Source organism: Peribacillus sp. NPDC055009, assembly GCF_053608705.1.
This window is the reverse complement of the sequence record NZ_JBSGVZ010000014.1, coordinates 1-115,343: the sequence shown is the minus strand read 5'-3', so window position 1 is coordinate 115,343 and position 115,343 is coordinate 1. Positions and strand designations below refer to the sequence as shown.

Genomic DNA, 115,343 nt, shown 5'->3' with positions numbered 1-115,343 from the left:
CTCTGTAGAAGATAGTGAAATCAATAGTGATATAAAGTATTCACACAAGTTATTACTTGACTTTATAAACAGGAACTAACTCAGTTACTTCGAATATACAGGTCTCTTATGCTGAAAACTTTTCAAAAGCACTAGAAAAAAGAGCATGGACCAATAAATGTGGTCATTTAACTAAAAAAGCAATGGAGAATCCCATTACATAAGGGTTCTCCATTGCTTTTAATTACATGATCCGCTTAAAAAACCGAATTCTTTTAACCTCGTAACATCTCATAATAGATTTATGTTTTTTGCTTCTGTAATAATATTTTTCATTAATGATACAACAGATTGATTTTTAGCTAATCTTGGACTCTGGCCAGACCATAGGGACATGAAATCTTGATTATTTTGTCCACTGGACGTTTTTCTAATTACTTGAGTTATTAGGTTTTGAACAGGAAAATCGGGTACAAGCAATTCATGCTCCAGCATATCTGCAATAAATTTGTTTTTAATACCTCTTGCCCATTTACCAGAAAAGGCACGAGTAAAGGTTGTCTGGTCTTCATCAGCATTCAATATGGCTTCTTTATGTACCTTATGTGCCCCACTTTCTATACAAGTCAAGAAAGCTGTACCCATTTGTACACCTTGTGCTCCTAAGCAGAGTGAAGCCATTAATCCTCTTCCATCCATAATTCCTCCTGCAGCAATAACAGGTATGCTTACATTGTCAACAGCCTGCGGAATAAGTGACATTAAACCTACTAGGCTCTCCTGATGACCATCAATAAAGTTCCCGCGATGCCCGCCAGCTTCACTGCCTTGCATAACAACCATATCCATTCCCGCTTTTTCATTTTCAACTGCTTCCCTTACCGTTGTAGCTGTTCCTATAAGAGTGATGTTATGCTGTTTTAATTCATCCATCACTTCCTTAGGAGGAATACCAAATGTAAAGGAACAAATAGATACATTCTCTTCAATGACAACCTTAACTTGTTCAATGAAGCTTTCATAAATTTTTTTATACTCAGGAATGTCAAAGCTGTCTGTTTGTTCTAAATTTAATTGCTTACAAATGGTGTGTAAAAGCTGGTTAGCTGATTGGACTGCGTCAGGCGTTACGTTAAATTCGTTTGGCACGAATAGATTGATGCCAAAAGGGTTTGAAGTTAACTGCCTGATTTCTCTAATCTGCTCTCTCGTTTGTATTGGTGTCTGATAGCCTGCTCCGATCATTCCAAGTCCCCCAGCATTGGATACCTCGGCTACTAAATCCGAAGTGGTGATCCCACCAGCCATAGGAGCTTGTATAATAGGATTCTTAATCTTCAAATGCTTCATCATTTCATTATTTAACATCAATGAATCCCCCAATTTTGTATTTATATCCCAATTAATTATTTTCTATTTTTTGTATTGGACAGTTGAATTTCTTATGTTAGGGTTGTTCTCGAAATGAATCCCACTTGAAAGCAAAATTGCCCCAAAGAAGACAACACACGCTGCGCCAATAAAAGCAGCATTAAAATCATGTGTGAATGATGATAAGACTCCAGCAAGGGTTGGTCCTATCAACTGTCCAATAGCATAAATAGCAGAAAGAATACCAATAGTCCGACTGCTATCAGATGGATTCATTTCTCGTCCCAATGTTGTAGCCAGGGTGGTGATACCCATAAAGGTGGCTCCAAATAATAAAGCACTAATGACAAAACTAGTTTTTGACATCCAAAAGGCTGGCATCGCAATACCCAAGGATTGCAGAGCCATTGCAAGCACTAAAGATTTAATGAATCCCCATTTTTTAGCTAATAAAGACCAGATGAGACAGGATGGAATCGCAGCCAATCCCACCATCATCCAAACTAAGGTAGCACCATTATGAAAGTATGTGGTCTTTTCAGCGATGGATACGATAAACGTTCCGGTAACAATGTAACCCAATCCTTCTAAACCATACGCAATAATCAACCATATAAGCCATTTAGCGGGGGGCACTTTTACAATCATATCTTGTTTATTTTTCTTCTCGACAACGTTAAGGGTTTCATCGAGCCAGATCCATACAAAGATAGCAAGGATGCCACTCACAACAGCTAGTCCTATCCATGTTCCTTCCCACCGAAATAAATAGTTTAAACTCGGAATCATTAGACTTGATAAAAAGATTCCCAAACCTACTCCCCCATAAAACATCCCCGACCAACTGGTTTTTCTTATAGTTGAAAGTTTATCTAACACGATACCAGAGGCTAAGACCAATACAAACGCACTGGCAAATCCTGATAGAAAGCGAAGTACAATCCATAGTGAATTAGAGTATGTGAGACCCATTAGAGCCGTGGTTAAGATACTGATGATTAGACTTATTCTTAACAAAATGGTTCTACACTTCTTAAAAGGAATGGCACCTGCTAAAATTGCTCCAAGCAAATATCCTGCGTAATTACTGGTTGCTATATAACCAGCAGCTGCATTTGATAAAGAAAGTTCTTTTTGCATAAGAGGAAGAATGGGAGTATATGCAAATCTTCCAATCCCCATCGCAATGATTAAAGAAAATATTCCCCCTATTAAAAAATGATAAGTTTGATTCTTCAAAGATTTCCTCCAATTAACTATAATGAACCTGTTAGAAACTGTGCTTCCCCTCGTCCAAAACTCCAGTCAGCATCGCTGTTTTCTGTTATAGAAACCATCAAGTCCTGTGGAGAAATCCCACAGTCCGATTCAAGTTTATGAGCAAGAAGTGAGTATAAGGTTTCTTTCTGTTTTTCCGTTCTTTTTTTACTTACAATACTAATAATTACTAGGTCTCTGCTTCTTTTAAACCCCAGTCCGGTATCCTCGATCATTAGCTCATGCGGCGGGTGCTGATGAACTATTTGATAACGATCACTTTCAGGCACTTGGAAAGCTTCCACCATCGCATGGTGAGCCGAATCCAATAATTTTTTTAAAGTTTCTTCGTTTCTTCCTTCTACTAAATCAAAACGTAATAATGGCATTTTGTATCTCCCCTCAAAATAAATAATGGTTTTAGAGTGTCCAATTGAAATGTAGGATATTATAAGCATATCTTCTTTTTGCCATATGGTATAATACTTAAAATCGATATTTGGTATCACTCATACTGATGGCTAAAAGATATATCAACTAAGGAGAGATTATTTTGGATTTGCACTCATTAAAAATTTTCCACAGTGTTGCTAAGATGGGAAGCATTTCTCAAGCAGCAAGAGAACTTCAATATGCACAGTCAAATATCACGATGAAAATACAGCAGTTGGAATCGGATCTTCAAACAACTCTTTTTTATAGACATAATCGTGGCACTGCATTAACTGACAAAGGAAGCATGTTGCTAACATATACAGAAAAAATATTCGATCTTATAGAAGAAACCAAAAATATGATGAATGATGATCAAACACCCAGAGGTCCGTTAATTATTGGTTCAATGGAAACAACCGCAGCAGTTCGCTTACCAGTCTTGTTTTCAAAGTATCACAAAGATTTTCCAGAGGTTGATTTAACTTTAAAAACAGGCTCCACTCAACAAAATATTCAAGCAGTCCTTCAGAATGAACTTGATGGAGCATTTGTGGCTGGACCCATTAATCATCCAGATCTCATTCAGAAAGAAGTATTCGAAGAAGAACTAATGCTCATTACAGATACAGTTCATCCTCCTATATCTTCTATCAAAGATATTCAAACAAGGACGCTGCTTGTATTTCATGCAGGATGTGCTTATCGGGAAAAGTTTGAACTATGGCTACAACAAGAGAAGATGATACCCAATAAGATAATGGAATTTGGCACTATAGATGGGATCATCGGTTGTGTAGCAGCTGGTCTAGGTATAAGTATGCTTCCGCAAAGAGTTGTTTCAAAACAGGTACAAGACGGAATCATTCGACAACACTCAATTCCGAATGGAAAAGTTAGGACAGTTTTCATTTATCGAAAAGATAAGTATGTACCTGCATCCTTAGTAAAATTTATAAATATGTTGAGTGAAGATGAGGAACTAATTAATAAAATAGACGGGTAACCAAGTTTATATTTTCGATAAGGAAAAATAAATTAATTTCGTTTTAGGCGTTGAAAGTTGAACAATATTATCAAAGTTCACTTACATTCGAAGGGTTCTTATCAAGAGCATGACGGCCACTCCTAACACGCACGGGTACATTATTCTTACGTGCCCATTTAATTCAAAATATGGGAACGTCCGATTTGGACGTTCCCGTTCTTATTCCATTGAAGCCCCCTATAATGGCATATCACTCCCTTACGGTAATTTTTGTTCTTCAAGGAACAAACGTTCGATAAAATCAAATAAAAACATTTTCTTTAACAAAGCTAATAAAAGGTGCAGGCATTACCCCCTCTTAAATTTCTTTAATGACTGGTTTACCTAGCTTGTCCGCATACGATTTCATGATTTACGTCATACACATGCAACTATAATGTTGGAAATCTGAGTAAATGCTAAAGTGGTATCAGAAAGATTAGGACATTCTAAAGTTTCTATTACCTTGAAAAAATATAGTCATGTTACTCAGAACTGCAGAAAACTTTTCAAAAGCTCTAGGAAAAAAGAGCATGGACCCATAAATGTGGTCATTTTGTGGTCATTTAACTAAAAAAGCAATGGAGAATCCCATTACATAAGGGTTCTCCATTGCTTTTAATTACATGATCCGCTTGAACATTTTCTCCATTTCATAAATGGAATAAGAGATGATGATAGGCCTTCCATGAGGGCATGTGAAGGGATCGGTTGTGCGCCTTAGTTCATCCAAAAGTGCTTGGATTTCATCATTGCGCAGATGACGGTTTGCCTTTATGGAGGCTTTACAGCTCATCATGATAGCTGCTTCTTCACGCAATTTCTTGATGTCGACCTTTTTCATCGAGAGCAATTGTTCAATCATTTCTTCAAGGATTTCCTGTTCAATTCCTTTAGGGAACCATTGTGGATGCGATCGGACAATATAGGCATTGTAGCCAAACTCCTCTAAATAGACGCCGACTTTTTCCAACTCATGCCGATATTCATTTATCCGAATACATTGGTCTGTTGAAAATTCAAGGGTGATGGGAACCAGCATGTCCTGCAGCTCGTTTTCAACACGTCCGACCTTCTCTTTAAAATATTCGTATTTGATCCGTTCCTGGGCAGCATGCTGGTCTATGATATATAAACCTTTTTCGTTTTGAGCGAAAATATATGTTCCATGCATTTGCCCAATCGGGTACATGGGAGGGATGCGGTTAGCCTGTTCATTCGCCTCGATTTCTTCCTCTTGTTCGACAGTGTAGGTTGTATACTTTTCAGCTGACTCGAAATATGGTTTGCTTTTATCATCTTGTAAGACCGGTACATAGACATCTTCCATTTGCTGCTGTTCATTGCTATAGATTATTTCCTTTATTGGTTCAAAATTGAAATCTTCATAATCCACATAACTCTTTTGTTCCTGCTTTTCCCGAATCAAGGTATCCTTCAAGAGTGAAGCTTCTTTCTTGGCTTCTTCAAGGACCCGCTTGCCGCTTTCCACAACATGGTCCAATTCCAGCGTAGTTTGCTCACTTTTCGCCTGTTCCGGCTTTGGGGTAGGTGTATATCCACTTGGAATTAGAGACATCTTTTTAAACGAAGATTTAATCGTTTCCGATACAAGACTGAACAATTCCTGTTCCTTGCTTAGTCTTACCTCCATTTTGGACGGATGTACATTGACATCGACAAGAATCGGGTCCATTTCAATATTCAACAAAGCAATTGGAAAACGCCCAATTGGTAGAAGTGTATGGTAACCATCCAGGATTGCTTTCACGAGCGCATAGTTTTTAATGAAGCGGCCGTTTATCATGGTCGAAATATAATTCCTTGAAGCCCGGGTGACTTCGGGCATGACGATATATCCGGATAATTTGAAGTCCAGGGAGCTTGCCTGAACCGGAATCATCTTTTTGGCAATATTCGTCCCATAGATAGCGGCTAGCACCTGCCTGACATCGCCGTTACCATTCGTGTGCAGGATACGCTTCTCATTGTGTGTTAACCGTATTGAAACATCCGGGTGCGAAAGTGCGAGCCTGTTAGCGACATCCGTAATATTTCCTAACTCGGTATGAATGGTTTTCATATATTTCAACCTTGCAGGAGTATTGTAAAACAAATCGGAAACAAGGATATCCGTTCCTTTACGGCTGGATGAAGCCTCGAGTTCCTTAACCATGCCGCCTTCAAGAAGTATGCGCGTTCCTACACCTTCGCCAGTGCTGCTTTTCATTTCAAAACGGGAAACTGAAGCAATACTGGGCATTGCTTCACCGCGGAAGCCGAGTGTTCGGATTCGGAAGAGATCATTTTCATCTTTTATTTTACTTGTGGCGTGACGTTTAAATGCCGCCTCTATGTCATCAGCCAAAATCCCATCGCCATTATCCACGATCCTGATGGAACCAAGTCCAGCCTCCACCAATTCAATCTCTATAATGGTACTGTTTGCATCTATTGCGTTTTCCACAAGTTCCTTAACGACTGAGGCTGGGCGTTCAACAACTTCGCCAGCTGCGATTTTATTAGATAAAGCCTCGTCGAGCTGTTTGATTTTCCCCATTTTTATCGCCTCGCTTTATTATCTCATTTAAGTTTCTTTTGTAATTTATAAAGGGTATTCATCGCCTCAAGCGGCGTCATTTCAAGGATATCCAGTGATTTTATGTCATCGAGCACCTTTTTTTCCTTAGGCGAGGAATTCACTTTTCCTTTAGGAGCCTCTTCCCCAAAGAAGGAAAGCTGTGCCTCATTGATGGATGTCACCGGGGCTACTCCGGCAATAGGTGCTTTTACAGCAGCAGCCTGTTCAGGCATCGCCTTTGCCTGTCCATTTTCATTTTCCAGCTGCGCTAAAATGGCGGCCGCCCGATCTATTAACTGCTCCGGTAAATCAGCTAGCTTTGCCACGTGAATTCCATAGCTTTTATCTGCTGGACCTTCTTTAATTTTATGAAGGAAAACGACATTTCCATTTTGCTCAATGGCACTGACATGGATATTGTTCAATTTTGGCAGTTTCGCTGCCAGCACTGTCAATTCGTGATAATGAGTCGAAAAGAGAGTCTTTGCCCCAATTTCCTCATGAATATATTCAATTATGGCCTGGGCAAGCGCCATCCCATCGTAAGTTGATGTTCCCCGCCCGATCTCATCAAATAATATCAAACTGTTTTCTGTCGCATTCATGATGGCATTTCTTGCTTCAAGCATCTCGACCATGAATGTACTTTGACCGGAAATCAAATCATCTGCCGCGCCGATCCTAGTAAATACCTTATCAAAAATAGGCAATTCAGCTATACTTGCGGATACGAAGCATCCAATTTGCGCTAGAATCGATGTTAGCGCTATCTGACGCATATAAGTACTTTTACCCGACATATTGGGCCCTGTGATCAAGAGTAACTCCCGGTCTCCATCCATGAAGCAGTCATTGGGGACATACTCCTGTGATTGAAGGACTTTCTCGACCACTGGATGTCGGCCTTCCTTCAGTACGATTCTTCGATCATCAGAAAAGACAGGCTTCACATAATGGCGTTCTTCGCTAATCGTCGCAAAGCACTGCAAGACATCCAGTTCACTGACACCTTTCGCTAAATCCTGTAAGCGCGGGATATAGCTTTTGACCTCTTCACGAAGATTGAGGAATAGGTCATATTCCAAACTGATGCTTTTTTCCTCTGCTTGTAAAATCAAAGCTTCCTTCTCTTTCAACTCAGGTGTGATATAACGTTCGGCATTCGTTAAAGTTTGCTTCCGTTCATAACGGCCTTCTTCAAGCAGATGCAAATTGGCTCGTGTGACTTCAATATAATAGCCAAAAACACGATTATATCCGATTTTCAAAGATTTGATCCCTGTGCGTTCCCGCTCTTCCCGTTCAAGCTGTGCAATCCAAGTTTTCCCGTTTCTGCTGGCATCCCTGTATGTATCCAGCTCCTTATGGAAACCGTCCTGAATGATATTTCCTTCTTTCACGGACAATGGCGGGTTTTCTACAAGCGCCGTTTCAAGCAAATCCGTCACTTCTTCGCAAGGATCCAATTTATCGGCCAGAATTGAAATATCCTGATTTGAAGCCATTGACTTCACGATTTCACGAATGATCGGCACCTGTTGCAATGAACGTTTCAGTTGAATCAAGTCCCGAGCATTTACATTACCGAAGGCCACCCTTCCGGCAAGCCGCTCCAAATCGTACACTTCCTTCAGGCGTTCACGTAAGTCCTGCCGTTCGAAATATTGATTTTTTAGGGTTTCAACAAGGCTTTGTCTCCGCTCGATCTGTTTTTTATTAATGAGCGGTCTATCAATCCATTGTTTCAACATTCTTCCGCCCATGGCTGTTTTCGTTTCATCAAGCAGCCATAATAATGAGCCTTTTTTACCTTTGGAACGAATGGTTTCAGTTAATTCCAAATTACGTTTGCTATAATAATCAATTTTCATATATTGAGATGTTTCATATGCAAGCACTGGCTGTAAATGATCCAGGCTGCGTTTTTGGGTACGGTATAGATAATTCAATAAGCGTGAAGTCGTTGTCGCCAGTTTCTGGTCTTTTAACAAATGAAGCAGTGCAACGAATGACTCGCTTTGATCCGAATTATTCTCTAGGGATAGAGCGGCAGCGCCCCGTTCTTGCAGCTTTTTTTTCCATTCTTCATTGAAATCCTCGGCAATGACCACTTCACTCGCACCGAGGATGGCAAATTCATTCAGAACTTCCTCGAAACTCTCAATCAATGTGACCTTATTTTCCCCTGTCGATAAATCATTGTATCCAAAGCCAAACTGACCATCAGTGAAATAAGTGATCGTGGCAATATAATTATTTTCCTTTTCACGAAGACCCTTACTATCCATTTTCGTTCCCGGAGTAATCAGCTGGACAACTTCCCTGCGTACCACGCCTTTTGCTTGCTTCGGATCTTCGGTTTGTTCACAAATAGCTACTTTAAAACCTTTTTCTATCAATATATCAATATAATTAGCAGCCGAGTGATACGGAATGCCGCACATCGGAATTCGCTCTTCACTACCGCCTTCTCGGCTTGTTAATGTGATTTCGAGCTCTTGAGATGCATTCAGAGCATCGTCAAAAAACATTTCATAAAAATCGCCTAAACGAAAAAATAAAAAGGCATCCTGATACTCTGCCTTAATTTTTAAATATTGCTGTATCATTGGAGTATATCCAGCCATTCCTTCAAAACCTTTCCAAACTATAATCTATTACACATTTATGTCCTTCATTATAACATACGGGAAAGCAACATTGCCTGTATTCGAAATTGCATGGTAAATCAATTATCCTTTAAATTGTGAGCTAGCTGTATCTGCAAATCCTTACGCACGGATATAGTAACATTGCATTCCTATTTTTTTCTCATTCCCAGCCCTGCAAGGACTTGTCCCGCTTCAAATTAAATAAGACCGGATGAAGGGAATGTCATCCGGTATTAATTTCTATATTCTATTCATCTTCGAATTCATCAAGGAAATCCGGATCTAAATCTTCGAAATCCTCATCATCGAAATCAGAGCCCCAGTCATCCTCACAGCGGCCATCTGGACTTACAGCGACACAAATTTTCGTTTCGCCGACGACTTCCACAAAGAATTCCCTTTCCACATGGACAATGATTTTTTGTCCACATGGGGAGATGCAAGCTTCTAAACAATTCGGCTGTTGGACAGCTTTTGCAACGATTTCATGGTCATCAAGACAATCGGGATCACGGTATTTCAACGAAATAACGTCGGTATATTGCACTTTTTCAGTTACAACTTCCGTTTTTGAATTTTGGTTATAGGAATACCAGACGTTGATTTCGTAGCTGCCGTGAATTTCTACCTTTTTGCCGACTTTCTTTGCATCGTATTTATGGTTGATGATCCAACAACCTAGAATGCTAGAAGGATGATGAGCCGGGCAAATGGTGTGAGAGGACTTTGTGAATTTGCGTCCTTTTGCCACCACCGCTTTAGTAATTATCTCTCTATATTGTGACATGCTAGCGAACCCTCCTCATACAGTTTCCATTCATCCTATGCGTGGTAAAAGTCTAGTGTGCGTAGAATTTTAATTGTTTGAAAACTGCTGTAATGTTTTAAACCTAGGTTATTTTATGCGCATGTTTTGGGATATGTGTCACGAATGGGCACTGTATAAGGATTTCCGCATCTAAAAAAGCCCTTCTGAAATCAGAAGGGCTTTTTTAATATTTATGAACAGCTTCCGCCGCCTGCTTGTACCTTTGAACCTGTCTCACCGCGAAGGACGTCTCCCTCAGTCGATTCAATAATCAGGTCCGTCACCTTATTCGATACCTGTGATGAAACCATTTGTAAAAGGTCATTTACATCCACTTGGGATTGTTTGAATTCTTGCACGATCGGAAGTTCATCCAATTGTTTTTCCAGTGCATCAATCTTGGCCTGAACTTGACTGTATGCTTTTTCTTTGCCGTAATGCTGGAAGTTTACTGCCTGTTTTTGTAAGCTCTTGATACTGGCGATCATTTCACGGATTTTTTGGTTTTCATTGATGTGTGCTTCTGCCCGTTTAAAGAAATCGACTTCTTCCGTGCTTGCGATCATTTCAGCAAGCTCGGCAGCTTTGTTCAGAATGTCATCTTTAGTATATTTCGTCATATTACTCCACCTCAATCGCCGTTGCTTCTTCAACCATATCCCCATTCAGTGACCATGTTTTCGTTCCGGTGATTTTCACTTTTACGATTTGGCCAATAGCGGATTTTGGTCCTTTGAAGTTCACGAGCTTATTTTTCGTTGTATAACCTGCTAATACTTCCGCATTCTTCTTGCTTTCGCCTTCAACGAGCACTTCAACAATCTGCCCATCATACTCCTTCATTTTCAATGCACACGTTTCATTGACAAGGGCGTTCAAGCGTTGCAGACGTTCCTTTTTCACTTCCATCGGTACATTATCCTGCATTTTCGCAGCCGGTGTTCCCTCACGTGGTGAATAGATGTAAGTATATGCTGCATCGAAACCAACTTCACGGTATAAGGACATCGTTTCTTCAAAGTGCTCTTCCGTTTCATTCGGATAACCTACAATGATGTCAGTGGTTAGCGATACACTTGGGATAGCTTCCTTGATTTTTTTTACTAGCTCTAAATATTGTTCACGTGTATATTTACGGGCCATGATTTTAAGTGTGTCCGTACTACCCGATTGAACTGGAAGATGAATATGGTCAACGAGATTACCGCCCTTAGCCAATACTTCAATCAAGTGATCATCGAAATCACGGGGATGACTTGTCGTAAAACGAATACGCGGAATATCGATTTTGCGGATTTCATCCATCAAATCACCGAAACGGTATTCGATATCCGTAAAATCTTTACCATAAGCATTCACATTCTGTCCAAGCAGAGTTATTTCCTTGTAACCCTGTGCAGCTAAATGACGGACCTCCTGTATAATATCTCCAGGCCTGCGGCTTCTTTCTTTTCCTCTTGTGTACGGTACGATGCAGTATGTACAAAACTTATCGCAGCCATACATGATATTGACCCATGCCTTCGTTTTTCCTTTACGCACTTTCGGAAGGTTCTCGATTACATCACCTTCTTTAGACCAAACCTCAATGACCATTTCCTTGGAAAGATAAGCTTCATTAAGAATTTGCGGCAGGCGGTGGATGTTATGCGTTCCGAAAATCATATCTACAAAATGGTGCTTCTCTAGGATCCGCTTTACAACTGACTCCTCTTGTGACATACAACCGCAAACCCCAAGCAATAGATCCGGCTTTTCCAATTTCAATGATTTTAAATGCCCCAATTCACCGAACACTTTATTCTCTGCGCCTTCCCGAATCGCACAAGTGTTAAGTAAAATGACGTTAGCATCATCCACGGTGTCTGTCGGCCGATAACCAAGTGCCATAAAGATGCCCGCCATGACTTCTGTATCATGTTCGTTCATTTGACAGCCATAAGTACGAATGTAAAACTTTTTACCTTCTCCCATTCCACGGAAACCTTCAGGAATGGCAAAGTCATCATGATATTCTACTTCTTCTTTTCCTCGCTTTTTCGCATCTTTTAAGGAAGGCGGAATATAAACGGCTTGAAAGTATTTACTGAAGTCCTTTTCGGATTTTTTGTCCGCTGGATTCTCAGCCTGTACTTGTTGTGATTCTAATCGTTGTTTCTCGTTCATAGTTAATCTCCTTTCAAAATAGTTAGTTTATTTCTTTCACCAACTATTTCAAGACCTATCTTCTAATGGTTTTATACGGATTCCTTTTTAGGAATTACCAGTAAATATTTGCTTTTAAGTGTGATATATCCACATTATTATAGTATAAAGCTTTTAACAGCAAGAAACAATCATTCTGTCATGGCTTCTTGAATTGTAAGAAATTTTTCACAAATACGGGAAATAAGAACATGAAAGAAGAGGCTAAGACGAAATTAGCCTCTTCTTATCATTTTTGGATGACGCCTTCCCTCTTCAAGATTTTTCAAATGCGGACATTGCAATTTCACCTTTTAAGATGTTTAAGGTATCAGGAGCACCTTACCACATTGACCTTTGATCATCAGTTCAAATCCCTTTTCAAAATCGCTTAGTGGAAAACGGTGGGTAATCATTGGTTTTACATCAACCTTGCCACTTTCAAGCAGGCTTGAAACCTGTTGCCAGGTTGAAAACATCTTCCTTCCTGTTATTCCTTGGACAGTAAGGCCCTTGAATACTATATCCTCCGTTATATTAAGGGTGACGGGCTTAGAAGGCAGACTTAGAATTGATATTCTACCACCATTTGTCGCCATCTTAAACCCTTGTTGGATAGCAGCGGGATTACCGCTCATTTCGCAAACGACATCCACCCCATCGGCATTTGTGAGGCTTTTCGTGATTTTCAATGGATCCTGTTTAATTGAATGAATGAGGTCTGTCGCACCCATCTTTTTGGCCAGCTGAAGTCGATAATCATTAATATCAAGAGCGATTACTTTATCAGCACCTGCGGCCTTTGCTACAGCAATCGCCATCAGCCCGATTGGACCACAGCCGATTATTGCCACCGTTTTACCCAGCACCTCGCCAGCTAGCACGGAATGGACTGCATTGCCCATCGGTTCTTGTATGGTAGCCATATCAAGTGGCATATCACTTGGATTTTTCCATAAATTTTTGGCGGGCAAAGCTATATACTCTGCAAAGCATCCTTGTTTATCGACACCGATAATGTTTGTTTTTTTACAAATATGGAATTGCCCGGTTAAGCACTGCCTGCAAGTGCCGCAAACTATATGTGTTTCTGCAGATACGCAATCACCAACCGAAACATTGCTTACACTTGCTCCTATCTGCATTACTTCCCCAGCAAATTCGTGCCCAAATACGTATGGTGGATTCACTCTTCCCTGCGACCATTCATCCCAGGTGAAAATATGAATATCCGTTCCACATATCGAGGTCATCTTCACTCGAATCAATACTTCGTCATCACGGATATCCGGAATATCGACATTTTGTAATTGAGCCCCATAACCTCGGTGGTGTTTGACAACGGCTTTCATTTTCCCTCTCAACATGTACACTCCCCCTGAACTAGGGCTGCTACTTTTATCTTCCTTAATATGTAAAGATATGAAAAACTAAATAAAAAAATACCATAATCGCTTTTGTACCGACCTTTTCACATTAATAATGATGATTTTTAGGGCATTCGTACATTTTTGTTAAATGGGTCATGTTTCTATAGCATCTTGTCCGCTCTCGAATAAGATATCTTGTAAGACAAAATTATGAAGGAGTGACTTATATGTCATGTGGATGCAATAATCACGATCATCATGATCGGGACCGTGATCGGGATAGAGATCGGGACAGAGATAACGATAGAATCGCAGACGATTTTTGTCGTGCTGTGAGGGGCTGTAATAGGCGCGACCGCGATCGCGACCGCGATCGGGACCGCGATCGGGACCGTGATCGGGACCGTGATCGGGACCGCCATCACAATTGTTGTCGTAGAAGGAATCGTTGCAATTTCTTCGGCTGTGGATTCAATAACTGTTGGTGGTAAGCTAATTTAGAGAGTATAGTGATTCTCTCCACTTGAGCTTTCCAATTAATCACAAAAAAAGGTTCACCCCATCTTTAGGGGTGAACCTTTTAACTTTTTACATAAATTCAGCAACAAGCTTATCAAAGTGCGCTTGATCCAGTGTCAGATCTGATTTATTTAACGCTTTTTCAGCATACCCTGGCACTAATTCCTGGTACGAAGGGCGTGAAGAGTCTTGATAAATAATCCCTGTTACAAGGCTGTCATGCTGCATCAAAGTCTGCATGGCCTGTTCTTTATTTGATGAATCATAGCCTTCAATCGTGTTCAATTTAGTCAAGTTTTGTTTAAACCAATCATACGTATTGATTTTATTATATGTTACACAAGGAGAGAAAACATTGATAAAGGAGAACCCTTTATGGTTTATCCCTGCTTCAATGATCGCCGTCAGGTCTTTCAAGTCAGTGGAAAAGCTTTGGGCGACAAACGTAGCGCCAGCTGACAATGCTAATTCCATAGGCGAAACAGCCTGTTCTATTGATCCTTCTGGAGTGGATTTTGTTTTAAATCCAGCAGCTGATCTAGGAGAAGTCTGGCCTTTTGTCAATCCATAAATTTGGTTATCCATGACAATATACGTAATGTCGATATTACGGCGGATCGCATGGATGGTGTGACCCATCCCGATTGCAAAACCATCTCCGTCACCGCCTGAAGCTATAACAGTCAATTCACGGTTGGCCATTTTTACTCCTTGGGCAATTGGCAGTGAGCGGCCATGGATACCATGGAAACCATAGGACTTGATGTAACCGGATATACGACCTGAACAGCCGATACCGGAAACAACAGCCAAATTTTCCGGCTCCAATCCTACATTGGCTGCCGCACGCTGCATGGCAGCCTGAACGGAGAAATCTCCGCAGCCAGGACACCAGTTAGGTTTTACATCATTCCGAAACTCTTTAAACGTTGCCATATTCGAACATCTCCTTGCATTGTGTGTGAATTTCATGCGGGAGGAATGGGTTGCCATCATATTTTAGGATGCTTTTAATTTTATTAACATGTCCGACATTCATCTTGATGATATTAGCCAATTGTCCAGTCGCATTATTTTCAATAACTACTACTTTCTTAGCACTTTGCACCAATGATAGGACTTCATCAGCTGGGAAAGGATGAATCAAACGGATCTGCGCATGATTCACTTTCATTCCATCCGTTTCTAACCGGCCGATCGCTTCATCAATCGTCCCGCGTGTTGAGTTAAAGCCAAGAATTAATAAATCCGCTTCTTCATGCGGTGTGTTTTTGTATACTGGTGTTTGGAATGTGTTAGTTAAATTATTCAGCTTACGCATCCGTTTATCCATTTGCAATTTACGATTCAAAGCCGTCTCGGAAGGTCTGCCCGTTTCATCATGTTCAACACCTGTAACATGGTGAATCCCATTTTTCATACCAGGCACTACACGTGGTGAGACTCCGTCTTCCGTTACTTCATAACGCTTGAAGTAAGATTTGTCTTCAGCCTCTTCAATTTCAAAGTCCACCAATTTCCCGCGTCTTATCTCCACTTTGCCGTAATCAAGCGGCTGAACCGTTTGTTTACCTAATGATAGCTGTAAGTCGGATAGAACGATAACTGGACATTGATATTCCTCTGCAAGGTTGAAAGCTTCCGCCGTATCATAAAAAGCTTCCTCAACAGTACTCGGAGCCATGACGATTTTAGGTATTTCACCATGTGTACCATAAATCATGGCCATTAAATCGGATTGCTCCTGTTTTGTAGGAAGACCCGTAGATGGACCGCCACGTTGAGTATCGACGATGACAATTGGCGTTTCGGTAATGCCCGCTAAACCAATCGCTTCCATTTTCAAGGAAAGTCCAGGTCCAGCTGAAGCTGTGATGGCACGTACACCGCCATAGTTTGCACCGATTGCCATTGTAGCCGCCGCGATTTCATCTTCAGTCTGGATGACCGTTCCTCCAAATTGAGGAAGTTTTTTAATTAAGTATTCCATAATTTCCGAGGCAGGAGTAATCGGGTAAGCTGCCATAAAGCGGCAACCGCCTGCAACTGCTCCTAAAGCGATAGCATCGTTTCCAATCATGAACATGCGTTTTTGGCCGTCTGCCTTTTCCAACTCCATTGCGCCCAGTTTTTCTCCAAGCAACACTTCCATTGCCTTATAGCCAGCAGTAATGGCATCCATATTCTTCTTGACGATTTCTTCACCCTTACGGCCGAATATTTCATCAACCACATCGTTGAATACGGAAATTTCCATGCCTAGAACAGCACATGTCGCACCGATGGCAACCATATTTTTCATTAATGATGTTCCTAATTCGGCTGCTATTTCCGTAAAGGGAACAATATATAATTCTGCCTTTGTATCTTCTGGGCAGACAGGTTTGAATTTTGCATCTGCAATTATGATGCCACCCTCATGTAATTCTTTATAATTGACGTCAATTGTTTCTTGGTCAAAAGCAACTAAGATGTCTAAATCATCAGAGATAGCACGAGTTTCCGTAGTACTTACACGAATTTTGTTATTCGTGTGTCCACCCTTGATTCGGGATGAGAAATGACGGTAGCCATACAAGTAATAACCTAAGCGATTGAGGGCAATACAGAATATTTCTCCTGTACTTTCAATACCTTCACCTTGTTGTCCGCCAACTTTCCATGAAAGTTGATTGATCATGTCTTACACTCCTTTAGGACGTTCGTATATAAATGCATTTAACCGCACCTCTCTTCAGAACATTCAACTATGTAAAATTATCGTTCTAATTTAGGAAAGGTGTACTAAACGCTTTCAATTCTATCGGTTAAATCATCAAATTGCAACCTTTTTGCTTTTATTTTTTATATTTTCAGAATATTTATTCATATCTTTATAGTAAGAATTGAAAATCACTTAAGATATTTCCTTTCCAAGCGGAAAATTACGTGTGAAATTATCAAAAAGGAGACCTTTTACAATCTCACTGGAATAAAGCCTGTTCAGTTCATTTATTAAGTTATGATAATCATTATATGACAATAAATTTTCTACCATATGATCGATTCCATCGAAGTCAGACCCTAATCCAATTTGTCTTTCCCCTCCCAAACTGCATACATGCTCAATATGTTTCAGGATATCCTTTATCGTAGCTGATTCACCATTTGCCAGAAATTGCGGGACAAAGGTTACGCCGATCACCCCATTTTTCTGTAAAAGGGCTTTTATCTGCCCGTCTTTTAAATTTCGCGGATGCGGACAAAGATGATAAGCATTCGAATGGGAGGCAATTGGGAATTTAGCCAAATTTAAGGTGTCCCAAAATCCCGCTTCGGATAAATGGGATAAATCGCACCAAATCGACTTCTCATTCAATTGCGCGACCACCTCGGTTCCAAACCCCGTCAAGCCGCCCCCTCTTGTTTCTAATGCCCCATCCGCTACCAAGTTGGCGTAATTCCAAGTTAGGCCTACGGAGGACACGCCAAGATGAATGAGGGTTTTCAATTTCAACAAATCATTCCCGATGCAATCACACCCCTCCAAAGTAAGCATTGCACCTATTTCCTTTTCTTTTAAAGATTCGATGTCTGCCTTGGTCTTTATAAATTTCATTTCCGGCTCTGATAAAATCTTTTCATGAAAAATATCCACCATCGCCAAAGCCGCTTGAAATCTCATATCAGGGTGGACTTTTTCAGGAATATATATTGCAAAACATTGGACCTTTCCCCCTTCATCCAATAATCCCCGCTTTGTTATATGTAATTTATCACTATTTGCAAATGAAATATCCGGATCGATGAACATCTTCATCAGTACATCACAATGGGCATCAAAAATTGTCAATGTAATCCCCCTTCCTGTGTCTTTTAATGATTCTATATTCCATTATAAAGGGATATGGATTTTTCGTCATTTGGATTTCACGACAAAAAAGAGCCTGCTCGCCTTCCGACAAACAGGGCATCCAAACATGGAGTTATCTTGGTTCAATGATTAGTTTTATTGCCGTTCGTTCTTCGCCATCAATAAGTATATCTGTAAAGGCAGGAATACAAATCAAGTCAACTCCACTAGGTGCGACAAACCCTCTTGCGATTGCTACTGCCTTGACGGCTTGATTTAACGCACCTGCACCGATTGCTTGAATTTCGGCTGCTCCTCTTTCCCTGAGCACTCCCGCTAGTGCGCCTGCTACAGAATTAGGATTAGATTTTGCTGAAACTTTTAATATTTCCATTCCTAGTCCTCCTTGTTTTCCCTGCCGATTCTAACTTGGCTCAATAGTTATAACACTTTCCACTGCTACTATATTCATCAAGTAAAACTTGTATGACAAAGAAAACCGGGATTGTCCACCATTTATTAATGAATCGAAAAAAGGATGGCCAGTTTGACTGTCCATCCGTTCCAATCAATGATAAAAGGGGTGATCTTCGTTAATCAGAATCCTTTCTATTTTTTTAGCCTTGCCAGTTTTATCATCAATTTCAAGGAGTATCCCACTTAATAGGGTCCGCCCCTCTTTTGGCACTTCAAAACGAGCAGGAAGGCTAGTTAGGAACCGATGAATGACTGCATCTCTTCCCATACCAAGGATGCCATCATATGGTCCTGTCATGCCTACATCTGATATGTAAGCGGTGCCTCCAGGCAATATACGGTTATCTGCTGTCTGGACGTGTGTGTGTGTGCCGACAACGGCTGTAACCTTCCCATCCAGGAACCACCCCATAGCCTGCTTCTCACTTGTAGCTTCTCCATGAAAATCGACAAAGATGATTGGTGTCTTTTTTTGAGCCTCCGCCACGAGTTCTTCAGCTTTTTTGAACGGACAATCCAAATCCGGCATGAATGTTCTCGCTTGCAAATTGATGACCGCTATTTCATACTGGTTCAATTTTAAAAATTTCATTCCTTCTCCAGGTGCCCCGTCTGGAAAGTTCGCTGGACGGACGAGATATTTCGCTTCATCAATAAAATTGAAGATATCACGATTATCCCATGTATGGTTTCCCATGGTCACTGCCTGTGCTCCCCACTCTAAAAAACTGCGGTAAATCTTTTCTGTAATCCCCCGGCCACTTGCTGCATTCTCGCCATTGATGACCGTGATGTGCGGACGATACTTTTCTTTTAACTTAGGAAGGTATTCTTGGATCATGTCACGACCAGGAGACCCCACCACATCTCCAATAAATAGCAATTTCATTGTAAAACCCTTTCTAGATTCACCTAATTATATGAATTATTCAAGTATGTATTGTAACATAATTTGGGGTAATTATAGGAGTTACGCTTAACGATTAATATCCGAAAAAGAAAAAACGAAGTGGTTTGCACCACTTCGTTTTTCATTAACTATTATTTAGCGTATTCGACTGCTCTTGTTTCACGGATGACCGTGACTTTTATATGACCAGGGTAATCGAGCTCTTCTTCAATCCTTTTCCGGATATCACGTGCGAGTCGATGGGCCGAAAGATCATCAATTTGTTCTGGTTTCACTAGAATCCGCACTTCTCGTCCGGCTTGAATCGCAAATGATTTTTCCACTCCATCATAGGATTCGGAAATTTCCTCAAGTTTTTCAAGTCTTCTAATGTAATTTTCAAGCGTTTCACTTCTAGCTCCCGGTCTTGCAGCTGATAATGCATCAGCGGCAGCCACAAGCACTGAAATGATGGAAGTTGGTTCAGTATCGCCATGATGTGAAGCGATGCTGTTAATGACAGTTGGATGCTCTTTATATTTGGTTGCTAATTCAACGCCAATTTCAACGTGACTGCCTTCTACTTCATGATCAATCGCTTTCCCAATATCATGCAGTAAACCTGCACGGCGGGCAAGAACTTCATCCTCTCCAAGCTCAGCGGCCAGTAAACCTGAAAGCTGGGCCACTTCAATTGAATGTTTAAGTACGTTTTGCCCATAACTAGTACGGAACTTCAAACGTCCTAAAATTTTGATGAGATCTGGATGGAGACCGTGAACTCCAACTTCAAAAGTCGTTTGTTCACCAATTTCACGAATATGTTCATCTACCTCACGTCTTGCTTTGTCAACCATTTCTTCAATGCGGGCCGGATGGATCCTTCCGTCCTGAACAAGTTTCTCAAGAGCCAAGCGTGCCGTTTCCCGTCTAATTGGATCGAATCCAGATAAAATGACAGCTTCAGGAGTATCATCGATAATAAGGTCAATACCTGTTAGCGTTTCTAACGTCCGGATATTTCGTCCTTCACGTCCGATTATCCGTCCTTTCATTTCATCGTTTGGAAGATTTACTACAGAAACGGTGGTTTCTGCAACATGATCAGCCGCACAACGCTGAATGGCAAGAGAAAGAACTTCTTTTGCTTTTTTATCAGCTTCTTCTTTGGCACGGGTATCACTTTCTTTAATCATAAGCGCTACATCGTGAGCAAGCTCGTTTTCCATTCGGTCTATAATGATTGCTTTAGCTTCTTCACGAGTTAAACCGGAAACACGTTCAAGCTCTGTTTGCTGCTTACGAACCGTCTCGTCCACTTTGCTTTCCATCTCTTCAATATGCTGTTGTCTTTGGTTTAGAGAATCTTCTTTTTTCTCCAAAAGGCTTTCACGTTTGTCTAACGTTTCATCCTTGCGGTCCAGATTCTCTTCTCTTTGCAATAACCGATTTTCTTGTTTTTGTAATTCGTTCCTTCTTTCACGGGCTTCCCGATCCGAATCGGCACGAACTTTATGAATTTCATCTTTTGCTTCCAACAAGGCTTCTTTCTTAAGTGCTTCCGCTTCACGTTTTGCATCCTCAAGGATGTGTTCAGCAGAGCCCTTTGCCCCTGCTATTTTACTCTCAAATTTTGATTTGTGAATAAAATAACCAACAACTGCACCGACGATTAGGCCAAGCAAAGTGAAGATGATTGTCATGGGTTCCATCGTTTCACCTCCCCTTGCTATGAACTTTTTACATAAAATGTTGAACTGTCGGCAAGTACATTGCACATAAATTCAATATACAGCACTTAATTTTCAAAATTTTAGTTTGAAAAATTGTAAAATATACATATTAATTGTATAGTTGAGAATTTTTATTGTCAAGCGTTTGTCCCTTATGTATCAATGATTATTCAAGTTTTCTCAATATCAACCATCATAATGTACAGCATTCTTTATGGAAAAGTTATTTCAATGCCATTTATTCCGCTGAAAATTTCACACTTTTCTCAAAATATATAGAAAAGGCCTAAGCGAACAAGCTTAGGCCTTTTCCAAATACCATTAATCAAGCAATTCAAAATGCTCTTCTGGTTCATTTTCTTCTGGCGGTAATTCATGCTCTCCATCGAGATTATAGTGATCTCTGATTTTCTGAGAAATTTCCTGAGCGATATCCTGATTTTCTTTCAAGAACAGCTTCGCATTTTCGCGGCCTTGTCCAACACGCTCTTCATTGTATGAATACCACGAGCCGCTTTTAAGGACGATATCAAGATCTGCACCCATATCGATGATTTCACCTTCCTGGGAAATCCCTTGACCATACATGATGTCAACTTCTGCTTGACGGAATGGTGGAGCAACCTTGTTTTTTACAACTTTGATTTTCGTTTTATTACCGACGATTTCATTACCCTGTTTTAATTGTTCCGCACGGCGCACTTCCAGACGAACAGTTGAATAGAACTTCAATGCCCGGCCTCCTGGAGTCGTTTCTGGATTCCCAAACATAACACCGATTTTTTCACGGACTTGGTTAATGAAAATGGCAATGGTATTTGATTTATTAATGGCACCAGACAGTTTTCTAAGCGCCTGGGACATCATCCGCGCTTGAAGACCCATATGGGAATCTCCCATTTCGCCTTCGATTTCAGCTTTAGGAACAAGTGCTGCCACCGAATCAATGACAATGATATCTACAGCTCCACTTCGAACTAATGCTTCAGCGATCTCCAAGGCCTGTTCACCCGTATCAGGCTGTGAAAGCAGTAAATCATCTATATTTACACCAAGTTTTTCTGAATATGCTGGATCTAAAGCATGCTCTGCATCAATGAATGCAGCCGTGCCGCCAGTCTTTTGTACTTCTGCAATAGCATGTAATGCAACAGTCGTTTTACCTGAGCTTTCAGGTCCATATATCTCAATGACCCGGCCTCTTGGATATCCGCCCACTCCCAATGCTACGTCCAATGCTAAAGAACCGCTTGAAATCGTTGAAATCCTACGATCAGACTGTTCCCCAAGTTTCATAATAGAACCTTTACCAAATTGTTTTTCAATTTGTTTTAACGCCATATCTAAAGCCGCTTGACGATCACTCACTCAATTTCCTCCTCTATATTCAAATAATCGGCTGTCCGATTAAAGGTGTACTTACGTTAGCAATTATTCGAGATCAAGGTTTGCATCCTGTCTCAAAACCTATCTTTACTATATACTCTTTTTACAATTTTGCCAAGCAAAAAGTCGAACATTCATTCGTTTTTTTCTTTCGGGGCATTCTCTGTAAAAAAGCGTTTTATCTTAAGGAAATCTCCATTTCCTTTCACTTGCTCCCTAAAAAAAACATTTTCATTGAATTAACTTTTTTCTTTTTTTCCCTATTTTTCAAGAAACAAACTTCTAAAACCAAATAAAAAGCAGAGCTGTAAAAAGCTCTGCTTTTAGCGTTATAAATCCCTTAATAGGTAATGACAGCCGTACTTCACACTCCGAATCCGGTTTTGCGCCCTGCTTCCGGAAAGATTCAACTCCTTGAAATGAGTGTTTCCATCCCGATAGGAAATGCCAATGAATACTGTCCCTACAGGCTTGCCTTCTTGTTCATCCGGACCTGCAACACCCGTGAAGCTTATGCCTACATCCGCATCGAGCTTGCTCCGGACATTAGAGGCCATTTCCATTGCACACTCACCGCTGACCACCCCATGCTCAGATATGGTATCATCGCTGACGCCAAGGACGTTCGACTTCGCATCATTCGTATAGCAGACAATTCCGCCTTTGAAGACTTTACCCGCGCCCGGTATGGTTGTCAGCTGTTCTTGGAACATCCCACCGGTCAAGCTTTCAGCTGCAGCAATTGAAAGCTTGCGGACCGTTAATTCTTTTACAAGTTCCTTTATTAGCGAAGTATTATCACTTCCATAGTGGAACTTACCGACCCTGCTAAGAATTTCTTTTTCCGCTTCTAAAATAAGCTCTTCGCATTTTTCTTTAGAAGAGTCTTTAGCGGTGATCCTTAACGTCACTTCCCCTTCGGCTGCCAGCGGAGCAATTGTCGGATTCGTTTGATTGACAAGAAGATCTTCAATCACCGTTTCCAGTTCGGCTTCACCTATACCGTAGAACCGAAGAACCTTGGAATCGATCCGTTCATGCTTTTCCAGTTTATTCATGATCTTTTCATAACCATAACTTAAAAACATCGGCTCCATTTCACTTGGCGGACCAGGGAGAAGCATATATGTAATCCCAGATTTGGACAAGACCATTCCCGGTGCCATGCCATGATCGTTTGCCAACACTTCACTGCCTTCTAAGACAAGGGCCTGTTTTTTGTTGTTTTCCGTCATCGGCCGTTCCCGTTTTTGGAAGTAAGCTTCAATGGAATGCAAAGCTTCATCATTAAAAACGAGCTTTTTCCCTATATGGCGAGCAATCGTTTCTTTCGTTAAATCATCTTTGGTAGGACCGAGTCCACCGGTAAAGACAATCAAGTTCGCCCTAGATTCAGCGATTTCTATAGCTTGTTGTAAACGGCGATCGTTATCCCCGACCACAGTATGGTAAAAAACGTTGATCCCCATTTCCGCAAACTGCTGCGATAAGAACCTTCCATTAGTGTTATTGATTTGTCCTAAAAGAAGCTCTGAGCCCACTGCAATGATTTCTGCATCCATCTTTTCAAAACCACCATTCGTTTTTACTTTGAATTAACAAATACTTCTTTGTTTTTTATAAAATAATCCAAGCCTGACCAGATTGTAAAGATTAATGCAATCCACAATGCGATATTGGCAAATGGAAGTGAAATTAAGGCAAATGGGAGGTTATGCAGCAATAAAGCCGAAATAGAAACAATTTGTGCCCATGTTTTTATTTTACCAAGCTGGTTCGCTGCAACCACTTCCCCTGTACCCGCTAGCACCAAACGCAATCCGGTGACTGCAAACTCGCGACTTATGATCACGATGGCGATCCATGATTGACCGTACATTAAATCTAGATCAACCAAAACGATTAAGGCAGCCGAAACCAGAAGCTTATCAGCCAGTGGATCTAAAAATTTCCCTAAATCAGTAATCATATTATATTTTCTGGCAAAATGGCCATCGATCCAATCCGTAGTGGAAGCGATAATAAAGAGGATGGCTCCAGCTAAGTGCGCCACTGGCAAACTGTATTCTCCCCAAGTCAGCGTCCCCCATGAAAAAGGAACGAGCATGATGATTAAAAATACTGGTATTAAACAGATTCTTGCTACTGTAATCTTATTAGGCAGATTCAAAACTTTTACCTCCAAAATTTACGCCTGCCATTCGGGCCTGCGTCTTAGATCTAAAATACGCTTTTATGTATAATTTAACTCAAAATCCAATCTTATATGCCGGGTAATCCATTTCCCCGTCGCCTTACCATTAAATAGAGCAAAAATAGTCATCTATAAGATGACTATTCGGCTTTCGTAAATTGTATCGTAACCAATTGCGTATTCACTTCAGTCGGTGAAATGGAATACTCCAGCTTCTCATCATTCACATAAATCTCAGTTTCATATGCTCTGCCTATATTGATGACAGCTTCTTTTTCATTGGTGAAATCAATTTCCTGGCTTTTGTCCTTGTCGATAGTGCCCTGGAATAGTAATTTACCTTCACCATTTTTTATGCCGACCCATGGCGAGCCTTTTGAGGTCACCTTTAATTTAAAGGTATCGGTATTTTTTAATTCATACGTACTATTTTTACCGCTGGAACTTGTGACGGCAAGTTTTTGCTCTTTCTTTTCATCTTTGACAACTGCATCATCTTCATTCTTCTCATCAGATGACTCAGATTTTTCTTCCTGTTTTTTGTCTGCATTCTCTTTTTCTTCGTTAAACCCATCACTTTTATTGTAGCCCACAGCTTCATTCTCTTTAGCGTTCTTTTTATCATCATTATCAGGGTTACTCATATAATTCGATACCAGTACCCATATCAAAACGGCCGCACCAATTACTAAAACGACAGCCAGGATCTTCGGTAACATTTCAACAACCTTTGAATCTCCTGCCGGTATAGTTTTCCGGGATTGGACCCTTGAAAGCTGTTCTGGCAATTCCTCGCTATAGACTGATGGCACTTCACTTTTATATTGTTCGAAAATCTCTTCTGAGTCCAGTCCGACCGCTTCACAATATTGCTTTATGAATGCCCGTACATAGAACTTTCCAGGCATCATACTGTAATTTCCCTCTTCAATGCCTATAAGGTAACGCTTTTGGATCTTCGTTAATTCCTGCAAATCTTCTAAGCTAAGGCCTTTGGCTTCCCTAGCTTCCTTTAATCGATTACCTAACTCAGTCAAATAAAACACCTGCCATTTTAAAAGTCAAAGGAACCAAAATCGGACCCTGAAAACTGGTCTTTTTGGTCGACAACTTCATATGTTATTTCTTCTTCAGGATTGTTTCGCAATTCAATAATATAATCAAAGTCTTCGAGGGTATACTCTGTATTTTGGACAAAAACATCCGGATGTTCGATTACTTTGACAGCATCAAGCCTCATTATTTCTCGAATCAACTGCCAATGACGCTCATTTGCACGGCGAGTGGAAACAATTCCATCTAAAATGAACAAATTATCATTATTATATTCATCCTCAATAAGCTGACTGCGGATAGTCTGCTTTAAAAGGGTCGATGACACAAACAACCATCTCTTATTAGCACATACACTCGAGGCTACGATGGATTCAGTTTTCCCGACACGAGGCATCCCTCGTATCCCGATCAATTTATGCCCTTCCTGTTTAAACAGCTCGGCCAGGAAATCGACAAGCAAGCCCAGTTCATCACGGACAAACCTAAAGGTGTTTTTCTCATCGGCATCGCGCTGAATATAACGTCCATGCCTGACTGCGAGGCGATCACGCAATTTAGGTTCCCTCAGCTTAATGACCTTTATCGTATCCATCGTACGGAGAATTGACTCGAATCTTTCTATATTACGGCTGTCTTTCGCCAACAAAAGTAAACCACGCCTGCCTTCATCGACCCCGTTAATGGTGATGATATTAATGGAAAGCATCCCCAGAAGGGATGAAATATCCCCTAATAAACCAGGACGGTTGACTTGGATTTCATATTCAAAATACCATTCTTTATTATCCACGATAACACTCCTTAAGCCTAAAAGCTTTTACCCTACTCAGGGGCAAAAAACTTATCCATCGTAAATTTCAAGGTCTGAACACTTTATATTAATTGTCTAGCTTCTATAATATAGCATTTCTTGATAAGTTAAAAGGAAAAACCCTAGAAAAATATTCATTTTTATATAAGAGGATAAATAATCATCCACTTAAATCCAAAAGGCCCTGTTATTTAATAACAGGGCCTTTGGAGGGATATTTTACTTCGTTCCATTGTTCTCGACTAACTTGACCATGACACTTGCCATAGCGTGTTTTTCTTGATCGCTTGCAACTGACCAAAGATCAGCAAGCACTTTCTCTTGATCATTCTGGGGCTCAACCTGATTAGCCAGGTAATCACCGATTTCGAAAGCCAAGTTGTTAACAGCGCCTTCTGACAAGCCTTGTTGTTCACCTTGATGTAATCTGTCGCCTAAAAAGTTTTTCCATTGATCCCAATTGTCCAGTACAGACATGAATGGTCACCCTTTCCTTCAAAATAGTACATAGATATTTTGTGAAGGAACCGAGGAAATTATACATGTCTTTAAAAAAATCATGTGTACCATCCGCCATTTACGCCTAAAATTTGCCCGGTTATATAGGATGACTTGTCGGAAAGCAAATAGTATACGGCCTCCGCGACTTCTTTGGAATGCCCCATCCTGCCCATCGGGATATCTCCTTTGATGATCTCCAGATCTTCTGCACTGAAAGATTCGAGCATGGAAGTGGAAATCGCTCCGGGGGCAACGGCATTCACCCGGATTCCATTAAGTGAGACTTCTTTGCTAAGCGCCTTGATAAAAGCATTTTGACTGCCCTTGACCATTGAATATAATACTTCACAGGATGCACCTGTCTGCCCCCAAATCGATGTGACCGCAACGATGGCAGCCTGTTCTTGGTACATAAGCTTTGGAAGCAGTTCCTTTGTTAATTGGAAAGGGCTCGTTACATGCAGCTGCACCATTTCATTAACGATTTTCTCATCCATGTCAGATATTAGCCCATAATAGCTATTGCCACTATTGAGGACGATTGCATGGAGGGCAAAGATATTTTCCGCCAATTTCCTGTATCCATCCGGTGCAGCCAAATCCGCTTGAATCGGAATAAGTTCGACTTGATGGGGCTTCAGTTCTTCAATCAATTCAAGTATCGCTTCTTCATTGCTGTTATAATGTAAATAAAGTGAATAATTTTCCTCGGCGAGCTTTATAGCTATTTCCCGGCCGATTCCTCCACTGGCTCCAGTAATAAGGGCAAAACGTTTCCCCACATTCGAGCCCCCTTTATATTATTTAGGAAGTACCTGACAGACTGTCATCCGTTCATCGGATATTAAGTCCTTGGCGACCTCCCTGATATCTTCGATCGTTAGTTTTTCCAATACTGATACAACATCGAACAAGTTCATATCATTGAATGCATATCTGGTGAATTGATTTGCTATATATTCCGGCGAATTCAGAGAACGAAGGAAAGAACCGATTTTTTTCTTGATTGTCCTTTGCAGGCTTTCTTCATTCAGGCCGGTTCCGGCTTTTGATTTTTGCAGGATACCAAATAAAGACTCCGTCAACTCATCAGGTTTAGCACTATCCCCGCCAATTAACGCAAATCCAAAACCTTGTTCCTGTGTATAATCATATGAGAAGCTTTGATCGATCAACCCTTCCTCATATAGCTCCTCATGCAAAGGTGAACTTTTGCCGAACAGCATTTCCAGATAAATATTGGTTGCCAATTCCCTTTTCAAAAGCTGCGAACCGGATTGATTGACATTGGTCGCCTTGATTCCCAGCATAACTTTTGGTGTCTGGACATTCATTCTTAAGACTTCCTTGTCCTTGGCAACAATTTCAGGCTCTTGGTCAAACTTACGTTCCACCTCAGGTTGTTCGTTGTATCCTTTATTATTTTGATTATCCCGGATCAGCTTCATGGTGCTTTCGACATCAACCGGTCCTACAACAAATAGGAGCATGTTGCTAGGATGATAAAACGTATTATAACATTCGTAAAGCATATCCTTCGTAATATCTGCAATGGATTCCACAGTACCGGCAATATCGATTTTCACGGGATGCTGATGATACATATTGGCTATCGTTCCAAAATATAATCGCCAGTCCGAATTATCATCATACATATTGATTTCCTGCCCAATGATTCCTTTTTCCTTCTCTACCGTCTTTTCCGAAAAATAAGGATCCTGGACAAAGTCGATTAAGGTAGTAAGATTCCTACCGAAGTCGGACGTACTGGAAAATAAATAAGCTGTACGAGTGAAAGAAGTAAAGGCATTTGCAGATGCTCCCTGCTTTGAAAATTGCTGAAAAACATCTCCATCTTCCTTTTCAAAAAGCTTATGTTCAAGAAAATGGGCAATTCCATCAGGTACTTTAGTGAATTCCGTTTCATTCAAAGGTTTGAAATGGTTGTCAATCGAACCATAATTCGTCGTGAAAGTGGCAAATGATTTATTGAAGCCACTTTTCGGAAGAATATACACTTCAAGGCCATTATCCATTTTTTCATGGAAAAGTTCTTCTTTCAATTGAGTGAATGCTATTTTTTCCATTACCCTTGCACCTCCTCTTCCGTTAGGAAATAAATCGTATCAAGCTGAATCTTTTGACCAACTGCAATGATTTCTTCCTTTGTCGTCCGCTCTGTGTTTGCAAACCACTCGTCGAGTGATATATCCTGCCCGGAAACCACATTATGATATAAAATTTCCACAAGCCCTCTCGAAACGTCAATGGTTTCAAGTAGTTGATTCTTAACGACCGCCTTTGTCTGTGCGAGCTCTTCTTCGGAAAAATTCCCTTGCTTCATTTCCTTCATTTGTGCATGAATGATATCCAATGCCTGCTTGTAGTTGGCATTTTCAATGCCGGCCATGACCATCAATAGACCTTTATGACTTTCGAGCCTCGAAGCTGCATAATAAGCAAGGCTGGCTTTCTCCCGGACATTGATGAAAAGTTTTGAATGTGAAAAGCCACCAAAAATCCCATTGAAAAGCTGAAGTGCATAATAATCCGGATCACCGTAGTCAACTTGGGTTCGATAACCGATATTCAATTTCCCTTGCTTCACATCCGAATTCTCAATGATTTCTTTTTCCTTCTCCACTACCTTGCCCGTCTTCCCGGGCAGTCTCACAGGCACTCGTTCTTGCAATGAAACATACTTGTCAGCCAGAGCCTGCACTTCCGATTCATCGATGTCACCGATTACATATAAATCGATTTCATCCTCCGCCAGCACTTTATTGTAATAAGAGAAAAGGGACTCAGGAGTTATCGTTTCCAAGTCTTGTAGATTACCGCTCGCTTCTAAAGCATATGGTTCGTTTTTGCACATTTCCTCTACAAGGCGTATAGCTGAATATCGCATTTTGTCATCGGAAATGGATTGAATCCGCTGTTTTAAAGAACGGATTTCATTGGAAACCGTTTTAGAGTCAAAGGCCTCGCCATTCTTCTTCGGATTAAAGATCACCTCTGATAATAACCCAAAAGCCTTTTCGAGAAGCGGGGTTGAATCACTAAGAAATTTTTCATTGACGATATCGATAGTAAAACTTATGATTTGATATTCGCCTTTTTTAGCTACATCGACATAAAACCCTGCTCCATATAAATCATCAAGATAAGATCGAAGCTCGGGTGTTGTAGGATATTTACTTGTATTGCTTTGTAACACATATGGCAGCAATGCACGATATGTAACGTCCTCTTTTGTCAACGGGGCTTTCATCTTCAGCACGAGAGTATTCGTTTTATATTTATCCGTCCGGACCACATGAAGCTTGTAGCCGCTTTTTTCCGTAATTGTATCGGAAGCAATAGACATGAATAATCCTCCTCATTTTATAAATCACCTTTATTAGCTTATTGTTTGTAGATTGGAACCCTTTTAAACATCTACTTAAAATATACATGTGAAAGGAAAAATCATGCAAGTTACAGCTACTTTTTTTGGTTTTTCACCAGCTCACCATCACTTACGGCTCAACCTCGAAAGAAAAAAACCGGCCAGCATAGTTTGCTGACCGGTTATAACCTTATCTTTTTCCTTTGATATATGGCTGTCCGGATGCTTTAGGAGCATCTGCACGACCAATGAAACCAGTTAATGCAATGATAGTCAGAACATAAGGAGCGATCAATAGGTAAACCGAAGGAATATCCTTGAAGAAGGGAAGGCTCGAGCCAACGATACTTAAACTTTGAGCCAAACCAAAGAATAACGCTGCACCCATTGCCCCGATCGGGTGCCATTTACCAAAAATCATTGCGGCAATGGCCATGAAACCTTGTCCGTTAATTGTCGCATGATTGAATTCATTCGAAAAGATGGTAGCATATATCGCTCCGCCGATACCTCCAAAAGCACCTGATAATAAAACGGCGGCATATCGGATTTTCGTAACATTGACACCCATCGTATCAGCTGCCATCGGATGCTCACCCACTGCACGGATCCTTAACCCGAATGGTGTTTTATACAGTACATACCAGACGACAAAGGAAATAAGGATCGCTATATATACGATATAATATCCATTTGCGAAAAAGATGGGTCCTATAAATGGGATATCACTTAGTAAAGGAACATCAATCCTTGGGAATGTTTCCGTGATTCTATCAGTTTGACCTTTGTCAAAAATCAGCTTCACCAAAAACATGGTCAGACCTACTGCCAACAAGTTGATGGCTACCCCACTAACCGTTTGGTCCGCCCTGAAGGTAATGCATGCCACAGCGTGCAGAATGGAAAACAGCAAGCCGGCAATCATTGCCGCTAGCACAGCAAGCCAAGGAGTCCATTCCCCAAAAACATCAGCAAACATTAAGTTAAAAACGATCCCTGTAAAGGCACCGATGACCATCAATCCTTCTAAACCGATGTTTATGACACCTGCCCGTTCAGAAAACACTCCTCCGAGTGAAGTAAAAATAAGTGGTGCAGCTAGAGCAATCATAGATGGAATAATAATTTGTAATACTTGGTAAAAATCCACTTATTTCACCCCTTTCTTAAATCGAGCGGCAATCCAACGAATAAAATAACTGGATGCGACGAAGAAAATGATCAAAGCTATGACAATATCTACAATTTCACTAGGTATGCCGGTTTCTAGCGGCATATTTAACGCCCCTGCTTTCAGTCCCCCAAATAATAAGGCTGCCAGCACTACACCAATAGCCGTATTCGCTCCTAGTAAGGCTACTGCAATCCCATCAAAGCCCATACCTGTGAACCCGCCTTTGACTGCGGCATAACCAAAAGTTCCAAGGCCTTCCATCGCACCCGCAAGCCCTGCAAACGCACCTGAAATAACCATCGAAAGTATGATGTTCTTATTTACACTCATTCCTGCATATTCGGAAGCGTGCTGATTGAAACCTACCGCTTTCAGTTCAAAGCCGGTTTTTGTCCTTTCAAGAAGGAACCACATGATGATCACGCAAATAATCGCTACCACTATTCCCCAATGCATCCGGGAAAAATCCGTAATGCTTTCAAAAAAAGGAGACCTCAATGATGCTGTATCAGCAACTCTTTCTGTTTTATCCAGCTTGTCAGTCATTACATTCCGAATTAAATAATTCGTCACATATAATGCTGTATAATTCAACATGATCGAAACGATTACTTCATGTACACGGAACTTAGCTTTTAGATAACCAGGGATAAATGCCCACAGGGCACCAGCAGCTGCACCAGCTAATATGGCAAACGGCAAATGGATGATCCTTGGTAGGTCAAAAGCGATTCCGACCCAAACTGCCGCCAGCCAGCCTACAATTAATTGCCCCTCTACACCGATATTGAATAGGCCCGTACGGAAAGCAAAAGCCACTGCCAAACCAGCAAGGATATAAGGAATGATTGTCCTGACGGATTCCCCTACATAATAAGAATCCCCAATAATTCCATTTATCATGGAGCCATAGCCGGCAACAGGGTCATAGCCGCTTACTAACATGATTATGGCCCCAACGACTAAGCCGAGGATAACTGCTATTAACGGACTCGTTAATTTAGATAAATACTTAGACATTTTGTTTTCCCCCTGCTTCCGTCCGTTTACTGCCAGCCATAAGAAGGCCAAGCTCCTGTTCAGTCGTTTCTTTCGGATCGACTATTGCGACGATTTCCCCTTCGTATATAACGGCAATTCTATCGCTCACATTCATGATTTCTTCTAATTCAAATGATATGAGGAGTACCGCTTTTCCTGCATCTCGCTGTTCAATCAGACGTTTATGGATAAACTCGATCGCCCCTACATCAAGGCCGCGTGTCGGCTGTGCGGCAATCAATAAATCCGGGTTCCTATCAACTTCCCGGCCGATGATCGCTTTTTGCTGATTCCCTCCAGAAAGCGCCCTTGCCGGGGTATATTCACTCGGAGTGCGAACATCGTAACTTTTGATCAGTGAACGGGCCTTTTCAAATATTTTCTTTGAGTTCAAGATACCAGCTTTTGAAAAAGGCTTTTGATAATAGGTTTGCAAGACAATATTTTCCCCAATGCTGTAATCGAGAACCAAACCATGCTTATGTCTGTCTTCTGGAATATGTCCGACACCTGCTTCAGTGATTTTACGCGGCTTCAAATTCCTGATTTCTTTTCCATTTAGCTTTATCGAACCTGCGGTTGTCTTCCTTAGGCCAGCCAATGCTTCAATTAGTTCGGATTGTCCATTTCCATCAACACCGGCAATACCGACAATTTCTCCTGCACGGACAGTTAAATCCAAGTTCCGAACAGCTGAAACGCCCCGGGAATCCTTGACTTCCAGTTCCCGGACCTCGAGAACTACATCCGAAGGAATAGCTGCCGTTTTTTCCGTCTTGAACAGAACTTCCCTACCGACCATTAAGCTGGCCAATTCGTTAGGATTCGTTTCGTTGACATTCACTGTACCAATTCCTTGGCCTTTGCGTATTACCGTTACCCGGTCACAAACCTCCATGATTTCCTTAAGTTTGTGTGTAATTAAAATGATGGATTTCCCCTCTTTGATAAGGGCTTTCATAATATAAATCAATTCCTTGATTTCTTGAGGAGTCAATACAGCTGTCGGCTCATCAAAAATCAATATCTCCGCACCACGGTATAGCGTTTTAAGAATCTCGACACGCTGCTGCATCCCTATTGAAATATCGGCAATTTTCGCATAGGGGTCAACACGAAGCTGATATTGTTCCGATAGTTTCCTAACTTCCTCGCTCGCTTCTTTTAAATCGATTTTACCCGCTTTTGATGGTTCTTTTCCTAAAATGATATTTTCTGTTACTGTAAAGGGGTCTACGAGCATAAAATGCTGATGGACCATCCCAATCCCTAAATCATTGGCAATGTTAGGACTGGTAATCTTGACTGGCTTGCCGTTCACACGGATTTCTCCCTGTTCAGGCTGGTATAAGCCGAATAAAACATTCATCAATGTGGATTTGCCCGCGCCATTTTCACCTAATAATGCGTGAATCTCCCCTTTTTTAACCTGAAGGGTAACGTTATCATTTGCGACGATGCCGGGGAATTCCTTACGGATATTAAGCATCTCAATTACATATTCCACGTATTATCAACTCCTAAAATGAGTGTAAATATTCTTAAAATCATTTAATTGCATCTACTAGCTTATTGATTTTTTTAAAAAAACCAAATGAAAAACTACGATTCTATCATAGTTTTTCATTCGATATTTTTCAGTTGCAAAGACCAATTGGGAAAAGAAAGAATAGAGGGCAATTCGCCTCCCTATTCTTTCTGGCATTAGAGATTATAAATCAAGTTTTTTGAATTCTTCATCCGTTCCCGGAACTACGAATTCACCTGATTTAATTTTTTCTGTCCACTCTTCGACCGCTTTTAAAGATTCTTCTGTTACGTTATCTTTTGTATCGGAAATGCCTACACCATTTTCTTCGATACCGTACTCAATTACTTTTCCGCCTGGGAAGTTTCCTTCTTTCGCTTTCTCGGAAAGGTCTTTAACTGCCACGTCAACACGTTTTAGCATGGAAGTAAGTGTGATGTTGTCGTCAGTTCCAGGAACTGCCCCTAATTTAGCTTGGTCGCTATCTACACCGATAACATAGATTTCCCTCTTAGGATCTTTTTGCTTTTGCTCGACTGCTTCAGTGAATACACCTTTTCCAGTTCCGCCAGCAGCATGATAAATGATATCGATGCCTGAAGAATACATGGAGCCTGCTGTGGATTTACCGATATCAGCTTTATTGAAATCTCCGGCATATTTAACTTCAACTTTCGCATCCGGATTTACAGATAAAACCCCAGCCTTAAAGCCAACTTCGAATTTCTTGATTAATTCAGATTCAACTCCGCCGATAAAACCGACCTTGTTTGTTTTCGTTTGCAGACCGGCAATTACACCTACAAGGAATGAACCTTGCTGCTCTTTAAAATTGATGCTGGCTACATTCTTTTTATCTACAACTGTATCCACGATGGCAAAGTTTGAATCCGGACGTTGGTCGGCCACTTCACCAACAGCTTCGGCTAAAAGAAAACCGATACCATAGATTAGTTGGTAATCTTCACGTACAAGCGTATTCAGGTTTTTAGCGTAATCTGCATCAGATTTAGATTGCAGGTAGTTGTAGCCATCCTTACCTTTTTCCAGACCATTATCCTTACCGAATTCCTGAATGCCCTTCCAAGCGGATTGGTTGAACGACTCGTCATCCACGCCGCCAGTATCAGTTACCATTGCAACAGTGAAGTTATCTTTGTTTTTCCCATTTGAAGATTCTTTATCATCATTCTCTGAGTTACCACATGCTCCCAGTAGCGTACCGGCTGCAAGAACAAGTGAAAGAGCTAGTCCTAATTTGCGCTTTTTCAATTTTTATCCCCCTAGTTTTACATAGTTTTTTGAGCAGGAATGTTCTGAAAAGTCATTCATGTTTGCGTTTTCACTTCTCGTTAATTTTTTTTGCATCCGCTTGATCGACTTTTTCGGAACCGAAACAAACGCTTGCATTCACCCGTATGCAGAGTTAAGACCTACACACGTTTACGAAGAACATGAAAGCTGAACATATTGGCTTTAAAGTAGTTTACAGAATACAGGATAGGCTGGTCCCAATCATCCAGATGCATCTGCTTTAGAACGAGTAGTGCGGCTTCTGGCGAGCATTTAAGGATAGGAGAAACTTTCTCATGATATCCAATAGGCTCAATCTCTGCTACGGCATGCGTAATTTTTCGATGCGCATCTCTTTCCAAAATATCTAAAAGAGACTCATCATTACGGTCAAAATTTTCTGATAGTATAGATTCAGGAATTTTGTCAATACAGTAGACAACTGGCTCCCCATTCGCAGTCCTTACTCGTTCGATGATGACGATGCGTTCATCTGTCGAACACGAAAACCTGCGTATATCCTCTTCTGTAGGTTCTTGGGCCGTCGAGCTTAAGAAAATCGTACCCGGTTTCATTCCTGCCTCTTCAATCATGTTCGTGACACTTTTTAATTGCTCGATACCTGAAGTGAACCGAGGTTTCGGATTGACGAAAGTCCCAACTCCATGGCGGCGAATGATGATGTTTTCTTCTTCTAAAATTCGCAGCGCTTCTCGAAGTGTCGCCCTACTAACTCCCAATTTTTTTGCAAGATCGAATTCTGAAGGGAATTTTTCATTTTCCTGATAGACTCCAGCTTCAATATCCTGCTTCAGGTAATCAATGACCTGCAAATATAAATGTCGACTATCTGATTTTATTGACATACAGTTTCCCCCAGCTAATTTCTTAAGACATCAGACCTCTGATGTTGAATCATTCCTACTAATCGAAAATAATATAACATTTTTTTTGACATAAATAAATAGTGTTTTACTATTTACTTTAAAAGAATTTAGGAGAAATTACCCTTCCCTGTGTCTTTTAATCTAGAAAAAGCCCCGGAATTTGTACGATTATTCTCCTAAATCAGATAAATATTTTTTGAAAATGCAAAATGAATGCAGCTCTGTTCAAGATGCTGTTTTCCTGTATAATAGGATTTATCTTCTTTGAAGGGATGTACACAAGATGTTAAAGATTACAGAATACACGATCGAAAAATTGAATGATCCATTTGGTATTTTGTCCGGGGAACGTTACGAGTTGTTCTTGGATATTGAAGTGCCTGAAGAGGATGAGCTCTTTTCAGAAAATGGTTTATATATCCGGGTGCTTTTTGCAGCGGAAGAGCAAATGGGAAAATTGATTAAATATGATATTTTTGAAAAAGGTAATGAGGGCGCACTCGAATTCGATTTAGAAGAAGATGAAGAAGCGATGATTACCGACTTCTGCCTTAAACATTTAGACGAGGCGATGAATAATTAAAAAACCGGGCTGCTGCCCGGTTTTTTTACTTATGATGAATGCGCTTCATCCTGTTCATCTTTAGTGACCAATACATTTCGTGGTTTACTGCCTTCATATGGACCGACAATTCCCCTCGCTTCCATTTCATCAATCAATCTCGCTGCCCGCGTATAGCCAATCCGGAAACGGCGCTGCAGCATGGAAACCGATGCAGTCTGCATTTCTACGATCAAGGACACGGCATCCCCATATAAATCATCTTCGACTTCACCATTTGAAGTTTCTGCAATTTCATCGGGTATCATCTCTTCGTTGTATTGTGCTTTTTGCTGTGAAATGACATATGTGACAACTTCCTCGACTTCATTGTCGGACAAAAAGGCACCTTGGACGCGAACCGGTTTTGAAGCTCCTGCTGGCAGGAAGAGCATGTCACCCCGGCCTAACAGTTTTTCAGCTCCGCCCATGTCGAGGATCGTTCTCGAATCAGTCATTGATGAGACACTAAAAGCAATCCGAGATGGGATGTTCGCTTTAATGACCCCTGTAATTACATCTACGGATGGCCGCTGAGTGGCAATTATCAAGTGGATGCCTGCGGCACGTGCCATTTGCGCAAGCCGTGTGATGGCATCCTCTACATCATTTGAGGCGACCATCATTAAATCCGCCAGCTCATCGACAATGACTACGATATAAGGCAAGAGCGGTTGTTTGGCATCTTCTTCGATGTTATATCGGTTAATATAATCATTGTAGCCTTCAATATTACGCGTACCGGAATGAGAAAATAGCTCATAGCGCCTTTCCATTTCACTGACCACTTTTTGCAAAGCCTGTGCAGCTTTCTTTGGATTTGTCACTACAGGTGCGAGTAAGTGGGGAATTCCATTATAGACATTCAGCTCCACCATTTTTGGATCGATCATCATCATTTTTACTTCATGCGGTTTTGCCCGCATCAGGATGCTGGTGATAATCCCGTTGATACAAACGGATTTCCCGCTGCCAGTAGCACCAGCCACTAGTAAATGCGGCATTTTATTGAGCTCCGCCTTAACCGCTTCACCGGAAATGTTCCGACCTAGGCCTATTTGCAGTTTTGCGTCAGGCTTGTCAACTTCCTTGGCCTCTAAAACTTCCCTTAATGACACCATCGCCACTTCGGAGTTGGGCACTTCTATTCCGATAGCCGATTTTCCCGGAATCGGAGCTTCGATTCTAATATCCTTTGCGGCCAGTGCAAGGGCCAAGTCATCGGATAGGCTGACAATTTTACTTACCTTCACCCCTACGTCCGGATGAACTTCGTATTTGGTTACGGCTGGGCCTAAATGAACTTGAGTGACCCTCGCTTTCACTCCAAAGCTATGAAAGGTGCGCTCAAGCTTAGCCGCATTTTCATGGATCAATTGGTATTCTCCGCTTTGGTCCGTTTTTTTTGGCTGCAATAATAAAGAAAGAGGCGGTAAAAGATATTCTTTATTCTCCACTTCCGTAAAATTCATAGGCGGAACGGCATCATCCTGGTCCTCTTTATTATCAGCGGCAGGTTCCGTAACGACCGGAATTATTTCGTCTTCGTCGCTATAGGCTTTATCAGCAAAGCTGGAAATGATCCGCTCCGTCGCCATTTGCTGTGTATCCTCTTCTTGCAGAAGGGGCTGATCCGTTTCTTCAACCGGTTCTTTTTCCCGTTTCTTCTTTTTAACCGGATTCTTTTTCTTTTCTTTTTTGTCTTCATTCCACGTTCTCATATCATCAATGAATGCAGACCATTGCTTTTTGAAAAAGCCGCCAAGACCCATGAAAAACTTCCCGAGGGTTTCACCTAACGTTTTCCCGGTCAATAGGACGGCACCTACAATGATAAAAAGGAATGAAACGATTTTCGATCCAGCTTCGTCGAATAAAAAGTATGAGGCTGCAAATAATATCGCCCCAATCATACCGCCCCCAAGGTCCTTTGTGCTGGCCTTGCCGGTCACTTCCATCCAGAATAGCTCCCATGTATTCGAAATGACGCTGGGCTTCGTGAACGGTCCTCCATCTGCAAGCATGTTGAACAGCGTCACATGACTTAGTAGGAGCATGCTCGCAACAAGGAAATACATCCCGACGAATTGCCGTTTTAACAGGTAAGGGACCTCCCTCTTTATCATCAAATAGAACCCAGCTGCGATTGCTCCCAACAAAAAGAGGATATACCATTCCCCCATGAAGAAGCGGATTAAAAAGACCGTCCCATTTCCAACTGCTCCAAGCTTGGCAATGGCAATGATGGCCAAGCCTATTAAAGTGAGGCCGATCAATTCATATTTAAGCGTTAGTTTTAACTTCTCTGTACTATTCTTTTTTCTGCGTTTCTTCTTTGCCATAATATCACCTGATTCTTCATGAAACTATTCTAACTTTCCTATTCAACATCACTACATGATTTCCCTTCAGGAAACAAACGTTCGCTCACTGATTATACCAAATAAATTTGAGCCTGTCCTTGATATATATACCATTTATTCTTAGCGGACAATTTGCCACATAATGAATAAAGCAGCCAAGCGGCTGCTGATTTTCATTCCAGTATATCATAATTTACCTCAGTTAGTCTTTTTTACTAAGGATTCATCTGTTCGAACACATTTATGACAGCTCCTGGCTGAATGTGTACATTCATATAATCTTCAGGATCCGTGCTCACAATTCGATCAATGCGAAATGTGCGGCCCCCGTCATGCTCAACCATAACATGTACACCATTATAGATCATTTCTATTAAATTTGCCGTCTTCTCATGATGATGAGGAAAAATTATTTCTTCAGGAACGATCGTATAAAGCGTCATTGCAGAAGCCCCTCCTCTTCCCCGGCAATTTTGGGCCTTCTTTCTTCCATGAAGCTATTCAGTTTTCTCATGGCCTGGCCTACTCCTCCTACATCATCGATCATTCCGATTTCAACTGCCTCGGCCCCAATGACATTCGTACCGATATCTCGAGTTAAATTTCCTTTAGCAAACATTAAATCCTTAAAACTTTCTTCCGTAACATTGGAGTGCCGCGTAACAAACTTGATGACTCTTTCCTGCATTTTATCCAAGTATTCAAAGGTTTGAGGCACGCCAATGACCAGACCTGTCAAACGAATGGGATGAATCGTCATCGTTGCTGTTTCAGCAATATAGCTATGGTCACACGAAACTGCAATCGGCACACCGATCGAGTGACCTCCCCCAAGCACAATCGAAACGGATGGCTTTGAAAGCGAAGCCAGCATTTCTGCGATGGCTAGTCCCGCTTCGACATCTCCTCCGACTGTATTTAAAATGACTAGCAGCCCCTCTATATTGGGATTTTGTTCAATTGCCACAATTTGCGGAATAACATGTTCATATTTGGTCGTTTTATTTTGAGGCGGCAGCTGCATATGTCCTTCAATTTGTCCAATGATCGTCAAACAATGGATTTTTGAGTCCTGAGATAGTTGTGGAACATTGGTAGCTCCCAGCTGCTGAATTTTCTCGATTAAAGTTGAATTCTTACCTTCCTGCTTGCCTTCATTTTCATTTGGTAATGGTGCATTATCCACTATGCCAACCCCTTTCTCTTATAGCCTATAGCTTTATTATGTCTCGAGACTCGGACTTCATTCTTCAAGATATTAGAGGTTTGAAACAGAAAAAGAACCCCTGACTGTTAAATCAGGGGTTCCTTACTTAATATTCCATGATGATCGGTAAAATCATTGGACGGCGTTTCGTTTTTTCATAGAAGAATTGGTTTAACGCATCACGCATTTCCTGCTTCAGCGTGGACCAATCAAATGGTTGGCGCGACCCATTTTTCTTTACGATTTCACTTACTATTTCAGTTGCTTCGCCGATCATTTTCTCTGATTCGCGAACATATACGAAGCCCCTTGAAATGATTTCAGGGCCAGCTGCAATGCTTTTATCCTGACGGTTCAACGTGACCACTACAATCAAAATGCCATCCTGGGATAACAAGCGCCGATCACGAAGAACGATATTACCCACATCTCCAACACCACTGCCATCTATCAAGATATTTCCTGCAGAGACTTTGCCGGAAAGGCCCATTTTATTGCCCTTAAGTTCGATGACATCACCTTTTTCGGCAATGATGATGTTTTCACGCTTAATCCCCGCTGCAATCCCAACTTTTTGATGGGCATATAAATGGCGGTATTCCCCATGTACAGGGATGAGGAATTTAGGATTCATCAAATTGATCATCATTTTCAGTTCTTCCTGGCTGCCATGACCCGTTACGTGCACTTTATATTTATTAGCAGATACCACTTCCGCACCTACCCTGTATAGCAAATCGACGGTTTTGGATAAAATAAGTTCGCCGCCCTGTAAGGGTGATGCACTGATCAAAACTGTGTCTCCCTTTTTGATGGTCACCTGCTTATGGGTCTGTTTTGCCATTTTTTGAAGTGCCGCGATAGGTTCCCCCTGATGACCAGTCGATAACACGACGATTTCACGGTCGTCATACTGGCTAATTTCATTAATTGGGATTATCAGCTCTTCTTCGACCTTTAAGTAGCCAAGGTTCAAGGCTGTTTCATAAACGCGTTGCAGGCTTTTCCCTACGACTGCAACTTTTCTGCGACTTGCTGCCGCTGCATTGAAAACATGTTGAATCCGGTTGATATTCGAAGCGAAGCACGCAACGATGATCCTACCGGAGGCAGCATGAAATACCTCTGTAATATCTTTGGCCACAACTGCTTCTGATGTCGTATACCCTGGCCTCTCGGCTCCGGTACTATCTGAAAGCAGGCATAAGACACCTTCTTCACCGATACCGGCCATTTTACCGATTTCCGGTTTATATAGATCTGTTGCTGCTTGATCGAATTTGAAATCCCCTGTATAAACGATTGCACCTTCACGAGTGTGGATCACGACTCCGACGGAATCAGGAATACTATGATTTGTCCGGAAAAAAGACACAGCTGCTTGAGGGAAACTTAAAAGAGAATCCGAATCGATTTCAGTGAATGTCGCCCGGCCGTTAAAGCCATCTTCCTTTAATTTCGTTTTGATTAAAGCAAGAGTAAGCTTTGTTCCATAAACAGGGACCGGCAAATATTTCAAGACATAAGCAAGCGCTCCCATATGGTCTTCATGACCATGGGAAATGAATATTCCCTGCACCCGTTCCTTATTATCCATCAAATACGAAATATCTGGGATAACCGCATCGATTCCGAGCATTTCGTCTTCTGGCAGCATTAACCCTGCATCAAGAAGATAGATGTCCTCGTTCACCTCAATGACGTACATATTTTTACCAAGTTCCCCTTGTCCTCCAAGAGAAATCACTTTTATTCCATTATTTTTATCTTTACCCAATCGAATATCCTCCTTAAAAAATCCCGTTCATAATTTCCCAATGAATTCATTATAACCGATGTTCAAAAAACATGACAACACTTACCATTTTCAGAAGGACTTTTCATTTAATCAAATAAAACATAAAACAACCTATTATGTAAGAGATTCCTTAGTACTTTTATCCAGTTTCGATTGATTATAAAAAAATTCAAATATTTTTTATCCGAAATCGGAAAGTATATCCCATTCATATACATCTTTATGTAAAAACAAGCCAATCTTCACCGATCAGCTTGTTCCGTGTCTTTTTATTTTTTTAATACCTTGGTTAATGCAAGGCGCTCCTGCTCAGTCAATGGCACGATTGGAAGTCTCACCGATCCAACGTCAATTCCATATAACTGAAGCGCTGTTTTGACAGGTGCAGGGCTTGGCGCTGCAAACAAACCTTTTATTAGCGGTAACAGTTCCTGATGCAGCCTGGCTGCCTCTTTCAAGTCTCCGCTGATGAAGGCCTCAACTATTTTCTGCAACTCATTACCTGCAATATGTGAAGCAACCGAAACTACACCCACACCACCAATAGCCAATACTGGGAGTGTTAAAGCGTCGTCCCCACTATATAATGCAAAATCCTCATCCGTGCCGGCTATGATTTGGGTCATAGCGTTTAAATCCCCGCTCGCTTCCTTAACGGCAACGATATTAGGAATTTTTGAAAGGCGGATGATCGTTTCCGGTTCAATGTTAACCGAAGCGCGCCCAGGGATATTATATACCATGACAGGGAGAGCCGTACTAGCTGCAATAGCCTTAAAATGCTGGTACAGACCTTCTTGATTAGATTTACTATAATAAGGGGCAACCAGCATTATCGCATCGGCGCCATTTTGTTCCGCTTTTTTTGTCAACTCGATGGACGCATACGTATTGTTGCTTCCTGTACCCATGATGATGGGAACACGTTTTTCAACAACCTTTGAAACATGACGCAATAATGCAATTTTCTCCTCCGAAGATAAAGTTGGGGATTCCCCTGTCGTTCCCGAAAGCACAAGCGAATCGGTTCCATTTGCTAATAAGTAATTAACCAATGAAGTCGTCTTTTGAAAATCAACATTTCCCTTGCTATCGAAAGGGGTGACCATTGCGGTTGATACTCTACCAAATATCATTTCTAACACCTCTTTAATTTTTAAAACCTTTATTTATTAAAAAACCTGATTATTGGACTTCCCTTTCATGCAATTGAAACGCATAGTGCAGGGAATTAACAGCTTCTATTAAATCTTCCTCTTTTACGAGTACCCAAATTGTCGTATGGCTGTCCGCTGACTGGAGAATGGCAATTTCCTTTTCGGATAGTGCTGTGACAATCTTCGCTGCAACACCTGGCACTCCATTGATGCCTGCACCGACTACTGAAACCTTGGCACAATTCCGTTCAATGACCGGTTCATGACCAAGCTCGGCCAAAATCGTGAGGGCAAGTTCAGTCATCTCCTCGGAAACGGTATAAACTACGCCACTTGGATATATATTTATAAAGTCCACTGAAATGGAGGCATTGGCCATTGCTTTGAAAACTTCTGCCTGCAGATTATATTGATCTTTTTTCGCACGGACCTTGATTTGAGTGATCTTTGGTACATGGGCAATCCCGGTCACGAGCCTTTCACGTATGTCACTGCCCTGACTTCCCTTGTTCATGCTAGTAACAAGTGTTCCCAAACCTTCGCTGTACGTTGACCTTATCCGAATCGGGACTTTCGCCTGCATCGCAATTTCAACAGCTCTCGGATGAATGACCTTCGCCCCTTGATATGCCATATTGCAAACTTCCGTATATGAAACGATTGATAATGGACGAGCTTGATCGGCAATACGTGGATCTGCCGTCATGATTCCTTCCACATCCGTAAATATATCGACACGTTCAGCTTGCAATGCCGCACCTAATGCTGCGGCTGAAGTATCACTTCCACCACGGCCGATGGTCGTGATGTCCCCGTTTTTAGCCGCTCCCTGGAAACCCGCTACAACGACGACATCCTTCACCTCAAGTTCTTTCATGAGACGGTCGCATTTCATTTCGATAATTTTCGCACTTGAATAGTCGGTATTCGTCAAGAATCCCGCTTGAGCTCCAGTATATGCGACCGCATCAATACCATGTTCCAAGAGCATGTTCGTAAATACGACAGATGATATCGTTTCCCCTACTGACATAAGTAAATCCTGTTCTCGTTTTGAAAGGCAGGCTTTCGCTCCATTTACCAGGGAAAGTAAGGTATCCGTTGCATAAGGATCGCCTTTTCTTCCCATTGCTGAAACCACAACCACCACTTTATAGCCTTCTTTAATCGCATTTTCAATATGCCCCTTGGCGAATGAACGGCTTTCCTCATCACGAACGGATGTCCCACCGTATTTCTGGACGATAATTTTCATAATATGCACCCCAAATATAAGCCAGCTTCCCAATCCGGGAAGCTGACAAAAACTCTCTATCCTATTGGAATTTAATTTTCTGTCGAGTTCATTAAGAATAAAATTTTTACTTAACGGTAACCAAACCTAATTTCAAAAGGCTCTCAGCAATTTGAACGGAATTCCAAGCTGCTCCTTTTAATAGATTATCGGAAACCACCCATAAATGGAAGCCTTTATCTTCATCCAAATCTTTGCGAATCCGACCGACGAATACATCATTCTTGCCGACGGATGAAGCAGGCGTAGGGTAAACTTGTTGTTCCGGTTCATCTTCTAACACTATTCCAGGTGCCGTTTTCATTAGCTCTTTGATTTGAGAAGCCGCTATGCCTTCTTTTTCAACTTCAATGTATACAGATTCCGAATGACCTGTTACAACAGGAAGCCTCACGCAAGTTGCAGCCACTGGAAGGTTTTGCATATGCATGATTTTCTTTGTTTCATTAATCATTTTCATCTCTTCGAATGTGTACCCGTTATCTTGGAATTTATCGATTTGGGGAATGACGTTAAATGCGATTTGATAATGCTTTTCGTCCCCTTTTACCGGTAAAATTTTCGGATCTATTTCTTTTTCATCAAGCAAGTCGCGAGCTTGTTCCTTTAATTCATTTATCGCAGCTGCACCTGCACCCGAAACAGCCTGATAGGTAGAAACAACAATTTTTGATAAGCCGTATGTCTTGCGAATAGGTTCCAATGCCACAACCATTTGGATAGTTGAACAATTCGGATTTGCAATGATCCCATTATGCTGTTTCAAGTCTTCTTCATTTACTTCAGGAACGACTAACGGCACATTTTCATCCATGCGGAATGCGCTTGTATTATCCACTACTATCGCACCGCGTTTAACTGCTTCTGGAGCCAATTCCTTAGACACGCTTCCACCAGCACTGAATAAAGCGATATCGATGCCTTCAAAGCTTTCAGGTTTTGCTTCCTGCACTTCGATTTCTTCGCCCTTAAACGTAAGTTTGATTCCTGCGGAACGAGCCGATGATAAAAAGATGATTTTCTTAATCGGTAAGTCCCTTTGTTCGAGTGTTGAAATCATTTGTTGTCCTACTGCCCCAGTTGCTCCCACAACTGCAATACGCAATCCCTGTGTCTCAGTCATTTATACATACTCCTTTTCTATCTCTTAAATTAGTTATTTATTGGATTTACTGCTTCTTTTTCAGAATATCATTTATTTTAACACATTAACATTCCAAAGGGTCGCACTTTAACAAAATATTCTGGTAGTGGAGTGGTTTTTCATAACTTCAACCTACAAATTTATGCATATATGTCAGTCGTTAGAAAGCTGGTTTGAGGCAGTAATACTTGTTCAGACTAAATCATCCTTGAACCTTTCAACGATGACAGGTTGAATCTGTTCCCTTTCCAATGCCGCTATGATCGTATCCCTTATCATGCTCATCCTCGCAACCATGGAACTTGGTTTTCCTTTGGGATTATCCTGGCCATATGGAACGAAATAAATGTCTTTAGCTGCCATCAGCCTCATTAGATTGACACCATTTAACCCAAGTGCATCATTAGTTGATATCGCGACCACGACTGGACGGTGATTTCTCATCGTCGCTTTTGCAGCCATAAGTACTGGCGAATCGGTAAGTGCATTTGCCATTTTACTCATTGAGTTACCCGTTAAAGGAGCGATCACCATGCAATCAAGTGGCAATTTAGGTCCTAAAGGCTCTGCTTTGACGATTGTATCAACGACATGGTTCCCCGTCAATTTTTCTATTCTTTCGACCCAGTCCTCTCCCTTTCCAAAACGGGTTTCCGTGTTTTGGACAGTCGATGTTACGATGGGAATGACTTCCGCACCTTCGTTTACAAGTTTTTCTATTTCCGGAAACACCTCATCATATGTGCAATGTGATCCTGTTAATCCGAAACCAATACGTTTCCCTTTGAGACTCATATCATTTTCCCCTTCCTTTTCAAGAACTCGCCTTGAATCAATAGTCCCAGTGCATTCGCTAATATCTGACCAGCTGTTTTCGGGGCAACTATACCCGGTAGGCTCGGTGCCAACAGCGCCTTAATTCCCCTTTTTTCAGCGTAACGAAAATCCGTCCCCCCCGGTTTTGAAGCAAGGTCGATGATTAATGTATGAACGGGCATATTGGCTATAACTTTTGCGGTAATTATCGGAAAAGGAATCGTATTGATACATATATCAACATCTTTCATTTCTGCAGCGAGTTCATTTAAATGAAAAGGGGCTAATGCCATTTCACTGATCCTCGCAATATCTTCGCTTTTTCTTGCCCCCACCTTCACTTTTGCTCCAAGTGCATGGAATGACCGGGCTACACTCATTCCGACCCTTCCCAGACCGAGAACGGCTACATTCGATCCATGGATAGTAAAATCCGTATGTTGAATTGCCATCATGATTGCCCCCTCAACAGTGGGAATCGAATTATAAATAGCCACATCATCACGTTCGAACAATAGAACGAGTTTGCGATCCACTTTCTTGAATATCTCATTAAGGTAGTCGTTACTGATTCCTGCATAAAAAATGCAATGTGCCGGGGTATTTTTTATCATTTCTTCAGTCAAAACAACCTCTTCACTGGAAAAAATCGTTTCTACTTTCCCATCTGAATCCGTGCCCCGGACAGGTAAAATAACTGAATCTAATTCCTTGAAGTTTATATCTTCCATTTTTTCCTTAACCGCTCCGGTAAAAGCATGGTCGAGCTGTTCAAAACCTACCAATAATAGCTTTGCATCCAGCTCCGTCAGTTTACGGACAACTTCAAGCTGACGCGCATCTCCACCAATTACAGCGATTTGCATGCCTGTGAGCATTAAAACCGTCACCTTCTTTATATAAAAGATCCTAAACATTCCTTGCCTCATGATATAAAATTCCTTCAGGAAGCAATTCGGTTTTTGCTACATTCTCTAGTTACCCTGCCATCTTATGTTTTCACTTAAAAAACGGTGATAAGAAAAGAAAAAACGCCATAGCTATTGCCAGCTAAGGCGTTTTCGAGCTTGTATGCCATGAAGTTCAAGGAGCCTGGCGCGAGCGTGATCATCCGTCCATATGCTCTCCGTCTTTAAGTGAAAGTCCTTCCTGAAAGTCAATGATGACCATATCCGCACCGATTTTTTTTATATGTTCCCAAGGAACTCTTATTTCACTGCCATTCCTTAAAAGGCCGAACCATTTGACAGATGGGATGATCAATGAGGTAATTTGTCCAGTTTCATCTATTTCCAAATCAGTCTGACCAAGGATCCCTAATCTTTCCGCCCTATTCACATCGACTATTTCCTTACCGCTCAATTCGCTCAACCTCAAATTTGGTTCCCCCTTTTTGGCCTTCTATTCAATCTATATCCGAAAAAGGTAAACTTAGAAGGCATTTATCCAAATATTGTCCATAACATTGGACCCTCCCGCATGCAAAGAAAAAAAGCCTGACCTCCCATTAATTAAAGGAAGGTGCAGACTTGTCCGTCATTATTTATCCCAGTTTTCCAACGGGCTCACTAATGACAATGAATGTTCCGTAAAGATCTGGTTTGCCAATTCATTGACGGTATCCTCCGTCACCTCGTCAATCTTGATGATGATATCATCAAGGGAACGGTGCTCACCTAACATCAGCTCATTTTTTCCGTTCCGGCTCATGCGGCTATTCGTGCTTTCAAGGCTAAGCATCAAGCTGCCTTTAAGTTGCTCTTTACTATTCCGTAATTCCTTTTCCGTAATGCCATCCCTTTTTAGAGTATCCAGTGTTTCCTGAATGGTTTCATACAGGCTGTCAAGCTGATTTGTGCCTGTCCCCCCATATACCGTCACCATACCGCTATCTTGATAGCTGGAATGATAGGAATATACGGAATAGGCAAGGCCTCGTTGCTCCCTGACGTCCTGGAATAAGCGGCTGCTCATGCTTCCTCCAAGAATATTATTCAAAGTAATCAGGCTGTATGTTTTATCATTGCCAATTTCCAACCCTTTGTAGCCAAGGCATAAATGGGCTTGTTCCGTATCTTTTTTACGGGTGATCCTATTTTCATGGAAGGTAGGCTTGACCAATTCAAGACGATCTTCCCCTCCTTGATACGAGCCAAAGTAGCTTTCGACTTCCTTAATCATTTTTTCATCTACATTCCCAGCAATGGATACAACTACTTTATCTGGTGTATACATGTCATGGACGTATTTTTTTAATGTATCACTATTGAACGTTTCAAGCGTATTTTCCGTGCCAAGTATCGGATAGCCAAGGGGATGATTTTCATATACCGCCTTGCTTAAGAGGTCATGGACAATGTCATCTGGTGTGTCTTCGTACATTTTGATTTCTTCGTAGACGACATTTTTTTCTTTTTTCAATTCTTCACCATCAAATGTTGAGTTGAAGAACATATCAGCAAGGATTTCAAGCGCATAGCTTGCATGGTTATCCATTACTTTAGCATAATAGCATGTATACTCTTTTGAAGTGAATGCATTCACCTGTCCGCCAATACTATCGAATGACTCGGCAATTTCACGCGCATTTCTCGTAGCTGTCCCTTTGAAGAACATATGCTCCAAGAAATGTGATACCCCATTCAATTCCGGTGTTTCATTTCTTGAACCTGTTTTGATCCATACTCCAATTGCTGCAGAGCGTACAGTTGGAATATTTTCCAATACAATTCTAACTCCATTTTGACACGTGTATTTCTTAATCAACTAACATTCCTCCCAATCATTCTATGCTGCTATCGTAACCAATACTTTATGGATTCGATCGCTCTTCATCTACTGCTTCCGAAACGGTAACAACATCCAAGTTTTTCTTTTTCATTTCAATTATTAACGTTTCCAATGATTTTGCAGTAGATTCCGTCGGATGCATCAATATAAATGCTCCGGGGTGTACCTTAGAAAGCACTCTTTGTTGAAGGACTTCAGGGCTTGGCTTTTGCCAGTCGATCGTATCCACACTCCACATGACGGTCTCCATACCGAAAGAATCCGCGATTTTCACCGTTTCGTCCCGGTAGCTTCCACTTGGTGGTGCGAACCATTTCATTTTCAAACCCGTCACCGCTTCAATGACTTCGTTCGTTTTTCGAATTTCCTCACGTGTAGCTTGTGCGGAGATGTTTTTCATATCGGGATGTGAATAAGAATGATTTCCAATTTCATGTCCGCCACCCATGATCATTTTGGCTAAATCTGGGTTTTTCTTGGTCCAATTGCCTTCCAGGAAAAAAGTGGCCTTGACATTATACTTTTTTAACACGGCCAACATATCTTGTAAGTATTCATTCCCCCAGGCTACATTGATTAAAAATGAAACGACTGGCTTTTCGGGATGGGCCCGGTAGATCGGAGCCGGATCCAGATCCTCCATATGTATCTTCGCAGGAACCTGCTGAAACACCAGCTTATCCTTATCGAACACGCCCTCCTTCTTCATGGCTTTATACGAATCATCAATATTTACCTTCAGGCCGTTATATGCAGGAACGGTTTTCCAGACAGAATCTATTCGTGCATCCTGTGGTGCAATCTCATATTTTTTTGTTGATTCTTTTATTTGTAAAAGAAGCTCGTCTTCTTGCTTCATTGAAGCAACTGAATCATCGGTTAATTGGGTCAAATAAATTTGTGTATATGGATTTTGCACTAATAACCATGATATACCTGCAATGGCACTTATCGCAACTATCTGCTTCCATTTATTATTCATTTTTTACGCCCCCTTCATACCAAAATGTATGAAGAAAACGGACAAGGTAGAACTTGACATCCTTTTAACGCCATTCACACTATGGATATTCCCATACTTTAAACAAAAAAAGCATGCAGATTCACAAGGAACCGCATGCCGGATTTCATTTTTCATTACGATTGAGAAGGGTTGGCTGCCTCTTTTTGCTCTTTCAAGACCGCTTTACGGGAAAGGTTTACCCTTCCTTGCTTATCGATCTCAGTAACTTTAACCAATAATTCATCGCCAAGTGAAACGACATCTTCCACTTTTCCGACTCTTTCTTCAGCCAGTTCAGAAATATGTACCAAACCGTCTTTACCGTTGAAGATTTCAACGAAGGCACCGAACTTTTCGATACGTTTAACTTTACCTAAGTATAGTTCGCCCACTACGACTTCACGTACGATATCCTCAATGATTTTCTTCGCTTTTTGAATCATTGGTTCATCAGTAGAGGATATGAATACCGTTCCATCTTGTTCGATGTCGATTTTCACGCCAGTTTCTTCAATGATTTTGTTGATATGTTTTCCGCTCGGTCCAATCACATCACGGATCTTATCCGGATTTATGGACATCGTAACGATTTTTGGAGCATATTTGGATAACTGCTCACGCGGTTGATTGATTGTTGACATCATTGATTCCAAAATATGCATCCGGCCATGTTTGGCTTGAAGTAAAGCTTCTTCAAGGATCTCTCTTGAAAGACCCTCAATCTTAATATCCATTTGCAGGGCAGTAACACCTTTTGAAGTACCTGCGACTTTAAAGTCCATGTCTCCCAGATGGTCTTCCATGCCTTGAATATCCGTTAAGATTGTATAGTGCTCACCTGATTTGACAAGACCCATGGCAATACCGGCAACTGGAGCCTTCAATGGAACACCTGCATCCATCATTGCCAACGTGCTTGCACAAATACTTGCTTGTGATGTTGAACCGTTTGATTCAAGCACTTCAGAAACAAGTCTGATTGTATAAGGGAAGTCTTTATCGTTTGGAATAACAGGCTCCAATGCCCTTTCACCAAGTGCACCATGACCGATTTCGCGGCGTCCTGCCCCACGGATAGGGCCAGTTTCACCGACACTGAAATGCGGGAAGTTATAGTGGTGCATAAAACGTTTTGACTCTTCGGTTCCAAGTCCGTCCAGAATCTGCACATCACCAAGCGCACCTAATGTACAGATGGATAGAGCTTGGGTTTGTCCGCGTGTGAACAATCCGGAACCATGTGTACGAGGCAGAATCGTAACTTCTGATGATAATGGTCTGATTTCGTCAGGATTACGGCCATCCGGACGCACTTTATCTTCCGTGATTAAACGGCGGACTTCGGATTTGACCAATTTATTCAGGATTTCTTTGATTTGCTTTAATTTTTCTTCATCAGTTTCTTCCTCATAATGACCCAATACACGATCTTTTACTTCTTTGATCGCGTCTTCACGAGCATGCTTTTCCTGAACTTGTACAGCTTTGTTCAAGTCTGCTTCACATAGGCCTTTAACTTCTGCTTCCAGTTCTGCATCCACTTGATATAAAGTGACCTGCATTTTTTCCTTGCCGATTTCAGCAACGATTTTCTCTTGGAATGCAATGATCTTCTTGATTTCATCATGTCCAAACATGATTGCTTCAAGCATCGTTTCCTCTGGTACTTCATTTGCTCCGGCTTCAACCATGTTGATAGCATCTTTAGTGCCGGCAACCGTCAGATTGATGTCACTTTTAGCTAGTTGGTCGACAGTAGGGTTAATAATGAATTCATTATTGATCCTCCCCACTACAACTCCGGCAATTGGACCTTCAAACGGAATATCGGAAACTGAAAGTGCAAGTGAAGAACCTAGCATAGCTGCCATTTCCGTAGAACAATCCTGATCGACACTCATGACCATGCTGATGATTTGAACATCATTCCTGAAGCCATCGGCGAAAAGCGGACGGATTGGACGGTCAATCAAGCGGCTTGCAAGAATTGCCCTTTCACTCGGTCGTCCTTCACGTTTAATGAAGCCTCCCGGAATTTTACCGACTGCATATAGTCTTTCTTCATAGTTGACTGTTAAAGGGAAAAAGTCGACATTTCTAGGTTCCTTTGAAGCCGTCGCTGTACTTAATACAGCAGTTTCTCCATAACGGACTAAAACTGCCCCGTTCGCTTGTTTGGCCAATTGCCCTATCTCTACCGTTACATTACGGCCGGCCCAGTCAAATGAATACGTATGTTTTTCCTGTCCCATTTATTAAACCCCTCTCTGAATCTTCACTTAGAGGCTTAGTTTACCTAAACCTGTATTGGATAAATCATTTATATGTGAAAAGTAACTGAACTCGAGTTAAAACCAAACTATTCCTATTATGCACGAAAAAAACAAGCATTAACAGTAAAATGAATAAAAATTTCATTCATTTGATTATGTATATCCCGATCATTTATAAATGGAAAAGGACCCGGCTCCTGCCGAGTCCCAAGGACGAAGGCCCAGCCTTAAGTAGAATACGTCCAAATCATTTGATTAACATCAAAAAAGCGGGAAATTTCCCGCCTTCCTGAAAAAATTATCTACGTAGACCTAATTTGTTAATTAGTGTACGGTAACGAGTAACGTCTTTGTTACGTAGGTAAGTTAAAAGATTACGACGTTTACCTACCATTTTTAGAAGACCACGACGTGAATGGTGGTCTTTTTTGTGTGTGCGTAAGTGACCGTTCAAGTTGTTGATTTCTTCTGTTAATACTGCGATTTGAACTTCTGGAGACCCAGTGTCAGTATCGTGAGTTCTGAACTCAGCGATAAGTTCGTTTTTGCGTACTTGTGTAATTGCCATGTTATTATTCCTCCTAAAATTCTGTAAAATCACCTATTACCGAGCCAGCGTCGGAGTCTCGACTAGCCAAGCAATGGTTATTTTCATACATACAATAGAATACATGTTTTTCATTAAAATTGCAAGTCTTGTCTTTTATCCTTCAAGCTTTGCAAAATAGGCTATGGCATTTTGCTTATCCGTTTCGATCTGAGCGACCAATGCTTCAAGTCCGGAAAATTTCTGCTCACTCCGAAGTCTTATATGCCACTCAACCGAGACTTGGTTGCCATAAATATCTCCCGAGAACTCCAAGGCATGAACCTCTACAGTCGGATATTTAGGTTTTTCTTCGTGGAATGTAGGTTTGTAACCGACATTGCAAACCCCTTTATACCATTTACCGCTTATTTTGATCCTGACGGCATATACGCCGGCAGCAGGAAAAATATAATCATCACCCACATCAATATTAGCGGTGGGGAAACCCAATTTCCTGCCCCGCTTTTCACCGTGAACGACATGACCTTTCGTTAAATAGCGGCGGCCAGCCAAATGATAAAAGTCGGTAAAGCTACCGTTACCGAGAGTTTCCCTGATTCTCGTCGAGCTAACCTTTTCATCTTCAATTGTCTGTTTTGCGACGACTGTCTGTGAAAATCTGCCCTGTGCATAAACAGGCAAATCTTCCATCGATCCTTGACCATAGCGACCGTAGGAATAATCAAAGCCTGCAACTATGTGACGGACATTCAGCCCGGCAATGTATTCGTCAACGAACCGCTGCGGCAGAACCGAAGCAAATTCCTTGCTGAAATGGACAATGAATAAATAATCTATCTCCATCGACTCTATGATATCCACCTTATCTTCAAGTGGAGTGATATAGCGGATATTTTCCGTTTTCCTACCCAGTACTGCAGAAGGATGCGGGTCAAATGTCATTACTGCTGACTTAAGATTCATTTCATCGGCTTTTTGCTTGGCGGTCTGAATAACAATCTGATGACCTTTATGTATACCATCAAAAAATCCAAGCGCCATTACAAGCTCGGGAAAATCATCCGAATTAAATTGATGAGGATGCTCTATTGCGATCACTTTCACCTTTCAATCTCCTCTTTCCGACGGTAAAACGGTCTATAATTCTTGTGCCAATACTTTTACAGGTTTAATTAATCCCTCTTTTGTCGGATGTATTTGATAAATGGCAATGGCCTTATCTGCTGGGTCGACCATAACAAAAGGCATCCCTTTATCAACAACAACATCCTTTGTTTGTTCCAATACCGCACCGTTAAGTACTTTCTTTGCTACTTTATCACTAATCTGAAATTTGGGCAAATGAAATAATCCCCGTTCCAAAGGCAGCAGAAATTTATCCGTTTGTCCACTTTCCATGAAGTCTTCCACTTCAGCAAATGTGAAACAATCCTCCTGCTTAAAACCTGCTGATTCAATACGTGTCAAGTCTGACATATGGGCAGGAAAACCCAATTCTTCCCCCATCATGACTGCAAGCGTCCGAATATACGTTCCTTTGCTGCATTTGACGCGAAACCGAAAAGAGATGGTTTCCCCTTTAAATTCAGAACGATCATCGAGAAGATTAATATCATAAATGGTGACCTCCCTTGTCGGCCTCTCCACTTCCACCCCTGCACGGGCATATTCATATAACTTCTTCCCGTTTACCTTTACTGCTGAATACATTGGCGGCGTCTGTTCAATCTTTCCAGTCAGTGATTCCAGCACTTCCAGAATCCGTTTACGCTGAATCACTTGATCAACCTTTTTCTCTTCCACTTTTTCACCGCTTGCGTCTTCAGTTGTCGTGGAAAAACCAAGGGTCACTTCCCCTTCATACGCTTTACCGGCTTCTGTCAAATATTCGGCTATCTTGGTTGCCCTGCCAATACAAATAGGTAAAACCCCTGTTACATCAGGATCTAAAGTACCTGTGTGCCCAACCTTTTTAGTCTTTAGGATCTTTCTTAATTTAAAAACACAATCATGGGATGTCAATCCCTTGGGTTTCCATAATGGAAGAATACCGTTCACGCTTTCACCTCATCATTTATAAAACACCCTAAATTACTATCATAAAGCAAAATGAATTCCCATTTCGATAGGTGTTTTTCGTTTTTTTACATATCCATTTTTCAAAAAAAAGAGACCGACTTCAAGAAGTGCAAAGCACTTATTGAGTCGGCCTCCTTTTACTGCTTGCTTATTCCTCGTCTTTTTCAGCCGGTTTATTGATTTGGGAAATCAACGACTCGATACGATTACCATAATCGACCGATTCATCAAATTCAAAAAACAGCTCAGGGGTTTTGCGAAGGCGGATCCGCTGCCCAATTTCTGAACGCATGAATCCTTTCGCCTTAGCTAGACCTTGCAGGGTTTTCTCCCTTTGTTCCTGGTCACCCAAAACGGAAATATAAACTGTTGCCTGTTGTAAATCGCCTGTAACCGCGACATCCGTCACAGTAACAAATCCGATTCTTGGATCTTTAATTTTTCGGCCGATAATTTCACTCAGCTCTTTTTTCATTTGTTCGCCAACACGATTTGAACGAAGGCTCATAATATCACCTCGATAGCCTAAAGCCAGTCTATATCTGTTATTGTTCGCTCTAGTTCCGGAAAAGAATCTAGAAATTTAAGGGCATTTTGAAGTTCCCGTTCAGTAGCCTTCCGTGAGGATGTTACGGTAACGATAGTAATCGTTGTCCGCTGCCATAAATCCTGAAAATCGGTTTCTGCTACAGAAATATTGAACTTCTGCTTAAGCCGTGTCATGACACGCTGAAGCACGGCCCGTTTTTCTTTCAAAGAATGGGTGTCATGGATGATGCATTCACATTGGACAGAGCCAACGATCATTTACGTTCAATCTCTTCCATAACATACGCTTCAATTACATCGCCTTCTTTAAGGTCGTTATAATTTTTAATCGTAATACCGCACTCATAGTTCGTTGCCACTTCTTTTACATCATCTTTAAAGCGTTTCAATGCATCAATTTCACCTTCGAAAATGACGACACCTTGACGAATTAAGCGAATTCCGCTGTCACGAGTGATTTTTCCTTCTGTAACGTAAGAACCGGCAATCGTACCAACCTTGGATACTTTGAAAGTCGTACGGACTTCAGCCTGACCGATAATTTTTTCTTCGAATTCAGGGTCAAGCATCCCTTTCATAGCTGACTCGATCTCTTCGATCGCTTTATAAATGATGCGGTGAAGGCGGACATCAACATTTTCTGATTCAGCTGCACGCTTCGCATTCACGTCAGGACGGACGTTGAATCCGATGACGATTGCATTCGAAGCTGTAGCAAGGATGATGTCAGACTCTGTGATAGCACCGACGCCAGTGTGTATGATTTTTACTTTAGCGCCTTCCACTTCTATTTTATTCAGGGAAGCGGCTACTGCTTCCGCAGAACCTTGAACATCAGCCTTTAAAATGATGTTCAATTCTTTAATTTCCCCTTCTTTCATTTGTTCGAACAATGTATCCAGGGTTACACGGGATTTTTCATTACGTTGTGAAGCAAGTTGCCTTTGTGCACGCACTTCCCCAACTTGACGGGCTGTTTTCTCATCTTCAAAGACGATGAAACGATCGCCGGCCTGTGGCACTTCGTTCAATCCTGTGATTTCAACCGGTGTTGATGGACCTGCATCCTTAACACGGCGTCCAAGATCGTTAACCATAGCACGGACACGTCCGAATGTATTACCGATAACAATCGGATCGCCGATTTTCAACGTTCCGTTTTGAACTAGCAAAGTGGCAACCGATCCGCGCCCTTTATCCAAACGTGCTTCGATGACAGTTCCATTTGCTTTACGAGATGGATTAGCTTTATACTCTTCCACTTCACTGACAAGAAGAATCATTTCAAGCAAGCTGTCGATGCCTTCACCGTTTTTAGCTGAAATTGGTACGAAGATCGTATCTCCTCCCCATGCTTCAGAAACTAAACCGTGCTCTGTCAATTCTTGCATGACACGGTCCGGATTGGCAGCTTCTTTATCCATCTTATTGACAGCGACGATAATTGGAACTTCTGCCGCTTTAGCATGGTTGATCGCTTCAATCGTTTGAGGCATAACGCCATCATCCGCAGCGACGACAAGGATGGTGATATCGGTAACTTGTGCACCGCGGGCACGCATTGTTGTAAACGCAGCATGGCCTGGTGTATCCAGGAATGTTATTTTCTTATCGTTAACTTTAACTTGATAAGCACCGATATGCTGAGTGATTCCGCCTGCTTCGCCTTCAGTTACTTTTGTATGGCGTATAGAATCAAGCAATGTCGTTTTACCATGGTCGACGTGACCCATGATCGTCACGACAGCCGGACGTTCAATCAAATCTTCAGAAGCGTCCTCAGTTACAAGTGATTCCAGGTCTGTTAGGTCGATACGAATCTCTTCTTCGGCCACTACACCGTATTCCGCACAAATCAATTCAATTGCATCTTTATCCAAAGTCTGGTTGATTGTTGCCATAACACCAAGCATAAAGAGTTTTTTAATGATTTCAGAAGGTTCACGGTGAAGTTTTTTTCCAAGTTCCATAACCGTCAAAGACTCATAAAACGTAATTTTCTCAGGAAGTTCCCTTTCTTTACGTTTTGTTACAGGTGCCTGAGGCGCTTGTTGTCTTTGTTTATTATTTTTATTCTTGTTATTGCGACCTTTGTTGAACTGACCTGTTGGTTTTTTCGTCCCTACAGGTTTAACTGGTGGTTTCTTCTTCAGTTTTTCTTTATTGACTGTGCTCTTTTCATCCGCCTCAGCTTCGTACTTCGCAACCGTAGCGTTAGCTTTTGGTTCTTGGCTTTTATCTTCGTTTTTAGGTTTGATTGAATCGTTTAATTTATTTACAGTTGAATCGTCTAATGCTGTCATATGGTTTGTTACCTCTATATTCATTTCTTTAAGTTTATTTATTACATCCTTGCTTGAAACGTTCTTTTGTTTTGCATATTCATATACACGCAATTTTGTCATACGTTCACCCCCGTAAAATTTAATCGAGCAGCGTTCGGAGTTTTTGTGCAAAACCTTCATCCAGAACTGCGACGGCAACTCTAGCATCCTTGCCTATCGCATGGCCGAGCAATGACCTGCTTTCGACTCTTTTTAAAGGAACCTGATAAAATGCGCACTTATCAGATATTTTTTTTTCAGTGTTTTTTGAAGCGTCCGCGGATAAAATAACAACTTTGGCATTACCGCTTCTAATCTCTTTAACCACTAATTCTTCACCCGAAATTAGCTTGCGTGCTCGATTGGCCAAACCTAATAGAGACATCCATTGTTGTTGTTGGGTCATGGTGTTAGTTTTTCTCCTTATTCACTAATTCAAGCAATTGTTCATAAAGGGAAGAATCGATTTGGGTACTAAGGTGATTAGCCAGCACATTTTTCTTTTTGGCCAGCTCGATAACATCCCGATCAAGAGTCAAATAAGCTCCCCTTCCAGATTTCTTTCCGGTAGGATCAAGGCTGACTTCCCCTTCTTTAGATCGAACGATGCGAATGAGTTCTTTCTTCGGCTTCATTTCGCCTGTAGCCACACATTTACGCATCGGGATTTTTTTTCGGCTATTCATCTTTTTTCACCTCGAATTACTCGTTATCCTCTTCGAAATCTGTTTCCTCTTCAGTAACATAACTATCTCTGCTCAAAAGGAATTCCTGTTCTTCCACAGGATAAATACCAGCTTCGCGGGCTTCCGTTTCACTCTTGATATCAATTTTCCAGCCTGTAAGCTTGGCAGCTAAACGGGCATTTTGTCCACGCTTACCAATTGCCAGGGAAAGTTGATAATCCGGAACGATTACAGTCGTCGCCTTTTCCTCTTCTTTAACAATAACTTCAAGTACTTTTGAAGGGCTTAAAGCATTCGCAACGAAAATGACCGGATTCTCCGACCATTTAACGATATCGATTTTTTCACCTTTCAATTCATTGACGATGGCCTGGACACGCTGTCCTTTTTGACCTACACAAGAACCGACTGGATCTACTTCTTCGTTATCGGAGTGCACGGAGATTTTTGAACGGTCGCCTGCTTCGCGGGCAACTGACTTAATTTCTACTGTTCCATCAAAAATTTCAGGCACTTCGATTTCGAATAAACGTTTTAAAAGGCCAGGATGTGAACGGGATACAAAAATTTGCGGGCCCTTGGAAGTCTTTTCAACTTTAGTGATGAAAACTTTAATGCGATCATGTGGCTTATACTGTTCATTCGGCATTTGCTCATTCACCGGGAGCAAAGCTTCGATTTTACCTAGGCTCACATAAATGAATCGGGAATCCTGGCGTTGAACGATACCAGTCATGATATCCTCTTCACGATCGATGAATTCGGCATAAATGATGCCCCGTTCCGCTTCACGCACCCTTTGAGTAACGACTTGTTTTGCTGTTTGTGCAGCAATACGGCCGAAATCCTTAGGTGTTACTTCCATTTCGACAATATCCTCTAACTGATAGTTGGGATCAATTGCTCTTGCTTCTTCAACAGAAATTTCCAGACGTGAATCGAACACTTCGTCAACAACGTCTTTTCTGGCAAATACACGCATAGTCCCTTTACCAAGATTCAAGTCGATACGAACATTTTGTGCTTGGTTAAAGTTACGGCGATATGCCGATATAAGGGCAGATTCAATCGCGTCGATCAAAACCTCCCTGGAAATTCCTTTTTCGTTTTCTAAAATATAGAGAGCATCCAATAACTCATTGCCCATGGTGATCCCCCTTACGGATATTTAAATTAATGATTTGCTTGACTTAAGCGAAGGTAATCGCCAATCTTGCTTTCGCTACCTTTTCGAATGGTATGACGATCGTTTTCTTTCTTGTCTTGATTCTGACTTCGAGTGTCACTTCTTCACCATCGAAACTGGTTAAGATTCCTTCGAATTCTTTTTCATCTAAAATGGGCTCGTATGTTTTTATGTAAACATTTTTACCGATAGCATTAAGGAAATCCTTCTCTTTTTTCAGAGGCCTTTCAGCTCCGGGTGATGAAACTTCGAGAAAATAATTTTGTGGAATCGGATCAACCTCATCAAGCTTTTCACTGAGTTTTTCACTCACATTTCCGCAATCATCAATATCTACGCCTGTTTCTTTATCAATGTACACTCGAAGGAACCAGCTTTTACCTTCCTTCACATACTCCACTTCGACTAATTCAAGCTGCAATTCTTCAAGAATTGGTAATGCTAATTCCTCTACGACTTCCGTTACCTTTTTACTCATTTGTTTCCTCCATACGTGCGTTGTATGCGCTTGGTTTCGGATTCAAAATTAAATGGTCAATACAACACGAAAGAGTGGGTTTCCCCACTCTTTCCATTGGTTCCTCTTAGTATTTCCAATAAAAATATACCATAATCAAGATATTTATGCAAATATCATGTCTGTTTCTTCCTTTTTGAAATCAGTTTCCCCTTTAAAATAATGATAACTGATTTTGTTCAGGCAATGATTCCAGACAGCCTTGTTTATCAAGGTATTCAAGGATGGTCTTTGAAACCTTCCCACGTTGCTGAAGGTCTTCTTTGGAGAGGAATTCACCATTTTTCCGTGCATTGACAATATTGATCGCCGCATTCGTCCCAAGACCCGGTATCGAATTGAAAGGCGGTATCAAAGTATTTCCTTCAATTAAGAATTGATCTGCACTGGATTTGTACAAGTCAACTTTAGCGAAGGAATATCCGCGTTCACACATTTCCAAAGCAAGTTCGAGAACCGTCAATGTATTCTTTTCCTTGGTGGATGCATCCAATCCCTTTACCATGATTTCTTCCATCTTTGCTTTGATGGCCTGCGATCCCCGTGTCATGGCGTCGATTTCAAAATCATCGGCACGCACTGTGAAATAGGCTGCATAATACAATAAAGGCAGATGGACTTTAAAATAGGCAATCCGGACAGCCATCAAGACGTAAGCTGCAGCATGGGCTTTCGGGAACATGTATTTAATCTTCTTACATGAATCGATATACCATTCCGGTACCTCATTTTTCCTCATTTCCTCTTCGAATTCCTCAGAGAGCCCTTTCCCTTTACGAACAGATTCCATGATTTTAAACGCCAGGGAAGGATCAAGACCTTGATAAATCAAATAGACCATAATATCATCCCGGCAGCCTATAACCTCACTCAGTGTACATATCCGGTTGTGAATCAGTTCCTGTGCATTGCTCAGCCATACATCCGTACCGTGGGAAAGCCCCGAAATCTGAACAAGTTCGGAAAATGTCGTAGGTTTCGTATCTTCAAGCATTTGCCGGACAAAACGCGTACCAAATTCCGGGATGCCAAGCGTACCCGTTTTACACATGATCTGTTCCTCGGTAACTCCTAAAGATTCAGTGCTGCTGAATATTTTCATTACTTCCGGATCATCGGTAGGAACGGTCTTTGGATCGATGCCGCTTAAATCTTGAAGCATCCGGATTACAGTCGGATCATCGTGTCCAAGTATATCAAGTTTCAAAATATTATCGTGAATGGAATGGAAATCAAAGTGAGTAGTTTTCCACTCGGAATTCCTGTCATCCGCAGGGAACTGAATAGGTGTGAAATCATAGATATCCATATAATCCGGAACAACGATGATTCCGCCCGGATGCTGTCCTGTCGTCCGTTTCACACCAGTACAGCCGGCAACAAGGCGATCAGTCTCGGCTCCACGCATATGGATGTTATTATCGGAGGAATACCCCTTTACATATCCATAAGCCGTTTTTTCGGCGACCGTACCAATCGTCCCTGCACGATATACATATTCTTCACCGAATAAGACCTTCGTATAGTTATGGGCCTTCGGCTGATATTCACCGGAGAAGTTCAAGTCGATATCGGGAACCTTATCCCCTTTAAACCCAAGGAAAGTTTCAAACGGGATATCATGCCCGTCTTTTGTATAAGCAATGCCGCAATCGGGACAGTCTTTATCGGGCAGGTCAAACCCGGAACCTACAGAACCGTCATTGAAGAATTCGGATTTCTTGCACTCCGGACATACATAATGCGGCGGAAGCGGATTTACCTCTGTAATTTCAGTCATGGTGGCAACGAAAGATGATCCAACCGACCCCCTTGAACCAACTAGATAACCATCATTCAATGATTTTTTAACAAGTTTGTGAGAAATTAAATAAATAACGGCAAAACCGTGGCCAATGATGCTTTTCAATTCTTTTTCAAGACGGGCTTCCACGATTTCAGGCAGGTTCTCTCCATAAATCTTTCTTGCCATGCCATAACTCATTTCACGCATCTCTTCATCTGCACCTTCAATTTTAGGTGTGTATAACTCATCCTTGATTGGCTTGATTTCTTCAATCATATCAGCGATTTTATTCGTGTTGGTCACCACGACCTCTTTGGCTTTCTCGGAACCGAGGAAGGAGAATTCCCGCAGCATTTCATCTGTTGTCCGAAAATGTACGTCAGGCAGCTTATGACGATTCAGCGGATTGGCGCCGCCTTGTGAATTCACAAGGATTTTGCGGTAAATTTTATCATTCGGCTCCAAATAATGCACATTTCCCGTGGCTACGACTGGCTTATCCAATTTTTCACCAAGCTTGACGATATTGGAGATGATCGTTTCTAATGATTTATCATCCCGTACATATTCAAGCTCAATCAAATGCTGATACACTTCCTTCGGATGAATTTCAAGATAATCGTAGAATTCGGCGATATCGACGACTTCCTCAAAACCCTTCTGCATCATCCCTTCAAAAACTTCCCCTTTATCGCAACCCGATCCCACCAAGATTCCTTCACGATACTTTTTAAGTTGTGAGCGCGGTAACCGGGGCACACGATAGAAATAATCGATGTGTGATATTGAAATTAATTTGAATAGGTTTTTTAACCCAGCCTGTGTTTGCGCGATCAGTGTACAATGTGACGGCCGGGAACGCTGATAAGCATTTCCTTTACCCATATTGTCATTAAGTTGATCATGATGGGTAATCTCCTTTTCCATTGCATCCTTCAGCATCTTCAGCATAAGGTAACCAGTAGCTTCGGCGTCATAAATGGCCCTATGATGCTGGGTCAAATCAATATCGAACTTTTTACATAATGTATTTAACCGGTGATTTTTAAACTCTGGATATAGGAAACGGGCAAGTTCCAATGTATCAAGTACTGGATTGGAAGCTTTAGGATAACCCAAGTTTTTATAACCTATATTCAAAAAGCCCATATCGAAGGCTGCGTTGTGGGCAACCAGGATTGCATCGCCTGCCCAGTCCTTGAACTTTTCCAGTACTTCCGAGACTTCTGGAGCATTTTGTACAAGATCATCAGTGATTCCAGTCAATTCTATCGTCGTATTGGATAGTGGGTGATGCGGATTCGCAAATGACTCGAATCGATCAATGATGTCACCGCCACGAATTTTCACTGCAGCAAATTCAATGATCGTATCATAAACAGCTGACAGGCCTGTCGTCTCTACGTCAAACACAACATAGGTGGCATCTGCCAAAGCGATATGCGCCTCATTATAAACAATTGGTACACCATCATTTACAAGATTCACTTCTACGCCATAAAGGATTTTGATACCATTCTTTTTCCCGGCACTATAAGCTTCAGGAAATGATTGTGCTCCCGCATGATCTGTAATGGCCACAGCCTTATGTCCCCACTTTGCAGCCTGGGCAACAAGCGCAGAAGTAGGTGTCACTGCATCCATCGAGCTCATTGGGGTATGCATATGCAGTTCGACACGCTTTTCCCCTTCTGGAGCCTTATCCTGCCGTCCTTGTTTAGAAATTTCATTTATATCATTTGCGATCATTACAAGGTCACGTACGAATGTATCATTTTGAATGCTGCCTTGGGCACGTACCCACATCCCTTTTTTCACTCGGGCAAGTATGGCGGCATCTTCTTTATCACGCGAAAACATTTTGACCAATATCGAGCTCGTATAATCGGTGACTTTAAAGGTCAGCAGGCTTCGTCCGCTGCGTAACTCACGCACTTCTGCATCAAATACGAAGCCTTCGATGGCAATCCTGCGCTCTTCATCGATAATCTGTTCGATTCTGCGGAAATCCGCATCTTCTTTAATCGTATAGCCAATTTTAACCGGTCCTTCGTAGACGCCATCGTCGCCGCCTTTTTCCGATTCTTTCTTCTGCATTTCCACTAGGGCGGCAAGTCCCTTTTCCGCGTCTTCCTTTTGTTTCTCTTCTAAAAACTTCTGGTAATCAGGATTCGAAACCGTTTCCTTCACTTCCGCTTCAAGTGTCAACGGAGGAAAACCGAATGTTTGGTAGATATTCGAAATGATGCCGGAGTATTTGCGTTTTAACTGACCAGCCTCCGTATCATTTCGGGCGCTTACGATAAGCTTATATCCATTCACCGTTGGCACTTGTTCATTCAGAAGTGATAAAAGTGCTGGAGACATGCCTTCAAGCTCGCCAATGCAGTTTTTCCAATACTCTATCACCAATTGTTCCGTCACCTGCGGATTGGCCACATTCAAGTTGAATGTGACCTTTGCAATATGGGAAAACGTACTTGCTAGATGAGTAGCAAGTCTTGTATGAACACTGCAAGGAATTAATGCAGGTATATTAAAGGCAAAATGCCATGTTTTGGACTCCCTCTCGATCGAGAGTTTATCAATTTCGGCACCTATGAAATAATTCACAAAGGCATCCTCAGTCAAGTCCATTTGCTGGAGCAAGAGTTGAAATCTCTCTCTACCGCTATTTGGATTTTGATCCATTCCCTCTCTCCCCTATCTACTATCTCTTTAGATATTATTCACTATCATTTTCGTTTTTGATATCAGAGGCTATTATAACATATCATGAATGTTTCACTAGTATCCAAATCCATGAAAAGGAAAGGCATCATCCAATTGAATGATGCCTAATTCCCCTATTTTTAAATTACCCCAATATTTCGTGAAGCTTTTGAGTTAATTCAGCTCTTTCAATTTCAAGAACCTCACCCGTTTTACGGATTTTCACTTCGACGATTCCGTCGGATGCCTTTTTACCTACAGTCACCCTGACAGGAAGACCGATCAAGTCGGAGTCTGCGAATTTCACGCCCGCACGTTCTTGACGATCATCCATTAGAACTTCCATGCCTTGTGCCTTTAACTCATTATATAAATCTTCTCCCAGGGCAGCCTGAGAATCATCCTTCATATTTATTGGAATCAAATGGACTTGGTATGGCGCTAAATTCGCTGGCCAGACCAATCCTTTTTCATCGTTGAATTGTTCAGCAACAGCTGCAAGTGTACGGGAAACCCCAATACCATAACATCCCATGATCATTGGCTGCGACCGTCCATTTTCATCTAGGAATGTCGCATTCATAGCTTCGGAATATTTAGTTCCTAGTTTGAATACGTGGCCTACCTCAATCCCTTTGGCAAATTTGATTTTTCCGTTTCCGTCCGGTGATGGGTCACCCTCTTGGATGAAACGTAGATCTATATAATTGGCCACGTTAAAATCACGAGCGGGATTTACGTTCACATAATGGTGGTCTTCCTCATTTGCACCACAAACTCCATTAACCATGGCTTCGACGGCAAAATCCGCAATCACTTCAACCTCAGAAGTGACATTGATTGGTCCGAGAGATCCAATTGTACATCCTAAGACTTCCTTCGTCTCATTTGGATCGACCAAATCAACGATTGAAGCGTTATAAAAATTCTTCAGCTTAATATCATTGACCTCATGATCTCCTCGTACCAAAACAAGCACATACTTTTCATCCACTTTAAACAATAACGATTTTATTAGTTTCTCTGCATCGGTATTCAAGAATGATGCAACTTCTTCAATCGATTTTTGGCCAGGTGTATGAATTTTTTCAAGTGCACTTTGTTCTTCGGAGCTTTTTTCATAGTTTACACTCACAGGTGCCATTTCAATATTAGCTGCATAATCGGAAGTATCCGAATATGCGATGGTATCCTCCCCTATGTCAGACAGGACCATGAATTCATGTGTATCTTTACCACCCATCGCCCCAGAATCGGCAATGACGGCACGGAAGTTCAACCCACAACGGCTAAATATATTGGAATATGCCGCATATAAATTTTTATAAACAGCATCCAGGCTTTCTTGATTGGCATGGAAAGAATAAGCATCCTTCATGATGAACTCACGTCCACGCAGCAATCCGAAACGCGGTCTTTTTTCATCACGGAATTTGGTTTGGATTTGGTAAACCGTTAATGGAAGACGCTTGTAGGACTTCACCTCATCACGAACTAAGCTGGTTATCACTTCTTCATGTGTGGCACCAAGCGCAAATTCACGGTTGTTACGATCCTTAAGACGCATCAACTCTGGACCATAGGTATACCAGCGACCAGATTCCTGCCAGAATTCGGCTTGTTGTAAAGCCGGCATCAACAATTCTACTGCACCAGCATTCTCCAGCTCTTCCCGAACGATCGCCTCAACCTTTTGAAGCACCTTTTTTCCAAGCGGCATAAAACTATAAACACCGCTGGAGTTTTGTCTCATAAATCCTGCACGTAATAGCAGCTGATGGCTTTTGATTTCAGCATCTGCAGGCACTTCCCTCAATGTAGGGATCAACGTCATACTTTGTTTCATATCTGCACCTCTTCAATATTTCCTATAAATTACTTGCAGCTACGGTAAATTTAATACCGCAACATTAATACGGTCATTTCATACAAAAAAGACTTTCCGAGTTATTCAGAAAAGCTAATTTAATATACTCATTCTCGATTATACTTACGATTTCCCTAGAAAACAAACAATTTCCCCAAAACGGTTAAAAAACTAGGAAATCCTTCAGATAAGAAAACGGCCAACAGATAATTCTGCTGGCCTGTTTTGCGTTATCCAAACATGTCTTACAGGAAGAAGCGCTGGATGTCATTCCAGGTAACGACAATCATCAATAACATCAGCAAAGCAAAGCCGATGAAGTGGACCATTCCTTCTTTTTGACGATCGATCGGTTTCCCTCTCAAGAATTCGACCACAAAGAATAACAGTCTTCCTCCATCCAATGCCGGTAGCGGAAGCAGGTTCATGATTCCCAGGTTAATGCTGAGCAGCCCTGCCCATTTCATTAACGTGAATAAACCTTGTTTCGCCACTTCCTCAGTTGATTTATATATTCCTACAGGACCAGATAAACTGTCGATCGTAAACCCACCCGTTACGAGGTCACCAAGGATGATGAAGATTTGTTTTGTCCAAAAATACGTTTCTGTAAAACCATATTGTATAGCTTTAATCGGTGCTTTTTCAACTGGAGGGTAGACACCGATAATCCCGATTTTCTTCCCTTCCCTCTCCACTTCTTGCGGAACAACCGGAACTTCTAATGTTTTCCCGTCCCTATCAACGACGAACTCGATCTCTTGCCCAGGGTTCTTTTGAATGCTTTCCTGAACATCTCCCCAAGTGGAGACTTCCGTCCCTTCTATGGATTGAATGACATCCCCCGATTTTAAACCGGCATTTACTGCCGAGCCGTCCGGTGTCAATTCACCAAGTTTCGCTTCATCCACCACGACTCCTTGAAACAGGCCGATCAATACAAAAATGACAAAAGCCAAAACGAAATTCATTGCCGGTCCAGCTACAATCGTTAGAAAACGGTGCCCAAGCGACTTTGAGGCAAATTGCCGGTCAAAAGGAGCTATCTGGTTCTCTACACCATTTTCAACAATCACCGCTTCTTTATGAATGGCAAACGTTTTTAATGTTTCTTCCTCGCCCTCTTCATAACCAGTAAGGATCAGTTTATGATCAAGGTCGATCACTTCAACTTCCACAAGACGAATATCAGGATATTTATCTTTATTGTTCAAAATGATTTTTGTAACATTCTCTTCATTATCAAACATTAATCCCACTCGATAGCCGGGCTTCAATTCTATATTCTCTGCATCTTCACCAGCCATACGGACGTACCCGCCAAGAGGAAGCAATCGAATGGTATAAACGGTTTCCTTCTTTTTATATGTGAATACTTTTGGCCCGAAACCGATTGCGAACTCACGGCATAAAATTCCTGCTCGCTTAGCAAACACTAAGTGCCCAAGCTCATGGAAAAATACTAGAGCTCCAAAAATGATGATGAACGCTATAATCGTTTCTAAAGTCTGCATGTTCCGGTCACCTATCTTTCACTAAAGATTCTATATACTGCCTTGTCATATGATCGACTTCCTGAATCGTTTCTAAATCTGGAAGGGCTATGACGGAATGCTGATTCAGCGCTTTTTCAATCAATGTTTCAATATCAAGGAAGGTTACCTTTCCAGATAAGAATGCAGATACTGCGGCTTCATTGGCGGCATTCAGCACAGTAGTCATCGTTCCGCCCATTTTACCCGCTTTATAAGCGAATTGCAAACAAGGATATCTGGTGAAATCCATATCTCTAAAATGCAGTTTGCCTGCTTCAGCAAGGTTAAGCCGTTTGCGCCCTGCCAGCGGAATACGGTCTGGATAAGTAAGCGCATATTGTATAGGCACCCTCATATCCGGTGTCCCCAGTTGTGCTATCACGCTGGAGTCATGAAACTCAACCATGGAATGGATGATGCTCTCCTTATGTAGCAATACATCAATTTTATCGTAGGGGAGATCGAATAGCCAGTGGGCCTCAATTACTTCCAATCCTTTATTCATCATTGATGCCGAATCGATCGTGATTTTGGCTCCCATTGACCAGTTCGGATGGTTCAGTGCCTCTTCCACCGTTACATCCTTCAATTCTTCCCTGGTTCGATCTCGAAAACTGCCTCCTGAAGCAGTAATGACAAGTCGTTCTATATTTTTTTCCTTTTCACCTTGCAATGCCTGAAAAATAGCGGAATGCTCACTGTCAACCGGCAGCAGTCTAACCCCCGCTTTTTTTGCTTCACTTATGACCAAATGACCTGCCGTCACCAAAGTCTCCTTGTTGGCGATCGCAATATCCTTTTTAGCCTTTATTGCTTGAAGTGTAGGATATAGACCCACGCTTCCGATTACAGCATTGACCAATATCGTCGCTTGACCATAAACGGCAACAGCAGTCAAACCCTCATCCCCATACATGAACTCGATATCTTTGCGGCTGGAGAATTCACTTTTCAAAACATGATAATCTTCTTCCGTCTGTACTGAAACCAGTTTCGGTTCAAACTCTTTTATATAAGTCCTGACCAATTCTATATTCTTTCCAGCAGAAAGCGCCACGATCTTGAATTGATCTGGATGGGACCTTACTACATCCGCTGTTTGTTGACCAATCGATCCTGTCGCGCCCAAAAGGCTGATATTTTTCAAATTGTTCATCTCCTAATTCAGATAACACTTGCCTATATTTATATTATAAAACGTGCAATAAATGCAGAATCGGTAAAATGAATATCACGCTATCAAGCCTGTCCAAAATCCCACCATGTCCCGGGAGAAGCGTTCCTGAATCCTTGACGCCATAATGACGTTTATACGCCGATTGGACGAGATCGCCCAATTGGCCGAATACCCCAATGATTAATGAAATCAATAATAATTGTAATAACGTGTAATCCAGGCTGGAGAAGGCGTAAAATAGAACCCCCACTACCATCGCGGAAAATAACCCGCCGATAAACCCTTCCACCGTCTTGTTTGGACTTATTTCTGGCCATAGCTTTCTTTTACCAAGTGATTTACCTATGAAGTATGCCCCGGAATCGGTTGCCCAGATCGTAAATAGGGTAAGCAGGATATAGATCAGCCCCAACCCCAATGAGTCACGTGTTTCAAATAGGTAATAGAAGCCTATCCCCAAGTATAGGATTGAAATCACTAGAAAGCCTGCGTCATCAAAAGTAAAACGGTTTTTTGAAACGACTGTATAAAGCAATAGCAGCAAAACACCGATTAAAAAGACTTGAACTTTATCGTAATTTATTTCTGCTAAAAAAGCAGTATGCTCATTAGGCAATAAAAGCACCCACAATAATATGTAGGAAAGAAATGCTTCAAAAGACAGTACACGTAACTTTTTCATTTTCATCAGTTCATACAAACCAATTGACCCTAACAGATATACCGTCAGTAAAAAGGGAGTGCCCCCTAAAATGACTAGTGGAATGAAGATAGCGGCAACTACGACCGCCGTAATAATTCGTTGTTTCATTATTCCATTTTCCTCGCCTTCTACATTAAACGCCACCGAATCTTCGTGAACGCTTTTGATACTCCTCAACTGCCTGCAATAAATGCTCTTCACTAAAATCCGGCCATAGCACCTCAGTAAACCACAGCTCAGTATAAGCCGACTGCCAAAGCATGAAATTACTTAAACGGATTTCACCGCTTGTACGGATCAGTAAATCAGGATCCGACAAATGTTTGGTCATCAGGTAACTGGATAGCATTTCCTCAGTTACATTTTCCTTTATTATACCATTCTTAGCATCTTCAATGATGCTATTCACTGCAGATACAATCTCCCCACGGCTTCCATAGTTCAGGGCAAAATTCAGAATCATCCCATCATTGTCTTTCGTGTCCTCCATGGCCCGTTTAACGGCACCTTGAGTATGTGACGGAATGAGTGACAAGTCCCCTATCGTTTCAACTCTTACATTTTCTGAAATGAGCTCTGGTAAAAATGTCCCCAGAAATTCCTGGGGAAGCTTCATCAAAAAGTCGACTTCACTTTTCGGACGTTTCCAATTTTCAGTGGAAAACGCATAGACTGTCAAAGTTTTGACCCCTAATTTATTGGCAACTTTCGTAATTCTACGAACGGTTTTCATTCCTTCATGATGACCCGCCACACGTGGCAATGCACGCTTTTTGGCCCAACGGCCGTTTCCATCCATAATGATGGCGATATGCTGAGGAACATCAAACTGTTTAATATGCTGAATCCTATTTGTTACATCGGAAGAAGCATCTTTTTTAACGAAACGCTTCCAAAGTGAATACATATGTTAGTCCCCCATCAGGTTGTACTTATCTCTCTACAAAGGCAAAGTTTTCGTGCACTATGTATATCAAGCTTTCTGCCGCTTAAAAAGAATCTATATTATAATATCAAAAAAAAACTGGTTCTCATATTATTTATATGAAAATTATTTCTTCATTAGAAGCTAGAAAGGGAGAAATCATTACTTCTTTTTTTCTAAAACCGGTTATGATTACCATGAAAAATGCAAAAAAAGGACCACCTCCAACGTTTGCATGCAACATACTAACTCAAGGAGTAATCATTATCGGAGAAACCTTATTATAACAGTTTTCTCCTTTAAGCACACCTATATGTTAGAACCAAGACATGACCCAGTATGGATTCGGCCCTCTTTATTTAATCAATTCTTCAGTGGGAATTATACTTCCATAATTTCTTTTTCTTTATCTTTTGTAATTTCATCAATTTTCGTGATGTTGCCATCTGTCATCTTTTGGATGTCATCTGCATAGCCACGTAAATCATCTTCAGTGATTTCACCACTTTTTTCAAGCTTTTTCAAATCATCATTAGCATCGCGACGAACATTACGGACAGCTATTTTCGCTTCTTCCGCTTCTTTTTTAACGACTTTCACAAGCTCTTTTCTGCGCTCTTCCGTTAGAGCTGGGATGGCAATCCTGATGACCGATCCATCATTAGAAGGATTTAATCCCAAGTCTGATTTCAAAATCGCCTTTTCGATTTCACCCAAAACCGTTTTATCATATGGTTGAATGACTAATAGTCTAGCTTCCGGGACAGAAATTCCTGCCACTTGATTTACTGGTGTCGGCGATCCATAATAATCGATCGAGATTCTATCAAGCAATGAGGCATTTGCCCTTCCGGCACGGATGCTTGCTAATTCACGTGTGTACGCTCCAATGGCTTTTTCCATTTTCGTTTTCGCATTCGAAATAACTTGTTTCGGCATCTTTTATTTCCCCCTTACAATAGTACCAAGCGTTTCGCCTAATACGGCCCGTTTAATATTACCTTTTTCCATGATCGAGAAGACGATCAATGGAATATCATTGTCCATGCATAGTGAGGACGCAGTTGAATCCATTACTTCTAACCCTTCTTTAATCACATCAAGGTAGGAAAGTTTATCATACTTCACCGCATTTTTGTCCTTAACCGGATCTGCATTGTATACGCCATCCACATTATTCTTCGCCATCAAGATGACATCAGCTTCAATTTCAGCAGCACGCAGGGCGGCAGTGGTATCCGTTGAGAAGTATGGATTACCTGTACCAGCTGCAAAAATCACCACTCTCTTTTTCTCTAGATGCCTGATAGCACGGCGTCTAATGTATGGCTCAGCGACTTGCCTCATCTCAATGGAAGTTTGCACGCGCGTTTCAATTCCAAGCTGATCAAGGCTGTCTTGTAATGCCAATGAGTTCATGACTGTAGCCAGCATCCCCATATAATCGGCATTAGCACGATCCATGCCCATTTCACTGCCTATTTTCCCGCGCCAAATGTTTCCGCCGCCGACAACAACAGCCACTTCTACATCAAGCTCAGCCACTTCCTTGACTTGTTCAGCAATAGATTTAATTACTGCAGGGTTAATTCCAAATCCTTCTTCACCGGCTAATGCTTCGCCACTTAGTTTTAAAACGACACGTTTATATTTAGCGTTACTCATGAGAACCTCCAACTATGTAATCTTTTCATTCGTTCATCATGCTTTCTTGCAATACTACCAAAAATTCATGACATTTCAAAAAATAGGGAACACCAGAGTGTTCCCCATTATTAATTATCTGACAATTAGTCTTTTTTAACTTGGTTCATTACTTCTTCAGCAAAGTTTTCTTGACGTTTTTCAAGACCTTCCCCTACTTCATAACGAACGAATGATAGGATTTTTCCGCCTTTTGATTCAACGAATTGTCCCACTTTTTGATCTGGGTTCTTAACGAAAGCTTGTTCGTTTACGCAGATTTCTTCGTAGAATTTATTGATACGTCCCTCAACCATTTTTGCAACGATTTTTTCAGGTTTGCCTTCATTAAGCGCTTGTTGAGTAAGAACTTCGCGTTCGCGTTCTAATTCGCTAGCATCTACTTGGTCGCGAGAGATATATTTAGGGTTGATTGCAGCGATATGCATTGAAACGCCTTTAGCTGCCTCTTCGTCAGTTGTACCTTCAAGAACTGATAGTACGCTGATACGTCCACCCATGTGAAGGTATGCACCAAATGCGTCGTTATCTGTTTTAGAAACAACTTGGAAACGGCGTAGAGTTAATTTTTCCCCAATTTTAGCAACTGCAGCATTGATATGATCTGCTACTTTTACTCCATTTTCCATTGTTTGCTCAAGAGCTGCTTCAACGCTTTCAGGTTTGTTAGCAAGAAGGAATCCAGCCAATTCTTTAACAAGAGTTTGGAATCCTTCGTTTTTAGCAACGAAATCAGTTTCTGAGTTCACTTCAAGGATTACCGCTTGGTTTCCTTCCACAACGATTGAAGTTAGACCTTCAGCAGCAATACGGTCGCCTTTATTAGCAGCTTTTGCAATTCCTTTTTCACGTAGGAAATCGATTGCCTTTTCCATATCGCCTTCTGTTTGTACAAGTGCCTTTTTACAGTCCATCATACCGGCACCAGTTTTTTCACGCAATTCTTTAACTAATTGTGCAGTGATTGCCATAATATATATCCTCCTCAAATTAAATGCAGTTTATTCAATCTTTACCCATTATTGCCAAAAAATACTTGTTATCATCAAACAAAATAACTAGTCTTGACAATATTTCTGAAAAAACATCCACTTACTCAGTCAATATGACGGAACATTTTCATCCCTGAAAAATCGCCCATACCTTTTTAAAAAGTCATTACGTACAGTGATTTTATGTATGCTTATTTAGTGCAAAAAAAAGGGATAAAAGGCATTATCCTCTTATCACCTTTTTTCTTACTGAATAAGCAACCTTTTTTACTTATTAAGCAGTAGTTGTTTCAGTTGCTGTTTCTTCGCCTTGTTTAGCTTCTAAGATAGCATCTGCCATTTTACCTGTTAATAATTTAACAGCACGGATTGCATCGTCATTCGCAGGAATAACTACATCGATTTCATCCGGATCACAGTTTGTATCAACGATACCAACAAGTGGAATGTGTAATTTGTGTGCTTCCGCAACAGCGATACGCTCTTTGCGAGGGTCGATAACGAAGATCGCATCTGGAAGAGTCTTCATATCTTTAATACCGCCTAAGAATTTCTCTAAGCGATCCCATTCTTTTTTAAGTTGGATAACTTCTTTTTTAGGAAGTACTTCGAAAGTTCCGTTTTCTTCCATTTTTTCGATATCTTTAAGACGAGCGATACGTTTTTGGATTGTTTCAAAGTTTGTTAAAGTTCCACCTAACCAACGTTGGTTTACATAGTACATACCAGAACGGATAGCTTCTTCTTTAACAGATTCTTGAGCTTGTTTTTTAGTTCCAACGAAAAGAACAGTACCACCGTTAGCAGCTAGTTCTTTCACGAAGTTATAAGCTTCTTCAACCTTTTTAACTGTTTTTTGAAGGTCGATGATGTAGATGCCGTTACGCTCAGTGAAGATATATTTCTTCATTTTTGGGTTCCAGCGACGTGTTTGGTGTCCGAAATGTACACCAGCTTCAAGCAATTGTTTCATAGAAATGACTGACATTTTAGTTCCTCCTAAATGGTTTTGTTTTTCCTCCGCACCGATCATTTTCATACAGAAACTGTCATAACAGCACCATCTGCAAGAATCACGGGGCGTGTGTATTAACACCATTTCATAATATATCATAATGGCTCTGCACAATCAAGAGATAACTTTATCTATTCATGCGAAACTTTAGTAATAGCTCTATCTCGGTTTGACCGCAACCTAACTTTTTGGCGATTTCCTCTACAGAATGTCCTTGATCCGCTAACATATCCACTTTTGAATTTAATGATCGTTCATTTAACGAAGCCTGCAGCATGTCCGAAAATTCCATGCCAGCCGGCTTCCCTTCGTTTTTAGGAGAAGCGACTGCCGATGAAAGCTCCAATTTGTCCTCGACTTTTACTGGTAAAGCATTGGTTTCATTTTTTTCAGGCATAATTTTATAGGCGTTGATTGCCTGCTTTTTAGCACCGGCACGGCTTCCCTCTTTATACTCTAGCAGCATGTTTTGTTCCTGTTTTTCTTCTTTATCTTCCTTTGTTTCTTTGATCGAGCCATGTACTTGACCTTTTTGACCATGCTCGTGATTCATTGCCACCGAATTGGTGAATGCCTTTACCAATGCCTCATTATCCTCTTTCATCTCCATTAAATAACCAGACAAAAGTTGTTCCATTTCTCCAATGATGGCTTTTTGGTCTTTTTCCAACTTACTTAAACGATTTTGCCGAAGATATAAAACGATGATGGCGAAAATGGTGAATATGTTTAATACAAACAACAGAAATATAAAAAACGCTGTCATGTTGCCTCCTAATTAACCGGAATAGTCAATCTGTTGCTTTGCTCTTATTGACTAAGTACAGTTCGTACATTCTGTGATTTCGAAGCATTTATTGATGCGGGTACCTTATCAATTCTTTCAAGCTTGCAGGGGGCTTCTTCGTTCAATTGGGATTTTATGCTTCCCAAACTCCGTAGCCCTCTTCATTAAAATATCATGATTAATTTTTTTGATCTTGCATCGTGTTTCTTAATTTATATATCGCTTTTGAATGAATTTGGGATATCCGGGACGTAGATAGGCTCATCACTTGCCCGATTTCGGTCAATGTTAGTTCTTCTTTATAAAAAAGCTGTAAAACCAACTGTTCTTTTTCATTAAGGGTTTCTATGACTTTGGCCAATTCAAAATACAGTTCATCCCTTAACACATGTTCCTCGGGTAAATCCGCCTTTTCATCTTTAATATGAAAATTCGCGCTTTCTTTATCGTCTTCTTGGGGATTTTCATCCATTGATAGTACATTGGCAAAGAAGTTCTCATTTAATGCAGCATATACTTCATCTTCCGGAATATTCAATTCAGCGGCAATCTCGTTTGGCGAAAGGTTCCTCATGTATTGCTGCTCCAGCTTTTCTATTGCAGCTTCAATTTTCTTGGCTTTATCTCTTGCGCTCCGCGGAAGCCAATCCTCTTTTCTTAATCCATCTAAAATAGCACCACGTATTCTAAATGAAGCATATGTGTCAAACTTCAGATCACGCTTCGTGTCAAAACGTTCCAGGGCATCGAATAACCCCATCATTCCTAAACTCCTTATATCATCCCGGCTCACATTTTTAGGAAGACTTACTGAAATACGTTGAACATGATACGATACGAGAGGTATGTATTTCTTCACCAAAATGTCCCCGGCTAGCGAATCTCTGCGATCCACCCAATTCTTCCAACATAACTGCTCTTCTTCGATGGTCAGATGAGACATTGGACATCCTCCTAACATTGTTATGCGATTTGTGATCGATACGGCCCCTAAAGCCATAAATGCAATAATAATTCGATTGCAAGTGTACCTGTCATATTTTTGGCTTTTCAAAAGCCAAATCCGATCCTATATGTTTTTAGTCCCTTTTGTAACGGTCCGTATATTTAGCAAACAATCACTTAAATTGAAATCAATCGTTCTTCCGCTATTCCCGCCAACATCTTCAGCGACGACTCTAATGCGCAAGTCAGATAACACCTTTCGAACAGCTTCCACATTCCGTGGTCCTATTCTCATTAAATCCCCTCCGGAGGCAAATTGGAACATTTGTGCTCCGCCAGCCAACTTCGCTTTTAGGAATGGCATTCTTGCGCCTTCTTTTACTAAGAGCTGCACCAATTCCTTTATCGCCGTATCTGCAAATTTGGCAACGTTGATCGGCCCCGATTTAGCTAATGAAGAGTCAGGCAGCATAATATGTGCCAAACCCGCAATCTCTTTTTTCTCATCATAAATCACAACACCAACACACGACCCCAGCCCGGAAGTGCGAATCGTATAGGGAGGTTTTATAATATTCATATCCGCTATTCCAACCTTAACAACCTGGACCTTTAACAATTCAGTCATTAGGTGGACACTCCTAAAGCGGAAAAAATGATATCAAAAAATTCGGGATCAGGTAATAAAAAGAAATGACCATTAATGGATTCAGCGAAAAGCTGGTCTTTTTCAAGCACAGTATCAATGACGATGGCTGCGTCACTTACTTTTGATAATTCTAATAATCCGTAACTGATCGTTGCCCCTACCATATCGATGCTCAATGATGGAACGGATGGATAGATATTCAATCGGGTGAAATCAGAAAGAGAAGAGAGGTAGGATCCCGATAAGATATTCCCTAATTCCTGAAGGCAAGAAAGCGCCAATTCAGTATGGGGTGCGGATTCCATCAAAAAGGTCTCATCACCAGTCATCTTACGAATCAAGTATTGGGCTACAGGAAGCGAAAGGATAAAAAACATACTCCCTGAAGCATCACCTTCTATTCTAAGGAAAACGCTGGCAACGACTTGATCGGCCCCGCCAGCCATTTCCATCATTTCATCAAAGGAAACGATTCGGACATTAGGAACATTCATATCAATTTTACTATTAAGGATGGCAGAAAACGCAGTTGCTGCGTTCCCTGCACCTATATTGCCGATTTCCTTCAAAATATCGAGTTGAATAGGGTTGATTTTCTCAATGAACGACATATGATTATCCTTCTCTTAATATATTTTCAGTCATTTCCAGACTTAGAGCCTTCTCCAAATTGATTAGGACGAGCAGTCGCTTGTCAATTTTAGCCACTCCGCTAATGTATTCTGAAGCCAAATGTCCCACAACTTCAGGCTGAGGTTCGATACTCTCCACTGGAATATCCAAAACATCATTGGCAGAGTCCACTATTAACCCAACTTCCATATCATCCAGAATGACGATGATAATCCTTGTTGATTCATCGTATTCCATCTCTTCGAAACCAAAACGCACCCGCAAATCAATAATTGGAGTGATTACACCCCTTAGATTTATGACTCCCTTAACAAACTTTACAGCCTTTGGAACTCTGGTAATATGCAGAATCTTTTCGATACCGCTGACTTTATCCACTGGTATTGCATATTCTTTATCTTTAATTTGAAATACGATTACTTTCATATCCTCCGACATCTATTCCCCTCCTTTTAATAAACTCCTGATTGTTGTGCAGTCTTAACGAAAACTTGAATCGAAACGGTTGAACCAACGTCCCATTCCCCTGCCCCGCTTATCTATCATTCAATGAATCAATGTGTTGCAATCTATAATTAAAGCAACTTGACCATCACCAAGGATCGTTGCCCCCGATATTGCAAAAGCGCTATTTAGATAATTACCTAGTGATTTCAGAACGATTTCCAGCTGCCCGATGAATGAATCAACGACTAATCCGGCTAATTTATCACCTTTTCTTACAATGACCACAGAGAGGGACTCTTCTTCTTCCAGACTGATTGGCACTTCAAATATATCTTTCAAGAACAGAAGCGGCAGGATCTTTCCCCTGAAGTCAATAACCTGTTGATTATGGGCATTCAAGATATCTGCTTTTTTTATGATCGCTGTTTCTATTATCGAAGAAAGAGGTATGGCATATTTTTCGTTTTGGATTGCAACCAGCATGACAGAGATAATGGACAATGTAAGCGGAAGCTGAATAAGGAAGATGGATCCATCATTCTCTTTGGAATCGATCGTGACAGATCCACCGAGAGACTCAATAGTATTTTTAACCACATCCAGTCCAACACCGCGCCCCGATACATCTGAAATGGTTTCCGCTGTTGAGAAACCAGAAGCGAATATCAATTCATAGATTTGCTTATCCGTTAGGGTGTCGGCAGCTTCCTTGGTTAATATCCCATTGGAGAGCGCCTTGTTCAAGACACGATCTTTATTGATTCCTGCACCGTCATCCTCAATTTCAATGAAAACATGATTGCCGCCGTGGTAGGCTTTTAAAAGGATTTTACCTTCTTCTTTCTTTCCTTTCGCCAAACGTTCTTCAGGTGTTTCAATTCCATGATCCATGGCGTTTCTTAATAAATGGACGAGAGGATCACCGATTTCATCAATGACTGTACGGTCAAGTTCCGTTTCTGCACCGTTGATTTCCAAATTGACTTTCTTGTTTAAATCCCTTGCTAATTGACGAACCATTTTAGGAAAACGATTGAATACAGTTTCAACGGGCACCATCCGCATATTCAAAACGATTGTTTGTAAATCACTTGTTATACGGGACATTCTTTCTACTGTTTCATGCAATTCTTGATTATTCAAATCACTGGAAATTTGGTCAAGTCTGCCTCTATCGATTACTAGTTCCTCGAATAGGTTCATTAATATATCAAGCCGCTCAATGTTCACCCGAATGGTCTTGCTTGATGCCGGCTTAACGAGTGCCTGTTTTTTCTTATCATCATTATCAGTTGGAAGCACGGCTTTAATTGTCTCTTGTTCCGGTACTTCAGCAACTTGATCCTCTATAGAATTGGCTGCATGCCTCAAGCCCTCAAGATCAAGGGCATTTACCACAACTTGATCCACTTCGGAAACCTTCATGATTTTTTCCTTTATCTCATCACTCGATTCTGTTGTTACCATCGTGACCGTAAATTGCTGATCGAATTGTTCTTCTTCCAAAAGTTCGACCGGTGGGTGTGACTTGATTACTTCACCTGACTTTTCAAGCACCTCGAAAACCATAAACACCCGGGCAGCTTTTAAAAGACAGTTCTCTCGCAACCCTATCGAGATTTCGAAGCTGTTGAAGCCTTGATCTTTGGACTGCTTAAGCACTGTCCATTCAAATTCATCGTACTCTCCCACAGTCATTTCCTCTTTTTCAAGGACGGCAGAAGCTGCTGCAATCTCTGCAATGGTGGAAGAAACGGGCGACTCCCCTTTTTCAATCACTTCCAGCTGATGGACAACCTCTTCCACATTTCTTTTTCCATCTCCACCTTCTGCAATGGACATGACCATCGCTTCTAAATCATCAACCGCTAAAAATATCACATCAAATAATTCTGGAGAGAGGGCGATTTGACTATTTCGGATTGCATCCAACACATTCTCCATTTTATGGGTTAAATTGGTTAAATCCTCATACCCCATAGTCGCCGACATCCCTTTTAAGGTATGGGCGGAACGAAAGATTTCGTTTACGATCGTGAGGTCTTCCGGGTTCTTTTCGAGTACCAGCAACTGTTCGCTGCACGTTTGAAGATGTTCTTTACTTTCTTCTATAAAAACCTCTAAATACTGATTCATATCCATACAATCTCACACCTCCACGTGTTAACAATAGCTCATTATCGCTTTAGCTATTTTTTCTACATCCTCTATGCTATCTATTAACTTGGTATTGATTGCCGCCTTAGGCATACCAAAAACGATTGATGTCTCCTGTGATTCGGCTATCGCTTTTAAAGGACCCTCCTGTTTAAGCTTCATGAGTCCCATCGAACCGTCCATTCCCATCCCGGTCATGATAACGGCTATTTTCGCAGAATCATTCATTTCACTTACCGATTCAAATAGCACATCAACTGACGGGCGATGTCCATTACGCAATTCGGATTGATCCAAAAGGATTGTCCAGCTCATTCCGACTTTCTTCACTTTCAAGTGAAAACCTCCCGGTGCGATATAGGCGACACCTTTTTGAATCAGTTCCCCCTCTTCAGCTTCCTTCACTTTAATCTTGCACAATGAATCCAGGCGTGTTGCCAAGGATTTTGTGAAACCGGGGGGCATATGCTGGACAATGAGTATGGGAGCATCAACTTCTTCCGGGAGTCCTGCCAAGACGGTCTGCAGAGCTCTCGGGCCTCCTGTTGATGTACCAATGACTATTATTTTTTTGTACCCATAGGACCATTTTTTTTGATTTTTTTTAATTTCTGACGATTCTTTTGAATCTATTTTACTATATTTTTCCCAAACAGATGGGCTTCTTTCAATATTCATTGCATTTTTTTCTAGTTTGTGAACATTTGCCCTGCTGGCCGCCATAACTTTTTCATGGAGTTCTTTCTTGATTTTATGTAAATCCAATGAAATGGCACCAGAGGGTTTAGCCACAAAGTCAAAGGCTCCACTGTTCATGGCGGCAAATGTATTTTCCGTTCCCTTTTTCGTTGTGCTTGATAACATGACAACAGCAGTTGGACATTCATTCATGATCCGGCTTAATGCTTCCAATCCGTCCATAATCGGCATTTCCACATCCAAAGTCACGACATCGGGTTTTAAAGCCTTTATTTTGTCTATGGCATCTCTACCATTCCTCGCAGTCCCGATGACTTCCATCCTGCTATCTTCTGCTAAAAACTCTGAAATTAACTTTCTCATAAATGCAGAATCGTCCACTATCAGCACTTTTACTTTACTCATATAAGGAGACCTACTTTCCAAAAAAATATCTCTTCATATTTTGGAGGAAATGGCTTTTTTGCAAAGTCAATTCTTCCCCAAATGAATGATTTGAATATCTCGAAGCAATGTCCATAATAGCTTTGGATATATCGGCTTCAGAATCGAAAAGAAGAAAGGGTATTTGTTTGTTAACAGAATTGGGTACGGTTCTATCATCTGGCAAGTACCCAAGTGCTACAGTTTCCAGTCCCAAAAATTCCACTAGTGCATTTTGGAGCCGCTTAATCGTATCTTTGCCGTCCTTACTCGTGAAAACCCGATTGCAAACCAGGAACAATGATATCTCTTTATTTACTGAATGGATATATTTCATTGCGGAATATGCATCCATGATAGAAGTGGGTTCAGGTGTCGTGATAACGACTAATTCATCCACACATAACAGGAATTTCATGGAATCCTGAGTGATGCCAGCACCCATATCAAATAAGATATAATCGTAATTCGCCAACAATAAACCGAACTCCTCATTAAACCGGGTATACTTTTCCTCATCAAGTGAAAAGAGAGCCGTCAACCCCGTTCCACCTGTAATGATTGAAATGTTTCCCGGTCCTGTCATGATGATATCCTTCAAACTACAATCGTTTTCAAAAAAATCAATTATGCTGCAGGGAGATTGTTCCCCAATCAAAATATCAATATTCCCCATACCGATATCCATGTCGAACAACAGTACTTTTTTGCCTCTTTGGGATAAGGCAATCGAAAAATTCAAGGAAAAGTTTGATTTTCCCACTCCACCTTTCCCGCTTAAAACGGCAATCGTTTTGGCCATTGATCGATTTTGGCGGGCTTCCAATCTTTTTCGTAAATTCTCAGCTTGATCTTTCATATTTATTAGCCCCAATAGCCATTTTCAATAGCTGTGATGATGTAGCTATTTCAATATCGTCTGGCACATTTTGTCCATCTGTTATATAGGCGGCTCCTAATTTATGAGTATTTATAAAATTGAATATTTGCCCGAAAGTGGAGGTTTCGTCCGCTTTTGTAAAAATGACCTGTTTAATAGGTATGGCAGCAAACTGTCGATAAATATCTTCCATATCCTTTTGTTTAGAGGTCAATGACAATACTAAATAGGTTTCCATCTCATCTGTAAAATGGATGATTTCATTAAGATCCTTGACATATTGCGGGTTACGGAAATTCCTTCCGGCCGTATCAATAAAAACAAAATCATAATGGGAGAAGCGTTCAGCAGCCCTTTTGAAGTCTTCCAAGTTATAAGCGACTTCAATTGGAACGTTTAAAATCTTGGCATATGTCTTAAGTTGATCTATTGCAGCAATCCTGTACGTATCCGTCGTAATGAAGGCCACCTTTTTATCATGCTTTAACATGGTTTCCGCAGCTACTTTTGCTAAGGTCGTTGTCTTTCCCACACCTGTTGGGCCAACAATATTAATATATTTTTTTTGCAGCCCGGGTTTTCCGTTTCCAACTTCTTCTAAAATCCCGAGCATGGCTTCTTCCAACCAAACTTGAACCTCTTCATCAGTGGATTGCTGTTTAAAAACGAACCATTTTTCAAGCAATTCATCCATGATTTGGGACCGAAGTGATATATCCACTTCCTGCTCGGTTAGGTATTCGTGGATTTTCTCCAGCTTCCCCGGATATTTTTTATCAGTTGAATAGATTTGCAAACTCTTTATCATATCTTTCAAACCTTCGATTTCTTTTAATAAGTCAGCACTTTCCCCATTCCCTTCATTAGGTTCAGGGGCATGACTTGCCATTTCCAGCTTTGATGGCAACTTCTTCGATTTTTGCTTGGTTACGGCTTGGATAGGCTGGGACACAGGGTCTATGGCTGCAATGACTTCAATATTCCTCTTTTTGAATAATCCTAAGAAACCACCATTATATACAGCCTTCGAACTTAAGATTACTGCATCACTGCCTAGTTCCGTCCTTATTCGCTTCATTGCCTCGTTCATTGATGGCGCCAAATATTTCTTTACCTTCAATCGATATTCACCACCCCTACACTTTGTACTTCCACATTCGATTCGAGTTCATTGTATGAAAGAATCGGTACATTAGGAAAATAACGTTCAGTTAATTGCCGGGCATACATCCTTACTGCTGGAGAGCAGAGTAGGATCGGTTGGTGATCCATTAGGGTCAGCTCTTCCAATTTGGCTGCAACTGCCTCCAATATGGATTGCGATAGAGTTGGATCCAATGATAAAAAATTACCATGTTCAGTTTGCTGTACACCATCAGCGATGGTCTTTTCAACTTTCCCCGATAATGTTATGACTTTAATTCTATTTTCATCCGCAATAAAAGAATTTGTTATTTGTCTCGCTAAGTTCTGCCTTACATATTCGGTAAGCAAATCTGTGTCAGTCGATAACTTGCCATAATCAGCAAGCGTTTCGAAAATGATCGGTAAATTCCTTATCGAAACCTTTTCCTTCAATAGTTTTGCCAATACCTTTTGTACATCTCCTATAGACAAGGGATTCGGAGTGACTTCCTCTACTAGTATAGGTGCCGATTCGTGAAGATGATCGATCAATTGTTTCGTTTCCTGCCTGCCCAATAATTCCTGCGCATTGGACTTTATGACTTCCGTCAAGTGGGTGGATACAACACTTGGCGGGTCCACAACTGTATAACCCAGAATCTCGGCATGTTCTTTCATATCATCCGTAATCCACTTGGCCGGTAAACCGAAAGACGGTTCTATCGTATCGATTCCTTCTATTGAATCATCTTCCATCCCTGGACTCATGGCCAAGAAATGATTTAGGAGCAATTCCCCCTTTGCCATGACACTTCCCTTAATCTTCAGCCGATACTCATTAGGATTCAACTGAATATTATCACGTATTCTGACGACAGGGATCACGAGCCCCAACTCAATTGCAAGCTGCCGGCGGATCATGACGACCCGGTCCAGTAGGTCTCCCCCTTGATTGGCATCCGCAAGCGGAATCAATCCATATCCAAACTCAAATTCGATCGGGTCGACACTTAAAAGGTTAACGACGCTTTCTGGACTTTTCATTTCATCGGTTTCCAGCACTTCCTCCATTTCTTGTATTTCTCTTTCGTCCTGCTTCGGTATCCTTGAAATTGTATACCCTCCAACGACTAATAAAGCAGCGATCGGAATGGTGAACAAGTCGGAAATGGGAGTGAATAACCCTAAAAGGAAAATGGTTGCTGCTGTTAGGTAAAGCATTTTGGGAAATTGAAATAACTGTTCAACAATATCCGCTCCGAGGTTTCCATTCGAGGCTGCCCGGGTTACGACAATTCCCGTAGCTGTAGAAATCAATAAAGCTGGTACCTGACTCACGATTCCGTCACCAACCGATAACATGGAAAAATGGACGGCTGCTTCTCCAAAGCTCATGTCCAATTGCATGACACCAATGATCATACCGAAAATCAAGTTAATGATGACAATGATGATGCCCGCTATGGCGTCCCCTTTAACAAACTTACTAGCCCCATCCATGGATCCATAAAAGTCTGCTTCGTTACTAATTTTTTCCCTTCTGGCACGTGCTTCGTTTTCGGAGATCATCCCAGCATTTAAATCTGCATCGATGGCCATCTGTTTCCCTGGCATCGCATCCAGCGTAAACCTTGCCGCTACCTCCGAGACCCGTTCGGAACCTTTCGTGATGACGATGAAATTGATGATGACCAAAATGATGAATACAACTAATCCTACAAGCACGTTACCGCCGACTACAAACGACCCAAAGGTTTCTACAACTCCCCCAGCATCACCATAGGTCAAAATGGCACGAGTCGTCGAAACATTCAACCCCAACCTGAACAATGTCAGTAAAAGGAGCAAGGAAGGAAAGATTGAAAATTCGAGAGGTTCTTTCATATTCATCGTAGTCAATAGAACCAGCAGCGCAAGAGAGATATTTAAAAGGAGTAAAATACTTAACAACCATGTTGGCAATGGAATGACCAACATGGCAACGATCATGATGACGCTCGATATAACAACTAAATCTCTTGCTCGCATGTTTTTTCTCTCCTAACTAGCGGGTTACCCTATTACTTCTTTACAGTTTACCTTTGGTTTTATATACAAAGGCCAGTATTTCAGCGACCGCCTTAAAGAACTCTTCAGGTATCGCTTGGCCTAATTCAGCTTGATCATATAAAGACCTGGCCAAAGGCCGATTTTCCACCATGGTCACATCATTTTCTTTGGCAATGAATTTAATTTTCTGGGCAACAAAATCAACGCCCTTTGCCACTACATACGGAGACTCAGCTTTTTCTTCATCATATTTTAAAGCAATAGCAAAATGCGTCGGGTTAGTGATGACGACATCCGCATTGGGAATTTCCTGCATCATTCTTTGAGCGGCCATCTGCCTCTGCTTTTGCTTTATCTTGGATTTGATGAGCGGGTCCCCTTCGGAATTTTTATATTCATCCTTAATATCCTGTTTGGACATCCGGATGTTTTTTTCAAAGTCATATTTTTGATACAAATAGTCTAATAGAGCAATGAACAATAAAGCCACGGCAGCATAAAATCCTACTTTAATCGTAATATCCGCCAATGTTGCCATCGCTTCTTCCACAGAAATCTGTGATAAAATCATAATCTCGTCCATGCGCTGCCATAGTACATAAAAGGCAACAAAACCAACAAATGATATTTTAAGAATGGATTTCAATAACTCAACAATGGCCCTCATTGAAAAAATACGTTTGAATCCTTTAATGGGATCCAATTTATCAAGTTTGAACTGTATGGATTCAGTCGAAAACAGAAACCCGACTTGCATGACATTAGCCAATATCCCAGCGACTATCGCTGCTGCAAAAACGGGTCCTAGGATAAGGCCCATCTCCTTTAAAACCTCTATCATGATAATTTGCATATTCTCCTCACTGAATCCAGCCAAGGTAAAATGTTGCAGATATTCTTTCGTAAGACCGAGCAAATGATTATACATGTACGGTCCCATAAGAAATAACACAGAAAACACGGCAATTAAATTCACAGAGGTATTTACATCCTGACTCTTTGCCACCTGACCTTTTTTCTTCGAATCCTGACGTTTTTTAGGAGTCGCCTTTTCGGTCTTTTCACCAGCGAAAAACTGCAAATCCAGCTGAAACCTCACCATATCAAGTGCCTCCAATCAACTGCATTAGGTGACGCATCGTCAAAAGCAAGAAATTGAAGAGTTGGGTGACAACCGTCATCATCATCCCCATTACCAGTATGATAACCGCTAAGCCGGCAATGATTTTCACTGGAATCCCAACAACGAATACATTTAATTGAGGAACTGTCCTGGCAAGTATCCCTAACGTGACATCCACTAAGAAAATACTTCCCACCACAGGTATGGACATTTGAAAAGCAATCATGAAAGCTTTGCTGAAAGCTTTGACCAAGTATTCTATCAGCGCATGATCTCCGAATGGTACAAATAATTGGTCAATCGGGATGAACTGATAACTATAAAAAATCCCATCCAAAAGCAAATGATGGCCATTAGTACTCAATAGGAATAATAGAGCGATTGTATAAAGATATTGTCCCATCAACGGGCTTTGTGCCCCCGTTTGGGGATCGATGACATTCGCTATTGAAAAACCCATTTGAAAATCAATCAATCCGCCAGCTATTTGAACGGCCGATAAAATCATATACGCTGCAAACCCAATGAAAAGGCCAACAAGCGCTTCCTTCATGATCAATAAATAAAATGTGACATCCAATTCCAGAACCGGAGCATCAATGGTGTAGTACATGATCCAGGCAAGGAAGATTCCAAGCCCGACCCGATGTTGTACCGGTATAGAACGGTACGAAAAAATCGGCATGGCCACGAAAAACGTAGTGACCCGTACCACAATTAATAAAAAGGCGGGAAAGTGCGGAAATAATTCCTCCATGCCCTACCCTACAAATCGATTCAGATTACCGAATATTTCATTTGCATATGATAATAGGTGGCTCAACATCCATGGAGCCAATAAAATGAGTCCCAATAAGACTGCGACGATTTTCGGAACAAATGCCAAGGTTTGTTCCTGAATCTGTGTAGTTGCCTGAAAGATGCTTACTAATAGTCCTACAATAAGAGCGATTACCATCAATGGGCCAGCGATAATCAATACCATATAAATTCCTTTTTCTGCTATATCAATAACAAAATCTGCACTCATTTTTTCTCACCTGCTTAAAAACTCTGTAATAAAGACTTCACCACTAAATACCATCCGTCTACAAGAATGAAAAGGAGGATTTTAAATGGCAGGGAAATCATGACTGGCGGCAACATCATCATCCCCATCGACATCAGGACACTTGCAATGACCATATCAATAACCAAAAAGGGAATGAAAATCATGAAACCTATTTGAAAAGCTGTTTTGATTTCACTGATTGCAAAAGCAGGTACAAAGGCCGTCAAGGGAATGTCCTGTATCGTTTCAGGCTTATCCACCTTGGCATATTCCAAGAATAGCTCAAGGTCCTTCTGTCTTGTATGGGCACTCATGAAATCCTTAAATGGTATCGAGGCCTGTACATATGCTTCTTCTAAATCTATCTCTTCATTAAACAACGGGGTTAATGCCTTTTCATTCACTTCCTGAAAAGTCGGTGCCATTATGAAAAATGTCATGAAAAGTGCCAGGCCGATCAACACCTGATTCGGCGGCATCTGCTGTGTAGCTAGCGATGTTCTCACAAAGCTCAGGACAATGATGATTCTAGTAAAACAGGTCATCAGGATCAATATGCTTGGAGCCAGCGATAAGACAGTCATCAGTAGAACAAGTTTGACGGAAGTAGAGACATTAGTGGGATCACTGTTATTAAAAAACTCCATGAACTCATTCATTCATTGTCTCTTCCTTTCCTATCAAGCTCCTTTAACAGCTTTTTCCTGCTAGCAGACAATTGATCAAGTTGATTTTTGAACTCTGCAGAGAAACTGGCGGTTTCGGATCCGCTTTTCTTCAACCAATTATTTTTTAACTTCATTGCAAGTTCCCCTGGCTGGATCATTTGATCGATCTTATCGTTGTGATCTTTCAAAAGCTGTTCATATTCCTCTGGATCATCTATTTCTTTCAAGAGCTGAATATTTTCACCGACCCCGATCACCAATATTCTCCCGCCGACTTTAACAAGCTGGACAGAACGATTTGCGCCAAGGCCCGTACCGCCTAAATTCTCCACTGAATTTGCCTTTTGATACGATTTACTTTTTTTATTGATGAACTTTAATAGGATATATAGAAGGGCCACTACAAAAATAGTAGCAAATATCATCCTCAGAAACTCCCAAACGGTTATCCCCACTTTGTCAGGATTCGTTGTCTGTTTGGTAGATTTCGAGCCTTTTGATTCACCTTTATCCACCTTTAAATCATCTGGCTGTTCATAAACATCCTTCACTGTTTTTTCAAGATCTTCCGCATGGGCCTGTATCGCCCCAGAGAAGAATACTGCTATCATCAGTGAGACCTGAAGCCATTTTTTAATTAAAAACAATATGAAAACACCCTCTTAACTTAATGCTTTATTTATGGCTTCCAAAACACGGTCTGCCTGGAATGGCTTCACGATAAAGTCCTTTGCACCCGCCTGGATTGCATCAATGACCATTGCTTGCTGTCCCATCGCTGAACACATGATGACCTTAGCATGAGGATTTACCTTTTTAATTTCCTTTAATGCTGTAATTCCATCCATTTCAGGCATGGTAATATCCATCGTTACAAGATCCGGATGAGTTTCTTTATATTTTTCCACCGCTTGGGCGCCATCTGCTGCTTCCCCGACTATTTCAAAGCCATTTTTTGAAAGGATATCCTTAATCATCATTCTCATAAATGCTGCATCGTCAACAATTAAAATTCTATTAGCCATAATTTTCGTCCCCCAAATTATCTTATTTTATTTAATCGGTCACTCTGACTCATGATATCCGTAACACGCACTCCAAAGTTTTCATCAATAACCACTACCTCGCCTTTTGCTATCAAGCGGCTGTTTACCAGGATATCCACTGGCTCTCCCGCTAATTTATCCAATTCGATGATCGATCCGGAGGACAGCTCCAAAATATCCTTGACGGAGCGTTTCGTTCTTCCAAGCTCCACAGTTACCTGCAAAGGGATATCCATCAGCATGCTGAGATTTTTCGTTTCAGACTCCTGAAGCTGATAAGGCTGAAAACTGGTGAAACTGGCAGGCTGAACATTTACCGGCTGTCCTGTTGGTACGGATGAAACACCAAAATGTTGTGGTACATTCGGTATTTGGTTCATAGGTTGGGTTTGGTGATCGCCTTGTCCATAAGTTTCTTTTGCCGATCGATCAGACCGGCTGTCCTGTAATGGTGCCCGCTCCTGAGTTGGAATGTTTGTTACTGGTTCACTTAGTACTTTTGGCGTTTTCATCTCGGCAGGATCGCTTTCGCCCGTTCCATTTAATAATTCGGAAACTAACCCTTTAGCAAACTCTAACGGCAGCAATTGCATGATACTGGAATCAATTAAGCTGCCGACACGGAGACGGAATGAGATTTTTGCAAATAAATCCTCGTCCGGTATCGCATTTTCACCTTCACCATTTAAAAAGTTAAGTAAATCTATGCTAGGTGGAGAAATATCCACTTTTTTACTGAAAATGGTCGACATGGAAGTCGCAGCAGAACCCATCATTTGGTTCATGGCTTCCTGAACAGCACTCAATTGAATTTCCCCAAGCAGGTCTGAAGGATTCTCCCCATCTCCCCCAAGCATCAAATCCGCAATGATAGCAGCATCGCTCTGCTTGATGACCAGCATATTTATACCTGAAAAACCTTCTGTATATTGCACTTGTATCGCTACATACGGATGCGGGAATTCTTCCGCGATCTGTCCCCTTTCAATCAATGTAACCGTCGGAGTGGTGATATCCACTTTCTGATTCAACAAAGTGGATAGGGCAGTGGCCGAACTTCCGAAGGAGATATTACCGATTTCACCGAGGGCGTCGAGTTCCATCATCGATAAATAATCGTCAATCGAGAGAGGGAACACCTCATCTTCTATATCACTTGTACCTTTTAAAAGGGCATCTATCTCGTCTTGCGAAAGCATTCCATCACTTACCATCCTCGTCTCCCCCTTTCAAAATATCAAGAATCTGGATAGCATGTTTTTTTCCTACTTTTCCTGGCTGCCCGCTGTATTTTGGAATCCCTCCAATGGTAATCGTCAAAGGTTCATCGATTGCCTTATTTAAATCGATGACATCGCCAACATCAAGCAGCAAAAAGTCCTCGATGGTGATGTCCGTGGAACCAAGTTCGGAAATAATGGGAAGATCTGCGTTTCGGATACGCTTTTCCAAAATCATGATTTCCTCCGGGATTTTTTCCTTTTGGGAATTTTCCATCCAATAATGAGCGGATAACTTTGGTATGATCGGTTCCAATACGACGTGAGGAATGCAAACATTAATCATTCCACTCGTTTCGCCGATTTGTGTATTCAAGGAAATGACCACAACAGTATCGTTGGGTGAAACCAGTTGTAAAAATTGTGGATTCACCTCGAACTCTGTCATCACCGGCTCGATTTCAACAATCGTTCCCCAAGCCTCCTGTAAATTTTCAAAAGCTTTCTCGAATAAATTCGACATGATCTTCGTTTCTATTTCCGTTAAACTATCCACCTTATTCTCGCTTATGCCCCGCCCGCCCAAAACGCGATCCATCATGGAATAAGCGATATTCGGGTTGACCTCAAGAATGATCCGGCCATCCAAGGGCGGCACCTCAAAAACATTCATGATGGTCATTTTAGGAATCGATCGGATAAACTCTTCGTAAGGTATTTGATCTGCCGAAGCAACGGATATTTGGACATATGTTCTAAGCTGAGCAGAAAAGTATGTGGTCAGCAGCCTTGCAAAGTTCTCGTGTATCCTGGTCAAACTCCGGATTTGATCCTTAGAAAACCGAAGCGCCCTTTTAAAGTCGTATACTTTCACTCTTTTTTCTACTTCTTCTTTTTTTAAATCATCTGCATCCATTTCACCTGTGGAAATGGCCGATAACAAAGCATCGATTTCATTTTGCGATAATATTTCCCCGGACATTAACACTCACCTCCAAAGCTTCTCCTTCTTAATTTAATGAAGCAAGGATGTTCTTATTGCAGAATCGAGGAGGTTATATAAACCTTTTCAACTTTTCCTTCTTCCATTAATTCATTCATTCTAATCTTTAACGCTTCTTGAAGCTTTTCCTTGCCTTTTTTACCGGTTAACTCTTCCGCTTTCATTTCTGATAGTTCGGTAATGATGATATTTTTCACTTGAAAATTTCTTTTTTCCAACTCTTCTTTTGCTTTTTTATTTTCTGTTTGGACCGTAAATGAGATTTTGATATAATCATTGCCGGCAAGATTCGTAGTAATTTCAGGAATCTCAACTGATGATTTGATAATTTCGTCAATGCTAGGTTTATCTTCGGCAGATGTGGTCTCAGATAACTTTGTCACAACTACGACCGCTATGACACCAACAAGCGTTATAGCCACGAGTATAATCAACATAATGGTCAATAGATTTTTTTTCATGAACTTTCCTCCACATCCTTACGAAAACCGAGAATATTAACAGTACGATAAAATTGTATAATACCTTCAACCAGTTCCTCTTCCTTCTCTAGCACAACGATTTTCTTACCATTTGAAAAGGTAATGGTCGTATCTGGCAATGACTCGACTGTGTCTATGTACAATGCATTGATATAAAAGCATTTTCCATTTAGCCTTGTGACTTTGATAATGATATTTAGGAGCTAGGGCAAAAACACCTGGCTCCTCCCTCCCTTAACCTATCGTTTTAAGTTAACCAATTCCTGTAGAATTTCATCCGACGTCGTGATGATCCTCGAATTTGACTGGAAACCACGTTGAGCAACGATCATTTCAGTAAACTCTTCGGATAAATCCACATTGGACATTTCCAAAGAACCTGATGCAATCACACCGCGCCCCTCACCTGCGATATTGATATTTGCAGTACCTGAATTTATTGATTCCTGAAAAGTATTGCCACCGGTTTTCGTCAAGCCAGATGCATTGGAAAACTTGGCGACGGCAAGTTGGCCTAAGGTAGTGATCAGACCGTTGGAATAAACGCCATTTATTTCACCTGATGAACCAATATTAAAACTTTCCAGTTTACCTTCTTTATTACCATTCGGATTTACAAGAGCAGTGGTGGAACCTTTAACTTGAATAAGATTCGAGAAATCAAAATCCAAATTAACTTTTTGTACGCTTTCATCGACTGCAGTATCCGAGTCATCCTCTTTGCCGCTTGAAATGTTTATGGTTTGACCTGCCTGGGTTTTATCAGCTGCCACTATCTGACCATTAGCGTCGAAATTTATCGTAGTGAACGGTTTTGGTTTAGTAGCTGATGTATCCCCCAAAGGAGCAGGTTCTTCATCAAAAACCTCCCATTTATCATCACCGTTTTTTTGGAAAAAGATAGTTGCCGTTTGTTCTTTACCCTTGTCATCCACAACTTTCATTTGCTGGCTAAATACGGTACCATCAATTGCGTCAGCAGCTAGATTTCCACTTACTGATATTTTAGTGGTGGTAATGGCAGGTAAAATCGCATTGACGTTAACAGCAACATCGCCAATCGTTTTTGATCGTTTCCCGTTTTCATCAACCTTGTAAGCCTGCACTTTCAAACCATTCGCGTTGACAAGGGTACCATTATCATCCAGATAAAAGTTTCCTGCGCGTGTATATGAAAGAGAATCCCCTTGCTTGACGACGAAATAGCCATCACCGGATATTCCTAAATCAAGATCGCGGCCGGTGGTTTGCAGGCTTGACTGTGTATGGATCGTATCAATTGTAGCAATCGTGGAGCCCAATCCAATTTGTTTAGAATTGGTTCCTCCTTTATTGGCTGTTGCTGCACTTGCACCAGATACCGTTTGGTTCATTGCATCACTGAATGTCACACGGCTTTTTTTGAAACCATATGTATTGACATTGGCGACGTTATTACCGATAACATCCAATTTTGTTTGTAAGTTTTTTAATCCGCTTATTCCCGAATACATTGAACGAAGCATGGTAAAGCTCCCCTTTCATATATAGACTGCTTCCGTCATTCCACAGTCCAGGCTTCCTCTTTCAGGTCCAGCCTATTTATCTAAAATTATGGTTCCGTTGATGTTCGTGAAGGTTTTGTGATGTTGCTTCTTCCCTGTTCATGACTGTGATGACCATATTGTTTTTCGGGCTTACTATCAGTGCCGCATTCTTTGTAATGATAAGAGATTCGTTTACACCCATTTTTTTGGCCTCATTGGCTTTAAGAGCTATTTGTCCCAGGTTTATGACGCTATTTCTCCTTTGACTCATCCGAAATTGAGCATGTTTACTGATGGTCAATTTTTGATTTTGTGCAGACAGCAGCTTGAAAATGCTGTTGGAAGCCTTGCTGGATCATCCGCCTTTGCCTTAACGGCAATTTTCTTTGTGCCATCAGCTGAGAGGAATTTGCTTGAAAACCAAGTTTATTCATATTCCCGCCCCTTAAGCTTCAGCGATTTTTATCAATTGCTCTGATGATAACTTGGTTTTGTTTTCATCATCCACTTCAATTTGCAGTTTGCCATTACTCATGGATACCGAGATTACTACAGCTGATGTCTCTCCATTTTTTTCATCCATCCAGGAAACGCGCTTGCCTATTAATTCACTTGCCGCCGTCAAGCTATTCGACGTGGAACTTGTTTGTTTCATTGCCGAGATATTTGCGGGTTCAAGCTTTGTGCCATCTTCTAAAAGAAAATAAACGCCATCACCCTTATATTGGATCGATTTAACCATGCCTGTTCCTTCTTCTATCGTAAGGTCATCATCGCCTTCATCCAGTTTATGCCAAGTGACTTCCTTTCCGACAAAAGAGTTATAGTTCATTAAACTATTTTGTTGATTGATCCCGATTATTTCTTCCATTTGGGCTCCCATATTCATCATCTGTTCCAGAGAAGAAAAAGTGGCCATTTGGGCGATGAATTCCGTATTGTCCATCGGGCTTGACGGATCTTGGTTTTGAAGCTGGGTAAGCAGCAATTTCAAGAAATCATCTTTTCCCAATGCATCCCCGGTTTTTCTGTTTTCAGTTTGAGATTTTGATAATAATAGTGACGTATCGATGGTCGTCATTTTTTCACCTACACTTCCAGATTTAACAAAGCATCGGCAAGGGATCCCGTAAATTCGCTTTCCGTCTCATCATTGCTTTCTTCCTTACTCTCCTGTTGTTCATTATGTTCATCCGCATCTTTCTGGCTGAATTTCTCAGAGTTAAAAGCATTGAAGGTCTGTGATATTTCAATTCTTTCAATTTGAATGTTTTGTCCGCTAAATGCTTGTTTTAAACCATGAATCTGATTCTCCAGCATATCTTTGGCCTGTGCAGTAGTAGCCAGAATCTTGGCTGAAAGCATACCATCCTTTTGAATCAGCTCGATTCTTAGGGACCCTAAATGTTCAGGATTCAATCTGATCAACAGTTTATTTACACCGTTATTTACGCTAAAGTTTGCCTTACTTAGAATATTTTCAAATTGCTTAACGAACTCTCCTTGGCTGGCAGTTTGCTCAACTTTGGGAGCTGCCAAGACGAATTGCTCCAGCTTTGTCATGAAAAAAGGCATACCAGACCCTTGATGTTTACCGCTATCCAGGCTTTGCAAAGTCACACTGCTAGCGACTGCTCCGTCTTTATTTACCTTGTCACTCCCAGATGAATGAGGGAATGCGCTTTTAAATGTTTCTATTGCTTTAGTTTGCCCTGTCTCCAAAGTGTTGGATTGGTCAGGTTCTGTTTTTGATTTTGGTTGAATGGACAGCCATTTCTCCAGCTTCCCCGTTATTCCTTCAAGCAGGTGTTTCATTTGTTTCTGCATGGCCGCTTCATCTTGTGTCATGTGCTTATTCTCCGAGAGAAGATCTTGAACTTTCACCAATTTCAAGAGATTCACCACACCAGATAATGGTAGGTCATGCCATTCTTCTTCGCTCAATAAAGTAATTTTTTTCAGGGTGGTATACAGTTCCATCACATTGGCTGATAACAAACTTTGTGGATTCAGGCTGAAGTCATCACCTTCTTGTTCTAAATCCAGTTCCTCGATGCTCGCAAAGAAATCATCAAGCGCACCCTCATCATTTCCAACTATATTTTTTAGGGCCTGTAAAATAAGGTTGCTGTCTTGTTTGTTTACTGAAGGGTCAACGGCTGGACTCTCTTCCCCTTTATCACTTAACCTTTCAAGCTTCAAAAAACCAAGCAAATCGTTTATTTTAGACATTCGTCCTTCAGGGTTGCCGCCTATATCCGATGGAATGGGAGGTTCTGCCACTATCGCTGATTGAAGGACTGATCCAAACCTTGAATTAGTTTGCTGATTTGGCTTAATTGGTACCTTTAGACTTAATGATGCCAAGGGAAGTAAAGAATTAATGGCAGAATTCATATATTCACCTCCTAACTCTTTCCACTTAAGGACTTTGTTCCGTTAGTTTCTTCGTTAACCTTGCAGCATCAGCCGTTGTCATTTGCTCCAAAACCTTAGCTAAAGTGGCTGCTTTCATACTTGAGAGAATCTCCAATGCATCTTCATCATTCATTTCGGTAATGATAGGTGCAGCCTTCTTGGGAGCCATGGTTTCATAAGTACGAATTATATCCTTGAACGCTTGTTTACTATTATTCTGACTATCTTTAAGTTGATTCATTTCTGTTTGAAGCTGCTGTTTTTCTGCTTCTGCCTTTTCAATGGCCTTGTCGCGTGTATCGATGATGCTCTCAAGCTTGTCTATCTCTTTTTCCTTGTTTTCAATCTCGGTTTCTAATTTATCGATCTTCATGGAAACTTTCTCATCACTCTTGGCTGGTTTATCTTTCTCTTCATCCTTTTGATCCGATTCAATGAAGGGTATTTTCGCAGACATATCCTTTGCCTTTTCCATTACATTCACCCCTGCAACTGTAAAAACGATCAACGCTACAGTTACCGCAAAGATTAATGGAATGAAGATGACAAGAAACCATTGAAACTTACTTATCTTGCTTTCTTCCAATTCTTCCAATCCATTAGATTCACTTTTTTTACGCATTCCATCACCTTACGCCTTTGCTTAAGAATTGCCGGATTGATATTTCATCCATTTGTTTGTTCTCAGCTTCCTTAATGACATCGAGGAATTTAAGAAAATCATTTTCTTTCATTTTCTCGTACTTTTTAACCTCGATATTTCTTTCCATTAATATATCCCGTTGAATATTCATCTTGTATCGCGCTTCAATGACTTCCTGTTGACAGTGGTTTAAGAGTTTTTCCAAGTTGTCCATAAATAACTGATGATGACGAATTTCCTGTATGGATAATCCATTTCGCAGCTTTTCCTGTTGAAACTCAAGCAACTCTTCTTTTTTCTTTAAAAGCTTATATAACTTTTCTGCCACTTCTTCAAATTTTTTTAAAGCAGCATTATATTTAGCTAGTGCATCGTTTTTTTCTTTTTCTTTGATGGTCAGGATCTTCTCGAATTTATATTGATAAATCATTATTAATCACCTTTCTCCATCAATTCGACAAGGGTATTGATACTATTATCTTTGGTAGCTTTTTCATGGGTTCCTTGCTTTAAAAATGAAATGATTTCCGGATAGCGTGTAATCGAGTTATCAATTTGTCTGGAAGAACCCTTCTTATAAGCTCCTATATTAATCAAATCTTCCGACTCCATATAGATTGATAAACTTGCCCGTAATTTTTCCGCGGCGTTTTTATGCTTGTCACCAACTATATTATTCATTACACGACTAATGCTCTTTAATACATTGAGCGCTGGAAACTGTCCTTTATTGGCTAAGTTTCGGTCCAGTATGAAGTGACCATCCAAAATTCCCCTGACAGCATCAGCAATCGGTTCATTCATATCATCACCGTCGACGAGTACCGTATAAAAAGCTGTAATGGTACCGAGCTGATTTGTACCCGTTCTTTCGAGTAACCTTGGCAGGATGGCGAAAACGGAGGGGGTATACCCTTTTGTCGTCGGCGGTTCCCCGATGGCAAGTCCAATTTCCCTCTGGGCCATCGCAACCCTCGTGACCGAATCCATCATCAGCATCACATTCAATCCCTTATCACGAAAATATTCCGCGATGGCAGTTGCCGTCAAAGCACCCTTTATCCTCATCAACGCTGGCTGATCAGATGTCGCCACTACAACGATTGATCGTGCCAGTCCTTCCGGTCCAAGATCTTTCTCAATGAATTCACGAACTTCACGGCCACGTTCTCCAATAAGACCGATTACGTTTAAGTCAGCCGTCGTATTCCTTGCTACCATACCAAGCAACGTGCTTTTCCCGACGCCGCTTCCTGCAAAGATACCAACACGTTGTCCTTTTCCAACTGTTAATAAACTATCAATTACCCGGACTCCTACATCTATCGGTTCATTAATGGGAGGTCGTTTCATCGGATTCGGCGGATCTTGATCCACAGAAATTGTCGCCAGACCTTTTGGAAGAAGTGAGTCATCAATGGGATGTCCCAATGGATCGACTACTTTGCCAATAAGCCCACTTCCCACCTTTATCTCAAGACTCCGTCCGCTTCCTTCCACGATACAGCCTGGAGCAATATCACTAACTGCTGTAAATGGCATTAAAATAACCATTTCATCACGGAAACCGACCACTTCGGCTAAGATTCGATTTTTCTTTTTTTGTTTGCCTGTATGGATATAACAAACATCACCTACAGAGCTTTCAGGGCCTTGAGATTCTATCATTAACCCCACGACACGTTTGACCCGTCCATAATGTTTGAATGGATCAACTTCATCAACCAAGGGCAATAGGTCTCTAGTTTTCATCTTTATTCCCCTTCCAGCAATTCAGTTAGTTTCACTTTTATTTCCTGCAGCTGACTGTCGACACTCGCATCCATCCTTCCGTTATCGGATTCGATGATACAGCTGCTTTCTTCAAGCTCATCATCCGGAAAGATATACAGCTCAGTATCTTTCGGAAAGATTGCCATCAACTCATCTTTATGAGAAAGAATCGATTGATATCGGATCGGATGGATATGCAATTGCACTTCACGGCAATCCCTCCCTTCTTTGATGGCTCTTTTGACTATGGATAAAAAAGACTCTTCATCTCTTTCAAGCTGTTGCCCGATAATTTTCTCTGCCACCTTCAGGGCAAGATTTAAAATAACGGTTTCAGATGATTCGATATGGTGCCGATAATCTTTTTTAGAGGACTCCACCACTTCTTTTGCGAAAGCTATTTCCGCGGCAATCTCGCTATAACCCTTTTGGATCCCATCTTCGACTCCCTGCTGATACCCTTCTTTTTGAGCTTGTTCGATAAACATTGCTTTTTCTTGATTCTCCCATTGTTCTCGGTCTTGCTGGATTTCAGCAGCAATCGCTTGGGCTTTTTGCTTAGCATCGAGCAATAACGTTTCCGCTTCCTGTTTGGCATCTTTGAGAAATTCATCAGATTGAATATAATGAAGTTTTTTTCGCTCATCTGCATCATCATTTTGAAGAAAGTCAAAAGGGCGAACTTTTATCGCTATCTTTTTGCTTTTCTCCTGGTTAGCCTGCTGGGATTTGATAATCCTAGACAATGATATCATCCCCTCCGCCGCGGGCAATCACGATGTCTCCAGTTTCCTCCAGTCGGCGAATGACGGCAACAATTCTTGATTGCGCTTCTTCTACATCACGCAAACGTACCGGCCCCATATATTCCATTTCTTCCTGGAACGTTTCAACCATACGTTTTGACATGTTTCGGAAAACGATTTCCTTCACTTCATCACTAGCCACTTTAAGCGATAGCTTAAGATCTTCGTTATCGGATTCCCTGACAACACGCTGAATCGCTCTGCCATCAAGGGTCACGATATCCTCAAAAACAAACATTCGTTTCTTTATTTCCTCAGCAAGCTCCGGATCTTGGATTTCAAGTGCATCCAAGATCGTTCTTTCCGTTGAGCGATCAACACCATTCAACACATCTACAACGGCTTCCACTCCACCAGTCTGTGTATAATCTTGGGTTACAGTCGCTGAAAGTTTTCTTTCGAGTATTTGCTCCACTTCATTGATGATTTCCGGAGAAGTGCTATCCATTAAAGCAATCCTTCTTGCAATATCGGCCTGCACCTCTTGCGGAAGCTCTGACAATATTTGTCCAGCCTGTGTGGGATCAAGATAGGACAAGATCAATGCAATGGTCTGCGGATGCTCGTTCTGAATGAAATTCAAGATCTGTCCAGGATCTGCCTTTCGAGCAAAGTCGAATGGACGAACCTGCAAGGAAGATGTTAAACGGTTAATGATGGCGGTTGCCTGGTCAGTCCCTAATGCCTTTTCAAGTACCTGTTTGGCATATCCTATCCCTCCCTGGGAGATGTAATCCTGTGCTAAAGCAATATTATGGAATTCTTCCAGAATTTCCTCTTTATCTTGGGAGTCCACTTTCCTCACTCCCGAAATTTCAAGTGTCAATCTCTCAATTTCCTCTTCGGAAAGATGCTTATAAACGGACGCAGAAACATCCGGGCCTAAGGAAATAAGGAGGATGGCAGCTTTCTGTTTGCCAGTCAATCCGGCTTTTTTTTTTCTATCTGTCATTTTCTTAAGCCTCCTAGTCTTCTGCTATCCAGCTTCTTAATAATTTTGCAAATTCATCCGGCTTTTCTTTTGCCAGCTTCTCCAGTTGTTTTCTTTTTAAAGATGCTTCTGTTTCCTTCTCTTTGTTCAGATCCGGAACATCGAATACGACTTCTTCCTCTTCAACCACGTACTCCTCTTCCATTTCAGCTTGCTTTCTGGAACGGAGGAATAAGATTAAGAGAATGATAATGGCAAGTATTAGCACTCCGCCGACTATGTATGCCCATATTGGTAACGAAGGTTTCGTTTCATCTTTTTGCAACTTCATTTTTCCATTAAACGGCTGAACGGAAATCGCAATTTTATTATTAAGCTCCTCGTCCGTCAGCTCTTCCCCTTCAGCTTTTTTCTCGATTGTCGTGCGGATTATCGTACCAAGGATTTGTGTAATATCATCCATACTCTGTTGAGATAAAGAATTTGGTTCGTCAGCTGTGGGCGGTTCGACCATGACCTGAATACCTAAATCTTTGACTTTATATGGGCTTTCGACTATTTCTTTCTTGATTCGATTCACTTCACTATTTATCGTTTCATCCACTTTTTCATAATCACCGGATCCGTTTGTGCCTTCAATATAACTCGATCCCAATGAATCTGAGGAATCCTCACTTTGCGGAACGCCTCCTGCACCTGCTGCGTCCCCGCTATACGATTCGTTGATCCTTTGCGCAGAAATCTCAATTCCAGCCATATTTTCTTCATCGACCGGTTCCACTAAATTCTCTTCCCGATTTTCTTGAGTGAAATCAATGTCTGTCGTGACTGAAACAACCACTTTGTCTCTCCCCATTATCGTTCCAAGCATATTTTGTACCTGTCTTTGAATATCGCGTTCTATTTCTTTTTTTATTTCGTTTTGGGTAGCAAATGCGGATGCGAAAGAAGAATTTTCATTTTCATAATCGAAGTACTCAAACTCTTGGTTCATAATGACGATATTATCTGTAGGGAGATTCGGAACACTTTTTGAGACCAGATGATAAAGGGAATTGATTTGACTTTCTTCAAATTTATAACCGGGTTTCGTATTCAATACAATGGATGCTGACGCTTCCCCAGCTGAATCACTGACAAAAACTCCTTTATCAGGAAGGGTGATCATAACACTGGCATCTTCTACCCCATCAATCTTTTTTATTAAACTTGCCAATTCCGTTTGCATTGAGTCCAGTTTAATGACATTGAATTCATTTTCAGTCATTCCGATACCGGCACTTTGACTAAAAAAGGAATAGTCGATACTGCCTGATTCCGGAATTCCTTCAGCTGCCAGTTCCACTTTGAGTGAATCCAGTTTTTCTTCTGGAACTTTTATGGTCGTCCCATTTTCAGAAACTTCATTCATAATCCCTTGACTGTCTAAATTTTCTTTAATGCTCCCCGTTTCCGAAGGAGTTAAGTTGGAATATAAGGGCACCAGCGTCGTACGCGTGGTTAAAATTGAAACTGCCGTAATGATGATGATAATTAATGCCGCTGAACCAATCATCATGAATTTTTGTTTTTTACTGCGGCTCGTCCAGTAAGCAGTTATTTTGTTTTTATAGTTCACTAGTACTTCATTCATTTAAATCCCCCGGTCAGTCTATGAATTTATGATTGGGGGACTTCTTTTCCCCCTGGTCATTTTTCTCTATATAATGAGGTTAAAAAATGAATGCTATATACTCATTCTCATCATTTCCTGGTAGGCTTCCACAACCTTATTCCGAACCTCTAATGTAGCCTGCATGGTAACACTGGCTTTTTGTGAAGCTATCATCACCGAATGAAGCTCAACATTCTCCCCATTAACCAATTTGGTTGTAAGATCATCAGATGCCACTTGTGTTTCGTTAACTTTATTCATTGATTCTTTTAATACCGACGCAAAATCTTGCTGCGATTCGTATGGTGTATTAGTATTGTTTTGCTCTTTTTTCAGAACATTACTTGCATTGTTCACTGCTGAAAGAGAAATCCCCTCCATATCAACAATCCCCTTTCAAACTTTCATTTCCCGATTTCCAAAGCTTTCATCATCATTCCCTTTGATGCATTTAAAACTGTCACATTTGCTTCGTATGAGCGTGTGACACTCATTAAATCAACCATTTCCCGAAGTGGGTCGACATTTGGCATTTCAACATAACCATCTTCATTGGCATCAGGATGTTCAGGATTGTAATCCAGTTCAAAAGGTGTTTTATCTTTTACTATTCCAGTCACCTTCACTCCATTCCCTACCTCGCTCGTTTTTCCTGATGCTGCGTTTAAGAAACTCGAAAAACCGTTTTCCTTACTTTGCAGCACAACTGATTTTCTTGTATATGGCTTCCATGTTTTTGATTCGGCGTCATATTCCGCCCTGGTAGTATCGGCATTAGCCATATTAGCTGAGATTACATCCATCCTTACCCTTTGACTCGTCAGGCTAGATCCGGTCATGTTTATACTTTGGAAGATTCCCATCACTTACCTCCTCTAATTACATTCTGCAATGATTGAAACTTACCTGAAAGCCTGTCGGTTACTGCATTATAATAAATCTGGTTGGCAGCAAGATCCGTCATTTCCTTATCAACGTCCACGCTATTGCCATTATTGTTATATCGGACATTTTTTTTCTGCGTCACGATGTTAGAAGCATTACTCCCCTCTGATTTGAAGGTGAAATGTCGTTCATCGGTACGATATGACTCCAGGGAAGATTCCAGTTCTCCCTTAAAGGATTGTGTTTTGTCGACTTCTTTAGCTTTATAATTAGGCGTATCCGAATTGGCTATGTTCTGTGAAATGACTTTTTGTTTGGCATTAGAATAATCAAGGGCATTTTCAAGCGATTGAAAAGTATTCGAAAATAATTCCACATCGATCACCTCTTTCTATAATTAACAAATAATTACTTTATCAATAAATTAACCCAGCGCATTTACGTTTTAATTTTAAAGAAACATTATAACTATGTCCATAAACAATACATAGACTTTAGACCTATTATCGTCGAAAATTGTCACAAATTGCTCAAATTTGTCGTTTTTATTAGTAAAATTACAGGGTTAATATGACGTTATATTACATTTTATTATGATATTCTACATATTAACCAAATTTTACTTCTATTAGCTTATATATCATATCGAAAAACAAATCTATATACCTGATACTTTAGAACTAATTTTCAATTTTACTTTAAATTATTTTTTTCATTTTAGTTGATTTAACCCTTTTAAATAAAGGATTCTTAAGAAAAATAAATGATTACTGCATTTTTTCTTTTTTTGAAAAAAAGCGGTTTTTTTAACGTACCGATCCATTCGACAAAATCCCCAACTGACTGTACCCCGTTATCCATAGTATTTTTAAAATCAAAAAGTACATCATCATTCATTTCCATCATATCGACAGTTATAATAATATAATTACCCTTTCAAGAAATATTTAACTATCTTTACTGCTTCTAATAGAAAACATGCCTATATTCACATTTCCATTTAATCCTTAATACCTTTTTTCCTTTCTACACCTGCCATTCACCTGCGTTAGCCTGTTAGTCCCAGAACAGCAACAGATCCAAATATCACAAAAAAAGGCAGCCCTTTTTAAGGACTGCCTTTTTAGTATGTTAATTATTTTTAAGCTTCTCTAATTCAAGTAGGAATTTATCGTTCAATACTTTGATATAAGTACCTTTCATTCCAAGAGAGCGTGATTCAATGACTCCTGCACTTTCCAGTTTCCTTAGTGCATTTACGATAACGGAACGCGTGATACCGACACGGTCTGCAATTTTGGATGCTACAAGCAGACCTTCATTACCTTTAAGCTCCTCAAAGATGTGCTCAATTGCTTCCAATTCACTGTAAGATAACGAGGATATCGCCATTTGAACGACAGCTTTACTACGAGCTTCTTCTTCTATCTCTTCTGATTTTTCACGCAGGATTTCCATACCGACTACAGTCGCACCATATTCAGCCAAAATTAAATCATCATCGTGAAATTTTTCTTGTAATCGGGCAAGTACTAATGTTCCTAAACGTTCTCCCCCACCCATAATCGGTACGATCGTTGTTAATCCAGTTGCGAAAAGCTCTTTATTTTCGACTGGGAAAGCAGTATATTCGCTTTCGATATCAAGGTTCGAAGAGGTTTCAGGAATATTGAAAAGGTTTTTTGTGTACTCTTCAGGGAATTGTTTATCTTCCAACATTTTGTACATGCGTTCGTTTTCAATTTGCTGGCTCACCGCTATGCCAAGTAATTTCCCGCGGCGGCTGACGACGAATACATTCGCTTCGATAACTTCACTTAAACTTTCAGCCATTTCCTTGAAGTTAACTGCTTTACCTGCTGCTTTTTGGAGCATTGCATTGATTTTTCTTGTTTTTGCTAATAAGTTCATTTGATTTGTTCCTCCTAAAAATACCATGGTTCACAATAACTATGAAGTTGTATTTCCGTAATTTTATGTTCATTGCGTAGGCAAATCATTGCCAAATTGTTTCTTAATTAAAGGATAAACTGGCTTAAATCTTTGTTCCGGGCGATAGAACCAAGCTTACCTTCGACATATTGGGGAGTAATTGTAATCTTCTCCATCGTTATTTCCGGAGCTTCAAACGATAAGTCTTCAAGCAACCGTTCCAAAATGGTATGAAGTCTTCTTGCACCAATATTGTCAGTGTTTTGATTTACTTCGAAGGCCACTTCAGCTATCTTACGAACAGCATCGTCAGAAAATTCAATTTCTATACCTTCAGTTTCTAATAAAGCAACATATTGTTTTAACAAGGCGTTATCCGGTTCATGAAGAATCCGTACAAAGTCGTCTACAGTCAGTTTGTTCAATTCAACACGAATCGGGAATCTCCCTTGTAATTCAGGGATTAGGTCGGATGGCTTAGCCATATGAAAGGCCCCTGCAGCAATAAATAGGACATGATCCGTTTTAACTGACCCATATTTAGTCACTACTGTCGAACCTTCAACAATTGGCAGGATATCCCTTTGGACACCCTCTCTTGATACATCCGCTGATGAACTTCCAGATTGCTTACTTGCAATTTTGTCTATTTCATCAATAAAGATAATCCCATTTTGCTCAGCCCCGTATACTGCATCGGAAGTGACCTCATCCATATCAATCAATTTTGCCGCTTCTTCATTTGTTAAAACGGTTCTCGCTTCACTTACTTTCAATTTGCGCTTCTTGCTTTTTTTCGGCATCAAGCTTCCTAAAGCGTCCTGCATGTTCATCCCCATTTGTTCCATTCCCGAACCTTGGAGCATATCAAACATCGAAGCAGCCTGTTCTTCCACTTCGACCGTTATCATTTCACTTTCCAACTCACCATTAGCCAGCTTTTCAGCGACGATTTTTCTTTTTTCCTGCAAACTTAAATCTTCGGAATTTTCTTCCGGGTCCTGTTCGTCTTGATTGTTATTGCCTCCAAAAAAGACTTCAAGAGGATTCTTGAAATTACTCTGTTTTTTAGTGGATGGCACTAATAGCTCTATTAAACGGCGATTTGCATTTTCTTCTGCCCGTTCCTTTACACTGGCCATCTTTTCTTCCTTCACGAGGCGGACGGAAGTCTCCACCAAGTCACGGACCATGGACTCTACATCCCGGCCGACATACCCGACTTCCGTAAATTTCGTTGCTTCAACTTTTACAAAAGGAGCACCTACCAATTTAGCCATTCTCCGAGCTATTTCTGTTTTCCCAACACCTGTCGGTCCAATCATTAATATATTCTTCGGAACGACTTCGTCACGAAGTTGATCCGAGAGAAGGGAACGTCGGTAGCGATTCCGAAGAGCCACTGCCACTGCCCGTTTTGCCTCACGCTGCCCTACGATATACTGATCCAGTTTTTCAACGATTTGCCTCGGTGTTAAATTAGCTTTTTTTGACATTTGCGCTCCTCCTTACAACTCTTCCACGATTATATTCGTATTTGTAAATACACAAATTTCCGCTGCAATTTGTAAAGATGATTGAGCGATTTCCTTTGCCGATAAGTGGTCGCTGGAAAACCGCATTAATGCCCTGCCGGCAGCCAATGCATAATTCCCTCCCGATCCTATGGCGAGAATCCCGTCATCCGGTTCAATTACTTCCCCGGTGCCAGAAACGAGCAGTAAATGGTTCTTATCCATCACGACTAGCATGGCTTCAAGCTTTCTCAATACATTGTCACTTCTCCATTGCTTTGCCATTTCAACGGCAGCGCGCTGAAGATTGCCATTATACTCTTCAAGTTTAGCTTCGAACATCTCAAATAAAGTGAAAGCATCTGCAACGGAACCTGCAAAACCTGCAAGGACATTACCATTAAAGATTTTTCTTACTTTCCTCGCTGTATGCTTCATCACTACTGAATTTCCTAAAGTAACCTGCCCATCACCGGACATGGCACATTCACCTTTATGATGCACTGCAAATATCGTTGTCATAAAGTGTCCCCTTTCAACATTTAAGGCCGCGGATGTGATGCATTGTAGACTTTTTTCAATTGGTCTTTTGTAACATGCGTATACACTTGCGTTGATGAAATTTTTGAATGACCAAGCAATTCCTGAACCGTGCGAATGTCCGCCCCATTATTCAATAGGTGTGTAGCAAACGAATGCCTTAGCATATGGGGATGAAGACTTCCATCTGCGGCTGACTTTTTAATCAATTCATTCAATATATAGCGAACTCCCCTAGGTGTCAGAGGGTCTCCACGAAAATTAACAAATAAATAAACATGCGCCTTGGCGTCAGACGAAGTCAATTCCATCCTGGCTGTACGTATGTATAAATCTATCGCTTCCTGTGCATATCTACCAACCGGAACGTAGCGATCCTTTTTTCCTTTTCCATGGATCAGTACCGTCCCTAAGGAAAGATCGATATCCTGCAGTTTAATATCACAACATTCACTTACGCGAATGCCTGTAGCATACAATAATTCCAGTAAGGCATTGTTCCTTATTCCTATCGGTGAATCTTTCTTTAAAGAAGAAAACAACTGATCCATTTCCTTCTCATAGAGAAAACGTGGCAGTCTTTGATCCTTTTTAGGTAAAGAAGCAAGGGAAAAAGGATTATCCTTCACATCACCTTCACGTAGTAAAAATTTATAAAGGCTCCGCAAACAAGAAGTTTTTCTTGCTACAGTGCGCTTAGAAAGTTTTTTCTCATATAAATTCGTTAAATATAACCGGACATCAAGATATTCAACGGACGTGATGTCCTCAATGCCCTGTTCATTAAGGAACAGAAAAAATTCGTGAATATCACGTTTGTAATTTTCAATGGTGTAATGTGAACTGTTCTTTTCAATTTGTAAATATTCGATGAAGGATGATAATGCCTTTTTTTGATTAATCATGGAAACACCTCGCAAAGGCTAATAAATAGTATCATACTTTAAAACAGCAGGCAAATATTTTACAAATTTTTCACAAAGTTCTGAATTGTGTCTAAAGCGCGTTTAGCATGCGTTTCATTCCGCTCTTTTTTGGATTTGATTCTCACTTCAAGGTCTGGAAGCAATCCAAAGTTGGCATTCATCGGCTGGAAGCTCTTACCATTCGTCGAAGTTATGTACCTTGCCATGCTGCCCATCGTCGTCTCTGCAGGGAAAATGATAGGATCCAATCCTTGGACGATCCTTGCAGCATTGATACCTGCAACCAAGCCCGATGCAGCCGATTCTACATATCCTTCGACGCCAGTCATCTGACCGGCAAAGAATAAATCATCCCGATTCTTGAATTGGTACGTAGGCTTCAAAACATTAGGTGAGTTTATGAAAGTGTTTCGATGCATAACTCCATAACGGACAATTTCCGCATTTTCCAATCCAGGTATGAGCTGCAATACTTCTTTTTGTGGACCCCATTTCAAATGTGTCTGAAAACCAACAATATTGTAAAGTGTTCCTGCCGCATCATCTTGACGCAATTGAACTACAGCAAAAGGACGTTTTCCCGTTTTTGGATCTTCTAAGCCAACTGGCTTCAATGGACCAAATAACATCGTTTTCTTCCCGCGTGATGCCATTACTTCAATGGGCATGCAGCCTTCGAAAAAGATTTCTTTTTCGAATTCTTTAAGTGGAACTGTTTCAGCAGCAATCAAGGCTTCATAAAAGCGGTCAAACTCTTCTTCCGTCATCGGACAGTTCAGATAAGCTGCTTCACCTTTATCATAGCGGGATTTCAAATATACTTTATCCATGTTGATGCTGTCTTTTTCCAGAATTGGTGCGGCAGCATCATAGAAGTACAAGTATTCTTCATCCATGATTTGCTTTAAGCTGTCAGATAGTGACTGACTTGTAAGCGGACCGGTTGCAATGACGGTAGGACCTTCCGGAATTTCCGTCACTTCTTCATTGATGACCGTTACATTTGGATGATTTTTGACCCTTTCCGTAACAAGACCGGCAAATTCATGACGATCAACAGCTAAAGCACCGCCAGCCGGTACAGCACAAGCATCTGCTGCGGACATGATGACCGAATCCAGAATACGCATTTCTTCTTTTAATACACCAACTGCATTTGTTAACGTATTTGCCCGAAGTGAATTGGAACAAACAAGTTCAGCGAATTTATCGGTATGATGGGCTGGCGTTTGTTTTACAGGGCGCATTTCATATAGATCGACTTTAATTCCTCTTTTTGCTAACTGCCACGCCGCTTCACTTCCAGCAAGCCCAGCACCGATTACACTTACTTTTGTTTCTTTCATTTTTCGAACCTCCATGTATAGATATGATAAGACAGGATCATTTATCATTAAAACTGCTTTCATAAAAGTTTCATTTTTAACGATATCTATGTATTTATACCCGAAATACTCATTCCTGCTAAAGATAATTTAAAGAATATGCCAGATAGCGGCATTCTTCCTGAAATCCTTCTAAAAAGGATAGCGGACACAAATAGGAATTATATCTTTAAAAGAATGTACTTGTCCACTGAATTTTACATCACATGGCTTAAATAAAAAAGTTTCAAGCTTTATCCATTTTCTTCTTGGAAGTAAGTCCACATACTATCATGATATCATACTTTCCTGAACATAAAGAAACTCGGCAGATGCCGAGTCAATTTATATTTAGAACAGTAAACGATTTCACGGTCTTTTCTATGCTTGGGGCAATTCTTTGAAATCACAATCCATGCACTGTACCTGGACGCCTTTTTTGAGTTTTTTCTCAACAAGTGTACCTTCACATTTTGGACAACTCCGCGGCAGCGGTTTATCCCAAGATATGAAGTCACATCCAGGATAGGTATCACACCCGTAAAATATGCGGCGTTTTTTACTTTTCCTTTCAATGATGTTTCCTTCTTTACATTTTGGACATTTAACACCGATTTCTTTAACGATTGGCTTTGTGTTACGGCAATCCGGGAAATTACTGCATGCCATGAACTTTCCATAACGCCCCATCTTAAAGACCATCCCATGTCCGCATTCCACGCAATCTTCACCTGCAGGTTCATCTTTGATTTCAATTTTCTCCATCTCGACTTCGGCTTTAGCCAAATGAACTGCAAATTCCTTATAAAATTCATCGATGACCTTTATCCATTCGATACTGCCTTCCTCGACGCTGTCGAATTCCTGTTCCATCTTGGCAGTGAACTCTGCATCAAGAATATCCGGGAAGAATTCGCGTATCAATTCAAGAACGATCTCACCAAGCTCTGTCGGGATGAACCGTTTATTATCCAAGGTAACATAGCCCCGTTTTTGAATCGTATCCAAGGTAGGAGCATATGTAGAAGGACGGCCTATTCCCAGTTCCTCTAGGGTTTTGACAAGACGGGCTTCAGTATATCGGGGCGGAGGCTGTGTGAAATGCTGCTTCGGCTCGATATCTTTTGAAAAGAATTGATCCCCTGTTTTCACATCCGGAAGTGCATTTTCCTTTTCTTCCACCGAGTCATCGGACCCTTCAACATATACCTTCATGAAACCCGGGAATTTAATTTTTGAACCATTTGCCCTGAAGATGACATCCCCGTTATGCAGGTCGATGCTCATCGTATCCATGACCGCCGAAGACATTTGACTAGAAACGAATCGTTCCCAAATCAATTTATAAAGACGGAATTGATCTCTGGATAAGAACTCCTTGACTACACCCGGTTCACGTAATGTGCTTGTTGGCCTGACCGCTTCATGGGCGTCCTGGGCATTGGTCTGTTTTTTCTCTTTGCGCTGTTCAACCTGAACATACTCTTTACCATAATTATTTTGGATGAAGGTATGGACTTCCTCTTTCGCAACATCGGAAATCCGGGTCGAATCGGTTCTCATATAAGTGATTAACCCGACTGTACCTTCCTTGCCAAGCTCGATTCCTTCATAAAGCTGCTGAGCAAGCATCATGGTTTTCTTTGCACGGAAATTCAATTTACGTGCCGCTTCCTGTTGCAGGGAAGAAGTCGTAAAAGGAGCGGCTGGATTGCGCCTTCTTTCTTTTTTAGCTACAGCTCCTATCGTAAATTCGCCGCCATTTAAAGAAGCGAGCACTTTTTTGACGTCCTCTTCGTTATTCAACTCCTTCTTCTCACCGCCAATGCTGAAGAAGGAACCTTCAAATTGTTCTTTTCCTTTTACAAAATCAGCCTTGATTGTCCAATACTCTTCAGGGATAAAATCTTTGATCTCCTTCTCCCGGTCAATGATCATCCGTACAGCAACCGATTGGACCCGTCCCGCGCTTAATCCTTTTTTCACCTTTTTCCACAAAAGCGGACTTATATTGTATCCGACCAAACGATCCAAGACCCTTCTTGCCTGCTGGGCATCAACCAATTTCATATTTATTGGCCTCGGTGATTTAAATGATTCTTTGATAGCCTCTTTCGTGATCTCATTGAAAACCACGCGGCAATCTGAGTTAACGTCAACATCAAGACTGTGAGCCAAGTGCCAGGCAATGGCTTCCCCTTCCCTGTCGGGGTCAGCCGCGAGATATATTTTTTTCGCTTTTTTTGCAGCGGTTTTCAATTCTTTTAAAACCGGGCCTTTGCCGCGGATAGTTATATATTTAGGTTCATATTCATGTTCAACATCGACACCCATTTGACTTTTAGGCAAATCGCGTACATGCCCCATGGAAGCCTTTACTTTATATTTTTTTCCCAAGTAACGTTCTATTGTTTTCGCCTTTGCCGGCGATTCCACAATCACTAAGTATTCTGACATCCAATAAATCCTCCTCAAAGAGGTAATATAAATCTTCACTATTATTAATCATTCAAAATTCATTTGTCAACACCTCTTTACTTTTCAAAGCAGGCTGATTCATTTATTTATAGGTATTTTGACAAGAGGTGCCATTTGCAAAACTTATAACAGTTTTACAATATTTTCAACCTTTTTGTCTAATAATTCAACCCATCCTTTAAAAAAACCACCTTTTTTTCTTTATTTTCCCTTTTGATTCTCCGTCTATCTTCTATATTATATTGTTCAAAACTCTTCCTCGATCTGCCTGGCACTCAAAACAAGTTTGGCACCATCAGAAATCAATTGATTGGTCCCCAGCGATTCAGGGCTCGTAACATTACCAGGAAGCGCAAACACATCCCTGCCGTGTTCCAAAGCAGCTTGTGCCGTAATAAGGGATCCGCTTCTTTCTTTTGCCTCGACCACGAATACTCCTTGTGATAATCCACTGATGATTCGATTCCGAAGCGGAAACATCCAAGGTTCCGCCCTCATTTCCGGTGGAGTCTCAGATATAAGCAAGCCTTTTTTGATGATTTCTTCAGCAAGGGGTACATTGGATTTTGGATATATTTGCATAAGCCCCCCTCCTAAAATCCCAATCGTATCTCCGCATTCGCTTAATGTGATCTTATGTGACTCTGCATCGATTCCAGCCGCCACTCCACTTATGATCACGAACTTTTTCTTTACAAGCGGTAATAGAATCGTTTTTAAGGCCTCCAGACCATACGAGGTTGGCTTACGTGTTCCAACAACACCTAGCGTATTCTTCCTTGTTAAAAGCCTCTTATCGCCTTTAAAATAAAGAACCCACGGAGGATCGAATATTTGCTTCAGCAAAAAAGGGTATTCATCATCGAAGATCGTCAAACAATGAATTTGACTATCTTTGTATATTTTAAGTTTATCGATGGTATTGAGTGAATGTAAATCTTTGAGAAAGAGGTTGAGCTTATTTGAAGGGATAGGGAGCATTTTTGCCCATTCAGCGTGATTCGTCGTGAACAGGGAAGATAATGATGGGTCATTGGACATGATTATTTGGATTGTTTTCCATCCTGCTCCGCGGCAATGATGGAGATGGATTAACTTTTCTTTTTTATTCAATTGGAAACGCCCCTAATCGGATATTTTTTTAAGTAGGTTAATAGTTATGGACTTGGTGTCTCCCGAGGAAATTGGAGGGAAAAAAAGGCCGACCCAAAAAAGGTCGGCCCAGCTTGAATCAATGTGTTTTACAAGGTTCGTAAATATCTTTTTCTTTCAAGACGGAGATCAATGTTTCACCCATTACGGATGGAGTTTCGGCAACTTTAATTCCACATTCGTTCATAACGCGGATTTTCTCGTCGGCAGTCCCTTTTCCTCCTGAGATAATGGCACCAGCATGACCCATGCGTTTACCGGCTGGAGCCGTACGGCCACCAATGAAACCAACAACTGGCTTAGTCATATTTTCCTTCACCCAGATTGCTGCTTCTTCCTCTGCCGTTCCACCGATTTCCCCGATCATGATTACAGCATGTGTTTCCGGATCTTCGTTGAACGCTTTCAAAACATCAATGAAATCCGTTCCGTTAACCGGATCTCCACCGATACCGACAGCCGAAGATTGCCCAATGCCTGCTTGCGATAATTGGTGAACGGCTTCATACGTCAAAGTTCCAGAACGTGAAACTACACCTACATGGCCTTTTTTGTGGATATACCCTGGCATGATACCAATCTTACACTCTTCAGGAGTAATGACACCTGGGCAGTTCGGTCCGATCAAGCGAGTTTTTTTGCCTTCCATGTAGCGCTTAACCTTGACCATATCCAAGACAGGAATATGTTCCGTGATACAAATGACAAGATCAAGTTCTGCGTCCACTGCTTCTAGAATTGCATCGGCAGCAAATGGAGCCGGTACATAGATAACAGATGCATTCGCTCCGGTTTCAGTGACAGCTTCGGAAACTGTATTATATACAGGTACCCCTTCCACTTCTGTTCCACCTTTACCCGGAGTGACTCCTCCAACGATTTTCGTGCCGTATTCCAACATTTGTTTTGTATGAAATAATGCTGTTGCACCAGTGATTCCCTGAACGATCACTTTCGTATCTTTATTAATATAAACGCTCATTATGTTCCCCCCTGCCTATTATCCTACAAGTGATACTATTTTTTGTGCTCCATCTGCCATTGATTCAGCAGACGTAATATTTAAACCTGACTCTTTTAGAATCTTTTTGCCAAGGTCCACATTCGTTCCTTCAAGACGAACAACAAGAGGGACATCCAGGCCTAGCTCTTTAGCAGCAGCCACGACGCCTGTAGCGATGATGTCACATTTCATGATTCCTCCGAAGATATTAACGAAGATGCCTTTAACATTTTGATCGGAAAGGATGATTTTGAAAGCCTCTTTCACTTTTTCCTCAGTGGCGCCGCCACCAACGTCAAGGAAGTTAGCCGGATCTCCCATATAATGTTTAATGATGTCCATCGTCGCCATAGCAAGACCGGCACCATTAACCATGCATCCGATATTTCCGTCAAGCGATATGTAACTAAGGCCATGTTTTGATGCTTCAATCTCTTTCGCATCCTCTTCATCCAAATCACGGTACTCCGCGATGTCTTTATGGCGGTAAATCGCATTATCATCAAAGTTCAATTTAGCATCAAGCGCCATTACATCGCCGTCGCCAGTTACCACTAATGGGTTGATTTCTGCGATTGAGCAATCTTTATCAACGAAAGCTGTATATAAGTTAACCATCAGTTTGGAAGCTTTATTTATAAGTGAAGCCGGAATATTGATATTGAATGCAATCCTCCGTGCCTGGAAACCAGTCAGGCCGACAACCGGATCGATTACTTCTTTGAAAATTTTCTCTGGTGTCTTTTCAGCCACTTCCTCAATTTCAGTTCCGCCTTCTTCAGAAGCCATCAATACGACACTGTCCGTAGCACGGTCAAGGACCAGCCCGATATAATATTCTTTTGTAATGTCGCAGCCTTCTTCGATAAGTAAACGCTTAACTTCCTTTCCTGCAGGACCTGTTTGATGGGTCACCAATGTCTTGCCAAGAATCTCTTCTGCATATGTACGCGCTTCATCAAGATTCTTCGCTACCTTGACTCCGCCGGCTTTCCCGCGGCCACCCGCATGAATTTGAGCTTTGACGACAACAACTTCCGTACCTAACTCCTTCGCTGCTTCCACTGCTTCATCAACAGTAAAGGCAACCCGGCCATTTGGAACGGATACCCCGTATTGTCGCAATATCTCTTTCCCCTGATACTCATGGATATTCATTTCCCATCCTCCTTATCTACTAAAAAACAACTTTGAAATTTAATGCGTGTTTTCTCTACCATATTACAACAAAATTCTCCTTCGTGCATAATTTTCTTTCACATAATTTTTAAAATATTATTATAATATAC

General features: G+C 41.1%; 108 protein-coding genes and 2 pseudogenes (1 of these 110 running past the window's edge). 4 read left to right on the top strand and 106 right to left on the bottom strand.

Features of this window, described 5'->3' with window-relative positions; all coding sequences use genetic code 11:
* Positions 1-79, top strand: the final stretch of a protein-coding gene (locus ACWF5P_RS19485) for an SMI1/KNR4 family protein (protein WP_434169105.1). Its footprint begins 656 nt before the window's first position; only the last 79 of its 735 coding nucleotides appear in the window; the start codon falls outside the window, past its left edge; its stop codon occupies positions 77-79.
* Between the two features lie 191 nt (positions 80-270).
* Here ACWF5P_RS19485 and ACWF5P_RS19480 read toward each other — a convergent pair whose 3' ends face one another.
* The 3 genes from ACWF5P_RS19480 to ACWF5P_RS19470 are packed head-to-tail and all read right to left on the bottom strand — an operon-like array spanning position 271 to position 2,996.
* Entirely contained in the window at positions 271-1,347 is a 1,077-nt protein-coding gene (locus tag ACWF5P_RS19480; protein ID WP_452445183.1) for an NAD(P)H-dependent flavin oxidoreductase, read from the bottom strand.
* Between the two features lie 45 nt (positions 1,348-1,392).
* Positions 1,393-2,589 (bottom strand): YbfB/YjiJ family MFS transporter, encoded by a 1,197-nt coding sequence (locus ACWF5P_RS19475; protein WP_452445182.1) that lies wholly within the window; start codon positions 2,587-2,589, stop codon positions 1,393-1,395.
* Between the two features lie 17 nt (positions 2,590-2,606).
* Positions 2,607-2,996, bottom strand: a complete 390-nt coding sequence (locus ACWF5P_RS19470) for a tautomerase family protein (protein ID WP_434169102.1) — start codon at positions 2,994-2,996, stop codon at positions 2,607-2,609.
* 164 nt (positions 2,997-3,160) lie between these two features.
* Between ACWF5P_RS19470 and ACWF5P_RS19465 the strand changes: the two genes are divergently transcribed.
* A complete protein-coding gene (locus ACWF5P_RS19465; protein ID WP_452445181.1) occupies positions 3,161-4,045 on the top strand; it encodes a LysR family transcriptional regulator in 885 nt (294 codons plus the stop codon).
* Between the two features lie 79 nt (positions 4,046-4,124).
* Here ACWF5P_RS19465 and ACWF5P_RS19460 read toward each other — a convergent pair.
* Positions 4,125-4,208 (bottom strand): annotated as a pseudogene (locus ACWF5P_RS19460) (hypothetical protein); the annotation flags it as partial.
* Positions 4,209-4,421: 213 nt separating this feature from the next.
* Here ACWF5P_RS19460 and ACWF5P_RS19455 point away from each other — a divergent pair.
* Positions 4,422-4,640, top strand: a pseudogene (locus tag ACWF5P_RS19455) (tyrosine-type recombinase/integrase); the annotation flags it as partial.
* 48 nt (positions 4,641-4,688) lie between these two features.
* On the opposite strand, the gene mutL reads toward ACWF5P_RS19455, so the two are convergent.
* From mutL to ACWF5P_RS19325, 26 genes are all read right to left on the bottom strand, one after another.
* Positions 4,689-6,626, bottom strand: coding sequence for a DNA mismatch repair endonuclease MutL (gene mutL / locus ACWF5P_RS19450; RefSeq protein WP_452445180.1), 1,938 nt, complete (start codon positions 6,624-6,626; stop codon positions 4,689-4,691).
* 23 nt (positions 6,627-6,649) lie between these two features.
* Positions 6,650-9,274 carry a DNA mismatch repair protein MutS gene (mutS, locus tag ACWF5P_RS19445; RefSeq protein WP_452445179.1) on the bottom strand — a complete coding sequence of 875 codons (2,625 nt, stop codon included), beginning with the start codon at positions 9,272-9,274 and terminating at the stop codon, positions 6,650-6,652.
* 271 nt (positions 9,275-9,545) lie between these two features.
* The gene (locus ACWF5P_RS19440; RefSeq protein WP_034313495.1) at positions 9,546-10,085 is read right to left on the bottom strand and encodes an outer spore coat protein CotE; all 540 of its coding nucleotides are present in this window, start codon (positions 10,083-10,085) and stop codon (positions 9,546-9,548) included.
* A gap of 212 nt (positions 10,086-10,297) precedes the next feature.
* Positions 10,298-10,726 carry a RicAFT regulatory complex protein RicA family protein gene (locus ACWF5P_RS19435; RefSeq protein WP_101224709.1) on the bottom strand — a complete coding sequence of 143 codons (429 nt, stop codon included), beginning with the start codon at positions 10,724-10,726 and terminating at the stop codon, positions 10,298-10,300.
* A gap of 1 nt (position 10,727) precedes the next feature.
* Positions 10,728-12,272: a tRNA (N6-isopentenyl adenosine(37)-C2)-methylthiotransferase MiaB gene (gene miaB, locus ACWF5P_RS19430; RefSeq protein WP_101224708.1), complete on the bottom strand. Its 1,545-nt coding sequence runs from the start codon at positions 12,270-12,272 to the stop codon at positions 10,728-10,730.
* 341 nt (positions 12,273-12,613) lie between these two features.
* Entirely contained in the window at positions 12,614-13,654 is a 1,041-nt protein-coding gene (gene tdh / locus ACWF5P_RS19425) for an L-threonine 3-dehydrogenase (RefSeq protein ID WP_452445188.1), read from the bottom strand.
* 594 nt (positions 13,655-14,248) lie between these two features.
* Positions 14,249-15,115, bottom strand: a complete 867-nt coding sequence (locus ACWF5P_RS19420; protein WP_057278380.1) for a 2-oxoacid:ferredoxin oxidoreductase subunit beta — start codon at positions 15,113-15,115, stop codon at positions 14,249-14,251.
* Positions 15,102-16,859, bottom strand: a complete 1,758-nt coding sequence (locus ACWF5P_RS19415) for a 2-oxoacid:acceptor oxidoreductase subunit alpha (RefSeq protein ID WP_101224707.1) — start codon at positions 16,857-16,859, stop codon at positions 15,102-15,104. Before ACWF5P_RS19415 ends, ACWF5P_RS19420 begins: the two co-directional genes overlap by 14 nt.
* A 216-nt stretch (positions 16,860-17,075) precedes the next feature.
* The gene (locus ACWF5P_RS19410) at positions 17,076-18,011 is read right to left on the bottom strand and encodes a dipeptidase (protein WP_452445178.1); all 936 of its coding nucleotides are present in this window, start codon (positions 18,009-18,011) and stop codon (positions 17,076-17,078) included.
* Positions 18,012-18,144: 133 nt separating this feature from the next.
* On the bottom strand, positions 18,145-18,405 hold the full coding sequence (gene spoVS / locus ACWF5P_RS19405; protein WP_029281188.1) for a stage V sporulation protein SpoVS: 261 nt from the start codon (positions 18,403-18,405) through the stop codon (positions 18,145-18,147).
* A 174-nt stretch (positions 18,406-18,579) separates the two neighbouring features.
* Positions 18,580-19,377, bottom strand: coding sequence for a TIGR00282 family metallophosphoesterase (locus ACWF5P_RS19400; protein ID WP_101224705.1), 798 nt, complete (start codon positions 19,375-19,377; stop codon positions 18,580-18,582).
* A 152-nt stretch (positions 19,378-19,529) separates the two neighbouring features.
* The gene (gene rny / locus ACWF5P_RS19395; RefSeq protein ID WP_063231807.1) at positions 19,530-21,089 is read right to left on the bottom strand and encodes a ribonuclease Y; all 1,560 of its coding nucleotides are present in this window, start codon (positions 21,087-21,089) and stop codon (positions 19,530-19,532) included.
* Between the two features lie 342 nt (positions 21,090-21,431).
* Entirely contained in the window at positions 21,432-22,478 is a 1,047-nt protein-coding gene (gene recA / locus ACWF5P_RS19390; protein WP_101224704.1) for a recombinase RecA, read from the bottom strand.
* Between the two features lie 347 nt (positions 22,479-22,825).
* A complete protein-coding gene (locus tag ACWF5P_RS19385) occupies positions 22,826-24,058 on the bottom strand; it encodes a competence/damage-inducible protein A (RefSeq protein ID WP_101224703.1) in 1,233 nt (410 codons plus the stop codon).
* A gap of 23 nt (positions 24,059-24,081) precedes the next feature.
* A complete protein-coding gene (gene pgsA, locus ACWF5P_RS19380) occupies positions 24,082-24,666 on the bottom strand; it encodes a CDP-diacylglycerol--glycerol-3-phosphate 3-phosphatidyltransferase (RefSeq protein WP_034313524.1) in 585 nt (194 codons plus the stop codon).
* A 164-nt stretch (positions 24,667-24,830) separates the two neighbouring features.
* Positions 24,831-25,736, bottom strand: a complete 906-nt coding sequence (locus ACWF5P_RS19375; protein ID WP_232782996.1) for a helix-turn-helix domain-containing protein — start codon at positions 25,734-25,736, stop codon at positions 24,831-24,833.
* A gap of 8 nt (positions 25,737-25,744) precedes the next feature.
* Positions 25,745-26,536: a DUF3388 domain-containing protein gene (locus ACWF5P_RS19370; RefSeq protein ID WP_034313530.1), complete on the bottom strand. Its 792-nt coding sequence runs from the start codon at positions 26,534-26,536 to the stop codon at positions 25,745-25,747.
* A 240-nt stretch (positions 26,537-26,776) separates the two neighbouring features.
* Positions 26,777-27,034, bottom strand: coding sequence for a DUF3243 domain-containing protein (locus ACWF5P_RS19365; RefSeq protein WP_101224701.1), 258 nt, complete (start codon positions 27,032-27,034; stop codon positions 26,777-26,779).
* 80 nt (positions 27,035-27,114) lie between these two features.
* Positions 27,115-27,840, bottom strand: a complete 726-nt coding sequence (ymfI, locus tag ACWF5P_RS19360; RefSeq protein WP_137019699.1) for an elongation factor P 5-aminopentanone reductase — start codon at positions 27,838-27,840, stop codon at positions 27,115-27,117.
* Positions 27,841-27,858: 18 nt separating this feature from the next.
* Positions 27,859-29,145 carry an EF-P 5-aminopentanol modification-associated protein YfmH gene (gene yfmH / locus ACWF5P_RS19355; RefSeq protein ID WP_434169096.1) on the bottom strand — a complete coding sequence of 429 codons (1,287 nt, stop codon included), beginning with the start codon at positions 29,143-29,145 and terminating at the stop codon, positions 27,859-27,861.
* On the bottom strand, positions 29,145-30,425 hold the full coding sequence (yfmF, locus tag ACWF5P_RS19350) for an EF-P 5-aminopentanol modification-associated protein YfmF (protein ID WP_434169095.1): 1,281 nt from the start codon (positions 30,423-30,425) through the stop codon (positions 29,145-29,147). Before yfmF ends, yfmH begins: the two co-directional genes overlap by 1 nt.
* A 211-nt stretch (positions 30,426-30,636) precedes the next feature.
* Positions 30,637-31,596 (bottom strand): ABC transporter permease, encoded by a 960-nt coding sequence (locus ACWF5P_RS19345; RefSeq protein ID WP_094246576.1) that lies wholly within the window; start codon positions 31,594-31,596, stop codon positions 30,637-30,639.
* Positions 31,597-32,640 carry an ABC transporter permease gene (locus ACWF5P_RS19340; protein WP_101224696.1) on the bottom strand — a complete coding sequence of 348 codons (1,044 nt, stop codon included), beginning with the start codon at positions 32,638-32,640 and terminating at the stop codon, positions 31,597-31,599.
* On the bottom strand, positions 32,633-34,168 hold the full coding sequence (locus ACWF5P_RS19335; RefSeq protein ID WP_101224695.1) for an ABC transporter ATP-binding protein: 1,536 nt from the start codon (positions 34,166-34,168) through the stop codon (positions 32,633-32,635). The genes ACWF5P_RS19340 and ACWF5P_RS19335 overlap by 8 nt, the downstream gene beginning before the upstream one ends.
* 204 nt (positions 34,169-34,372) lie before the next feature.
* Positions 34,373-35,461 (bottom strand): BMP family lipoprotein, encoded by a 1,089-nt coding sequence (locus tag ACWF5P_RS19330; protein WP_095678836.1) that lies wholly within the window; start codon positions 35,459-35,461, stop codon positions 34,373-34,375.
* 161 nt (positions 35,462-35,622) lie between these two features.
* Positions 35,623-36,348: a GntR family transcriptional regulator gene (locus ACWF5P_RS19325; protein ID WP_101224693.1), complete on the bottom strand. Its 726-nt coding sequence runs from the start codon at positions 36,346-36,348 to the stop codon at positions 35,623-35,625.
* A 304-nt stretch (positions 36,349-36,652) separates the two neighbouring features.
* Here ACWF5P_RS19325 and ACWF5P_RS19320 point away from each other — a divergent pair, with 304 nt between their 5' ends.
* Complete coding sequence (locus tag ACWF5P_RS19320) at positions 36,653-36,952, top strand: DUF6509 family protein (RefSeq protein ID WP_434169094.1); 300 nt, start codon at positions 36,653-36,655, stop codon at positions 36,950-36,952.
* Between the two features lie 29 nt (positions 36,953-36,981).
* Here the strand turns inward: ACWF5P_RS19320 and ACWF5P_RS19315 are convergent, their stop codons facing one another.
* The 76 genes from ACWF5P_RS19315 to sucC form a co-directional block, all read right to left on the bottom strand.
* Entirely contained in the window at positions 36,982-39,312 is a 2,331-nt protein-coding gene (locus tag ACWF5P_RS19315) for a DNA translocase FtsK (RefSeq protein ID WP_101224691.1), read from the bottom strand.
* 236 nt (positions 39,313-39,548) lie between these two features.
* On the bottom strand, positions 39,549-39,776 hold the full coding sequence (locus ACWF5P_RS19310) for a YlzJ-like family protein (RefSeq protein WP_063231821.1): 228 nt from the start codon (positions 39,774-39,776) through the stop codon (positions 39,549-39,551).
* Positions 39,773-40,519 carry a ClpP family protease gene (locus tag ACWF5P_RS19305; RefSeq protein ID WP_034313566.1) on the bottom strand — a complete coding sequence of 249 codons (747 nt, stop codon included), beginning with the start codon at positions 40,517-40,519 and terminating at the stop codon, positions 39,773-39,775. Before ACWF5P_RS19305 ends, ACWF5P_RS19310 begins: the two co-directional genes overlap by 4 nt.
* Before the next feature lie 127 nt (positions 40,520-40,646).
* Positions 40,647-42,317 (bottom strand): ribonuclease J, encoded by a 1,671-nt coding sequence (locus ACWF5P_RS19300; protein WP_101224690.1) that lies wholly within the window; start codon positions 42,315-42,317, stop codon positions 40,647-40,649.
* 290 nt (positions 42,318-42,607) lie between these two features.
* Positions 42,608-43,474, bottom strand: a complete 867-nt coding sequence (dapA, locus tag ACWF5P_RS19295; RefSeq protein WP_101224689.1) for a 4-hydroxy-tetrahydrodipicolinate synthase — start codon at positions 43,472-43,474, stop codon at positions 42,608-42,610.
* A 49-nt stretch (positions 43,475-43,523) separates the two neighbouring features.
* Positions 43,524-44,750, bottom strand: a complete 1,227-nt coding sequence (gene dapG / locus ACWF5P_RS19290) for an aspartate kinase (protein ID WP_230177473.1) — start codon at positions 44,748-44,750, stop codon at positions 43,524-43,526.
* A gap of 106 nt (positions 44,751-44,856) precedes the next feature.
* Positions 44,857-45,912: an aspartate-semialdehyde dehydrogenase gene (gene asd, locus ACWF5P_RS19285; RefSeq protein WP_101224687.1), complete on the bottom strand. Its 1,056-nt coding sequence runs from the start codon at positions 45,910-45,912 to the stop codon at positions 44,857-44,859.
* 213 nt (positions 45,913-46,125) lie between these two features.
* Positions 46,126-46,728, bottom strand: coding sequence for a dipicolinate synthase subunit B (locus tag ACWF5P_RS19280; RefSeq protein WP_101224686.1), 603 nt, complete (start codon positions 46,726-46,728; stop codon positions 46,126-46,128).
* Positions 46,725-47,627, bottom strand: a complete 903-nt coding sequence (dpaA, locus tag ACWF5P_RS19275) for a dipicolinic acid synthetase subunit A (protein WP_230177688.1) — start codon at positions 47,625-47,627, stop codon at positions 46,725-46,727. The genes ACWF5P_RS19280 and dpaA overlap by 4 nt, the downstream gene beginning before the upstream one ends.
* 229 nt (positions 47,628-47,856) lie before the next feature.
* Positions 47,857-48,126, bottom strand: coding sequence for a YlmC/YmxH family sporulation protein (locus ACWF5P_RS19270; RefSeq protein ID WP_048684753.1), 270 nt, complete (start codon positions 48,124-48,126; stop codon positions 47,857-47,859).
* Between the two features lie 162 nt (positions 48,127-48,288).
* Positions 48,289-49,515: a M16 family metallopeptidase gene (locus ACWF5P_RS19265; RefSeq protein ID WP_230177475.1), complete on the bottom strand. Its 1,227-nt coding sequence runs from the start codon at positions 49,513-49,515 to the stop codon at positions 48,289-48,291.
* A 46-nt stretch (positions 49,516-49,561) separates the two neighbouring features.
* Positions 49,562-50,521, bottom strand: a complete 960-nt coding sequence (locus tag ACWF5P_RS19260) for a polysaccharide deacetylase family protein (protein ID WP_434169093.1) — start codon at positions 50,519-50,521, stop codon at positions 49,562-49,564.
* Positions 50,522-50,676: 155 nt separating this feature from the next.
* The gene (pnp, locus tag ACWF5P_RS19255; protein WP_434169092.1) at positions 50,677-52,794 is read right to left on the bottom strand and encodes a polyribonucleotide nucleotidyltransferase; all 2,118 of its coding nucleotides are present in this window, start codon (positions 52,792-52,794) and stop codon (positions 50,677-50,679) included.
* A gap of 319 nt (positions 52,795-53,113) precedes the next feature.
* On the bottom strand, positions 53,114-53,383 hold the full coding sequence (gene rpsO / locus ACWF5P_RS19250) for a 30S ribosomal protein S15 (RefSeq protein WP_053345367.1): 270 nt from the start codon (positions 53,381-53,383) through the stop codon (positions 53,114-53,116).
* Positions 53,384-53,518: 135 nt separating this feature from the next.
* Complete coding sequence (ribF, locus tag ACWF5P_RS19245) at positions 53,519-54,469, bottom strand: bifunctional riboflavin kinase/FAD synthetase (RefSeq protein WP_452445177.1); 951 nt, start codon at positions 54,467-54,469, stop codon at positions 53,519-53,521.
* 33 nt (positions 54,470-54,502) lie between these two features.
* Positions 54,503-55,423: a tRNA pseudouridine(55) synthase TruB gene (gene truB / locus ACWF5P_RS19240; protein ID WP_434169091.1), complete on the bottom strand. Its 921-nt coding sequence runs from the start codon at positions 55,421-55,423 to the stop codon at positions 54,503-54,505.
* 169 nt (positions 55,424-55,592) lie between these two features.
* Positions 55,593-55,952 carry a 30S ribosome-binding factor RbfA gene (gene rbfA, locus ACWF5P_RS19235; RefSeq protein ID WP_101224680.1) on the bottom strand — a complete coding sequence of 120 codons (360 nt, stop codon included), beginning with the start codon at positions 55,950-55,952 and terminating at the stop codon, positions 55,593-55,595.
* Positions 55,953-55,969: 17 nt separating this feature from the next.
* Complete coding sequence (locus tag ACWF5P_RS19230) at positions 55,970-56,251, bottom strand: DUF503 domain-containing protein (RefSeq protein WP_101224679.1); 282 nt, start codon at positions 56,249-56,251, stop codon at positions 55,970-55,972.
* Positions 56,248-58,398 carry a translation initiation factor IF-2 gene (infB, locus tag ACWF5P_RS19225; RefSeq protein ID WP_101224678.1) on the bottom strand — a complete coding sequence of 717 codons (2,151 nt, stop codon included), beginning with the start codon at positions 58,396-58,398 and terminating at the stop codon, positions 56,248-56,250. Before infB ends, ACWF5P_RS19230 begins: the two co-directional genes overlap by 4 nt.
* 19 nt (positions 58,399-58,417) lie before the next feature.
* Positions 58,418-58,723, bottom strand: coding sequence for a YlxQ family RNA-binding protein (locus ACWF5P_RS19220; protein WP_034313614.1), 306 nt, complete (start codon positions 58,721-58,723; stop codon positions 58,418-58,420).
* A 4-nt stretch (positions 58,724-58,727) separates the two neighbouring features.
* The gene (rnpM, locus tag ACWF5P_RS19215) at positions 58,728-59,003 is read right to left on the bottom strand and encodes an RNase P modulator RnpM (protein WP_061462443.1); all 276 of its coding nucleotides are present in this window, start codon (positions 59,001-59,003) and stop codon (positions 58,728-58,730) included.
* A gap of 16 nt (positions 59,004-59,019) precedes the next feature.
* Positions 59,020-60,150 carry a transcription termination factor NusA gene (gene nusA / locus ACWF5P_RS19210; protein ID WP_076366463.1) on the bottom strand — a complete coding sequence of 377 codons (1,131 nt, stop codon included), beginning with the start codon at positions 60,148-60,150 and terminating at the stop codon, positions 59,020-59,022.
* 43 nt (positions 60,151-60,193) lie between these two features.
* Positions 60,194-60,667, bottom strand: a complete 474-nt coding sequence (gene rimP / locus ACWF5P_RS19205; protein WP_048684765.1) for a ribosome maturation factor RimP — start codon at positions 60,665-60,667, stop codon at positions 60,194-60,196.
* A gap of 193 nt (positions 60,668-60,860) precedes the next feature.
* Positions 60,861-65,183 carry a PolC-type DNA polymerase III gene (locus tag ACWF5P_RS19200; RefSeq protein WP_427574124.1) on the bottom strand — a complete coding sequence of 1,441 codons (4,323 nt, stop codon included), beginning with the start codon at positions 65,181-65,183 and terminating at the stop codon, positions 60,861-60,863.
* 166 nt (positions 65,184-65,349) lie between these two features.
* Entirely contained in the window at positions 65,350-67,050 is a 1,701-nt protein-coding gene (locus ACWF5P_RS19195) for a proline--tRNA ligase (protein WP_434169090.1), read from the bottom strand.
* Positions 67,051-67,316: 266 nt separating this feature from the next.
* Entirely contained in the window at positions 67,317-68,585 is a 1,269-nt protein-coding gene (gene rseP, locus ACWF5P_RS19190) for an RIP metalloprotease RseP (protein WP_101224674.1), read from the bottom strand.
* 7 nt (positions 68,586-68,592) lie between these two features.
* Entirely contained in the window at positions 68,593-69,753 is a 1,161-nt protein-coding gene (dxr, locus tag ACWF5P_RS19185) for a 1-deoxy-D-xylulose-5-phosphate reductoisomerase (protein WP_434169089.1), read from the bottom strand.
* Between the two features lie 43 nt (positions 69,754-69,796).
* Entirely contained in the window at positions 69,797-70,594 is a 798-nt protein-coding gene (locus ACWF5P_RS19180; RefSeq protein WP_260357096.1) for a phosphatidate cytidylyltransferase, read from the bottom strand.
* A gap of 25 nt (positions 70,595-70,619) precedes the next feature.
* Entirely contained in the window at positions 70,620-71,393 is a 774-nt protein-coding gene (locus ACWF5P_RS19175; protein WP_101224672.1) for an isoprenyl transferase, read from the bottom strand.
* 399 nt (positions 71,394-71,792) lie between these two features.
* On the bottom strand, positions 71,793-72,350 hold the full coding sequence (gene frr, locus ACWF5P_RS19170; protein ID WP_101224671.1) for a ribosome recycling factor: 558 nt from the start codon (positions 72,348-72,350) through the stop codon (positions 71,793-71,795).
* A gap of 3 nt (positions 72,351-72,353) precedes the next feature.
* Positions 72,354-73,076, bottom strand: coding sequence for a UMP kinase (gene pyrH / locus ACWF5P_RS19165; RefSeq protein WP_034313639.1), 723 nt, complete (start codon positions 73,074-73,076; stop codon positions 72,354-72,356).
* A 125-nt stretch (positions 73,077-73,201) separates the two neighbouring features.
* Positions 73,202-74,086, bottom strand: a complete 885-nt coding sequence (tsf, locus tag ACWF5P_RS19160) for a translation elongation factor Ts (RefSeq protein WP_101224670.1) — start codon at positions 74,084-74,086, stop codon at positions 73,202-73,204.
* A 295-nt stretch (positions 74,087-74,381) separates the two neighbouring features.
* Entirely contained in the window at positions 74,382-75,095 is a 714-nt protein-coding gene (gene rpsB / locus ACWF5P_RS19155) for a 30S ribosomal protein S2 (protein ID WP_034313644.1), read from the bottom strand.
* Positions 75,096-75,249: 154 nt separating this feature from the next.
* The gene (locus tag ACWF5P_RS19150; protein WP_434169088.1) at positions 75,250-75,888 is read right to left on the bottom strand and encodes a hypothetical protein; all 639 of its coding nucleotides are present in this window, start codon (positions 75,886-75,888) and stop codon (positions 75,250-75,252) included.
* Positions 75,889-76,087: 199 nt separating this feature from the next.
* Entirely contained in the window at positions 76,088-76,852 is a 765-nt protein-coding gene (locus ACWF5P_RS19145; protein WP_434169087.1) for a FliA/WhiG family RNA polymerase sigma factor, read from the bottom strand.
* 126 nt (positions 76,853-76,978) lie between these two features.
* The gene (locus ACWF5P_RS19140) at positions 76,979-77,482 is read right to left on the bottom strand and encodes a chemotaxis protein CheD (RefSeq protein ID WP_101224667.1); all 504 of its coding nucleotides are present in this window, start codon (positions 77,480-77,482) and stop codon (positions 76,979-76,981) included.
* A complete protein-coding gene (locus tag ACWF5P_RS19135) occupies positions 77,482-78,114 on the bottom strand; it encodes a chemotaxis protein CheC (RefSeq protein WP_434169086.1) in 633 nt (210 codons plus the stop codon). The genes ACWF5P_RS19140 and ACWF5P_RS19135 overlap by 1 nt, the downstream gene beginning before the upstream one ends.
* Before the next feature lie 4 nt (positions 78,115-78,118).
* A complete protein-coding gene (locus ACWF5P_RS19130) occupies positions 78,119-78,574 on the bottom strand; it encodes a chemotaxis protein CheW (protein ID WP_434169085.1) in 456 nt (151 codons plus the stop codon).
* A 108-nt stretch (positions 78,575-78,682) separates the two neighbouring features.
* A complete protein-coding gene (locus ACWF5P_RS19125; protein ID WP_434169084.1) occupies positions 78,683-80,725 on the bottom strand; it encodes a chemotaxis protein CheW in 2,043 nt (680 codons plus the stop codon).
* A gap of 21 nt (positions 80,726-80,746) precedes the next feature.
* Positions 80,747-81,844 (bottom strand): chemotaxis-specific protein-glutamate methyltransferase CheB, encoded by a 1,098-nt coding sequence (locus tag ACWF5P_RS19120; RefSeq protein WP_434169083.1) that lies wholly within the window; start codon positions 81,842-81,844, stop codon positions 80,747-80,749.
* Positions 81,845-81,854: 10 nt separating this feature from the next.
* Positions 81,855-82,721 (bottom strand): P-loop NTPase, encoded by an 867-nt coding sequence (locus ACWF5P_RS19115; protein ID WP_434169082.1) that lies wholly within the window; start codon positions 82,719-82,721, stop codon positions 81,855-81,857.
* Positions 82,705-83,862, bottom strand: coding sequence for a flagellar biosynthesis protein FlhF (gene flhF, locus ACWF5P_RS19110; RefSeq protein ID WP_434169081.1), 1,158 nt, complete (start codon positions 83,860-83,862; stop codon positions 82,705-82,707). Before flhF ends, ACWF5P_RS19115 begins: the two co-directional genes overlap by 17 nt.
* Complete coding sequence (flhA, locus tag ACWF5P_RS19105; RefSeq protein ID WP_434169080.1) at positions 83,859-85,895, bottom strand: flagellar biosynthesis protein FlhA; 2,037 nt, start codon at positions 85,893-85,895, stop codon at positions 83,859-83,861. Before flhA ends, flhF begins: the two co-directional genes overlap by 4 nt.
* A 40-nt stretch (positions 85,896-85,935) precedes the next feature.
* Positions 85,936-87,018 (bottom strand): flagellar biosynthesis protein FlhB, encoded by a 1,083-nt coding sequence (gene flhB / locus ACWF5P_RS19100; RefSeq protein WP_434169079.1) that lies wholly within the window; start codon positions 87,016-87,018, stop codon positions 85,936-85,938.
* A gap of 1 nt (position 87,019) precedes the next feature.
* A complete protein-coding gene (fliR, locus tag ACWF5P_RS19095; protein ID WP_434169078.1) occupies positions 87,020-87,796 on the bottom strand; it encodes a flagellar biosynthetic protein FliR in 777 nt (258 codons plus the stop codon).
* A gap of 3 nt (positions 87,797-87,799) precedes the next feature.
* Complete coding sequence (fliQ, locus tag ACWF5P_RS19090; protein ID WP_101224658.1) at positions 87,800-88,069, bottom strand: flagellar biosynthesis protein FliQ; 270 nt, start codon at positions 88,067-88,069, stop codon at positions 87,800-87,802.
* A gap of 14 nt (positions 88,070-88,083) precedes the next feature.
* Complete coding sequence (gene fliP / locus ACWF5P_RS19085; RefSeq protein WP_434169077.1) at positions 88,084-88,749, bottom strand: flagellar type III secretion system pore protein FliP; 666 nt, start codon at positions 88,747-88,749, stop codon at positions 88,084-88,086.
* Positions 88,746-89,405: a flagellar biosynthetic protein FliO gene (locus tag ACWF5P_RS19080; RefSeq protein WP_434169076.1), complete on the bottom strand. Its 660-nt coding sequence runs from the start codon at positions 89,403-89,405 to the stop codon at positions 88,746-88,748. Before ACWF5P_RS19080 ends, fliP begins: the two co-directional genes overlap by 4 nt.
* A gap of 15 nt (positions 89,406-89,420) precedes the next feature.
* Positions 89,421-89,783, bottom strand: a complete 363-nt coding sequence (locus ACWF5P_RS19075; RefSeq protein ID WP_452445175.1) for a response regulator — start codon at positions 89,781-89,783, stop codon at positions 89,421-89,423.
* A gap of 17 nt (positions 89,784-89,800) precedes the next feature.
* Positions 89,801-91,018, bottom strand: a complete 1,218-nt coding sequence (gene fliY, locus ACWF5P_RS19070) for a flagellar motor switch phosphatase FliY (RefSeq protein WP_434169075.1) — start codon at positions 91,016-91,018, stop codon at positions 89,801-89,803.
* Complete coding sequence (gene fliM / locus ACWF5P_RS19065) at positions 91,008-92,006, bottom strand: flagellar motor switch protein FliM (protein ID WP_260357085.1); 999 nt, start codon at positions 92,004-92,006, stop codon at positions 91,008-91,010. The genes fliY and fliM overlap by 11 nt, the downstream gene beginning before the upstream one ends.
* Positions 92,007-92,059: 53 nt before the next feature.
* Positions 92,060-92,488 (bottom strand): flagellar basal body-associated protein FliL, encoded by a 429-nt coding sequence (gene fliL / locus ACWF5P_RS19060; protein WP_434169074.1) that lies wholly within the window; start codon positions 92,486-92,488, stop codon positions 92,060-92,062.
* Entirely contained in the window at positions 92,485-92,700 is a 216-nt protein-coding gene (locus ACWF5P_RS19055; RefSeq protein WP_434169638.1) for a flagellar FlbD family protein, read from the bottom strand. The genes fliL and ACWF5P_RS19055 overlap by 4 nt, the downstream gene beginning before the upstream one ends.
* 48 nt (positions 92,701-92,748) lie before the next feature.
* Positions 92,749-94,014 (bottom strand): flagellar hook-basal body complex protein, encoded by a 1,266-nt coding sequence (locus ACWF5P_RS19050; RefSeq protein WP_434169073.1) that lies wholly within the window; start codon positions 94,012-94,014, stop codon positions 92,749-92,751.
* A gap of 76 nt (positions 94,015-94,090) precedes the next feature.
* Positions 94,091-94,237, bottom strand: a complete 147-nt coding sequence (locus ACWF5P_RS19045) for a hypothetical protein (RefSeq protein WP_434169072.1) — start codon at positions 94,235-94,237, stop codon at positions 94,091-94,093.
* 85 nt (positions 94,238-94,322) lie between these two features.
* Positions 94,323-94,469 (bottom strand): hypothetical protein, encoded by a 147-nt coding sequence (locus tag ACWF5P_RS19040; protein ID WP_434169071.1) that lies wholly within the window; start codon positions 94,467-94,469, stop codon positions 94,323-94,325.
* A gap of 11 nt (positions 94,470-94,480) precedes the next feature.
* Positions 94,481-95,116: a flagellar hook assembly protein FlgD gene (flgD, locus tag ACWF5P_RS19035; RefSeq protein WP_434169070.1), complete on the bottom strand. Its 636-nt coding sequence runs from the start codon at positions 95,114-95,116 to the stop codon at positions 94,481-94,483.
* An 8-nt stretch (positions 95,117-95,124) separates the two neighbouring features.
* Entirely contained in the window at positions 95,125-96,432 is a 1,308-nt protein-coding gene (locus ACWF5P_RS19030) for a flagellar hook-length control protein FliK (protein WP_434169069.1), read from the bottom strand.
* A 25-nt stretch (positions 96,433-96,457) separates the two neighbouring features.
* A complete protein-coding gene (locus ACWF5P_RS19025) occupies positions 96,458-97,075 on the bottom strand; it encodes a magnesium transporter MgtE N-terminal domain-containing protein (protein WP_434169068.1) in 618 nt (205 codons plus the stop codon).
* Positions 97,076-97,079: 4 nt separating this feature from the next.
* Positions 97,080-97,526: a flagellar export protein FliJ gene (gene fliJ / locus ACWF5P_RS19020; protein WP_230177503.1), complete on the bottom strand. Its 447-nt coding sequence runs from the start codon at positions 97,524-97,526 to the stop codon at positions 97,080-97,082.
* A gap of 2 nt (positions 97,527-97,528) precedes the next feature.
* A complete protein-coding gene (gene fliI / locus ACWF5P_RS19015) occupies positions 97,529-98,848 on the bottom strand; it encodes a flagellar protein export ATPase FliI (RefSeq protein WP_452445174.1) in 1,320 nt (439 codons plus the stop codon).
* Positions 98,849-98,850: 2 nt separating this feature from the next.
* A complete protein-coding gene (gene fliH, locus ACWF5P_RS19010) occupies positions 98,851-99,615 on the bottom strand; it encodes a flagellar assembly protein FliH (RefSeq protein ID WP_434169066.1) in 765 nt (254 codons plus the stop codon).
* Positions 99,608-100,627, bottom strand: coding sequence for a flagellar motor switch protein FliG (fliG, locus tag ACWF5P_RS19005; protein ID WP_101224644.1), 1,020 nt, complete (start codon positions 100,625-100,627; stop codon positions 99,608-99,610). Before fliG ends, fliH begins: the two co-directional genes overlap by 8 nt.
* Positions 100,628-100,640: 13 nt before the next feature.
* On the bottom strand, positions 100,641-102,239 hold the full coding sequence (gene fliF, locus ACWF5P_RS19000) for a flagellar basal-body MS-ring/collar protein FliF (RefSeq protein WP_434169065.1): 1,599 nt from the start codon (positions 102,237-102,239) through the stop codon (positions 100,641-100,643).
* 93 nt (positions 102,240-102,332) lie between these two features.
* Positions 102,333-102,641 carry a flagellar hook-basal body complex protein FliE gene (fliE, locus tag ACWF5P_RS18995; RefSeq protein WP_230177508.1) on the bottom strand — a complete coding sequence of 103 codons (309 nt, stop codon included), beginning with the start codon at positions 102,639-102,641 and terminating at the stop codon, positions 102,333-102,335.
* Between the two features lie 23 nt (positions 102,642-102,664).
* Positions 102,665-103,123, bottom strand: a complete 459-nt coding sequence (gene flgC / locus ACWF5P_RS18990; protein ID WP_076366538.1) for a flagellar basal body rod protein FlgC — start codon at positions 103,121-103,123, stop codon at positions 102,665-102,667.
* Positions 103,123-103,521 (bottom strand): flagellar basal body rod protein FlgB, encoded by a 399-nt coding sequence (gene flgB, locus ACWF5P_RS18985; RefSeq protein WP_434169064.1) that lies wholly within the window; start codon positions 103,519-103,521, stop codon positions 103,123-103,125. Before flgB ends, flgC begins: the two co-directional genes overlap by 1 nt.
* A gap of 755 nt (positions 103,522-104,276) precedes the next feature.
* Positions 104,277-105,056 carry a GTP-sensing pleiotropic transcriptional regulator CodY gene (gene codY / locus ACWF5P_RS18980; protein ID WP_057278408.1) on the bottom strand — a complete coding sequence of 260 codons (780 nt, stop codon included), beginning with the start codon at positions 105,054-105,056 and terminating at the stop codon, positions 104,277-104,279.
* A 107-nt stretch (positions 105,057-105,163) separates the two neighbouring features.
* Positions 105,164-106,573 (bottom strand): HslU--HslV peptidase ATPase subunit, encoded by a 1,410-nt coding sequence (gene hslU, locus ACWF5P_RS18975; RefSeq protein ID WP_048684871.1) that lies wholly within the window; start codon positions 106,571-106,573, stop codon positions 105,164-105,166.
* A gap of 12 nt (positions 106,574-106,585) precedes the next feature.
* The gene (gene hslV, locus ACWF5P_RS18970; protein WP_048684874.1) at positions 106,586-107,113 is read right to left on the bottom strand and encodes an HslVU peptidase proteolytic subunit; all 528 of its coding nucleotides are present in this window, start codon (positions 107,111-107,113) and stop codon (positions 106,586-106,588) included.
* Positions 107,114-107,133: 20 nt separating this feature from the next.
* Positions 107,134-108,036, bottom strand: coding sequence for a tyrosine recombinase XerC (gene xerC / locus ACWF5P_RS18965; protein ID WP_048684877.1), 903 nt, complete (start codon positions 108,034-108,036; stop codon positions 107,134-107,136).
* 59 nt (positions 108,037-108,095) lie between these two features.
* Positions 108,096-109,403 (bottom strand): FADH(2)-oxidizing methylenetetrahydrofolate--tRNA-(uracil(54)-C(5))-methyltransferase TrmFO, encoded by a 1,308-nt coding sequence (gene trmFO, locus ACWF5P_RS18960; RefSeq protein ID WP_101224639.1) that lies wholly within the window; start codon positions 109,401-109,403, stop codon positions 108,096-108,098.
* A gap of 399 nt (positions 109,404-109,802) precedes the next feature.
* A complete protein-coding gene (topA, locus tag ACWF5P_RS18955) occupies positions 109,803-111,878 on the bottom strand; it encodes a type I DNA topoisomerase (RefSeq protein ID WP_230177515.1) in 2,076 nt (691 codons plus the stop codon).
* A gap of 267 nt (positions 111,879-112,145) precedes the next feature.
* Entirely contained in the window at positions 112,146-113,012 is an 867-nt protein-coding gene (dprA, locus tag ACWF5P_RS18950) for a DNA-processing protein DprA (RefSeq protein WP_230177517.1), read from the bottom strand.
* A gap of 118 nt (positions 113,013-113,130) precedes the next feature.
* Positions 113,131-114,033: a succinate--CoA ligase subunit alpha gene (gene sucD / locus ACWF5P_RS18945; RefSeq protein ID WP_101224637.1), complete on the bottom strand. Its 903-nt coding sequence runs from the start codon at positions 114,031-114,033 to the stop codon at positions 113,131-113,133.
* Between the two features lie 18 nt (positions 114,034-114,051).
* Positions 114,052-115,212, bottom strand: a complete 1,161-nt coding sequence (gene sucC / locus ACWF5P_RS18940; protein ID WP_101224636.1) for an ADP-forming succinate--CoA ligase subunit beta — start codon at positions 115,210-115,212, stop codon at positions 114,052-114,054.
* Positions 115,213-115,343 lie beyond the last annotated feature (131 nt).

Excerpts from the sequence above, each read along its gene's own strand:
- ACWF5P_RS19480 (WP_452445183.1), bottom strand. The coding sequence starts at position 1,347 with ATGTTAAATAATGAAATGATGAAGCATTTGAAGATTAAGAATCCTATT.
- ACWF5P_RS19470 (WP_434169102.1), bottom strand. The coding sequence starts at position 2,996 with ATGCCATTATTACGTTTTGATTTAGTAGAAGGAAGAAACGAAGAAACT.
- mutL (WP_452445180.1), bottom strand. The coding sequence starts at position 6,626 with ATGGGGAAAATCAAACAGCTCGACGAGGCTTTATCTAATAAAATCGCA.
- mutS (WP_452445179.1), bottom strand. The coding sequence starts at position 9,274 with ATGGCTGGATATACTCCAATGATACAGCAATATTTAAAAATTAAGGCA.
- ACWF5P_RS19440 (WP_034313495.1), bottom strand. The coding sequence starts at position 10,085 with ATGTCACAATATAGAGAGATAATTACTAAAGCGGTGGTGGCAAAAGGA.
- ACWF5P_RS19435 (WP_101224709.1), bottom strand. The coding sequence starts at position 10,726 with ATGACGAAATATACTAAAGATGACATTCTGAACAAAGCTGCCGAGCTT.
- miaB (WP_101224708.1), bottom strand. The coding sequence starts at position 12,272 with ATGAACGAGAAACAACGATTAGAATCACAACAAGTACAGGCTGAGAAT.
- ACWF5P_RS19420 (WP_057278380.1), bottom strand. The coding sequence starts at position 15,115 with ATGGCAACGTTTAAAGAGTTTCGGAATGATGTAAAACCTAACTGGTGT.
- ACWF5P_RS19415 (WP_101224707.1), bottom strand. The coding sequence starts at position 16,859 with ATGATCAATCAACTTTCATGGAAAGTTGGCGGACAACAAGGTGAAGGT.
- spoVS (WP_029281188.1), bottom strand. The coding sequence starts at position 18,405 with ATGGAAATATTAAAAGTTTCAGCAAAATCTAATCCTAATTCTGTAGCA.
- ACWF5P_RS19400 (WP_101224705.1), bottom strand. The coding sequence starts at position 19,377 with ATGAAATTGCTATTTATTGGAGATGTGGTGGGGTCTCCTGGTCGTGAC.
- rny (WP_063231807.1), bottom strand. The coding sequence starts at position 21,089 with ATGGAACCCATGACAATCATCTTCACTTTGCTTGGCCTAATCGTCGGT.
- ACWF5P_RS19385 (WP_101224703.1), bottom strand. The coding sequence starts at position 24,058 with ATGGATGCAGAAATCATTGCAGTGGGCTCAGAGCTTCTTTTAGGACAA.
- ACWF5P_RS19365 (WP_101224701.1), bottom strand. The coding sequence starts at position 27,034 with ATGTCTGTACTGGACAATTGGGATCAATGGAAAAACTTTTTAGGCGAC.
- yfmH (WP_434169096.1), bottom strand. The coding sequence starts at position 29,145 with ATGGAAAAAATAGCATTCACTCAATTGAAAGAAGAACTTTTCCATGAA.
- yfmF (WP_434169095.1), bottom strand. The coding sequence starts at position 30,425 with ATGTCTATTGCTTCCGATACAATTACGGAAAAAAGCGGCTACAAGCTT.
- ACWF5P_RS19340 (WP_101224696.1), bottom strand. The coding sequence starts at position 32,640 with ATGTCTAAGTATTTATCTAAATTAACGAGTCCGTTAATAGCAGTTATC.
- ACWF5P_RS19325 (WP_101224693.1), bottom strand. The coding sequence starts at position 36,348 with ATGTCAATAAAATCAGATAGTCGACATTTATATTTGCAGGTCATTGAT.
- ACWF5P_RS19320 (WP_434169094.1), top strand. The coding sequence starts at position 36,653 with ATGTTAAAGATTACAGAATACACGATCGAAAAATTGAATGATCCATTT.
- ACWF5P_RS19315 (WP_101224691.1), bottom strand. The coding sequence starts at position 39,312 with ATGGCAAAGAAGAAACGCAGAAAAAAGAATAGTACAGAGAAGTTAAAA.
- ACWF5P_RS19310 (WP_063231821.1), bottom strand. The coding sequence starts at position 39,776 with ATGACGCTTTATACGATCGTTCCTGAAGAAATAATTTTTCCTCATCAT.
- dapA (WP_101224689.1), bottom strand. The coding sequence starts at position 43,474 with ATGATATTTGGTAGAGTATCAACCGCAATGGTCACCCCTTTCGATAGC.
- dapG (WP_230177473.1), bottom strand. The coding sequence starts at position 44,750 with ATGAAAATTATCGTCCAGAAATACGGTGGGACATCCGTTCGTGATGAG.
- asd (WP_101224687.1), bottom strand. The coding sequence starts at position 45,912 with ATGACTGAGACACAGGGATTGCGTATTGCAGTTGTGGGAGCAACTGGG.
- ACWF5P_RS19280 (WP_101224686.1), bottom strand. The coding sequence starts at position 46,728 with ATGAGTCTCAAAGGGAAACGTATTGGTTTCGGATTAACAGGATCACAT.
- dpaA (WP_230177688.1), bottom strand. The coding sequence starts at position 47,627 with ATGCTCACAGGCATGCAAATCGCTGTAATTGGTGGAGATGCGCGTCAG.
- ACWF5P_RS19260 (WP_434169093.1), bottom strand. The coding sequence starts at position 50,521 with ATGAATAATAAATGGAAGCAGATAGTTGCGATAAGTGCCATTGCAGGT.
- pnp (WP_434169092.1), bottom strand. The coding sequence starts at position 52,794 with ATGGGACAGGAAAAACATACGTATTCATTTGACTGGGCCGGCCGTAAT.
- rpsO (WP_053345367.1), bottom strand. The coding sequence starts at position 53,383 with ATGGCAATTACACAAGTACGCAAAAACGAACTTATCGCTGAGTTCAGA.
- rbfA (WP_101224680.1), bottom strand. The coding sequence starts at position 55,952 with ATGAGCCTTCGTTCAAATCGTGTTGGCGAACAAATGAAAAAAGAGCTG.
- ACWF5P_RS19230 (WP_101224679.1), bottom strand. The coding sequence starts at position 56,251 with ATGATCGTTGGCTCTGTCCAATGTGAATGCATCATCCATGACACCCAT.
- infB (WP_101224678.1), bottom strand. The coding sequence starts at position 58,398 with ATGACAAAATTGCGTGTATATGAATATGCAAAACAAAAGAACGTTTCA.
- ACWF5P_RS19220 (WP_034313614.1), bottom strand. The coding sequence starts at position 58,723 with ATGACCCAACAACAACAATGGATGTCTCTATTAGGTTTGGCCAATCGA.
- rnpM (WP_061462443.1), bottom strand. The coding sequence starts at position 59,003 with ATGAATAGCCGAAAAAAAATCCCGATGCGTAAATGTGTGGCTACAGGC.
- nusA (WP_076366463.1), bottom strand. The coding sequence starts at position 60,150 with ATGGGCAATGAGTTATTGGATGCTCTCTATATTTTAGAAAACGAAAAA.
- rimP (WP_048684765.1), bottom strand. The coding sequence starts at position 60,667 with ATGAGTAAAAAGGTAACGGAAGTCGTAGAGGAATTAGCATTACCAATT.
- ACWF5P_RS19200 (WP_427574124.1), bottom strand. The coding sequence starts at position 65,183 with ATGGATCAAAATCCAAATAGCGGTAGAGAGAGATTTCAACTCTTGCTC.
- ACWF5P_RS19195 (WP_434169090.1), bottom strand. The coding sequence starts at position 67,050 with ATGAAACAAAGTATGACGTTGATCCCTACATTGAGGGAAGTGCCTGCA.
- rseP (WP_101224674.1), bottom strand. The coding sequence starts at position 68,585 with ATGCAGACTTTAGAAACGATTATAGCGTTCATCATCATTTTTGGAGCT.
- ACWF5P_RS19180 (WP_260357096.1), bottom strand. The coding sequence starts at position 70,594 with ATGAAACAACGAATTATTACGGCGGTCGTAGTTGCCGCTATCTTCATT.
- ACWF5P_RS19175 (WP_101224672.1), bottom strand. The coding sequence starts at position 71,393 with ATGTATTCACTTTGGAAGCGTTTCGTTAAAAAAGATGCTTCTTCCGAT.
- frr (WP_101224671.1), bottom strand. The coding sequence starts at position 72,350 with ATGCCGAAACAAGTTATTTCGAATGCGAAAACGAAAATGGAAAAAGCC.
- pyrH (WP_034313639.1), bottom strand. The coding sequence starts at position 73,076 with ATGAGTAACGCTAAATATAAACGTGTCGTTTTAAAACTAAGTGGCGAA.
- tsf (WP_101224670.1), bottom strand. The coding sequence starts at position 74,086 with ATGGCAATCACTGCACAATTAGTTAAAGAATTGCGTGAAAAAACTGGT.
- rpsB (WP_034313644.1), bottom strand. The coding sequence starts at position 75,095 with ATGTCAGTCATTTCTATGAAACAATTGCTTGAAGCTGGTGTACATTTC.
- ACWF5P_RS19150 (WP_434169088.1), bottom strand. The coding sequence starts at position 75,888 with ATGACAGCGTTTTTTATATTTCTGTTGTTTGTATTAAACATATTCACC.
- ACWF5P_RS19145 (WP_434169087.1), bottom strand. The coding sequence starts at position 76,852 with ATGTCTCATCTGACCATCGAAGAAGAGCAGTTATGTTGGAAGAATTGG.
- ACWF5P_RS19140 (WP_101224667.1), bottom strand. The coding sequence starts at position 77,482 with ATGACTGAATTGTTAAAGGTCCAGGTTGTTAAGGTTGGAATAGCGGAT.
- ACWF5P_RS19135 (WP_434169086.1), bottom strand. The coding sequence starts at position 78,114 with ATGTCGTTCATTGAGAAAATCAACCCTATTCAACTCGATATTTTGAAG.
- ACWF5P_RS19130 (WP_434169085.1), bottom strand. The coding sequence starts at position 78,574 with ATGTCGGAGGATATGAAAGTAATCGTATTTCAAATTAAAGATAAAGAA.
- ACWF5P_RS19125 (WP_434169084.1), bottom strand. The coding sequence starts at position 80,725 with ATGGATATGAATCAGTATTTAGAGGTTTTTATAGAAGAAAGTAAAGAA.
- ACWF5P_RS19120 (WP_434169083.1), bottom strand. The coding sequence starts at position 81,844 with ATGAGTAAAGTAAAAGTGCTGATAGTGGACGATTCTGCATTTATGAGA.
- ACWF5P_RS19115 (WP_434169082.1), bottom strand. The coding sequence starts at position 82,721 with ATGAAAGATCAAGCTGAGAATTTACGAAAAAGATTGGAAGCCCGCCAA.
- flhA (WP_434169080.1), bottom strand. The coding sequence starts at position 85,895 with ATGCGAGCAAGAGATTTAGTTGTTATATCGAGCGTCATCATGATCGTT.
- flhB (WP_434169079.1), bottom strand. The coding sequence starts at position 87,018 with ATGGTGAGGTTTCAGCTGGATTTGCAGTTTTTCGCTGGTGAAAAGACC.
- fliR (WP_434169078.1), bottom strand. The coding sequence starts at position 87,796 with ATGGAGGAATTATTTCCGCACTTTCCCGCCTTTTTATTAATTGTGGTA.
- fliQ (WP_101224658.1), bottom strand. The coding sequence starts at position 88,069 with ATGAGTGCAGATTTTGTTATTGATATAGCAGAAAAAGGAATTTATATG.
- fliP (WP_434169077.1), bottom strand. The coding sequence starts at position 88,749 with ATGAATGAGTTCATGGAGTTTTTTAATAACAGTGATCCCACTAATGTC.
- ACWF5P_RS19075 (WP_452445175.1), bottom strand. The coding sequence starts at position 89,783 with ATGGCTAATAGAATTTTAATTGTTGACGATGCAGCATTTATGAGAATG.
- fliY (WP_434169075.1), bottom strand. The coding sequence starts at position 91,018 with ATGGTAAGTGATGGAATGCTTTCGCAAGACGAGATAGATGCCCTTTTA.
- fliM (WP_260357085.1), bottom strand. The coding sequence starts at position 92,006 with ATGTCCGGGGAAATATTATCGCAAAATGAAATCGATGCTTTGTTATCG.
- fliL (WP_434169074.1), bottom strand. The coding sequence starts at position 92,488 with ATGAAAAAAAATCTATTGACCATTATGTTGATTATACTCGTGGCTATA.
- ACWF5P_RS19050 (WP_434169073.1), bottom strand. The coding sequence starts at position 94,014 with ATGCTTCGTTCAATGTATTCGGGAATAAGCGGATTAAAAAACTTACAA.
- ACWF5P_RS19045 (WP_434169072.1), bottom strand. The coding sequence starts at position 94,237 with ATGGGTGTAAACGAATCTCTTATCATTACAAAGAATGCGGCACTGATA.
- ACWF5P_RS19040 (WP_434169071.1), bottom strand. The coding sequence starts at position 94,469 with ATGAATAAACTTGGTTTTCAAGCAAATTCCTCTCAGCTGATGGCACAA.
- flgD (WP_434169070.1), bottom strand. The coding sequence starts at position 95,116 with ATGACGACCATCGATACGTCACTATTATTATCAAAATCTCAAACTGAA.
- ACWF5P_RS19030 (WP_434169069.1), bottom strand. The coding sequence starts at position 96,432 with ATGAATTCTGCCATTAATTCTTTACTTCCCTTGGCATCATTAAGTCTA.
- ACWF5P_RS19025 (WP_434169068.1), bottom strand. The coding sequence starts at position 97,075 with ATGCGTAAAAAAAGTGAATCTAATGGATTGGAAGAATTGGAAGAAAGC.
- fliJ (WP_230177503.1), bottom strand. The coding sequence starts at position 97,526 with ATGATTTATCAATATAAATTCGAGAAGATCCTGACCATCAAAGAAAAA.
- fliI (WP_452445174.1), bottom strand. The coding sequence starts at position 98,848 with ATGAAAACTAGAGACCTATTGCCCTTGGTTGATGAAGTTGATCCATTC.
- fliG (WP_101224644.1), bottom strand. The coding sequence starts at position 100,627 with ATGACAGATAGAAAAAAAAAAGCCGGATTGACTGGCAAACAGAAAGCT.
- fliF (WP_434169065.1), bottom strand. The coding sequence starts at position 102,239 with ATGAATGAAGTACTAGTGAACTATAAAAACAAAATAACTGCTTACTGG.
- fliE (WP_230177508.1), bottom strand. The coding sequence starts at position 102,641 with ATGGAGGGGATTTCTCTTTCAGCAGTGAACAATGCAAGTAATGTTCTG.
- flgC (WP_076366538.1), bottom strand. The coding sequence starts at position 103,123 with ATGGGAATCTTCCAAAGTATAAACATGACCGGATCTAGCCTGACGAGT.
- codY (WP_057278408.1), bottom strand. The coding sequence starts at position 105,056 with ATGAACTTATTAGCAAAAACAAGAAAAATCAATGCAATGCTCCAAAAA.
- hslU (WP_048684871.1), bottom strand. The coding sequence starts at position 106,573 with ATGTCAAAAAAAGCTAATTTAACACCGAGGCAAATCGTTGAAAAACTG.
- hslV (WP_048684874.1), bottom strand. The coding sequence starts at position 107,113 with ATGACAACGATATTTGCAGTGCATCATAAAGGTGAATGTGCCATGTCC.
- xerC (WP_048684877.1), bottom strand. The coding sequence starts at position 108,036 with ATGATTAATCAAAAAAAGGCATTATCATCCTTCATCGAATATTTACAA.
- trmFO (WP_101224639.1), bottom strand. The coding sequence starts at position 109,403 with ATGAAAGAAACAAAAGTAAGTGTAATCGGTGCTGGGCTTGCTGGAAGT.
- topA (WP_230177515.1), bottom strand. The coding sequence starts at position 111,878 with ATGTCAGAATACTTAGTGATTGTGGAATCGCCGGCAAAGGCGAAAACA.
- sucD (WP_101224637.1), bottom strand. The coding sequence starts at position 114,033 with ATGAGCGTTTATATTAATAAAGATACGAAAGTGATCGTTCAGGGAATC.
- sucC (WP_101224636.1), bottom strand. The coding sequence starts at position 115,212 with ATGAATATCCATGAGTATCAGGGGAAAGAGATATTGCGACAATACGGG.